The organism is Aeromonas sp. SER (assembly GCF_038739615.1).
GTDB lineage: Bacteria > Pseudomonadota > Gammaproteobacteria > Enterobacterales > Aeromonadaceae > Aeromonas > Aeromonas jandaei.
Window position 1 is genome coordinate 454,354 of the sequence record NZ_JBCGFC010000001.1, and the last position, 110,232, is coordinate 564,585.

General features: G+C 58.9%; 105 protein-coding genes, 3 tRNA genes and 3 pseudogenes (2 of these 111 cut by a window edge). 45 read left to right on the plus strand and 66 right to left on the minus strand.

The features are described 5' to 3' along the window. Positions 1-40: the final stretch of a Gfo/Idh/MocA family oxidoreductase gene (locus tag AAHA41_RS02160; protein WP_323071304.1), read on the plus strand. Its footprint begins 875 nt before the window's first position; 40 of the gene's 915 nt are visible here — the last part of the coding sequence; the start codon falls outside the window, past its left edge; the stop codon is at positions 38-40. 115 nt (positions 41-155) lie between these two features. Here the strand turns inward: AAHA41_RS02160 and AAHA41_RS02165 are convergent, their stop codons facing one another. The 3 genes from AAHA41_RS02165 to AAHA41_RS02175 all read right to left on the minus strand — a co-directional run bounded on the left by AAHA41_RS02165 (position 156) and on the right by AAHA41_RS02175 (position 3,505). Next, positions 156-506: a TusE/DsrC/DsvC family sulfur relay protein gene (locus AAHA41_RS02165; RefSeq protein WP_005347582.1), complete on the minus strand. Its 351-nt coding sequence runs from the start codon at positions 504-506 to the stop codon at positions 156-158. A 24-nt stretch (positions 507-530) separates the two neighbouring features. Next, positions 531-2,684, minus strand: coding sequence for a YccS family putative transporter (yccS, locus tag AAHA41_RS02170; RefSeq protein WP_201987010.1), 2,154 nt, complete (start codon positions 2,682-2,684; stop codon positions 531-533). 164 nt (positions 2,685-2,848) lie between these two features. After that, on the minus strand, positions 2,849-3,505 hold the full coding sequence (locus AAHA41_RS02175) for a Bax inhibitor-1/YccA family protein (protein ID WP_033113039.1): 657 nt from the start codon (positions 3,503-3,505) through the stop codon (positions 2,849-2,851). Between the two features lie 198 nt (positions 3,506-3,703). On the opposite strand from AAHA41_RS02175, the gene AAHA41_RS02180 reads away from it, so the two are divergent. Beyond that, positions 3,704-3,791: transfer RNA gene (locus tag AAHA41_RS02180), tRNA-Ser, on the plus strand. 102 nt (positions 3,792-3,893) lie between these two features. On the opposite strand, the gene ulaR is transcribed toward AAHA41_RS02180, so the two are convergent. The 4 genes from ulaR to ulaG form a co-directional block, all read right to left on the minus strand. Next, positions 3,894-4,652: an HTH-type transcriptional regulator UlaR gene (ulaR, locus tag AAHA41_RS02185; protein ID WP_021229102.1), complete on the minus strand. Its 759-nt coding sequence runs from the start codon at positions 4,650-4,652 to the stop codon at positions 3,894-3,896. 97 nt (positions 4,653-4,749) lie between these two features. Then, entirely contained in the window at positions 4,750-5,622 is an 873-nt protein-coding gene (locus AAHA41_RS02190; RefSeq protein WP_323071313.1) for an L-ribulose-5-phosphate 3-epimerase, read from the minus strand. Between the two features lie 14 nt (positions 5,623-5,636). Continuing rightward, the gene (locus AAHA41_RS02195; protein WP_323071315.1) at positions 5,637-6,461 is read right to left on the minus strand and encodes a Cof-type HAD-IIB family hydrolase; all 825 of its coding nucleotides are present in this window, start codon (positions 6,459-6,461) and stop codon (positions 5,637-5,639) included. Between the two features lie 120 nt (positions 6,462-6,581). Continuing rightward, a complete protein-coding gene (gene ulaG, locus AAHA41_RS02200) occupies positions 6,582-7,649 on the minus strand; it encodes an L-ascorbate 6-phosphate lactonase (protein WP_021229099.1) in 1,068 nt (355 codons plus the stop codon). A gap of 512 nt (positions 7,650-8,161) precedes the next feature. Between ulaG and AAHA41_RS02205 the strand changes: the two genes are divergently transcribed. The 4 genes from AAHA41_RS02205 (at position 8,162) to AAHA41_RS02220 (ending at position 11,937) form a co-directional block, all read left to right on the plus strand. Then, a complete protein-coding gene (locus tag AAHA41_RS02205) occupies positions 8,162-9,913 on the plus strand; it encodes a PTS ascorbate-specific subunit IIBC (protein ID WP_323071036.1) in 1,752 nt (583 codons plus the stop codon). 44 nt (positions 9,914-9,957) lie between these two features. Next, the gene (locus AAHA41_RS02210) at positions 9,958-10,434 is read left to right on the plus strand and encodes a PTS sugar transporter subunit IIA (RefSeq protein ID WP_041208221.1); all 477 of its coding nucleotides are present in this window, start codon (positions 9,958-9,960) and stop codon (positions 10,432-10,434) included. Between the two features lie 40 nt (positions 10,435-10,474). Continuing rightward, positions 10,475-11,167 carry an L-ribulose-5-phosphate 4-epimerase gene (locus AAHA41_RS02215; protein ID WP_139406016.1) on the plus strand — a complete coding sequence of 231 codons (693 nt, stop codon included), beginning with the start codon at positions 10,475-10,477 and terminating at the stop codon, positions 11,165-11,167. Positions 11,168-11,292: 125 nt separating this feature from the next. Then, positions 11,293-11,937, plus strand: coding sequence for a 3-keto-L-gulonate-6-phosphate decarboxylase UlaD (locus tag AAHA41_RS02220; protein WP_323071039.1), 645 nt, complete (start codon positions 11,293-11,295; stop codon positions 11,935-11,937). A 63-nt stretch (positions 11,938-12,000) separates the two neighbouring features. Here the strand turns inward: AAHA41_RS02220 and exeN are convergent, their stop codons facing one another. From exeN to AAHA41_RS02310, 18 genes and pseudogenes are all read right to left on the minus strand, one after another. Continuing rightward, positions 12,001-12,768, minus strand: a complete 768-nt coding sequence (gene exeN / locus AAHA41_RS02225) for a GspN family type II secretion system protein ExeN (protein WP_041208224.1) — start codon at positions 12,766-12,768, stop codon at positions 12,001-12,003. Continuing rightward, entirely contained in the window at positions 12,765-13,256 is a 492-nt protein-coding gene (exeM, locus tag AAHA41_RS02230; protein WP_041208225.1) for a GspM family type II secretion system protein ExeM, read from the minus strand. Before exeM ends, exeN begins: the two co-directional genes overlap by 4 nt. Continuing rightward, a complete protein-coding gene (gene exeL, locus AAHA41_RS02235) occupies positions 13,253-14,437 on the minus strand; it encodes a GspL family type II secretion system protein ExeL (RefSeq protein WP_323071040.1) in 1,185 nt (394 codons plus the stop codon). Before exeL ends, exeM begins: the two co-directional genes overlap by 4 nt. A gap of 114 nt (positions 14,438-14,551) precedes the next feature. Next, complete coding sequence (exeK, locus tag AAHA41_RS02240; protein WP_323071041.1) at positions 14,552-15,559, minus strand: GspK family T2SS minor pseudopilin variant ExeK; 1,008 nt, start codon at positions 15,557-15,559, stop codon at positions 14,552-14,554. A 112-nt stretch (positions 15,560-15,671) separates the two neighbouring features. After that, a pseudogene (gene gspJ / locus AAHA41_RS02245) lies at positions 15,672-16,310 on the minus strand (type II secretion system minor pseudopilin GspJ); the annotation flags it as partial. Further along, the gene (exeI, locus tag AAHA41_RS02250) at positions 16,307-16,666 is read right to left on the minus strand and encodes a GspI family T2SS minor pseudopilin variant ExeI (protein ID WP_108612455.1); all 360 of its coding nucleotides are present in this window, start codon (positions 16,664-16,666) and stop codon (positions 16,307-16,309) included. The pseudogene gspJ and the gene exeI, both read right to left, overlap by 4 nt. Beyond that, on the minus strand, positions 16,663-17,235 hold the full coding sequence (gene exeH, locus AAHA41_RS02255; protein WP_323071043.1) for a GspH family T2SS minor pseudopilin variant ExeH: 573 nt from the start codon (positions 17,233-17,235) through the stop codon (positions 16,663-16,665). The genes exeI and exeH overlap by 4 nt, the downstream gene beginning before the upstream one ends. 38 nt (positions 17,236-17,273) lie before the next feature. After that, positions 17,274-17,705 (minus strand): GspG family T2SS major pseudopilin variant ExeG, encoded by a 432-nt coding sequence (exeG, locus tag AAHA41_RS02260; protein WP_323071044.1) that lies wholly within the window; start codon positions 17,703-17,705, stop codon positions 17,274-17,276. Between the two features lie 96 nt (positions 17,706-17,801). After that, positions 17,802-19,022 carry a GspF family T2SS innner membrane protein variant ExeF gene (gene exeF / locus AAHA41_RS02265; RefSeq protein WP_042033052.1) on the minus strand — a complete coding sequence of 407 codons (1,221 nt, stop codon included), beginning with the start codon at positions 19,020-19,022 and terminating at the stop codon, positions 17,802-17,804. A 1-nt stretch (position 19,023) separates the two neighbouring features. Further along, positions 19,024-20,529, minus strand: coding sequence for a type II secretion system ATPase GspE (gene gspE / locus AAHA41_RS02270; RefSeq protein ID WP_182927493.1), 1,506 nt, complete (start codon positions 20,527-20,529; stop codon positions 19,024-19,026). Beyond that, a complete protein-coding gene (exeD, locus tag AAHA41_RS02275) occupies positions 20,529-22,559 on the minus strand; it encodes a GspD family T2SS secretin variant ExeD (protein ID WP_323071046.1) in 2,031 nt (676 codons plus the stop codon). The genes gspE and exeD overlap by 1 nt, the downstream gene beginning before the upstream one ends. A gap of 22 nt (positions 22,560-22,581) precedes the next feature. Beyond that, complete coding sequence (gene exeC, locus AAHA41_RS02280) at positions 22,582-23,424, minus strand: GspC family type II secretion system variant ExeC (protein WP_252353674.1); 843 nt, start codon at positions 23,422-23,424, stop codon at positions 22,582-22,584. Positions 23,425-23,694: 270 nt separating this feature from the next. After that, positions 23,695-24,378, minus strand: coding sequence for a GspB family T2SS assembly factor variant ExeB (gene exeB / locus AAHA41_RS02285; RefSeq protein WP_323071048.1), 684 nt, complete (start codon positions 24,376-24,378; stop codon positions 23,695-23,697). Continuing rightward, the gene (locus AAHA41_RS02290; RefSeq protein WP_323071049.1) at positions 24,378-25,946 is read right to left on the minus strand and encodes an AAA family ATPase; all 1,569 of its coding nucleotides are present in this window, start codon (positions 25,944-25,946) and stop codon (positions 24,378-24,380) included. Before AAHA41_RS02290 ends, exeB begins: the two co-directional genes overlap by 1 nt. Positions 25,947-26,196: 250 nt before the next feature. After that, positions 26,197-27,642: an HD domain-containing phosphohydrolase gene (locus AAHA41_RS02295; RefSeq protein ID WP_323071050.1), complete on the minus strand. Its 1,446-nt coding sequence runs from the start codon at positions 27,640-27,642 to the stop codon at positions 26,197-26,199. 56 nt (positions 27,643-27,698) lie between these two features. After that, positions 27,699-28,820: a beta-ketoacyl-ACP synthase III gene (locus AAHA41_RS02300; protein WP_323071051.1), complete on the minus strand. Its 1,122-nt coding sequence runs from the start codon at positions 28,818-28,820 to the stop codon at positions 27,699-27,701. 54 nt (positions 28,821-28,874) lie between these two features. Beyond that, positions 28,875-30,038: a VWA domain-containing protein gene (locus AAHA41_RS02305; RefSeq protein WP_323071052.1), complete on the minus strand. Its 1,164-nt coding sequence runs from the start codon at positions 30,036-30,038 to the stop codon at positions 28,875-28,877. Between the two features lie 3 nt (positions 30,039-30,041). Beyond that, a complete protein-coding gene (locus AAHA41_RS02310; RefSeq protein WP_323071053.1) occupies positions 30,042-30,884 on the minus strand; it encodes a MoxR family ATPase in 843 nt (280 codons plus the stop codon). 159 nt (positions 30,885-31,043) lie between these two features. On the opposite strand from AAHA41_RS02310, the gene cysK reads away from it, so the two are divergent. The 4 genes from cysK (at position 31,044) to crr (ending at position 35,036) form a co-directional block, all read left to right on the plus strand. Continuing rightward, on the plus strand, positions 31,044-32,012 hold the full coding sequence (cysK, locus tag AAHA41_RS02315) for a cysteine synthase A (RefSeq protein WP_005347490.1): 969 nt from the start codon (positions 31,044-31,046) through the stop codon (positions 32,010-32,012). Between the two features lie 442 nt (positions 32,013-32,454). Continuing rightward, positions 32,455-32,712 carry an HPr family phosphocarrier protein gene (locus AAHA41_RS02320; protein ID WP_005303128.1) on the plus strand — a complete coding sequence of 86 codons (258 nt, stop codon included), beginning with the start codon at positions 32,455-32,457 and terminating at the stop codon, positions 32,710-32,712. 44 nt (positions 32,713-32,756) lie between these two features. Then, on the plus strand, positions 32,757-34,484 hold the full coding sequence (gene ptsI, locus AAHA41_RS02325; RefSeq protein WP_033113318.1) for a phosphoenolpyruvate-protein phosphotransferase PtsI: 1,728 nt from the start codon (positions 32,757-32,759) through the stop codon (positions 34,482-34,484). A gap of 42 nt (positions 34,485-34,526) precedes the next feature. Next, positions 34,527-35,036 (plus strand): PTS glucose transporter subunit IIA, encoded by a 510-nt coding sequence (crr, locus tag AAHA41_RS02330; protein ID WP_005303134.1) that lies wholly within the window; start codon positions 34,527-34,529, stop codon positions 35,034-35,036. Between the two features lie 109 nt (positions 35,037-35,145). On the opposite strand, the gene AAHA41_RS02335 is transcribed toward crr, so the two are convergent. The 3 genes from AAHA41_RS02335 to pykF all read right to left on the minus strand — a co-directional run bounded on the left by AAHA41_RS02335 (position 35,146) and on the right by pykF (position 41,388). Beyond that, entirely contained in the window at positions 35,146-36,084 is a 939-nt protein-coding gene (locus tag AAHA41_RS02335) for a sensor domain-containing diguanylate cyclase (protein WP_323071054.1), read from the minus strand. Between the two features lie 405 nt (positions 36,085-36,489). After that, positions 36,490-39,825, minus strand: coding sequence for a mechanosensitive channel MscK (gene mscK, locus AAHA41_RS02340; RefSeq protein ID WP_323071164.1), 3,336 nt, complete (start codon positions 39,823-39,825; stop codon positions 36,490-36,492). Between the two features lie 150 nt (positions 39,826-39,975). Continuing rightward, positions 39,976-41,388 carry a pyruvate kinase PykF gene (gene pykF, locus AAHA41_RS02345; protein ID WP_042033075.1) on the minus strand — a complete coding sequence of 471 codons (1,413 nt, stop codon included), beginning with the start codon at positions 41,386-41,388 and terminating at the stop codon, positions 39,976-39,978. Between the two features lie 308 nt (positions 41,389-41,696). Here pykF and AAHA41_RS02350 point away from each other — a divergent pair, with 308 nt between their 5' ends. Then, on the plus strand, positions 41,697-41,942 hold the full coding sequence (locus AAHA41_RS02350) for a hypothetical protein (RefSeq protein ID WP_323071163.1): 246 nt from the start codon (positions 41,697-41,699) through the stop codon (positions 41,940-41,942). 221 nt (positions 41,943-42,163) lie between these two features. Then, positions 42,164-42,928 (plus strand): class III extradiol ring-cleavage dioxygenase, encoded by a 765-nt coding sequence (locus tag AAHA41_RS02355; RefSeq protein ID WP_323071162.1) that lies wholly within the window; start codon positions 42,164-42,166, stop codon positions 42,926-42,928. A gap of 65 nt (positions 42,929-42,993) precedes the next feature. Here the strand turns inward: AAHA41_RS02355 and AAHA41_RS02360 are convergent, their stop codons facing one another. From AAHA41_RS02360 to AAHA41_RS02370, 3 genes are all read right to left on the minus strand, one after another. Then, on the minus strand, positions 42,994-46,746 hold the full coding sequence (locus AAHA41_RS02360; protein ID WP_323071161.1) for an AAA family ATPase: 3,753 nt from the start codon (positions 46,744-46,746) through the stop codon (positions 42,994-42,996). Further along, positions 46,743-47,969 (minus strand): exonuclease SbcCD subunit D C-terminal domain-containing protein, encoded by a 1,227-nt coding sequence (locus AAHA41_RS02365; protein ID WP_323071160.1) that lies wholly within the window; start codon positions 47,967-47,969, stop codon positions 46,743-46,745. The genes AAHA41_RS02360 and AAHA41_RS02365 overlap by 4 nt, the downstream gene beginning before the upstream one ends. A 103-nt stretch (positions 47,970-48,072) precedes the next feature. Then, entirely contained in the window at positions 48,073-48,501 is a 429-nt protein-coding gene (locus AAHA41_RS02370) for a GNAT family N-acetyltransferase (protein ID WP_041208255.1), read from the minus strand. Between the two features lie 180 nt (positions 48,502-48,681). On the opposite strand from AAHA41_RS02370, the gene rdgC reads away from it, so the two are divergent. Then, positions 48,682-49,593, plus strand: a complete 912-nt coding sequence (gene rdgC, locus AAHA41_RS02375; RefSeq protein ID WP_323071159.1) for a recombination-associated protein RdgC — start codon at positions 48,682-48,684, stop codon at positions 49,591-49,593. Between the two features lie 188 nt (positions 49,594-49,781). Here the strand turns inward: rdgC and AAHA41_RS02380 are convergent, their stop codons facing one another. Together AAHA41_RS02380 and AAHA41_RS02385 are read right to left on the minus strand one after the other, a co-directional pair. Beyond that, on the minus strand, positions 49,782-50,252 hold the full coding sequence (locus AAHA41_RS02380; RefSeq protein ID WP_323071158.1) for an FKBP-type peptidyl-prolyl cis-trans isomerase: 471 nt from the start codon (positions 50,250-50,252) through the stop codon (positions 49,782-49,784). 172 nt (positions 50,253-50,424) lie between these two features. Then, a complete protein-coding gene (locus AAHA41_RS02385; protein ID WP_201909875.1) occupies positions 50,425-51,573 on the minus strand; it encodes a Na/Pi cotransporter family protein in 1,149 nt (382 codons plus the stop codon). Positions 51,574-51,822: 249 nt separating this feature from the next. Between AAHA41_RS02385 and AAHA41_RS02390 the strand changes: the two genes are divergently transcribed. After that, positions 51,823-52,197 (plus strand): hypothetical protein, encoded by a 375-nt coding sequence (locus AAHA41_RS02390; protein ID WP_236663802.1) that lies wholly within the window; start codon positions 51,823-51,825, stop codon positions 52,195-52,197. 93 nt (positions 52,198-52,290) lie between these two features. Here the strand turns inward: AAHA41_RS02390 and AAHA41_RS02395 are convergent, their stop codons facing one another. The 5 genes from AAHA41_RS02395 to AAHA41_RS02415 form a co-directional block, all read right to left on the minus strand. After that, on the minus strand, positions 52,291-53,637 hold the full coding sequence (locus AAHA41_RS02395) for an APC family permease (protein ID WP_041208258.1): 1,347 nt from the start codon (positions 53,635-53,637) through the stop codon (positions 52,291-52,293). Further along, positions 53,637-53,777: a hypothetical protein gene (locus AAHA41_RS02400; RefSeq protein WP_167334751.1), complete on the minus strand. Its 141-nt coding sequence runs from the start codon at positions 53,775-53,777 to the stop codon at positions 53,637-53,639. Before AAHA41_RS02400 ends, AAHA41_RS02395 begins: the two co-directional genes overlap by 1 nt. 777 nt (positions 53,778-54,554) lie before the next feature. Further along, positions 54,555-55,898: an APC family permease gene (locus AAHA41_RS02405; RefSeq protein ID WP_041208437.1), complete on the minus strand. Its 1,344-nt coding sequence runs from the start codon at positions 55,896-55,898 to the stop codon at positions 54,555-54,557. A gap of 366 nt (positions 55,899-56,264) precedes the next feature. Further along, on the minus strand, positions 56,265-57,554 hold the full coding sequence (gene gabT, locus AAHA41_RS02410) for a 4-aminobutyrate--2-oxoglutarate transaminase (RefSeq protein ID WP_323071157.1): 1,290 nt from the start codon (positions 57,552-57,554) through the stop codon (positions 56,265-56,267). A 257-nt stretch (positions 57,555-57,811) separates the two neighbouring features. Then, positions 57,812-59,275, minus strand: coding sequence for an NAD-dependent succinate-semialdehyde dehydrogenase (locus AAHA41_RS02415; RefSeq protein WP_342697301.1), 1,464 nt, complete (start codon positions 59,273-59,275; stop codon positions 57,812-57,814). Between the two features lie 353 nt (positions 59,276-59,628). Between AAHA41_RS02415 and puuR the strand changes: the two genes are divergently transcribed. Further along, the gene (gene puuR / locus AAHA41_RS02420) at positions 59,629-60,231 is read left to right on the plus strand and encodes an HTH-type transcriptional regulator PuuR (protein WP_104015771.1); all 603 of its coding nucleotides are present in this window, start codon (positions 59,629-59,631) and stop codon (positions 60,229-60,231) included. A gap of 45 nt (positions 60,232-60,276) precedes the next feature. Further along, the gene (locus AAHA41_RS02425) at positions 60,277-61,554 is read left to right on the plus strand and encodes an FAD-binding oxidoreductase (protein ID WP_215803376.1); all 1,278 of its coding nucleotides are present in this window, start codon (positions 60,277-60,279) and stop codon (positions 61,552-61,554) included. 91 nt (positions 61,555-61,645) lie between these two features. On the opposite strand, the gene AAHA41_RS02430 is transcribed toward AAHA41_RS02425, so the two are convergent. The 4 genes from AAHA41_RS02430 to AAHA41_RS02445 all read right to left on the minus strand — a co-directional run bounded on the left by AAHA41_RS02430 (position 61,646) and on the right by AAHA41_RS02445 (position 63,379). Then, positions 61,646-61,894, minus strand: coding sequence for a DUF3297 family protein (locus AAHA41_RS02430; protein ID WP_005347440.1), 249 nt, complete (start codon positions 61,892-61,894; stop codon positions 61,646-61,648). Between the two features lie 117 nt (positions 61,895-62,011). Further along, positions 62,012-62,443 carry an N-acetyltransferase gene (locus AAHA41_RS02435; RefSeq protein WP_323070991.1) on the minus strand — a complete coding sequence of 144 codons (432 nt, stop codon included), beginning with the start codon at positions 62,441-62,443 and terminating at the stop codon, positions 62,012-62,014. 45 nt (positions 62,444-62,488) lie between these two features. Then, a complete protein-coding gene (locus tag AAHA41_RS02440; protein WP_231499728.1) occupies positions 62,489-62,767 on the minus strand; it encodes an antibiotic biosynthesis monooxygenase in 279 nt (92 codons plus the stop codon). Positions 62,768-62,911: 144 nt separating this feature from the next. Further along, positions 62,912-63,379, minus strand: a complete 468-nt coding sequence (locus AAHA41_RS02445; protein WP_323070990.1) for a hypothetical protein — start codon at positions 63,377-63,379, stop codon at positions 62,912-62,914. A gap of 510 nt (positions 63,380-63,889) precedes the next feature. On the opposite strand from AAHA41_RS02445, the gene AAHA41_RS02450 reads away from it, so the two are divergent. Continuing rightward, positions 63,890-64,234 carry a DUF805 domain-containing protein gene (locus AAHA41_RS02450; protein WP_323070989.1) on the plus strand — a complete coding sequence of 115 codons (345 nt, stop codon included), beginning with the start codon at positions 63,890-63,892 and terminating at the stop codon, positions 64,232-64,234. Positions 64,235-64,327: 93 nt separating this feature from the next. Here the strand turns inward: AAHA41_RS02450 and AAHA41_RS02455 are convergent, their stop codons facing one another. From AAHA41_RS02455 to AAHA41_RS02465, 3 genes are all read right to left on the minus strand, one after another. Then, positions 64,328-65,008: a hypothetical protein gene (locus AAHA41_RS02455; RefSeq protein WP_323070987.1), complete on the minus strand. Its 681-nt coding sequence runs from the start codon at positions 65,006-65,008 to the stop codon at positions 64,328-64,330. A 145-nt stretch (positions 65,009-65,153) separates the two neighbouring features. Next, a complete protein-coding gene (locus AAHA41_RS02460; protein WP_041208266.1) occupies positions 65,154-66,539 on the minus strand; it encodes an ATP-binding protein in 1,386 nt (461 codons plus the stop codon). Continuing rightward, complete coding sequence (locus AAHA41_RS02465) at positions 66,539-67,213, minus strand: response regulator (protein WP_033113361.1); 675 nt, start codon at positions 67,211-67,213, stop codon at positions 66,539-66,541. Before AAHA41_RS02465 ends, AAHA41_RS02460 begins: the two co-directional genes overlap by 1 nt. 212 nt (positions 67,214-67,425) lie before the next feature. Between AAHA41_RS02465 and AAHA41_RS02470 the strand changes: the two genes are divergently transcribed. Continuing rightward, complete coding sequence (locus AAHA41_RS02470) at positions 67,426-68,100, plus strand: polymer-forming cytoskeletal protein (protein ID WP_323070986.1); 675 nt, start codon at positions 67,426-67,428, stop codon at positions 68,098-68,100. 60 nt (positions 68,101-68,160) lie between these two features. Here the strand turns inward: AAHA41_RS02470 and AAHA41_RS02475 are convergent, their stop codons facing one another. Next, positions 68,161-68,709, minus strand: coding sequence for a cytochrome b (locus AAHA41_RS02475; RefSeq protein WP_033113337.1), 549 nt, complete (start codon positions 68,707-68,709; stop codon positions 68,161-68,163). A 283-nt stretch (positions 68,710-68,992) separates the two neighbouring features. Then, positions 68,993-69,697, minus strand: coding sequence for a tRNA (N6-threonylcarbamoyladenosine(37)-N6)-methyltransferase TrmO (gene tsaA / locus AAHA41_RS02480; protein ID WP_156852242.1), 705 nt, complete (start codon positions 69,695-69,697; stop codon positions 68,993-68,995). 227 nt (positions 69,698-69,924) lie between these two features. On the opposite strand from tsaA, the gene AAHA41_RS02485 reads away from it, so the two are divergent. Continuing rightward, positions 69,925-70,905, plus strand: a complete 981-nt coding sequence (locus AAHA41_RS02485) for an NAD-dependent epimerase/dehydratase family protein (RefSeq protein WP_323070985.1) — start codon at positions 69,925-69,927, stop codon at positions 70,903-70,905. A gap of 97 nt (positions 70,906-71,002) precedes the next feature. On the opposite strand, the gene AAHA41_RS02490 is transcribed toward AAHA41_RS02485, so the two are convergent. The 4 genes from AAHA41_RS02490 to cydD all read right to left on the minus strand — a co-directional run bounded on the left by AAHA41_RS02490 (position 71,003) and on the right by cydD (position 75,422). Further along, complete coding sequence (locus AAHA41_RS02490; RefSeq protein ID WP_323070984.1) at positions 71,003-71,389, minus strand: DUF488 family protein; 387 nt, start codon at positions 71,387-71,389, stop codon at positions 71,003-71,005. 6 nt (positions 71,390-71,395) lie between these two features. Beyond that, a complete protein-coding gene (gene rcsF, locus AAHA41_RS02495) occupies positions 71,396-71,767 on the minus strand; it encodes an Rcs stress response system protein RcsF (protein WP_033113362.1) in 372 nt (123 codons plus the stop codon). Positions 71,768-71,929: 162 nt separating this feature from the next. Further along, positions 71,930-73,660 (minus strand): cysteine/glutathione ABC transporter ATP-binding protein/permease CydC, encoded by a 1,731-nt coding sequence (gene cydC, locus AAHA41_RS02500; protein WP_323070983.1) that lies wholly within the window; start codon positions 73,658-73,660, stop codon positions 71,930-71,932. Continuing rightward, positions 73,653-75,422 carry a cysteine/glutathione ABC transporter permease/ATP-binding protein CydD gene (gene cydD / locus AAHA41_RS02505; RefSeq protein WP_323070982.1) on the minus strand — a complete coding sequence of 590 codons (1,770 nt, stop codon included), beginning with the start codon at positions 75,420-75,422 and terminating at the stop codon, positions 73,653-73,655. The genes cydC and cydD overlap by 8 nt, the downstream gene beginning before the upstream one ends. A 201-nt stretch (positions 75,423-75,623) precedes the next feature. Between cydD and AAHA41_RS02510 the strand changes: the two genes are divergently transcribed. Both AAHA41_RS02510 and AAHA41_RS02515 read left to right on the plus strand, forming a co-directional pair. Then, positions 75,624-75,697 (plus strand) — tRNA-Gly (locus tag AAHA41_RS02510). 15 nt (positions 75,698-75,712) lie between these two features. Next, a tRNA-Gly gene (locus AAHA41_RS02515) sits at positions 75,713-75,787 on the plus strand. A gap of 146 nt (positions 75,788-75,933) precedes the next feature. Here the strand turns inward: AAHA41_RS02515 and arcA are convergent. After that, positions 75,934-76,653, minus strand: a complete 720-nt coding sequence (gene arcA / locus AAHA41_RS02520) for a two-component system response regulator ArcA (protein ID WP_005338193.1) — start codon at positions 76,651-76,653, stop codon at positions 75,934-75,936. 395 nt (positions 76,654-77,048) lie between these two features. Here arcA and AAHA41_RS02525 point away from each other — a divergent pair, with 395 nt between their 5' ends. Both AAHA41_RS02525 and AAHA41_RS02530 read left to right on the plus strand, forming a co-directional pair. Continuing rightward, positions 77,049-77,456: a DUF3293 domain-containing protein gene (locus tag AAHA41_RS02525; RefSeq protein WP_323070993.1), complete on the plus strand. Its 408-nt coding sequence runs from the start codon at positions 77,049-77,051 to the stop codon at positions 77,454-77,456. A 42-nt stretch (positions 77,457-77,498) separates the two neighbouring features. Continuing rightward, positions 77,499-77,978, plus strand: a complete 480-nt coding sequence (locus AAHA41_RS02530; protein ID WP_041208276.1) for a putative 4-hydroxy-4-methyl-2-oxoglutarate aldolase — start codon at positions 77,499-77,501, stop codon at positions 77,976-77,978. A 1-nt stretch (position 77,979) separates the two neighbouring features. On the opposite strand, the gene AAHA41_RS02535 is transcribed toward AAHA41_RS02530, so the two are convergent. Then, on the minus strand, positions 77,980-78,459 hold the full coding sequence (locus AAHA41_RS02535) for a hypothetical protein (RefSeq protein WP_323070981.1): 480 nt from the start codon (positions 78,457-78,459) through the stop codon (positions 77,980-77,982). Between the two features lie 168 nt (positions 78,460-78,627). Between AAHA41_RS02535 and AAHA41_RS02540 the strand changes: the two genes are divergently transcribed. From AAHA41_RS02540 to AAHA41_RS02570, 7 genes are all read left to right on the plus strand, one after another. Then, positions 78,628-79,026: an META domain-containing protein gene (locus tag AAHA41_RS02540; protein WP_323070980.1), complete on the plus strand. Its 399-nt coding sequence runs from the start codon at positions 78,628-78,630 to the stop codon at positions 79,024-79,026. Positions 79,027-79,222: 196 nt separating this feature from the next. Further along, a complete protein-coding gene (locus AAHA41_RS02545; protein WP_104015344.1) occupies positions 79,223-79,591 on the plus strand; it encodes a helix-turn-helix domain-containing protein in 369 nt (122 codons plus the stop codon). 4 nt (positions 79,592-79,595) lie between these two features. Further along, the gene (gene arsD / locus AAHA41_RS02550; protein WP_323070979.1) at positions 79,596-79,964 is read left to right on the plus strand and encodes an arsenite efflux transporter metallochaperone ArsD; all 369 of its coding nucleotides are present in this window, start codon (positions 79,596-79,598) and stop codon (positions 79,962-79,964) included. A gap of 27 nt (positions 79,965-79,991) precedes the next feature. Beyond that, positions 79,992-81,755, plus strand: a complete 1,764-nt coding sequence (gene arsA, locus AAHA41_RS02555; protein ID WP_323070978.1) for an arsenical pump-driving ATPase — start codon at positions 79,992-79,994, stop codon at positions 81,753-81,755. Between the two features lie 91 nt (positions 81,756-81,846). Beyond that, complete coding sequence (arsB, locus tag AAHA41_RS02560) at positions 81,847-82,911, plus strand: ACR3 family arsenite efflux transporter (protein WP_323070977.1); 1,065 nt, start codon at positions 81,847-81,849, stop codon at positions 82,909-82,911. A gap of 75 nt (positions 82,912-82,986) precedes the next feature. Next, a complete protein-coding gene (gene arsC / locus AAHA41_RS02565) occupies positions 82,987-83,412 on the plus strand; it encodes a glutaredoxin-dependent arsenate reductase (protein WP_323070976.1) in 426 nt (141 codons plus the stop codon). A 358-nt stretch (positions 83,413-83,770) separates the two neighbouring features. Beyond that, positions 83,771-84,979 (plus strand): NupC/NupG family nucleoside CNT transporter, encoded by a 1,209-nt coding sequence (locus AAHA41_RS02570; protein ID WP_021230483.1) that lies wholly within the window; start codon positions 83,771-83,773, stop codon positions 84,977-84,979. A 78-nt stretch (positions 84,980-85,057) separates the two neighbouring features. Here the strand turns inward: AAHA41_RS02570 and AAHA41_RS02575 are convergent, their stop codons facing one another. Together AAHA41_RS02575 and AAHA41_RS02580 are read right to left on the minus strand one after the other, a co-directional pair. Further along, positions 85,058-87,157, minus strand: a complete 2,100-nt coding sequence (locus tag AAHA41_RS02575; protein WP_323070975.1) for a hypothetical protein — start codon at positions 87,155-87,157, stop codon at positions 85,058-85,060. Between the two features lie 457 nt (positions 87,158-87,614). Then, the gene (locus AAHA41_RS02580; protein WP_323070974.1) at positions 87,615-88,391 is read right to left on the minus strand and encodes a BPL-N domain-containing protein; all 777 of its coding nucleotides are present in this window, start codon (positions 88,389-88,391) and stop codon (positions 87,615-87,617) included. A gap of 216 nt (positions 88,392-88,607) precedes the next feature. On the opposite strand from AAHA41_RS02580, the gene AAHA41_RS02585 reads away from it, so the two are divergent. Beyond that, a complete protein-coding gene (locus AAHA41_RS02585) occupies positions 88,608-89,165 on the plus strand; it encodes a metal-dependent hydrolase (protein ID WP_323070973.1) in 558 nt (185 codons plus the stop codon). Here AAHA41_RS02585 and AAHA41_RS02590 read toward each other — a convergent pair. From AAHA41_RS02590 to AAHA41_RS02600, 3 genes are all read right to left on the minus strand, one after another. After that, positions 89,122-89,871 carry a hypothetical protein gene (locus tag AAHA41_RS02590; RefSeq protein ID WP_323070972.1) on the minus strand — a complete coding sequence of 250 codons (750 nt, stop codon included), beginning with the start codon at positions 89,869-89,871 and terminating at the stop codon, positions 89,122-89,124. The two genes, AAHA41_RS02585 and AAHA41_RS02590, sit on opposite strands and share 44 nt — an antisense overlap. Before the next feature lie 27 nt (positions 89,872-89,898). Next, positions 89,899-90,249: a lysozyme inhibitor LprI family protein gene (locus tag AAHA41_RS02595; protein ID WP_158025292.1), complete on the minus strand. Its 351-nt coding sequence runs from the start codon at positions 90,247-90,249 to the stop codon at positions 89,899-89,901. Between the two features lie 222 nt (positions 90,250-90,471). Next, positions 90,472-91,161, minus strand: coding sequence for a hypothetical protein (locus AAHA41_RS02600; RefSeq protein ID WP_323070971.1), 690 nt, complete (start codon positions 91,159-91,161; stop codon positions 90,472-90,474). A 58-nt stretch (positions 91,162-91,219) separates the two neighbouring features. On the opposite strand from AAHA41_RS02600, the gene AAHA41_RS02605 reads away from it, so the two are divergent. Further along, a complete protein-coding gene (locus AAHA41_RS02605; protein WP_323070970.1) occupies positions 91,220-91,558 on the plus strand; it encodes a metal-dependent hydrolase in 339 nt (112 codons plus the stop codon). A gap of 3 nt (positions 91,559-91,561) precedes the next feature. Here AAHA41_RS02605 and AAHA41_RS02610 read toward each other — a convergent pair whose 3' ends face one another. From AAHA41_RS02610 to AAHA41_RS02645, 8 genes are all read right to left on the minus strand, one after another. Beyond that, positions 91,562-92,548 (minus strand): hypothetical protein, encoded by a 987-nt coding sequence (locus AAHA41_RS02610; protein WP_342697302.1) that lies wholly within the window; start codon positions 92,546-92,548, stop codon positions 91,562-91,564. A gap of 96 nt (positions 92,549-92,644) precedes the next feature. Then, positions 92,645-93,481, minus strand: a complete 837-nt coding sequence (locus tag AAHA41_RS02615) for a hypothetical protein (protein ID WP_323071212.1) — start codon at positions 93,479-93,481, stop codon at positions 92,645-92,647. A 999-nt stretch (positions 93,482-94,480) separates the two neighbouring features. Continuing rightward, positions 94,481-95,287 (minus strand): tryptophan synthase subunit alpha, encoded by an 807-nt coding sequence (trpA, locus tag AAHA41_RS02620; RefSeq protein WP_323071214.1) that lies wholly within the window; start codon positions 95,285-95,287, stop codon positions 94,481-94,483. After that, complete coding sequence (gene trpB / locus AAHA41_RS02625; protein ID WP_106552996.1) at positions 95,284-96,477, minus strand: tryptophan synthase subunit beta; 1,194 nt, start codon at positions 96,475-96,477, stop codon at positions 95,284-95,286. Before trpB ends, trpA begins: the two co-directional genes overlap by 4 nt. A 76-nt stretch (positions 96,478-96,553) precedes the next feature. After that, positions 96,554-98,050, minus strand: a complete 1,497-nt coding sequence (gene trpCF, locus AAHA41_RS02630; RefSeq protein WP_323071231.1) for a bifunctional indole-3-glycerol-phosphate synthase TrpC/phosphoribosylanthranilate isomerase TrpF — start codon at positions 98,048-98,050, stop codon at positions 96,554-96,556. Beyond that, positions 98,050-99,063, minus strand: coding sequence for an anthranilate phosphoribosyltransferase (trpD, locus tag AAHA41_RS02635; protein WP_323071218.1), 1,014 nt, complete (start codon positions 99,061-99,063; stop codon positions 98,050-98,052). The genes trpCF and trpD overlap by 1 nt, the downstream gene beginning before the upstream one ends. 15 nt (positions 99,064-99,078) lie before the next feature. Continuing rightward, a complete protein-coding gene (locus AAHA41_RS02640; RefSeq protein ID WP_005359135.1) occupies positions 99,079-99,678 on the minus strand; it encodes an aminodeoxychorismate/anthranilate synthase component II in 600 nt (199 codons plus the stop codon). Continuing rightward, positions 99,671-101,305: an anthranilate synthase component 1 gene (locus AAHA41_RS02645; protein WP_323071221.1), complete on the minus strand. Its 1,635-nt coding sequence runs from the start codon at positions 101,303-101,305 to the stop codon at positions 99,671-99,673. The genes AAHA41_RS02640 and AAHA41_RS02645 overlap by 8 nt, the downstream gene beginning before the upstream one ends. Before the next feature lie 448 nt (positions 101,306-101,753). Between AAHA41_RS02645 and AAHA41_RS02650 the strand changes: the two genes are divergently transcribed. The 13 genes and pseudogenes from AAHA41_RS02650 to AAHA41_RS02710 all read left to right on the plus strand — a co-directional run. Beyond that, positions 101,754-102,635 (plus strand): PHP domain-containing protein, encoded by an 882-nt coding sequence (locus AAHA41_RS02650; RefSeq protein WP_156852222.1) that lies wholly within the window; start codon positions 101,754-101,756, stop codon positions 102,633-102,635. Positions 102,636-102,745: 110 nt separating this feature from the next. Next, entirely contained in the window at positions 102,746-103,366 is a 621-nt protein-coding gene (locus AAHA41_RS02655; RefSeq protein ID WP_041208296.1) for an L-threonylcarbamoyladenylate synthase, read from the plus strand. Further along, positions 103,359-104,228 carry a ScpA family protein gene (locus tag AAHA41_RS02660; protein ID WP_041208297.1) on the plus strand — a complete coding sequence of 290 codons (870 nt, stop codon included), beginning with the start codon at positions 103,359-103,361 and terminating at the stop codon, positions 104,226-104,228. Before AAHA41_RS02655 ends, AAHA41_RS02660 begins: the two co-directional genes overlap by 8 nt. Positions 104,229-104,252: 24 nt before the next feature. Then, on the plus strand, positions 104,253-104,840 hold the full coding sequence (scpB, locus tag AAHA41_RS02665) for an SMC-Scp complex subunit ScpB (RefSeq protein ID WP_033113297.1): 588 nt from the start codon (positions 104,253-104,255) through the stop codon (positions 104,838-104,840). Further along, positions 104,833-105,756 (plus strand): 23S rRNA pseudouridine(2605) synthase RluB, encoded by a 924-nt coding sequence (gene rluB / locus AAHA41_RS02670; RefSeq protein WP_042032448.1) that lies wholly within the window; start codon positions 104,833-104,835, stop codon positions 105,754-105,756. Before scpB ends, rluB begins: the two co-directional genes overlap by 8 nt. A gap of 541 nt (positions 105,757-106,297) precedes the next feature. Further along, positions 106,298-106,662 (plus strand): annotated as a pseudogene (locus AAHA41_RS02675) (transposase); the annotation flags it as partial. A 480-nt stretch (positions 106,663-107,142) separates the two neighbouring features. Further along, a complete protein-coding gene (locus AAHA41_RS02680) occupies positions 107,143-107,463 on the plus strand; it encodes a DUF6572 domain-containing protein (protein ID WP_323071226.1) in 321 nt (106 codons plus the stop codon). 103 nt (positions 107,464-107,566) lie between these two features. Further along, positions 107,567-108,091: a VENN motif pre-toxin domain-containing protein gene (locus AAHA41_RS02685; protein ID WP_323071234.1), complete on the plus strand. Its 525-nt coding sequence runs from the start codon at positions 107,567-107,569 to the stop codon at positions 108,089-108,091. A 41-nt stretch (positions 108,092-108,132) separates the two neighbouring features. Beyond that, positions 108,133-108,363: pseudogene (locus AAHA41_RS02690) on the plus strand (transposase); the annotation flags it as partial. 37 nt (positions 108,364-108,400) lie between these two features. Then, complete coding sequence (locus tag AAHA41_RS02695; protein WP_201906785.1) at positions 108,401-108,769, plus strand: hypothetical protein; 369 nt, start codon at positions 108,401-108,403, stop codon at positions 108,767-108,769. Between the two features lie 129 nt (positions 108,770-108,898). Then, entirely contained in the window at positions 108,899-109,228 is a 330-nt protein-coding gene (locus AAHA41_RS02700) for a hypothetical protein (protein WP_323071228.1), read from the plus strand. A gap of 70 nt (positions 109,229-109,298) precedes the next feature. After that, positions 109,299-109,745 (plus strand): hypothetical protein, encoded by a 447-nt coding sequence (locus tag AAHA41_RS02705; protein WP_342697303.1) that lies wholly within the window; start codon positions 109,299-109,301, stop codon positions 109,743-109,745. Positions 109,746-109,985: 240 nt separating this feature from the next. Continuing rightward, positions 109,986-110,232, plus strand: the 5' portion of a protein-coding gene (locus tag AAHA41_RS02710; RefSeq protein ID WP_082044142.1) for a hypothetical protein. The gene runs 95 nt beyond the window's last position; the window shows 247 of its 342 coding nt (coding positions 1-247); its start codon is at positions 109,986-109,988; its stop codon lies beyond the right edge, outside the window.

The following is a 110,232-nucleotide window of genomic DNA, read 5'->3' on the forward strand; positions in this document are numbered from 1 at the left end:
GGCGGAGCAGCTGGTGGCGCTGGCTGACAAGCGGGAATAAGGCTGGCCGAGTCTGTGCGAGGGATATGAATGGACGGTGCGCGAAGATAGCGCACCAAACACAACGGGGGGCCGCAGTTGCGGCCCCCCGTTGTTATGGGATGAGATGCATGGGATCAGATGCACTTCACCGGCTTGGGCAGGCCGCCAATCTTGGTCGCCTGCTTGGCGGGCCCTTCCGGGAACAGCTTGTAGAGATAGCGGCTGTTGCCCTTCTCGGGGCCGTACTGTTTCTCCATCGCCTTGACCAGCGCGCGGATGGCGGGGGAGGTGTTGAACTCCAGATAGAAGGCGCGCACAAAGCGCACCACTTCCCAGTGCGGCTCCTCCAGCTCGATCCCCTCCTGCGCAGCCAGCACCAGCGCCAGCTCCTCGCTCCAGTCATTGCTGTTGAGCAGGTAGCCCTTGGCATCGGTCTCGATGAGTTGGCCGTTGAATTCCAGCTGATGTTTTTCGGACGCAGACATGAGGGCTCCTCGCTAATGGGGCTATCAGGATTGGGCGGGCATGGTAGCGCCTTGATCCCCGGTGAGCAACCGGCTCTCGTTGGCCAGATGCAGCAGCTGATCCGCCAGCTCGCTGATCAGGTTGAGCTGCTGGGTCAGCATCAGCTGCTCCTCGCTGCTGTCGGGACTTATCACCGGGCATTGACCACCGATGGAGCTGGAGGGGTTGCCCGCCAGATGACCGGCGGCCTGCTCCAGGGTGTGGCAGATGTGGTGGCGCACCTCATCCAGCCCGCTGATGGCCTCCAGCTTGTCGCGATGAGCCCCCAGCGCCGAGATGTAGGAGAGCAGGGCATGGTTGCGCCAGGTGAGGGTAAAGCAGAGATCGAGGAAGCGGCGGCGCTTTTGCGGCTCCACCAGCATGCTCTGCCAGGCGGTAGCCAGTTCGCTGTCCGCCAGATGGGCGCTCTTGCGCGCCACCCGATAGTCGATGGATTCGTCCCGCTGCTGCTTGAGGCTCGCCAGCACTGCCGAGAGGTAGCGGGCGTTGGCCGACAGCGAGTTGGCGATCAGCGTCGGCAGCCGCTTGTACTGCCAGTCCGGCCAGAGCCAGGCCACCAGCCCGTAAGAGATCAGGCAGCCGAGCAGGGTATCGAGCAGCCGTGGCCCGAGAATGGCAAAGCCGATGCCATCGAGCAGGTTGAACGCCATCAGCACGTAGAGGGTGATAAAGCAGACCGCGGCGCTGTAGTTGTTGCGCACCTGGGTGAAAAACAGGAAGGCGGCCAGCCCCATCACCACCAGCTGAACGTGCAGCTCGGGGAAGAGCCAGAGCACCGGAATGCCCACCAGAATACCGGCGAAGGTGCCGAGCATCCGCTGCACCAGTCGGCGGCGGGTGGCGCTGTAGCTGGGCTGGCAGACAAACAGCACGGTCAGCAAAATCCAGTAGCCCTTTTCCAGATCAAAGGCTTGCAGTATGCCGTAGCCGATCACCAGCCCCAAGGAGAGGCGCAGCGCATGGCGAAACACCATGGAGTGCAAGGTGAGGTGCTGCTTGAGCTGGGTCAGCAGCGGCAGGCGGGGCGGCTTGGCCAGCGCGGGCAGCTCCTGCTCCGGCTGCTCGGGGTTTTGCAGCACTTCGGCGCTGCCCAGCAGCTGGTTGATGCTGGCCAGATTGCGGCGCAGGAACTTCATCGGCGTCAGCAGGGTTTTCGGGTAGTGCTGCTTGAGATTGGTGAACTCCAGCTGATCGCCGAGGGCTTCCAGCGTCCAGTGAATGCGCTTGTTATGGGCGTAGGGCTTGTGCACCAGAATGGCGTAACCGAGCCGCTGGCACGCCTCGGAGAGTTGCAGGAACACCTCCTGAAATCCTTCCAGTACTATGCCCTGCTTGAGCTCCGCTTCCAGCCGGCTGTAGGGGTAGTGGCTGGAGGTGGCGCGTTCGTGAATTTCCAGCGCCAGCAGGTAGAGGCGCAGCAGGCTGGCAAGCTCGGGGCTGGCCGGATGGCGGCGGCTCAGGCGGGCGTTGAGGGCCGATTTGGTGAGGGTCAGCGCACTCACCAGATTGATATTGAGCTGGGCCAGATTATGGCGAATGGCCTGGGCGCCGTGCTCGTCTGCCGGGAAGAAGCGGGATTTTTCCAGCAGGTAGCGGCCAAGGGCGAAGTAGCTCTGGGCCAGCTGCTCGTGCAGGGTCTTGTATGGCAGCAGCCAGAGCCAGATAAACGAGACCAGCCCGTACCAGAGGGCGCCTGCGCCGAGGGCCAGCGGCTGGTAGAAGAGATCCGGCGCCTTGGCGGCCCCCAGCATGGTGTAGATGGCGATCAGCAGCGAGCCGAAGCTGATGGTGGCATAGCGGGCACCGAGCGCCCCCACCATCACGAAGATAAAGGTGGAGCTGGCCAGCCCGATGGCAAACAGCCAGGGGGTGGGGTAGAGATACTGCACACAGAGGGATGCGAACATGAAGCAGATGAGCGTCATGGCGAGGTTTTTAAGGCGTCCCCACAGGCTGTCGTCGGTTTCGGCGATGGCGCCAGCGACTACCCCGAGGGAGAGCAGCACGGTGAGCTGGATATTGCCGGTGGCCAGGGTGAAGGCGAGCAGACCGAGAATGGCCAGCAGCACCTTGAGGGCGAAGTAGATGTGACTATCGGTCAGCAGTCGGCGCAGCAGGCCAGAGAGATCCATCGGCATGAAACAGGAACAACCCTTGAACGAAACGAGGGCAGGATGTTACCCCGCCAAGCGAGAAGCGGCCCTGATTTGGATCAGGGCCGCTTCGCATCATATCCTTGATTTGCAACTTATCCTGACAGAAACAGGAGCCAATAAAAACCCCGCCGAAGCGGGGTTTTTGATTAGTTGCGGTTGCCGCCAAGCAGGCTCAGCAAGCTCAGGAAAATGTTGTAGATGGAGACATACAGGGTGACGGTGGCGGAGATGTAGTTGGTCTCGCCGCCGCGCACGATCTGCTGGGTAGTCAGCAGGATGGCCCCGGAGGAGAAGAGCATGAACATGGCGGAAAGAGCCAGGCTCAGGGCGCTCATCTGCAGGAAGATGTTGGCAATCATGGCTACCAGCAGTACCCAGAAACCGACGAACAGCATGCCGCCGATGAAAGAGAGGTCACGCTTGGTGGTCAGGGCATAGGCCGACAGACCGAAGAAGGTGAGCGCGGTGCCGCCAAGGGCGGTCATCACGATCTCGCCACCACCATTGTTCATGTACATGTTGATGATGGGGCCCAGGCTATAGCCCAGCAGACCGGTCAGGGCGAAGGTGAATACCAGGCCCATGCTGTTGTTGCGGTTCTTCTCGGTCAGGAACATCAGACCGTATACGCCGATGAGGAAGATGGCCCAGTGCAGCGGCGGCATGTTCATTACGGTCGCGATGCCCGCCACCACGGCAGAGAAGCCGAGGGTGAGGGAGAGCAGCATATAGGTATTACGCAGCACCTTGTTGGTATCGCGTGCGGCACTCTGGGTGCCGGTGTAGATAGAACGGGTATCCATCTTGGGTGTCCTCTTGGTGTCCTGTTGAGGCGGCGAGCGGCCGTCTCGTCATCACTTAAAGCCTAAGCATTCTATGAAGAACAAATAGGGATGACGAGGAACAATTTCAAGCCACCTGCCATTTTGCTCCCGCACACTATCCCACAGGAAATATGTATTGCATATGAACAAGCGCTTGACGTAGTATGCTCGCCGTTCGGAGGGGTGGCAGAGCGGCTGAATGCACCGGTCTTGAAAACCGGCGATGGGCGACCATCCGTGGGTTCAAATCCCACCTCCTCCGCCATATTCAAAGAGAAAGCCCAAGCGGTCACCCGCTTGGGCTTTTTTGTATCTGGTTTTTGACGGGAGAGGGTGGTGCATCATGCCTCTCCCGCTCCTCATCCGGTCACACCAGAATGACCTGCACATTTTTGGCTTTGATCTGCTCGATAACCTCTTTATCCGCATCCTTGCCGGTGATCAGAATGTCGATCTTGCTGGCGGCGCAAAACAGCATACCTGCCCGTTGTCCCACCTTGCTGCTGTCGGCCAGTACCACCAGTCGGCCGACGTGGTTGAGCATCTTCTGCTCCGCCATGGCGGTCAGCATATCCATCTTGTAGAGACCATCGGCGGTGACACCCTTGCCGCTGGTAAACATCCAGTGCCCGGCATAGAGGGAGGAGATCTCGTCCTGCGGTGCCAGGGTGATGGATTGCGACTTGTTGTATTGACCGCCGATGATCACCACGCCGTCATGGTCATTCTCGATCAGGTAGTTGGCGAGCGGGAAGTAGTTGGTGATGACCTGAACATCCTGTCCGCAGATCTCCTGACCCAGCACGAAGGCGGTGGAGCCACAGTTGATGACCGCGCTTTCCCCCGGTTTGATCAGCGCAGCCGCCGCCTGGGCGATGCGCACCTTTTCGCTGTGATTGAGGCTTTCATTGCTGTCGAGAGGAGACCAGTGGGCCTTTCTGGCTTGCATCAGGGCTTCGGCCCCGTTGCGCACCTTGCGCAGCTTGCCGGAGTCATTGAGCTTGTTGATATCGCGGCGCGCAGTGGCCGGAGAAATATCAAAGGCTTGCATTATGCTGTTGACCGACAGATGACGTTTCTGATTGAGCAGTTCCAAAATGGCGTTATGGCGATGTGCTTCTGTCATATCATGCCTGATGATGATTGAATCTGATTGGGTGGTGATTATATCGCGCATGGGTGTCGATGACAGCAACCTTATTTACTCTTCTGATAATGGGCGTTCAGGCGATCGCCAGACCGGCTTGCCGAGCGTGTTCGACCAGTCGCGCTTTGGCCGTTTTCAGGTTGCTGGCCCACTCTTCATCCTTGGCCCACATCTCCAGCACCAGGGGGCCGTTGTAACCGATTTTTGCCAGAGTATGGAAAATGGCGGCAAAGTCGACCTCTCCTTCGCCAATGACCAGATCACGGAACTGCCCGCTGCAACTGGCCGTTACCTTGCGGGTGTCTTTGAGGTGGATCTGCACGATATGGTCTGCACTCAATTGCAGCTCGGTGCAGGTGTCATAGTTCCAGCCGGTGATATTGCCGACATCCGGGTAGGCCATGAAGTAGGGGGAGGGGATCTGCTTTTTCAGCACCTCGAATTTGCTGAGGGAGTTGAGATAGGGGGTATCCATGATCTCCACACCCAGCATGATGCCTGCCCGTTCCGCCATCTTGGCGGCTGCCAGCATTCCTTCGATGAAGTGGCGGTGGGTTTCGTCGCTTTGCGGCTCGTAATAGACGTCGTAGCCCGCCAGCTGGATGCAGCGAATGCCGAGTTTGTATGCCAGATCGATCGCTTTTTCCATGATGATGGCCGCCTGCGCGCGGATGGCCGGATCCTGCGAACCAAACGGAAAGCGGCGATGGGCGCTCAGGCACATGGAGTGCAACGGCAAGCTGTGCTGCTCGCACAGGCGTCTGAGCCGATAGATTTCGCTATCTGACCAGTCGAGCCGTTGCAGTTTTTCATCTGATTCATCAATGGATATCTCGATGAAATCAAAGCCAAGCTCCTTGGCCGACAGAATTTTCTCTTGCCACTCCAGTGCAGAGGGCATCGCTTTTTCGTAAAGGCCGAGGCGTAAGTTATGGTCAAAGTGGTGCATACAAGCTCCTGCATTCAGATAGGGAAATAGCGGTTCAATACCTCGAGGATCCCGCCCTCGTCGTTGCTCTCGCAGGTGACCCGATTGGCCATCTCTTTGACCTCCTGCTCGGCATTGGCCATGGCGATGCCCATCCCTGCGAGGCAGAGCATGGAGGTGTCGTTGTGGTTGTCGCCGATGGCGACCAGTCGCGCCGGGCTGATCCCTTGCTGGTCCAGATAATCCTGCAGTCGCGCTCCCTTGCTGTTGCCGCGGCGGGCAAAATCGACCCGATTGGCCCATGACTGCTCGCCACTGAAGTGTTCGCGTACCCAGGGGTGATGTGAGAAGGCCTGAATGGCGGTGATCTCTCCCTCGGCCACGAACTTCCAGACATGGCTGCTGTTGGCCAGCTCCTCTTCAAACGAGTCAACACTGGCTATCTGCGGCTGGATCGGCGGCGCAAAGCCACTGGCCCACTGCTGCAGGGCTGCCACGTAGCGCACCGGCTGATGAGCGGAGTAGACCATGCGGTCAGTGACATACATGACGAGGTTGAGCCGGTACTCCCTTGCCAGCGTGAAAAAGCGTTGTGCCAGTTCATGGGGAATGGCGTTCTCTGCCAGCACGGCGCGCCGGTCGTAGTCGTAAACGTAGGTGCCGTTGCAGCAGATGATGGGAGTGGTCAGCCCCAGTTCGTGGTGATAGGGGTGGGCGGCAGTGTGGTGTCTGCCGGTGACCAGCATGACGGTGGCCTGCTCCTTGATCCTCATGATGGCCTCTTTGACGGCCGGCATGATGGTGTGAACACTGGTCAGGGTGGTGCCATCGAGATCGAGGGCCAGGGCGTGATAGCGCATCGTCTGATCTTCTTGTTATCCGGTGAGGTGGGGGTAATAGAGGGGGTGATTGAGATGACAGCTTTGCTGGCCCATCTCCATCACCATCCCTCGTATTACCCGACGTATGACAGGGCGTGCTTACAGGAAGGATTTGTAAGGCAGCTCCGGCTCATCGATGAAGATGTCATCGAACCCGCGCGGGTGCTGGTAGTGCAGCTTGCTCTGGTCGGTCGGGAAGGTGTATTTGCCACCGACTTGCCAGAAGAAGGGGCTGAAGCGATAGCCGAGGCGATCTTTTTTCATGTTCCAGAGCACTTCGATCTCGCGGGGATCGCTTTGGAAGTTGGCCCAGATATCGTGGTGGAACGGGATCACCACCTTGGTGTTGAGGGACTCCCCGGCCCGCAAGATGTCTGATGAGGTCATCTTGTCGGTCACGCCGCGGGGGTTCTCGCCATAAGAGAGCAGCGCCACATCGATCTGGTAGTCATTGCCATGCTTGGCGTAGTAGTTGGAGTAGTGAGAATCCCCCGAGTGGTAGAGGTTGCCCCCGGATGTCTTGACCAGATAGTTCACTGCCCGATCATCCATGCCATCCAGAATGCTCTTGTCGGTGGAGGAGACCCCCGCCGGCAGGGTGACCAGCGCGGTACGGTCAAAGGCATCGAGTACCTGGATCACGATATCGCCCACCGGGATCTCGTCACCTACGCGGGCTACCACGCAACGCTCGGCAGGCACCCCCCAGCGCAACCAGAGGTCGACACAGGCTTTCGGGCCGATGAACTTCACATGCTCCCCACAGTTTTGCAGCACGGCAGCCGCCACATTGACGTCGATATGGTCGGCATGATCGTGGGTAGCGAGCACTGCATCGATATCTTTAATCCCGAAAGGATCGAGCACGAAAGGTGAGGTTCTCAGGTTGGGTTGCAGCTTGCGCACGCCCCCCATCCGCATCATCTGGTGCTGCTTGTTCATGTAGGGATTGCCATGGGTTCGCTTGCCCGTGCCGCACCAGAAGTCGATGGAGATGTTGGTATTGCCGGCAGACTTCAGCCAGATACCGGTGCAACCCAACCACCACATGGCGAAGGTATTCGGTTTGACCTCTTCCTGCTCAATCTCTTCATTCAGCCAGGTGCCCCACTCGGGGAAGGTGCTGAGGATCCACGATTCACGGGTGATTTCTTCAATCTTGCTCATCTCACATACCTTTCTGATTTGGATGGTTCACACAGTGGTGATTCATCGGGTGATGACATGACTTGCATGGTTGCGAGTCAGTGATTTGCTTTGATTGGTTGTGACTATATTACTCAGTTTTGTGATTATCAATGATTGTGGTGATTGTTTTGTGAGATTAATTGCGGCACATCACAATCAAGAGATGAGTATGTTTTTAAGTGGTTGTATTTATTGTGTTTACTTATTTTTTGCCTATTTATAGGGATTCTTTGAATCCTTTCATGCAGCTTTGAGTACCCTTTTAACCGAAATTTCACATCCAGATGGTGGAAAAAAGAGATTCTCCCGACCTCGATCTTCATCACAATAAATCATGATGTGATTATGTATGATTATTTTGGATTTAATAGTGAGTGGTGGCAGTTGAATCTGCTCGCGGGGCGTCAGGTAAAGCAATGCCCATATGAATGGTGAGATGTCCGCACCAATCCAATAGCCATGAGTTGTCCTCATCTGGACGGAGCATAAATATGGAAACCCTCTACAACGCTTTTTACATCTTTTACAGTCAGGTGATGACCAAGGCACCCCTGCTGTTGGGGCTGGTGACCTGTATTGGCTACCTGTTGCTCAAGCAGGATGGCACGACGGTCGTCAAGGGCACCGTTAAGACCATCGTCGGTTTCATGCTGGTGCAGGTGGGCGCCAGTACGCTGGTGGCAGGCTTCAAGCCGGTGGTGGACAAGATTGCGGAATATCATCACCTCACCGGTTCAGTGATTGATCCCTACACCACCATGATGGCGACCATGGAAACCATGGGAGAGAACTACTCCTGGGTCGGCTATGCGGTATTGCTGGCCCTTGCCCTCAATATTCTGCTGGTGTTGCTGCGGCGCTATACCGGGATCCGCACCATCATGCTGACCGGCCACATCATGTTTCAGCAGGTAGGTCTCATCGCGGTCTTCTATATGGTGATGGGCGCCTCGATGTGGGAAACCATCCTCTATTCCGCCGTTATCATGGCGCTCTATTGGGGCATCTCCTCCAACATCATGTTCAAGCCGACTCAGGAAGTAACCGGCGGAGCGGGGTTCTCCATCGGTCACCAGCAACAGGTCGCCTCCTGGATTGCCACCAAGGTGGCGCCGAAACTGGGCAACAAGGAAGAGAGCGTCGATCACCTGAAGCTGCCAAAGTGGCTGCACATTTTCCACGACAGCATCACGGCGACCGCCATCGTGATGACCATCTTCTTCGGTATCATCCTGCTCTCGTTTGGCCTCGATAATCTGCAACAGATGGCGGGTCAGACTCACTGGTCCATCTACATTCTCGAAACCGGTCTCAAGTTTGCGGTCGCCATTCAGGTCATCGTGGTGGGGGTGCGGATGTTCGTTGCCGAGCTCTCCGAGGCCTTCAAGGGGATCTCCGAACGGGTCATTCCCAACGCCGTCCTGGCAATCGATTGCGCCGCTATCTACGCCTACTCGCCGAATGCCATGGTCTTTGGCTTCATGTGGGGTGCTATCGGTCAGTTCCTTGCTGTGCTTGCCCTGCTGGCATTCCAGGCGCCCATCATGATTATCCCGGGCTTCATTCCCATGTTCTTCTCCAACGCCACCATAGGGGTGTTCGCCAACCACTTTGGCGGCTGGCGAGCGGTGATGAAGATCTGCTTCGTCATGGGGATCATCGAGGTGCTTGGCTCTGCTTGGGCTATCCACCTGTTCGCTGTCAATGGCACCAGCTTCAACGGCTGGATGGGGATGGCTGACTGGGCGCTGGTATTCCCGGTGATCATGCAGGGCCTCTCGTTATCTTCCCTGTTCTTCGTGGTGTTACTGGCTGGCACCGGGCTCTATATGTACTTCGCTTCCCGCACCCTGCGGATGGAAGAGGATATGGCTGTCCCGAGTGCCGCCGTGGCAGAAGACGTGGCCGATCAGCCAGGCTCGCCAGCCGAGAGTGCCAAAGGGGGACATGCAGTGCGGATCCTGGCGGTATGCGGTAACGGTCAGGGCTCATCCATGATGATGAAGATGAAGATCGGCAAGTTTCTCGAGCAGCGTGGCGTGCCCCATGTCATGGACTCCTGCGCCGTGGCCGATTACAAAACCAAGCTGCAGACCACCGACATCATCGTCTCTTCCAAGCATCTGGCCGGCGAGATGAGCCCAGGTGAGGGCAAATTCGTGCTGGGCGTACAGAACATGCTCAACCCCAATTCGTTTGGTGATGAACTGCTGGGCATCATCAAGAACAACTTTGCGAATTAAGCCGATGAGTCTCGCTGCATGTGGCCGCGGGCAAGGAGAACAAGATGAAATTCAAACAATCTCTGATGGAAAACAACTCTGTATTGCTCAACGCGGCTGCCAGCGACTGGCGCAGCGCCATCAAGCTGGGCACTGACATGCTGATCCGCTCCGGTGCCGTGGAGCCGCGTTACCACGATGCGATCATCGGCAGCATTGAAAAGATGGGACCCTATATCGTGATTGCCCCCCAATTCGCGATGCCCCATGCGAGGCCGGAGGATGGAGTCAATCGCACGGCGTTTGCACTGGTCACCCTGACCACGCCGGTGAAGTTTGAGGGGGAAGAGGAGCCGGTGGACGTGCTGGTAACGCTGGCGGGCAGCACCTCGGATGAACACATGGAGGGGCTGATGGAGGTGACTCAGGTGCTGGAGGATGAATGCAGCGAGAGCGGGATCAACCTCGACAAGCTGCGAGCGTGCCAGAGCACGGCAGATGTATTCAACGTCATTGATCAGGCGCTGGCGCAAGTGGTCTGAGGCACCCAACGCGGCCCCGCAAGGGGCCCAGGAGAACGAAATGTACAACTCATTGAAAGAGGCGGTACTGGAGGCCAACCTGCTGTTGCCCCGATACGGTCTGGTTACCCTGACATGGGGCAACGTATCCCAGATAGATCGCAGCTTGGGCGTGGTGGCCATCAAGCCGTCGGGGGTCTCTTACGACAATATGACCGTTGACGATATCGTGGTGGTTGATTTGGCTGGCCAGATCGTCGATGGGCATTTATCCCCGTCCAGTGATACCGCAACCCATCTGGTTTTATATAAAGCGTTTAAAGGCATTTCCGGTATTGTGCACACCCATTCCCGTCATGGCACTATTTGGGCGCAAGCGGGAATGGATATTCCCGCCTTGGGTACCACCCATGCCGATTATTTCTATGGTGATATTCCCTGCACCCGTCCGCTGACCGAAGATGAAATTCGCGTTGACTATGAAAAAAATACCGGCAAGGTCATTGTCGAAGAATTTCAGCGACGGGATCTGGATCCACAGGCCTTGCCAGGCGTGGTCATTACCGGTCATGCCCCGTTTTGCTGGGGCAAGAGTGCGGTGGATGCGGTGCACAATGCGCTGGTGCTGGAAGAGGTTGCCACCATGGCGCTGGCAACCAGAGCATTGAATCCGGCCATCCATATTGCGCAGGAGTTGTCTGATAAACACTATTTCAGAAAACATGGTGAGAATGCCTATTACGGCCAGCGCTAATTAGTCGACCCGTTATTTAAATTGCCCATCTATTTATGTTAGTGACGTCAGGTTACGGCCCTTTATCGACTTTAAATCAATGGGCCAACCCATTCTGCCAAGGTTTTAAATTGAGGAAATATAGTATGACCAAACCCATGTTACAGATTGCTCTGGATTCTACCGATCTTGCTACCGCCGTGGATATTGCCGATCGCGTCGCCAGCTATGTCGAAGTGATCGAGGTCGGCACTATTCTCGCCTTTGCGGAAGGGATGTCTGCGATACGCACCATGCGCGAGCGTCACCCCGATCACATTATCGTGTGTGATATGAAGACCACAGATGGTGGTGCCATTCTGGCTCGCATGGCCTTCTCGGCCGGAGCTGACTGGATCACGGTATCGGCCGCCGCACATGTTGCTACCATTGCTGCCTGCAAGAAAGTTGCGGACGAGTTTGGCGGGGAGATCCAGATCGAGATCTATGGCAACTGGACGCTGGATGATGCCAAACAGTGGGCCGATATGGGGATCACCCAGGCTATCTATCACCGCTCGCGGGATGCCGAGCTGGCCGGGGTCAGCTGGACCCAGGCCGATTTGAGCAAGATGCGGGCACTCTCCGAGCTGGGGCTGGAGCTGTCGATCACCGGCGGTATCGTGCCGGAAGATATCCATCTGTTTGAAGGGATCCGGGCCAAGACCTTTATCGCCGGACGGGCATTGGCATCGGAAAGCGGTCAGGCAACCGCCGAAGCGTTGCGCAGCGAGATAAACAAATATTGGTAACAGGAGCAGGTTATTAGTGAATAAAGGCCCCGGAAATACTCCGGGGCCTTGTCGTTGAAGGGGTTAGATCCGCCCCTGATAGCGCAGGGGGAAGCGGCCCTGGCTGTCGGGTTGGCCGAGGAAGGGGAGCCCCTGCTGCATCTGCTCTGGCAGGGCCGGACCCGGTTTCAGGCTGCCCTGAAACAGGTATTGGCCATTGGGTTGCAGCTCGAGGCGACCGCTGGTCTGTACCGCATCGGAGCCCTGTTTGAGCTCGGCCACCAGTCTGGAGTCGAGGCAGGTGAGTTTCACCTCGGGATCGGCCAGATCCAGCTTGCCCGCCGGGGTATCGGCGCTGGCGTTGTACCAGTCGAGGTTGCCGTAGAGGTTGTCACACCAGGGGTTGCCCTGGGCAAACTGATCCACCTTGAGTTGCAGCTGACCGGTGAGGGTGACTGGGAAGGGGAGTGGCAGTGGGATGCGCGCCATTACCCAGGGGGCCGGGGCATTGAGGGTCAGGTCGCGGCCGAAGGCGGCACCATTCCAGCCGACAACGCCCTGACCGTTGAGGCCGTTGCGCTCGCCAAAGCGAATGGCCACTTCGGGGGCGAAGCGCAGCAGTGACCAGCCATTGAGATCCCAGCGCAGCTGGCTGATGGATTCGCTGGCATATTGCAGCCGGGCGATCTGGCCGCTCCACAGGGTGCCGCTCACTCCTTCCATCTTCAGCAGGCTGGCAACGTTGGCGGGCAGCGGCAGATAGCGTACCACCAGCGCCGCAGGCAGGGTCGCCAGCAGGAAGACGAAGTAGGCTGCCAGAAACAGGCTGGCAATCAGGATGCGTTTTTTCATTGGGGACGACTCAACTGCAAACGTCTGACCTTGACCAGACCCGGGGCCAGCTCCTCGCGGGCCAGCTCAATGATTTGAACCTGAATGCCATGCTGCTCCACCAGGGTGGCGAGCCAGAGCAGCAGATCATCGAACGGAACCGTATCGATCCACACTTGCAGCTCCTGCCCCTGTGGTTGCAGGCGGGCAATCTTGATCTTGTGGTTAAAGGCGGTACGGTTGACCACCCCTTCCAGGGTACCGCTGGTATCTATCTGACGACCCTGACCGCCCTGCATGGCCAGCACTTCTTCCCCCTTCTCCTTGAGCCAGGCGAGGGTCTGTTGCTGGTTTTGCACCTGACGTTCGCGCTCGGCGATGCGGTTGTCGAGAGGATGCCAGACGCTCCAGTAGAAGAGGCCAACCAGCAGCAGGATGCTGCCTGCCACCACCAGTCGCTGTTCTCGTGCGGTGATGCCCTGCCACCAGCTCTGCAATTTTTCCATCATGATGATTTACCCTTGAGCACCAGCGCCCCTTCAACCTTGCCCTCGGTGCTGCGCACCTCGCCCTGCTGCACCTCGAAGCGCTTTCCCGCCAGTTCGCGGAACCGCTCTATCTCGGCAAAGCCGGGGGCGGTCACCTGTAGCCGCAGCTCGCGGCGGCTGGCATCAAAGCGCATTACCTGCGGCTTGAGACCGGGTACTTCGGCAAAGGTGGGGGCCAGTTCGGTGAGCATCAGCAGCATGCCGTTCTGCGGCGCCTGACCCATCAGCCGCAGGTGCTGGGTCATCTGGCTGCGCACGTTCACGATGCGGCTTTCGTTAGGGAAGATGCGGCTGTAGACCTGACGGATCTCCGCCTTGAGCGCCTTGTCCTGCTCTGCCAGCTGGTGCAACTGAACGCCACGCTGGACGAGGGCTACCAGCAGCAAGAGGGCGGCGGTAATGGCTACCTTGCGCCACTGCAACCAGTAGCGGGCATATTCGGTTTGTGGCCGATAGGGGCCGGTAAGCAGGTTGGCGCGGCAGGTGAGGGCCCCCTTGGCCAGCAGCAGCATGGGGAGCTCGGGCTCGGCCGGCAGCCAGTTGGCGGCGGCAATGGCGGGCGCCGGGGTATGGCTGTGAATGGTGACGGGTTCGGCTTCGGCGGCCAGCAAGATGGCCAGCAGCGACTCGTCGGCCACAATCCCCTGACAGGCGTTCTGGCGGATCAGCCACTCGGTACCGAGCTGCAGGGCAGACCAGCCCTCTGCGGCTTGTGGCAGTGCCAGCACATCGGGCAGTAGTTGCTGACTTCTAAGGCCGGCAGCGTCGAGCCAGCCGAGCCACTCGGCCATCTTCTGGCGATCCACCGCCATCAGGTCGACCTGCGGGCCGTCGTGGGCCAGCACCACCAGATGCAGCTCATCCACGTCGGAGGCGATCTGCTCCTCCAGCAGATAGGGAAGGGCCGCCGCCGACTGGCGGTTGTAGCGCCCCGGCAGGGTAACGCGGCGGAAGATCAGATCGCTGCCCGGCACCAGGGCGACCACGGGGCGGCCGCCAGCGCGCTCTTGCAGCTCGCCCAGCGCGTCAGCACAGGGGAGCTCGCCGGAGGCGATGATCTCCTGCTCCTGACTCGACCAGACCAGCCAAGCGACCGGTTGTTGTTTGGTGGTCCCCAGACGGATGACCAGACTCTCGCTCACGCATCTCTCTCCTGCGATACCGGTTCGCGCGGGCCAGGCCAACGCAACCGGTGCGCAGCCCGCAGGCTGCATCCAATGTTTGCCCTGCCGGGAGTCGCTCCCGCCAGCGCTTGTTTATTCGGCGCCGCTATTGAGGCGGCGCAGCATGACCAGCTTGTTGTCCTTGCCCCGCTGGAAGATGCTCTCCAGCCAGGCACGACTGTCGCCGATTTCGGCGACCACGCGGGCCTCGAAAAAGTCGCTCTTGACCACCAGCGCCTCCTTGAGTCCCTTGACGGTTTCAAGAGGTACGGGCAGCTGATCCGTCATCAGCTTGCTATCTTTCCACCCCTTTTTTGGCCGCTCGGTCAGTACCCGCTTGGCGTCATCGCTGCCAATCTTGCCCAGATAGAGCGCAGCCAGCAGCTCGGGGCGTTCCGGCAGCAGGGTGTTGATATTGATCTTCAGCTTGTCGCTTGGCAGCGTGCAGACATAGGGGGCCAGTTTGGCATAGACCCTGGCCGTTACGCCGCGTACCGCCCGCAGCTCATCCTTGCCCAGCATCCACTGGTTGGCGGTGAGGTAGGGAGGCTTGAGCCCCTCGTAGTAGGCATCCTCTGCGCCGAGGCTGGAGACCAGCACCGTATCCTTGTCTGTCCAGTCGCGGATGGCGTCGGTGAGCTGGGCTGCCTCGTAATCATCCATCGCCAGCTCCTTGAGCAGGGCGCGAAACACCTGCACCGGATAAGGTTGCTGCTCCAGTTCTTCCCCGTTGTTACCCGCCTGATTGGGTACGCTCAGGCTGTTGAGGTTGAAGCAGGATTGCAGGTCGGTCACCTCGCCCTTGAGCTGGCCATCATCGACCGGAAACACCGTGTTCTTGCGGGCCCAGTTCTGGCCGAGGCTCACCACCTCGGGGTCATCCTTGAAATCCTGCGCCAGCACCTTGCTTACCAGCGCCTCCGCCGAGAGGGCATACCACCAGGCTTGCTTGCCGGCGGTGACATTGCTGGTGCGGCGCAGCTCCAGCTGCAGGCGACCGCTCATGTTGCTGGCGATGATCACCATCACCGAGAGGATCAGCAGTACCACCAGCAGGGCCATGCCACTCTGGCGGCCGGGGCGTACAGGGTTAGTTCGCATTGGTGCCCCCCCCGTTCTGGTTGCCGCCATTGCTGTTGTTACCGCTGTTATTGCCGTTGCCGCCATTGTTACCGTTATTGCTGTCGCCGCCCTGATTGGGATTGCTGCTCTGGCTGTTCTCTTCGGCGCGCTGGCCGCCGGCGCCAATCAGAAATTGCCGGCGAATGGTGCCGTAATCTTCCAGATCCAGCTCGACCGCGAGCCCGTAAGGGAGCACGCTGCGCTGGGTCCACTCCTCCTTCCAGCTCCCCTTGTCGTAGAAGTAGAGGCGAAACGCGGTGACGCCGGTCAGAAGCTGCTGGGTGCGTGGCTCGGTGCCGATCACCGGATCCGGATAGAGGTAGCTGAGGCGCTCCAGCTTCTGATCCTTGAGCCGCCAGCCGACCCGCTGCAGATGGGAGCGGGGCAGCATGCCGTCCGGGTTGAGCCAGCCGCTGCGCATAAAGGCCATGCCCCAGTCATCGCTCTGCTGGCCAAAACGGGAGGCGGCCAGCAGCACCTTGTTGTTCTCCCCCTCGATGCGGCCGCTGCGCGGCACCATCTGGGTGACATCCCGCTCCAGCAGGGTGAAGGCGAGCTGCAACTCGGAGAGGCGGGCCTCCTTGCGCTTGGCTACCTCATCGCTGGTGAGCACCCCTTGCAGCACCTGATAGGCACCCATGCTGAGGGTGGCGAAGATGGCGATGGCCACCAGCATCTCAAGCAGGGTAAAACCACGGTGACGGGAAGGGCGGGTGTTGCTCGGGATCATCGGTTGATATAGGTCCGCATCATGGCGATCGGGTTTTCGGCCTTGGCCTCGGTGCGTACTTCCATATCGAGCGCCTTGAAGTTGCTGTCGCTGGTCGCGACGCCGCGATAGCGCCAGTACCAGGTCTGCCCGGCCATCTGCTCATCCCCTTCTACCCAGCTGTCGCCAGGCCACTTGTTCTCGAGCTTCTGCTGCACCAGCTGGTTCTCCACTACCCAGGTAGCGAGGGTCTTCTCTTCCAGATAGTTGAGGGCCGAGAGGTGTTCGCTGGCGGTCTTCATCACCGCGAGACCCGCGATGGCAAAGACGGCCAGCGCCACCATGACTTCGAGTAGTGTCATGCCCCGAGCGTTCATTCGCTCACCTCTTCATCCTCATCGCCGGTGAGCAGGGTGAGGCGGCCGAACTCGTCCCCCTTGACGATGCGGGTGTAGCGCACCTCGTCATCCTGCTGGCTAAAGGTGAGGGTAAAGGGAGTCAGCTCGCCACCGGGGAAGATAAGCAGCTGCGGGGTGCGCTCCTTGTCATCCCGCTTCTTCTCGCGCTCTTCATCGGGATCGGGCTGCCAGCCAAATCCCTCCAGCTCCAGGGTCAGCCCCATGTTCTCCGGCAGTTGCACCTGACCAAGTTGCTTGTCACCGGTCAGGGCCAGCCACTTGCGATCCTTGGCCTGACGCTGCATGAATTGCCAGCCATTCTCCTCGACGCGAATGCCCACCAGCCGGCCATCCATCACCGCGTACTCCTGCGCCAGCTGCAGGGTTGCCATCAGGCGGCGCGCCTGCTTGTCGATCTCCCTGTCGCCTTTTGCGCCCCCCATGCTGAGGGTGACGGCGGTGGCCACCAGCCCCATCAGCATGGCGACCAGCAACACTTCCAGCAGGGTAAAGCCGGATTGGCGGTGAGAGGAGAAAGCGGACTTCATGCAGTCAGCTCACAATGAGTGCGGTGAGGAAGCATCACTTATTGGAAATCCTTCAGCTTCCAGTTGCCGATGTCGTCATCGGTACCGGCTTCGCCATCCTGACCCATGGAGAAGATGTCGATCTTGCCGTACTGGCCCGGGCTCAGCAGCTGATACTGGTTGCCCCAGGGATCTTGCGGCAGGCGCTTGATGTAGCCGCCATCGCGGTAGCTGCGCGGCGCCGGGTCGATGGAGGGTTTGGTCACCAGTGCTTCCAGACCCTGTTCGGTGGTCGGGTAGCGGTTGTTGTCCAGCTTGTACATGTCGAGGGCATTTTCCAGCGCCACGATGTCGGAGACCGCTTTCTGCTGGTCGGCTTTTTCCTTGTTGCCCATCAGGTTGGGCACCACCAGACTGGCCAGAATGCCCAAGATCACGATGACCACCATGACTTCCAGCAGGGTAAAACCGGATTGACGACGTTTGTTCATGAGTTGCTCCGTAACGAATGAGATGGGATAGCCCATCAGAGAGTGATTACTGGGTGGGTTCGACGGGCCGCCAACGGACCGCCGAACGCCGGAAACTTACATATTCACCATGTTGTTGAGCTCGAGGATCGGCTGCAGGATCGACATCACGATAAACAGCACTACCCCGGCCATGGAGACCACCAGCATGGGTTCGAACACCCCGAGGGCGATATTGACCTGGGATTCAAACTCCCGATCCTGGTTGTCCGCTGCCCGCTCCAGCATGCTGTCGAGCTCGCCGCTCTGTTCACCTGAGGCGATCATGTGCAGCATCATGGGCGGGAAAATCTTGGTCTCGGTCAGCGACTTGCGCAGACTGGTCCCCTCGCGCACCCGTTCGGCGGCCTCGAGAATGCGCATTCTGGCAAAGTCGTTGGAGAGTACTTCACCGGCGATCTTCATCCCTTCCAGCAGCGGCACCGCGCTGGCGTTGAGGATGCTCAAGGTGCGGGCGAAGCGGGCGGTGTTGAGACCGCGGCTGACCCGGCCAATCACCGGCAGGCCGAGCAGCACCTGATGCCAGCGCCGGCGGCGCTTCTCGTCGGTGAGCCACCAGCGCCAGACAAAGCTGGCGATAAAGAGCAGCAGCAGGAACCAGAGGCCGTAGGCTTGCATCAGCTCGCTGGTACCGATGAGAAAACGGGTGGTGCCCGGCAGCTGCTGGCCCATGTGTTCAAACTGGGCCACCACCTTGGGCACCACCGCGGTAAGCAGGATCGAGATAACCCCGATGGCGACGCAGGTGAGCACGATGGGGTAGATCATCGCCTGCAGCAGCTTGGTCCGCATATGCTGGCGCTGTTCGGTGTAGTCGGCGAGGCGGTTGAGCACCTTCTCCAGATGGCCCGATTTTTCACCGGCCGCCACCATGGAGCGAAACAGCTGATCGAACACGTGGGGAAAAGCCCCCAGCGAGTCTGCCAGCGAATAACCTTCCACCACCTTGCTGCGCACGGTCGCCACCAGAGAGCGCAAGTGCGCCTTTTCGCACTGCTCGGCCACCGCCTTGAGCGCCTCTTCAATGGTGAGACCGGCCCCCACCAGAGTCGCCAGCTGGCGGGTGATGAGGGCCAGCTCGGCAGTGGAGGCGCCACGACGAAACAGGGCGAAGCGGGTCGCCTCCCGTTTCGCCTTCTCGGTGGTCTCGTTTACCTCGAGCGGGGTGAGCCCCTGCTCGCGCAGCAGCTGGCGTACCTGACGGGCGGAATCCCCCTCCATCACACCACTCTTGCTGCGACCCTTGCCGTCGAGGGCCTTGTATTCGAATGCCGCCATCTCAATCTTCCCGGGTCACGCGCAGCACCTCTTCGAGGCTGGTTTGCCCCTTGAGTACCTTGTCGATGCCGTCGCGGCGAATACTGGGGGTGTGGCCGCGGATCAGCCGCTCGATGGCCATCTCGCCGCTGGCGCCGTGGATCGCCTCGCGCACCGCCTCATCGACCACCACCAGTTCGTGGATACCGGTTCGACCGCGATAACCGGTGTGGTTGCACTGCTCGCAGCCCACCGCATGCCAGATATGCTGATCCGGCTCCAGTTTGATCCCCATGGAGAGGCGCTCCTGCTCGGTGGCCGGACGCGAGGCGCGGCAATCGGGGCAGAGGGTGCGCACCAGCCGCTGGGCCAGTACCGCCAGTAGCGATGAGGAGAGCAGGAAGGGCTCGATCCCCATGTCCCGCATCCGGGTGATGGCGCCGATGGCGGTGTTGGTGTGCAGGGTCGACATCACCAAGTGACCGGTGAGCGATGCCTGCACCGCGATCTGGGCGGTTTCCAGATCTCGAATTTCCCCCACCATCACCACATCCGGATCCTGGCGCAGGATGGCGCGCAGGCCGCGGGCGAAGGTCATGTCCACCTTGCTGTTGACCTGGGTCTGACCCACCCCTTCGAGGTCATATTCGATGGGATCTTCCACCGTCAAAATGTTGCGATCCCGCGAGTTGATTTCGGAGAGCGCCGCATAGAGGGTGGTGGATTTACCGGAACCGGTCGGGCCGGTGACCAGAATGATGCCGTGGGGCTTGCGGATAAGCTCGCTGATGATGCTGCGGTTGCGCGCCGTCATGCCGAGCTGCTTGAGCTCGAGGCGAATGGTGTTCTTGTCGAGCAGACGCAGTACCACCCGCTCGCCGTAGCTGGACGGCATGGTGGAGACCCGCACGTCGACGGCGCGGCCGCCGATGCGCAACGAGATGCGGCCATCCTGCGGCACTCGCTTCTCGGCGATATCCATCCGCGACATGACCTTGATCCGCGAGACCAAGAGTGAGGCCAGCTTGCGATGGGGACGCAGGATCTCCCGCAGCACCCCATCGATGCGAAACCGGATCACCAGCGCCCGCTCGAAGGTTTCGATATGGATATCGGAGGCCTCTTCTTTTATCGCCTCGCTCAACATGGCGTTGATGAGGCGAATGATGGGGGCATCGTCATCGGCATCCAGCAGGTCTTCGCTCTGAGGCAGCTCTTCGGCCAGCGCAAAAAAGTCCATCTCGTTGCCGAGATCTTCCATCAGCTGGCGCGCCTCGGAGGAGTCGCGCTGATAGTGGGCCATCAGCAGCTCTTCAAAGGCGTCGTTGTCAAGTTGCTCCACCGCAAAGGCACAGCCCGCCACCCGGCGAACTTCCAGCAGGGTCTGCGGGGTGACGCCGGTACGGCACTGCAGCACCGGCGCGCCGTCACGCTCGCTGAGGATCACCCCGTAGTTGCGGGCAAACGCAAAGGGGAGCTCGGGCAGCGGGGGAGGCAGGTTGCTCCCGTCGAGATGATAGGCACTCATCAGGGGCGGCTCTGCACAAAGGGAGTGGTACTTTCTACAGCGCTCTGCTGGCGAACCTTCACCTGCTCCAGCTGTTTTTGCAGCTCAGGCGACACCATCACATCCTGGCCATAAGCCGGTAGTACCTGACGCTTGGGCGAGGTGAGATAGCCCTCCTGAGCGGCAGCATCCAGCTGTTCGGCCCGGAACAGGGAGTACTTGTTGCTGGAGATACCGGAGTAGACGTTGGCATCGCGCAAGATGGTGGGCCGGATAAAGACCATCAGGTTGCGTTTCGAGGTGCTGTTGGAGGTGTAACGGAACAGGTAGCCCAGCCCGGGGATATCGCCGAGCAGCGGTACCTTGGAGACCTCTTCCTTGGTCTGTTCATCCATCAGACCACCCAGTACCACAGTCTCGCCGCTCTTGATCAGGACGGCGTTTTTTACGGTACGGGTATCGAAGGTCGGGCCCAGTCCGGCGGTGCCATCGGCCTGCTTGGCGACGCTGGAGACCTCCTGCTCGATGGTGAGCAGCACCGAATCCCCTTCGTTGATCTGGGGAGTGACCGTCAGCTTGGTACCGACCGTTTTGTATTCGATGGTGTTGAAGATGCTGTCGGTACTGGTCGAGCTCTGGCTACCTGTCGGGGTTGGCACCTCTTTACCCACATTGAACGACGCCTCCTTGTTGTCCATGGTGACAATGCTCGGGGTCGAGAGAATATCGTTCTTGGTATTGGAGGCGATGGCCGTAGCCAGCATGCTCCAGTCGCCGTGATAGAAACCGGCGGCCATGCCGTTTACCGAGGACATCAGCTTGGTGATCGGCTCGGGGTTGCCATTTTTATTGAGCTTGTCTGCCGCCACTTTTGCGGTAATGGGGACGCCAGTATCGGGGAACTGGATCGAGCCATAGTCAGCATGATTCCATTGGACTCCGAGATTAAGGCCATCACTATCCTGCATCTCGACGATGATTGCCTCTACCAGCACCTGGGCGCGGCGAATATCGAGCTTGGCGATCACCTGTTCAAGTTCTGCCATCACATCGGGCTGGGCGGTGATGACCAGGGCGTTGGTAGTCTCGTCGGCAGAGATGGCCAGCTTGCCACCGCCGATACTGGCTCCACCGCCCATGGCGGCGTTGCCGCCTCCCTTCTTGTCCGCTTCGATGCTGGAGCTGACCCCCTTGAGCACATCGACCATGTCCTTGGCCTTGCCATATTTGAGGTAGAAGACCCGGGTATTGCCCTGACTCTGCAGGTCGCGGTCGAGCTGGCGTACCATCTGGATGATGCGGGCGCGCGCTTTAGGCTCGCCACTCACCACCACCGAGTTGGTGCGCTCGTCGGCGACCACCTTGGGGGCCAACAGCAGGCTGGTGGTGCCCCCTTGCGGGTTGTTATCCTTGTTGAGATTGGTCACCAGCCGCACGATTTCACCCGCCGAGGCGAACTTGAGCTTGATGATGTCCACATCCTGATCGCCAGCGCGGTCGACCCGGTTGACCACCTCCACCAGTCGGTTGACCACGGCGGCGCGGCCGGTGATGAGCAGCACGTTGGAGGGCTCGTAGTGCACGACGTTGCCACCACCGGCGTTATCATTGAGCTGGCGCAGCAGTGGGGCCAGTTCACGCACCGAGACGTTGCGCACCGGTACTACCCGGGTCACCATCTCGTCGCCCATGCCCGGATTGCTGCCATCCACCACCGGAATGGCGGAGGTCTTGGCATCGCGCGAGCGCAACACCTTGAGCACGCCGTTATCCATCGGCACCACGGCAAAACCGTAGACGTCGAGCACGCTCAGGAAGAACTGGTAGTACTGCTCCTCGTTGAGCAGGTCGTAGCTGCGGACGTTGATCTTGCCGCGCACCGAGGGCTCGATGATGATGGTCTTGTTGAGATTCTTGCCCACCGTGTTGATGAACTCTTCGATATCGGCGTTCTTGAAGCTGGCCGAATACTCGGTGGCCCAGGCTGATCCTGCCATCATCAGTGCCGTCGCTATGGTGGCCAGACGCCAGCCTTTCCCTTTATTGGTCATTCTTGGTACGACTCCAAAATCATTATTCTGACAAGCGAACATAGACATCGAACTGTTCACCTTGTCGCTCGACGGTCACTGTCAATTCGGTTGCGCCAGCCAGCTGCTGCATCGCCTGCATGGCCTGCATGTTGTCACGCAGATCCAGGCCGTTGATGCTGAGGGCCAGATCATTGGCCTGCAGCCCGCTCTGGTTGAAGAGTTCCGGATTGTTGCCCGGATTGAGGCGATAGCCAGCCAGGCGGCCATCCACCTGAACCGGTGAAATATTGAGGTAATCGGTGATCTTGCCGGGATCGCTCATCAGCTCGCTGCGCACGGAAGAGAGCTGCGCGCTCCCGCCTTGTTGGGGCAGGGGTTTGCCGTACTCTTCGCCATCGAGCATCAGGGTTTCGTCGCGGCCATCGCGCTCTATGATGACCCGGTCCGGGTAGACCTGACGGATCCGAGCCTGGGTGCCGTCGATGAGATCCCCCACGCTGTAGGAGTTCTGGATCCCCGACATGGCGATGATGGCGATGGACTTGGCGGGATTTGAGCTTGCCAGCACGCCGTTGAGCTGGGCATTGAGCTGGGTTCGCGGTGCGTTGGCGGCGACCTCCTTGCTCTGCTGCGCCTTGGCTATGGCCTTGCCAAACAGGGAGAGACTGCTCACTTCACCCAGTTCAAGGCGGGGGGCACTTTGACCGACAGTTGCAATCATGGAGGGTTGCCAGGGTTCGTTGGCCAGAGGTGTGGCAAGTGTGACCAGACGCCAGGTGAGATTGGCACACTGCTGGGCCAGCAGGATCAGCAATATCAGGAAGAGCGCCTGAGTAATGCGGGCCATGGGCAGCTGCCGGCACTGGGCCAGCAGCTTGGTCAATATCTCATCCCTGGATAGTCGGCTCATATAAATCAACATGTTTCATGTGTTCTGGTGCGGCTGGTTATTGTGTACGGCTGTTCGTATGGATACAACTTTCTGAAACCGCCAATGGGCAGAATTGGATAATTCATCACAGCCGGCAGGCTGCTGTGGTGATAAAAACACCAATTTCGCCATTGCATGAAATGGGCTACGAGCCATGAATCAGAGGCTTTGGGGAAGCTCTCTGCATCGATTGGGGTCAGGCAATCCGTCGCCATGACTCGCTTAACCCTGCCAATCCTGCAGCGCCTTGAGGGTGACACTCTGGCCACCCACATCCAGCACCATGTACTCCTGAGCTATGGAGGCCAAGCGCACCCCGGGGGCAATCTCGCTCCCCTCCCGGTATTCACGGCCATTGAGCACCACCGCCCGTTTGGCGGGGTTGGATGAGAACAGGTGGGAGCCATAGCTGAACGCGGGAACCTGCTGGCGGATCGAAAGCGGCGCGGCATTAAGCGACATCAGCTGGGCCGGCTGCACGCTCTGGGGCACAGTACCCGACTCCTGTTGCAGCGGTGTTTCGTTTAGGGCGCGCATCAGCTGTTCGGCCAGGGTTGGTCGAACAGCTGCCGGATTGCTGGTGGCGGCAACCTTGGGCTGCTGCACCACCGGCTCCGGCAGGGGAGGCGGCAGCGGCCGCGTTACCATCGCCTTGGGCTCCACCCGCACGAAGGGCGGGGTGACCACCTCTTTCACCTCGACCTTCTCCTCGATGGGGCGCAGGTGGATCAGGTGCCAGCCATAGTTGGCGCCAGCACCTAGCAGCAGGGCGAGCGGAGCAAGTAGCCAGACGAGGCGGCGGGATGTCCTCGCCTCTTCGCGGGGCATGGCAAGCCCCATGGCGGGGATACAGGTTTGTGGCTGCGGTTGCTGTGCGCGGTGCAGCGCCTTGAGCAGGGTAGACATCAGGAGGCCTCCTCCAGTCTGGGCATGGGTTCACCGGAGAGGGCGTTGAGGCGCAGCAGGGTATTGCTGCCGGCGATACCGTCAGGGTTGAGCCCCTGATCCCGCTGGAACTGCTGCAGTTTGTTCTTGAGCTCGCCATCGAAGCGGCGCACCTTGCGCTCGGGCTGTTGCAGCGCGCGGCTCAGGGCATTGTCGAGCCACTGGATCTGGGCCTGCCCAGCATTGTTGCCGATCAGGCTGGCGCCCCCCTTGGGCATGCGCCAGAGCAGGGTGTAACTGCCGCCCCAGTTGTCGCTGAGCCACTGTCTCTCAACCTGCCAGCTCTGGTTGCCGATCATCAGACGCGCCTGCTTGGGGCCGAGAGTGACCAGGGTGGCGTAGTAGATGCCGCCCGTCTCGTCGGTAAGGCTGACCATGGCGGGGTATTGCAGATTGCGCAGCTCGTCGAGGCTCGCCTCCCCCTCCTGACAGCGCAGGCCGGCGCGGGGGGCGTTGTCGCAGGTGGCATCCTCCAGCTCGGGCTCGTAGCCCCAGACCCGGTAGAGATTCTGCATTGCACCTTCGGGGTCGAGCGCCTGATTGATCGCCTCGGTAAGCTGCTCCTGCTGCTCGGCGGTCTCATCGACGGTAACCGGTACCTCGACCTTGACCACCGGGCGGGTGGGGAAGACGCCGAAGAACTGCCAGCCCCACCAGCCCGCCGCCACCAGCAGAGCGCCAGCCAGCGCGACCGCAAGGCCGGAGAGCCAGCTCCCCTCGTCGCGGATCCCGCTTACCTCAAAGGCGGCCTGACTGATGTCGCCATGGACAATCTTGTAGCTGCCACGGGCAAAGGCCGAGATCAGGGCGCGGTCGCAGATGAGGTTGATAAGACGGGGGATGCCACCGCTCAGGCGGTGGAGGGTCTGGATTGCCCTGGGGGTAAAAATGGGCTGCACGCAGCCGGCGACCTGCAGCCGGAAGCGAACATAGGCATCGACATCGCCGGCACCCAAGGGCAGCAGGTGGTAGCGAGCGGTAATGCGCTGGGCCAGCTGGCGCAGCAGGGGCTGGCGCAACATCTGCTGCAGCTCTGGCTGACCGATCAGCACCACCTGCAGCAGCTTTTTCTCGTCGGTTTCGAGGTTGGTCAGCAGGCGCAGCTGCTCCAGCACCTCTGGCAGCAGATGCTGGGCCTCATCCACCAGCACCACGCTGCGCTTGCCTGCCGCCAGATTGGCCAACAGGTGGTCGCGAATAAGGTCGAACAGCAGCTTGATCCCCGCCTCGGTCGGGTAGGCAAGCTGAAACTCGTCACAGATGGCCGCCAGCAGATCCCGTTCGGTCAGCGAGGGGTTGAGGATATAGGCGATCTCGGTCTCGGCGGGCAGCTGTTGCAGCAGGCAGCGGGAGACCGTGGTCTTGCCGGTGCCCACTTCACCGGTCAGTAGCACAAAGCCGCCGCCATCCTGCAATCCGTAGCTGAGATGGGCCAGAGCCTCCCCGTGCCGCTCGCTCATATAGAGATATTTGGGATTGGGCGAGATGGAGAACGGGTGTTCCGAGAGGCCAAAGAACTGTGTGTACATGAGGGATTCTTTTGTGACCAATTACAGGTAAAAAAATATCTCCGGATGATAGCAAACCTCGCACTCATTGGAAGCTATCCGAGTGGACAAGAGACAAATGACGGCACTTTCCCTTCATCTTGTGATCCAGAGTCGGGATTGTGCCGCTCAAATGGTCAAAAAATAGCGGTGATTTGCAAAAATAAGTTTATTGTCAACAGCTTGAGGAGGCGAAGTTTTCACCTGTCGGTTCGTTAACGGGTTTGCCGACTCAGCGATGATCCTGAAATTTGGCCGCTATCTCCTTGAACTGCGCCTCACAGGCGAGAAACGCCGCGACAATGCCGGGATCAAAATGGTTGCAGCTCCCCTTCACGATGATCTCCTTCGCTTCCTCATGGCTGAAAGCAGGTTTGTAGACCCGTTTCGAGATGAGAGCATCGTAGACATCCGCTACCGCCATCAAGCGCCCGGAGAGGGGAATGTCCTCACCCGCCAGCCCTGCCGGATAACCGCTGCCATCCCACTTCTCGTGGTGGGTGAGGGAGATCTCCCGGGCCAGCCGCAAGAAGGAGTTGGAGCCCAGCTGCGCCTCGGCACTCGCCAGCGCATCGGCGCCGATCTGCGGGTGGCGCTTCATGATGGCGAACTCCTCGTCGGTCAGCTTGCCCGGTTTGAGCAGGATGGCGTCGGGAATGCCCACCTTGCCGACATCGTGCAGCGGGGCTGATTTGAACAGCAGATCTATGGTGGCATCATCCAGTGGATAGCTATCCCAGTTGCTGAAGCTCAGATGCTCCGCCAGCGCCTTGACGTAGTGCTGGGTACGGATGATATGGGCGCCTGTCTCGTTGTCACGGGTCTCTGCCAGCGAGGCGAGCCCGAGAATGGCCACATCCCGGGTCAGATTGAGTTCGTCGCTGCGGGATTTCAGCTCGCCGATCATCTGATTGGTGCTGGCGGCGATAAGGCCAAACTCGTCATCCCGGGTGACCGGCACCCGGGCATCGAAGTCACCGCATTGCACTCTGGCCATGGTGCTGGTCTGGTGGCGCAGGGAGAGGCCAAGGTTGCGGCCGTAGCCGTGAATGATGAGGGCGAGATAGCTGAAGGTCACCGTCATCACGAAGGCGATCTCCCACAGGATGTAGTGCTGGGCATCGACCCTCGGCAGGCTGCGCTCCACCGTCACCAGCCACTCCAGATCTTTGTTGAACAGCAAGAAGAATACGCACCCCAATAAGGTGAGGGTTGCCAGGGTAAAGAGGGTGAACTTGCGTGGCAGCGGCATGGCCAGCGGATGGCTCAGTGCCAGGCTCTGCTCGGCTTGCCGTGCTCTGGCCCGATGCCAATCCCGCTCCAGAGTCAGGTCGGCCGCCACCAGAAAGCCGAGGGTGGTCATCCCCAGCAAGACCTTGAGGTGACTCTCCAGCGGAAAGTCGTGGGCCAGGGCGTTGTAGCCCGAGAGCAGCAGTGCTCCCAGCAGGTAGAAACCTACCTCCAGTCCAAACCCATCCAGCCCGTTACGCGGCAGGGGCCGCCTTGAGAGCAGCCGGTTGCGCACGGCGAACATGATGGCGAACGTCACCAGCGTCGGCCCCAGCAGCTGGGGCAGGGTGAGGCTCTCGAGAAACGGGCAAACCTGCCAGCCATAGAGACAAAATAGTAACAGGGTTACCCCGTAGTGCAGGGCGCAGCGCCCCGAGATTCTCATCATGATTTCACCTGAACAGCGTTTTTGTTGTTATGGCTGCCGCGACACGTATTTCATGCCTAGCATCGTTGCAGCAGCAGGCTACCGATAGAGTAGCCGGCGCCAAACGAGCAGAGGACGCCGCGCGCCCCGACAGGGAGGTCGCGATTGTACAGATGAAACGCGATGATGGAACCCGCCGAGCTGGTATTGCCATAGCTGTCGAGAATGACCGGCGCCTCCTGCTGGCTGGCATCGTGGCCCAGCAGCTTGCGGCCGATGAACTGGTTCATGGTGAGGTTGGCCTGATGGAGCCAGAGCCGGCTCAGGCTCTCGGCGGGCCAGCCCTGCTCGTCGAGCTGGCCGGCAATCTGGTCGCACACCAGCGGCAACACCTCCTTGAACACCTTGCGACCCTGCTGGCGAAACAGCTTGTCGTCGCTGTAGCGGGTGCGCGGGCTCAGCCGGTTCAAAAAGCCGAAGTTGTTGCGGATGTTGTTGGAGTACTGGGTCACCAGCTTGCTGGCTACCAGTTGCCACGGATTGGCCACCTTGCAATCGGCCTCCCGCTCCAGCAGCACCGCGGTGCAGGCATCGCCGAAGATAAAGTGGCTATCCCGATCGCGAAAATTGAGGTGCCCCGAACAGATCTCCGGATTGACCACCAGCGCCAGTTTGGCGCTGCCGGCCGCCAGCATGTCGGCGGCTGTTTTGATACCGAAGGTGGCAGACGAGCAGGCCACGTTCATGTCAAAGGCCATGCCGCTCGCCCCCAGATAGTGCTGCAGCTCGATGGCCAGCGCCGGATAGGGGCGCGGCATGTTGGAGGCGGCGACGATGACCAGATCGATCTCTCCCGGTTCGCGGCCGGCGGCGATCAACGCCTGTTCGGCGGCGGCCACCGCCATCTCCACCATGATGGAGGGCATCTCATCGGGCCGCTCCGCCAGCAGCGGTTGCATGATGTCGGGGTTGAGCACCCCTTCGCGGCTTACCAGATAACGGCTCTTGATACCGGAGGCCTTCTCGATGAACTCGCAGCTGGAGTGCTGCTTGGCAGGGAGCTGGCCGGCGTCGATGGCGGAGGCGTTCTCCTCGTTGTAGAGATCCACATACTGGTTGAAGGCGGCCACCAGCTCTTCATTGCTGACGGCAAAGGGTGGGGTATAGAGGCCTGAGCCACTGATCACGATAGAGGTCATCTTTGCTCCTCGCCGGGTGCGTTCCCGGCTTGTCGGTTTATAGGGTAGAGAGGGTTAGAGCTGGTCGATCGCCGCAGCGAGACCCGCCAGAGTCAGCGGATGCATCCGCCCGCCAACCACGTCATTCATCAGCTTGATGGAGGGGTGCCAGAGCCACTCCCGCCGTGGGGTGGGGTTGATCCACACCAGTTTGGGAAAGTGTTGCTGCAAGCGGGTAAGCCACACCTGACCCGACTCCTCGTTCCACTGCTCGACACTGCCACCCGGCCAGGTGATCTCGTAGGGGCCCATGGTGGCATCCCCCACCAGGATCACCCGGTAGTCGCTGCCATAGGTGCGCAGCAGGCGCAGGGTATCGAACCGCTCCTCAAAGCGGCGGGCGTTATCCTTCCAGACGAAGTCGTAGAGGCAGTTGTGAAAATAGAAGTACTCCAGATGCTTGAATTCGTGGCGCAGGGCGGAGAAGAGGCGCTGTACCTCGGCCACGTGGGCATCCATGGAGCCTCCCACATCGAAAAAGACCAACAGCTTCACCCCGTTGTGGCGCTCGGGCCGCAGCTTCACATCGAGCCAGCCCTGGCGGGCAGAACTTTTTATGGTGTCGTCGAGATCCAGCTCGTCGGGATTGCCTCTGCGCACCCAGCGTCTTAGCTTGCGCAGCGCGAGCTGGATGGCGCGCTGGCCGAGCGGTGAGTCGTCGCTGAAGTTGCGATAGTGACGGCCCTCCCACACCTTGGCCGCCTTGCCATGCTGCCCCTCTCCACCCATGCGGACTCCCTCTGGGTGAAAACCGCCGTGGCCAAACGGGCTGCTGCCACCGGTTCCCACCCACTTGTTGCCGCCAGCGTGGCGCTCTTTCTGCTCGCTTAAGCGCTGGTTGAGGGTCTCCAGCAGCTTGTCGAGTCCGCCGAGGGATGTGAGCAGCGCCTTCTCCTCTGGGCTCAACAGCCGTTCGAACTCCTTGCGCAGCCACTCCTCGGGCAGGCTTTCCGGCAGCAGGGGGATGGCTTCCAGTCCCTCGTAGTATTCGGCGAAGGCGCGATCGAAGCGATCGTAGTGAGCCTCGTCTTTTACCAGCAGGCAGCGGGAGAGTTGGTAGAACTCGTCCATATCGATGGTGACCAGCCGGGCTGCCAGTGCAGCGTGCAAGTCCAGCAGTTCGCGCAGGCTGCAGGGGAGCTTGTGGCGGCGCAGGTGAGTAAAAAAGTCGATCAGCATGGGTTAGCTGCCGCGCCGGGCCAGAAAGGCGAGCTTCTCGAATAGATGCAGATCCTGCTCGGTCTTGAGCAGAGCGCCATATAGCGCGGGCACCAGCTTGCCGGGCTCGCGGGCGCGCATCGCCTCGGGGGCGATATTGTCGGCCAGGAGCAGGCGGATCCAGTCCAGCAGCTCCGAGGTGGAGGGCTTCTTGCGCAGCCCCTCTACCTCGCGCAGCTCGAAGAAGAGATCCATCGCCTCGCCAAGCAGGCTCTCCTTGAGGTCGGGGTAGTGGAGTTTGACGATGGCCTGCATCTCGGCCTTGTCGGGGAAGCGGATGTAGTGGAAGAAACAGCGGCGCAGGAAGGCATCCGGCAGCTCTTTTTCGTTGTTGGAGGTGATGATGACCACCGGCCGCTGGCGCGCCCTGACTCGCTCGCCGGTCTCATAGACGTCGAACTCCATCCGATCCAGCTCCAGCAGCAGATCATTGGGGAATTCGATGTCGGCCTTGTCGATCTCGTCGATCAGCAGCACAGGTCGCTGCTCGGCGCTGAAGGCCTGCCACAACTTGCCTTTACGAATGTAGTGGCTGATATCGGCCACTCTGGGGTCGCCGAGCTGGGAGTCCCGCAGCCGGGCTACCGCATCATATTCGTAGAGTCCCTGCTGGGCTTTGGTGGTGGACTTGATATGCCAGGCAATGAGATCGGTGCCGAGATGGTCGGCGACCGCTTCCGCCAGCACCGTCTTGCCGGTGCCTGGCTCCCCTTTGATCAGCAGCGGTTTTTCGAGGGTGATGGCGGCATTGACCGCCATCTTCAATGCATCGGAGGCGAGATACTGGCTGCTTCCTGAAAATCCCATAACGTCGGTTCCTTTGACGATTGGCTCCCGGAGTCAGGGGCCAGAGAGAATAAGCTCTATATGTTGTAATACCATATGGTTATAACGAATAGTCACTTCTCATTCAGAAACCACAGGGTAATCTTGTTTCATCGTCGTAACAAACACAGGGATAGCACCATGAGCAAAATTTTTGAGGACAATAGCCAGACTATCGGTCACACCCCGCTGGTTCGTCTCAACCGTGTTACCAAAGGCCGCGTGCTGGCCAAGATCGAGAGCCGCAACCCCAGCTTCAGCGTCAAGTGCCGTATCGGTGCCAACCTGATCTGGGATGCAGAGAAGCGCGGCATCCTGACCAAGGGTAAGGAGATCATCGAGCCCACCAGCGGCAACACGGGTATTGCTCTGGCCTTTGTTGCGGCTGCTCGTGGCTATCCCATCACCCTGACCATGCCGGCCACCATGAGTCTGGAGCGCCGCAAGCTGCTCAAGGCACTCGGTGCCAATCTGGTGCTGACCGAAGGGCCGCTTGGCATGAAGGGCGCCATTGCCAAGGCCAACGAGATCCTCGAGTCCGAGCCGGGCAAGTATGTGCTGTTGCAACAGTTTGAAAACCCGGCCAACCCGGAGATCCACGAAAAGACCACCGGCCCCGAGATTTGGGATGCCACTGACGGTGAGGTGGATGTGTTCGTGGCCGGGGTCGGTACCGGTGGCACCATTACCGGTGTCTCCCGCTACCTGAAAAAGACTCAGGGCAAGGCGGTGGTCTCTGTCGCCGTTGAGCCTGCCGAGTCGCCGGTCATCAGCCAGAAGCTGGCCGGTGAAGAGATCAAACCGGGCCCCCACAAGATCCAGGGGATTGGCGCCGGCTTTATTCCGGGCAACCTCGACCTCTCCCTGATTGACCGTGTCGAGCAGGTGACCAGTGATGAAGCTATCGAGATGGCTCGCCGCCTGATGGAGGAGGAGGGGATCCTGGCAGGTATCAGCTCCGGTGCTGCTGTGGTGGCTGCCAGCCGTCTGGCCGAGCTGCCGGAGTTTGAAGGAAAAACGATTGTCGTTATCCTGCCGAGCGCCGCGGAGCGCTACCTCTCCAGCGCCCTGTTTGCCGGCGTATTCAGCGAACAGGAATTGCAGCAGTAAACCACAAGATTGCACCGACCAGACGGCGCTCCCAGGAGCGCCGTTTTTTTATGGACTAGATTCTGCATCGCCCAGCGCCACTCGGGCCCTTATTTTTTGGGGTAAAATAACAAGCTCCGGAGCGAGAAAAAAAGCAGACATTCTGTGATAAATCTCATATCCTGTGCGGCGTCACGCGGTGTCTGATGGTCAGGTATCACAAAGTAACAAAGTGTTATTTTTCGTTATAAAATAATTTCAGGCCAGTCCTGATGCGGCTTGTAGCCCAATAACGGAAAAATCCCGACCAAGACACCGAAATACTGCACAGAAAATTGACCTGGATTAAACCATTGCGGGTCTGCTTTCGTTACTTTACAACATATCCATACTGACACGGTGGGTCAGGTTGTCTGAAAAGCGACCAGCTCACTAAAAAATATCAATAATATGGGGTGAAACCATGTACGAGAAGTCTGTTGTTATTACTGCTGAAAACGGCCTGCACACCCGTCCGGCAGCTCAGTTCGTGAAAGAAGCCAAAGAATTCCAAAGCGAGATCACTGTGGTCTCCGGTGGCAAATCCGCCAGCGCCAAGAGCCTGTTCAAGCTGCAGACTCTGGGTCTGACCAAAGGCACCAACGTGACCATCCAGGCCGACGGCCCGGACGCTCAGAAAGCCGTTGAGAAGCTGGTTGCCCTGATGGACGAGCTGGAGTAATCCAGCTTTATTCCTCCCCCACAGTCGTTTTAATAGGAAGGATTATGATATCTGGCATTCTTGCGTCCCCCGGTATCGCATTCGGTAAGGCGCTTCTTCTGAAAGAAGATGAAATCGTTATCAATCAGGGCAAGATCTCTGCTGACCAGATTGATGTCGAGATCAACCGCTTCCTCGAAGCCCGCACCAAGTCAGCTGCACAGCTGGAAGCCATCAAAGAGATGGCCGGTCGCACCTTCGGCGAAGAAAAAGAGGCCATCTTCGAAGGCCACATCATGTTGCTCGAAGATGAAGAGCTGGAAGGGGATATCAAATCCTTCATCAAAGATAACAAGGCTTCCGCCGACAAAGCCATCTACGAGGTGATCGAACAGTACGCCAAGATGATGGCCGAGCTGGACGACCCCTATCTGCGCGAGCGCGCAACCGACTTCCGTGACATCGGTACCCGTCTGGTCAAGAACGTACTGGGCATCGCCGTTGTCAACCTGAGCACCATCGACGAAGAGGTGATTCTGGTCGCCAAAGACCTGACCCCGTCCGAGACCGCTCAGATCAACTTGAAATATGTGCTGGGTTTCGTTACCGACATCGGTGGCCGTACTTCCCACACCTCCATCATGGCCCGCTCCCTGGAGCTGCCGGCCATCGTGGGCACCAACGACATCACCGATCGCGTCAAGAACGGTGAGATGATCCTGCTCGACGCCATCAACAACAAAGTTGTGATCAACCCGAGCGAAGCCGAGCTGACCCAGTTCAAAGAGACTCAGGCCCGTTATCAGGCTGAGAAAGACGAGCTGGCCAAGCTGAAAGATCTGCCTGCCATCACTCTGGATGGTCATCAGGTCGAAGTGTGCGCCAACATCGGTACCGTCAAGGATACCGAAGGTGCCATCCGCAATGGCGCCGAAGGCGTGGGTCTGTACCGTACCGAGTTCCTGTTCATGGACCGTGACGCGCTGCCGACCGAAGACGAGCAGTTCAAAGCCTACAAAGAAGTGGCCGAAGCGATGCCGGATCAGCCGATCATCGTGCGAACCATGGACATTGGCGGCGACAAAGAGCTGCCGTACATGAATTTCCCGAAAGAGATGAACCCCTTCCTGGGCTGGCGTGCCGTGCGTATTTTCTTCGACCGCGAAGACATCATGCACGCTCAGCTGCGGGCCATTCTGCGTGCGTCTGCCTTTGGCAAACTGCGCATCATGTTCCCGATGATCATCTCTGTCGAAGAGTTCCGTAGCCTGAAAGCTACCGTAGAGACGCTGAAAGCCGAACTGCGCGCTGAAGGCAAAGCCTTTGATGAATCCATCGAAGTGGGTATCATGATCGAGACCCCGGCTGCTGCCGTCATGGCTCATCATCTTGCCAAGGAAGTGGATTTCTTCAGTATCGGTACCAACGACCTGACCCAGTACACCCTGGCTGTCGACCGTGGTAACGAGATGATCTCCGCGATGTACAACCCGCTGTCACCCTCCGTCCTGACCCTGATCAAGATGGTTATCGATGCATCCCATGCCGAAGGCAAGTGGACCGGTATGTGTGGTGAACTGGCTGGTGACGAGCGTGCCACCCTGCTGCTGCTGGGTATGGGTCTGGATGAGTTCTCCATGAGCGCCATCTCTGTACCGCGTATCAAGAAGCTTATCCGCAACACCAACTTCGAAGATGTGAAGGCAATGGCTGATCAAGCACTGAGCTTTGCCACCGCTGCTGAAATCGAAGCATGCGTAGATAACTTTATTAAGCAGAAGGCAGTCTGCTAAGATCGGCTGCAAACAGCGAAAAATCATCTCTAGGAGCTTTATATGGGTCTGTTCGACAAACTGAAGAAACTGGTTTCCGACGATAGCTCTGACACCGGTGGCATCGAAATCTTTGCTCCGCTGTCTGGCGAAATCGTGCCGATCGAAGATGTGCCTGATGTGGTCTTCGCCGAGAAAATCGTTGGTGACGGTATCGCCATCAAGCCGGCTGGCAACAAGATGGTTGCTCCGTGCGACGGCACCATCGGCAAGATTTTCGAGACCAACCACGCGTTCTCTCTGGAATCTGACTCCGGCATCGAGCTGTTCGTTCACTTCGGTATCGACACCGTTGAACTGAAAGGCGAAGGCTTCAAGCGTATCGCTCAGGAAGGCCAGCAGGTCAAGCGCGGCGACACCATCATCGAGTTCGATCTGGCCGTTCTGGAAGCGAAAGCCAAATCTACCCTGACTCCGGTGGTCATCTCCAACATGGACGAGATCAAAGAGCTGGTGAAGATGACTGGTGCCGTGACTGTGGGCGAGACCCCGGTGATCCGCATCAAGAAATAAGCCGTGACAGGCCAAGCGCCTGTTACTGCAACAAAAAACCGAAGCCTTGTGCTTCGGTTTTTTTATGGCTGCGATCCGGCCCAGAACCTGTTTCCTCTCCTCTCCTCTCTTACTCTTTCGCAACCACCACCCGGTTACGCCCCTGCTCCTTGGCGAGATAAAGCGCCCGATCCGCCATCATCAGCAGGTAGTCGATGCTCTGATCGCCCCGGGTAGCGGCGCAGCCAAGGCTGATGGTGAGAGTGATAGTCTGTCCCTGCCATGGCATGGTCAGCTCGCTGACCTGCTGGCGCAGCCGTTCGGCCCGGCAGGCGGCCTGCTCCAGCGTGTGATCCGGCAAGATCAGCAGAAACTCCTCGCCGCCCCAGCGGGCCAGGCACTCCCCCGGTTGCAGCAGTTCTGTCATGGTTTCGGCAACGGCGCAGAGCGCCGCATCCCCCGCAGGGTGACCGTAACGGTCGTTGATCTGCTTGAAGTGGTCGATATCGCCCAGCACCAGGGCAAAGGCATCACCCTGCATCCGGTGGGATTGCAGCTGCTGCTCGGCACCACGGCGGTTGCACAGTTCGGTGAGGGGGTCGGTACAGGAGAGGCGGCTCACCTCTTCCACCATGCACTGCAGGTCGTGAATGTCGCGGAAGGTGACGATATGGCCATCCGGGATGGCATCGGCCCCCAGCTGGGCCGTCACCACGAACCAGCGGTGCTGGCCATTCTTGCAGCGGATCAGGGCGGGCATCTCCGCCACTTCTCGCCCCTCTTGCAAAGAGCGCTCTACCTCGGTGTGCCAGGCCTGAATGATCGCACTGCGGTAGGTTGCATCCGGATAGGCGAGGCGAAACCAGCTGGCCATATCGGGCAGATCGGCCAGGTCATACCCGAGCTGTTCGCGAAAGGCGCGGTTGAGAAAGCGATGGCGACGCACAGGGATGCTGTCACCGGTATCGGGCAGTCCCTCGCGGCGCGCCACCGATTCTGACACCAGAATGGGGAGCGGTATCACGTCAAAGGAGCGAAACAGGATCTGCTGCAGTTCTCTCTCTTCCATCGTCACGTGGTGCTCCCTGATCCTTTTGTCACTTTCTCTAACATAGGTTAGCCAGCGCAGGTGGTAAATGGATTTCTGGGGCGCGGCGGGGGCGGGCTATCGCCTCATCTGAAAGCAGGGGAAAAGCGGGCTGGAGCAGCATGTTGCACCGTTTCGGAGGGGGCTGCTGGGTGTCTGCCGATGTCATCAGAGCGGCTTGCGGCAATGATTCAACGCGTTTAGCGGCTTATTTTATAAACAATTTTATTTATAAAATAACGGTATTCTGGCGCCAGAGAGGGCAACACTTGCCGGGTGGCCATCTCCCCGGGACTTGCCGAGCCTTCTCCGATCCGCTGACCGATCATGTGAACGCAATAAAAAAGCCGCTCACACAGGTGAGCGGCTTTGCTGGTTTCTCTTCCCTTAAGCGGGCTGCTTGCCCTCTTCGGCAGGAGGTGGCGGCAGGGCGCCGGAGTTGGATTCGACCTTCTGCTCCTCCCCCTGCATGTTCTTGATGTAGACATCCATCTGGTTGAAGGCGATCTCGATGCCGTTCTCGCGGAACAGCTGGTCGATCTTGCGGTTCAACTCGTCCACCGCCGGGTTGCGATCCCCCAGCTCGCTCACGAAGAAGCGCAGCTCGTGATCCAGGGTGCTGGCACCGAAGGTGAGGAAGTAGACGATGGGCGCCGGGTCTTTCAGCACGCGGCTGTTCTCGTCCGCCGCCTGTTTGAGCAGGGTGCGGGTCAGCTCCAGATCGGAACCGTAGGCCACGCCTACCCGCACGATGACCCGGGTGACGGTGTCACTCAGCGACCAGTTGATCAGACGCTCGGTCATCAGCTGCTGGTTGGGGATGATCACTTCCTTGCGGTCGAAGTCGGTCAGGGTGGTGGCACGAATGCGGATCCGCGAGACGGTACCCGAGAAGGAGCCGATGGTGACGGTGTCACCGATCCGCACCGGACGCTCGAACAGGATGATGATGCCGGAGACGAAGTTGGAGAGGATCTCCTTCATACCAAAACCGATACCGACTGACAGACCACCCGCTACCCACTGCAGCTTGTCCCACTGCACGCCCATCATGGAGAGGGCGGTGAGGGAGCCGAAGCCAATCAGTACGTAGTTGAGCATGGTGGTGATAGCGTAGGCCGTCCCCTGAGCCAGATTGAGCTTGGAGAGCACCAGCACCTCCAGCAAGCCCGGCAGGTTGCGCGCCAGCGACCAGGCGCCGCCGAGCATCAGGAGGCCGATCAGCACGTCACTCAGACTGATGGGGAAGAGCACGGCATTGGCACCGGTGCCTTCAGTGCGGTGCCACAGCACCATGCTGTCGAGGTAGGAGAATACCGCGACCAGATCGGACCAGAGCCAGTAGAAGGCGACGCCGAAGATCATCAGCAGTACGGTGCGCGTCAGACGCAGGGACTGCTGGCTGACATCCTCCAGATCCATCGGTTGCTCTTCGATGGACTCGCCACCTTCCGCATCTTCCGAAGATTTGTGCTCACGTTTGGCCACTGCGCGGCGGTAGGCCAGACGACGGGCCGCCAGCTCCAGCCCGCGCAGGGCGGTGCGGTAGACCAGACTCCAGATGATCAGCAGATAGAAGGATTCGATCAGGCGACCGGTCAGCTTCAGCGCGGTGTAGTAGTAGCCGAGTACTGCCAGCACAATCAGCGCCACCGGAGCCAGGGCCAGCGCAATGGCGGTCATGGTCTGGGCCATGCTCGCCTCGCCCTTGATGCGGGCGCGGGAGATGGGGAACACCAGATAGGCGGCCAGCGCCAGCAGGATCAGGGTGAGAGCCTGACCGATCACGTCGTTGCCCAGGGAGGAGGGTTCTACCACCGCCTTGGTCGACAGCATGATAAGGGGCAGCAGCGGCAACCAGAGGTAGCGCATGCTGTTGCGCTTGGCCTGCAGCTCGGCGCGCGGGATGCGGAAGTGGGATTCACCGAGTCCGCCCGGGCGCATCACCGCCATGAAGATGCTGAAAACCAGATAGCTGAGTGCCAGGTTCAGAGTGATCTGGAAAATGAGCTTGGGGCTCAGCAGACCACAGTAGGTGAGCAGCAGGCCGCCCGCCAGAATGAACAGGCTGCCCGGCAGGCGCTGCAACAGGGTAAAGAAGAGTGCGCGCGGGGTGTGCCACTGGCTGTCCTGACGGAAGCGGCCCAGATCCTTGGCAATCTTTTTCTGGCGTTCGGCCAGGGCCGGACGCTTCCACATCAGCAGGCCGCCGATCAGCAGCAGCGGGAAGGCGAGCAGGGAGATCCCCAGCAGCTCTTGGCGCCACTGGCTCCAGTCCGGTTTCAGCACCCAGTCGGAGGCCTGTTTGTAGGCCTGGGCGGGCCAGCTGATAAACCACTTGAAGTCGATCGATTTGTTGCTGCTTACCCAGAAGATGTGCTGTTGCAGGGTAAATTCGATAGAGGCATAGACCCGCGCCAGCTGCTGCTGGGTCAGCTGCAGGCTGATGGCGTTGGTGAGCTGACTGTCGAGCTGGCGGTTGAGCTGATCGAGCAGGTTGATGCGGGTATCGATGAGCTTGGCAAGGCTCTCCTTGTCTTCATCGCTGACCGGCTCTTTGCTGCTCGCGATCAGGTTGTCCAGATAGAGGTTCTTCTGGAACAGCTGGTCACGCTGCTGACTCAGCTCGAACTGGGCCAGATGCAGATCGGCGATCTGCTCTTCCAGGTTTTTCACGGCGATGGTGGGCGCCGCTTCCAGCTGTTGATAGAGCTGATAGAGGATGCGTGACAGCAGCAGATTGCCCTTGAGCATCTGCACCTGCTCGTTGAGGTTGCGCTCGGTCTGGGTGCCGCGCTCCAGCCAGCTCTTGGCCTGCAGGTTTTTCTGGACCAGCGAGTTGAGGTTGGTGGTGGCGCTGATCAGTTGCTGGCTGAGCTGGTGGTTGAGAACCTGCTCTTTTTGTACCAGCGGGCTGTCTTCGGTCGCTACCAGCTCACCGGTCTGTTCGGCGGTCTTCTCTGTGTCGCCGAGGCGTTTGGCGCTGCTCTGCTCCTGCAGCAGTTGCAGCTTCTGCTCTTCACTGGTGAGGCGGGCGTTCTGGTAGTCGCGCTGTTTGACCGCCAGATCCTGCATGCTGGTACGGTTGTCCAGATCCTTTTGCAACTGGGAAAGTTGCAGGTCGAGCAGTGCCAGCTCGGTGTTGAGCTTCATCTTCTCGGCGCTGCTGACGCTCTCGCCGGCATTAAGGCGGCTGCGGATCTCCTGACTGCGCTGATAGGCGCGGCTCATGCTGCTCTGGGCGCGCTCCGGCAGGGTCTGCAGGTTGGTGAGCTGGCTGCCGATGGCGCCGAGCGCCTCCTGGGCGGCCTGCATGTTGGCCAGCACATCGGGCTGGCGGTTGTCGAGCTCGGCCAGACTCATGCTGGCGTATTCGCTCTTGATCTGCTCCGGGCTTTTGCCCTGGGTCAGATCGTTGAGCTTGGCGCTGATGTCGCGCAGCTCACCCGGCAGATTGCGAATGCGCTGGGCTTGCGCCTTGGCTTTCGCCTCCTCCTTGTCGATGCTGTCGAGCAGGGTGAGGGTGTCGGTCAGAAACTTCTGGTCGGCCTGCTGGCTGACGGTCAGGGTCTCGGATTTGCCCAGATTGTCCAGCGCCCGCTGGACGGAAGCGCGGGATGGAACATCCTGCGCCATGGCTTGCGGGGCACCGCAGAGGCTGACGAGTAGGCAGAGCAGCGGCAACAGGATGGCCGATGCTCTCTTGAAGGGTGTTGATTGCATATAACTTCCGGGTTATTGCGCGGTGATCGGGAGATTTCCCACATAGATTAAATCCGCGGGGATTCTAACACCGGCATCCGTTGGTAAGCAGGGGGGAGGGATAAAAAAAACGGCGCCCGCAGGCGCCGTTTTCAGCTTGTTCAGTTCCGATTAAAGAACGTGAACAGAAGCGGTGTTGGTGGTGCCGCTCGGTACCAGAGCACCGGATACCATCACAACCACGTCACCTTTCTGGCCCATGCCGATTTCCAGCGCGGCTTCTTTACCGATGCGATAGAAATCGTCGGTAGAGGCGATGCTGTCAACCACGTGAGCAACCACACCCTTGGTCAGAACCAGCTGGGCAGCGGTCTTCTTGTTGGTGGTGATCGCCAGGATCCAGGCTTTCGGGAAGTACTTGCGGATAGCCTTGGCAGACTTGCCGCCTTCGGTGGCAACCACGATCAGCGGGGCGTCCAGCTTCTCGGAGGTCTCTACCGCGCCTTTACATACGGCTTCGGTGATGCGCAGCTTGTTGCTGTCGTTAGAAGCAGACAGGTTGGACGGCATCACGGCATCGGTACGCTCGCAGATGGTGGCCATGATGGTCACGGCTTCCAGCGGGTACTTACCCTTGGCGGACTCACCGGACAGCATGACTGCATCGGTACCGTCCAGGATGGCGTTGGCCACGTCGCCGGCTTCGGCGCGGGTCGGACGCGGGTTCTTGATCATGGAGTCCAGCATCTGGGTGGCAGTGATAACCACTTTGCGGGCTTTGTTGCACTTGGCGATGATCATCTTCTGGGCGAAGATAACCTCTTCAACCGGGATCTCTACACCCATGTCGCCACGAGCAACCATGATGCCGTCGGAAACAGCCAGGATCTCGTCGAAGTTGTCCAGACCTTCCTGGTTTTCGATCTTGGAGATGATCTGGATGTTCTCGCCACCGTGGGCTTTCAGGTGCTCACGGATTTCCAGTACGTCTTCTTTCTTGCGGATGAAGGAAGCAGCAACGAAATCAACGCTCTGCTCGCAACCGAAGATCAGGTCGCGCTTGTCTTTCTCGGCCAGGGCCGGCAGCTTGATGGAGACGCCCGGCAGGTTGACGCCCTTGTTCTCGCCCAGATCGCCGTTGTTCAGTACTTTACAAACAACTTCGCGCTCGGTGATTTCGATGACGTCCAGACCGATCAGGCCGTCGTCAACCAGGATGCGGTTGCCGACGCGCAGGTCGTTGGCGAAACCTGCATAGGTCACGGCCACTTTGTCTTTGTTGCCAACCACGGTCTGGTCAGTGGTGAAGGTGAAGGTCTGGCCAGCAACCAGTGCTACGTCATTGCCACCTTCCAGCTTCATGGTACGGATTTCCGGACCCTTGGTATCCAGCAGGATAGCTGCGCGCTTGCCGGTCTCGGCCATCACTTCGCGCAGGTTGCGGATACGGGTGCCGTGCTCTTCGTAATCACCGTGAGAGAAGTTCAGGCGCATGACGTTCATGCCGGCGTCCAGCATTTTTGCCAGCATTTCTTTGGATTCGGTCTTGGGACCGATGGTGCAGACGATTTTGGTCTTTTTCATGTCAGTCTTCATGGTTAAGGAGTTTCCGCCGAGCAATATACACCAGTTTTTGGATTCTTTTTATGATCCAGAAACAACGTTTTGACCAGATAACGTTTTCTTTTCAGGGATAACGTTTTCCTGTTGGTCACTTTTTAGAGCATGCATCCACTGGTCTGAGCTGATTGACGACAAATGTTGCCATCTGTGTCTTATTGGCGGAGAGAAGGTTCAGATGTTGTAAAATGACCACCTGCTCACTGTCACCGTCTTGTCACCAGCTTGCGCAAAGATGTTAGCCCATTGGCGCGCTTGTGAAGGGGAAAGAGATGGAAAACAGCCCATGGGGTGGCCCGGTACTGCTTTTGCTGGCGGGGGCACTGCTGCTGGCCCATGCCATGCCTGACGCCAGCTGGCCGGGCAATCACCACTGGCGATCAGCTTTTACCGGCAACCACTCGGCCGAAGGAGCTGCACCGGTCTCGGCAGAGGTGGCCGCAGAGCGATTGCTGTTGCAGGAGTGGCTGGCGCAGGGGGCGGCGACCCGCATAGCCCTTTCCGGCGAGGGTCATTGAACGGTCATCAGGTTGCGGGGGCAACCGCAAAGCGGGCTAACCAGACGGGTTGCCCTCTTTTGATGACAATGGTGGGGCTGGCTATCTTATTATCAAAAATAGGTTGATAGTGCTTATCCATTTAGCCTGATTGTTAACCTGTTTAGGCGGGCGGATAATGAATTCAGCGGCGTTGCCTTCTGGCAAAAATCGCCATCCAAACCCTTGCTGGAGTCACTGTTATGTCCCTCGCCCCTGTCTGGTTTATCTCTCACGGCGCACCGGATCTGGTGTTGCGTGATCAACCTGCCACCCGTTTTCTGAGCACCCTGCGGCTGGGGGATCTCAAGGGATTGGTGGTCATCTCCGCTCACTGGTTCAGTCGCGAGCTGCAGATCAACGTCGAGCCCAAACCGGCGCTGATGTACGACTTCTATGGCTTCCCCGAGCCGCTCTACCGGATGCGCTGGCCAGCCAGCAGCCCTGAATGGCTACAGCAGGCGGTGGGCGATCAGCTGACGCTGGCGGGGCTGGCAACTACCCCGGTGCGGCGCGAACTGGACCACGGGGTCTGGTCACCGCTCTCCCTGATCGACCCGGACAGCGAGATCCCGCTGGTGCAGATCTCCATCCCCGCCAGCTTCACCCCGAGCCAGCTCTGGCAGCTGGGGGAGGCACTTGCCGCATTGCGCAGTCAGGGGATTGGTATCCTCGCCTCCGGCGCCATCACCCATAACCTGCGGGCCTTGGGGCCCGAGGGGTCGCCAGTGCCGCGCTGGGCCAGCCAGTTTGTCGACTGGCTGGAAGGGGCGATGGCGGCAGGGGAGCGGGAGGCGCTGCTCGACTATCGTCGGTTGGCCCCCGGAGCGGTGGAGTCCCATCCCCATGACGATCACCTGCGCCCGCTCTTTGTGGCGCTGGGGGCCGCACAGGGCAAGGCACCGACCCTGCTGCACGAGAGCTGGGATGGCGGCAGCCTCTACATGGGGGCTTACCGCTTCGATTAACGAGCGCTGTGCAAGCAAGAGCCCGCCAATTGGCGGGCTCTTGTCGTTTTGGGGATTGGCTATGGTCAGGGGACGATTACCCGACTCTCGCCGCCACCGAGGGCTTCAACCCTGACTTGGACGCCAATCCGCTCCACCAGGGTCTGGACGTGGGAGATAACCCCGATCTGGCGGCCGGCGGCCTGCAGGGAGTCGAGGCTGGCGAGCGCCAGATCCAGGCTGTCCGGATCGAGCGTGCCGAACCCCTCGTCGATAAACAGCGACTCTACCTGGGTCTGCCGTGACGAGAGGCTGGAGAGGGCCAGCGCCAGCGCCAGCGACACCAGAAAGCTCTCGCCGCCGGAGAGGGAGTCCACCGAGCGCACCTCGTCCCCCATGTCGAGATCCACCACCTGCAGCGCCAGATCGGTGCCGGGCACCCGCTCCAGCCGGTAGCGGGGCGATAGCTCGGCGAGCTGGGCGTTGGCCTCCAGCAACAGGCGTTCGAGGGTGAGGCTCTGGGCAAAGGTGCGGAACTTGGCGCCGTTGGCCTGCCCGATCAGATCGCACAGCTGCTGCCAGTGATCGGCCACCGCCTGCTGGGCGGCCAGCTCCTGTTGCAGGCTGCCCGCCTTGAGGGCGGCCGCTTCGGCTTGCGCCAGCGTGCTCTTGCACTCGAACAGTTGCTCTTCAAGGGCGCGACAGCGGGCATCGAGCGCCACCAACTGATCGCTCAGCTCTGCATCCGGCAGGGCAGCCAGCTCGGGGTGATGTTCGCGATAGCGCTCCCGCTTGCTCTCCTCCAGCGCCAGCGCCCGCTGCCGCTCGGCAAGGCGGGTGCGCGCCTCGCCAACCGCATCCTCCAGCCCTTGCAGAGCGGCGCGGCGCGCCTTGAGTTCATCGGGGCTGATGGCCAGCAGGCGGCGCAGGTCATATTCGGCGATGCCGAGGGTACTGGCGTGGGCAGCCCAGCGGCCCAGCACCTCCCGTTTGCGGCGGCTGCTCACCTGTTTCTCCTGCTCCACATGGGTGAGACGGGTCTTGAGCTCGGTCTGCCGCTCGCGCAGGGCGCGGGCGCTCTGTTGCATCGCCTCCAGTTCGCTGGCGAGCTGCTGCAGTCGTTGCTGCCAGCGGTTCTCGACCAGTGCGATCTCCTCGCCACCCAGACAGGCGGCGCGGCTGGTCAGCAGTCCCTGCCGCTGCTGCTCGTGCTCCTTGTAGTCCCGCTCCAGCTTGTGCAGCAGTTCGCGTTGGGTCTGCAGACGTGCTTCCTGCGCGCTCAGGGCCGGGGTGAGGCTGGCGATCTCGCTGGCCAGCCGCTCCCACTCGCTCTGGCCGTGCAGCCAGGCCTCGCAGGCCCGCTGCCACTCGCGCCACTGCTGGCTGCCGAGCCACTGGCGCCAGGGTTGGCCAGCCATCTGTTCATCGAGACGGTTGCCCCCCTGTTCGAGGCGCTGGTGCAGGGTCGCTTCCTGCTCGCCCATTGCTTTCACTTCCCCTTCCAGCGCGATGCGATGACGGTCGGCCTCCTGCCACTGCTGCTCGAACTGCTGGTGCTGGGCGCCCAGCTGGCTCAGCTGCTGACGCACTCCCTGCAACTGCTGCTGGCCTAGCTGGGCCTGACGCAGCAACTGCTGGCTCTGGGCCAGCCCCTGCTCCAGCGTCTGGCCATGGCCGAGCAGGGTGCTCATCAGCTCGTTCCACTCGATGGGGCTCTGGCGCAGCGGCAGCGGATGGCCCAGCAGGGTATCGCCTCCCAGCTGCAGCCAGCGCTGGGTCAGCTGCTCGGCGCGCGCTTCCAGATCCGGCAGGTGCTGCTGGCGCACTGCCAGCTGGCGAGCCAGCTCCTGACGCTCGCTCTCGCACTGAATGTATTGGTGGTTGAGCCGTTCCCACTCCAGTTCGAGGCTGCGGGCCCGCTCCGCCAGTTGACCGAGAATACCCGCCACCTGCGGCTGGCTCTGGCTGTAGGGATGCTCCTCGGCGCCACAGAGCGGGCAGGGGGTGCCATCGCTCAGGATATGGCGATACTGCTCGAACGTGGCCACCGCTCGGGACTGCTCCAGCGCGTGGCGCGCCTCGTCCCGCTGCAGGGCGAGCCGCTCGCGGGCTGGCGCCAGCTCGTCGCCAAGGGTGGCGAGTTTGCCGAGCGCTTGCTCCAGCTGGGCAATCTCCTGTTGCAAGCGGCCATGCTGCTCGCCGTGGTTGCGGCCATAGTCGGCCAGCTCCAGCAGCTGGCGCAGCTGGCCCAGCTGTTCGGTCTGTTGCTGCCACTGCTCCTGCGCTTTGGCGAGGCGGCTCTCCCACTGCTGCTCCTGCAGCTCGTTCTGTTGCTGCTGCAGCCGCTCTTGCTCGCGTTGCCAGTAGTCGCGCTCCTGCTGGCCCTGTTCCAGCTGGCGTTGCAGCTGCTGCAGGGCGCGCAGCTTGTGATCGCGCAGGGTGAGCAGTTGCTGCAGCTTGTCGGCATCCCCGGCCCAATCCTGCATGGCGGTGAGCAGGGGCTGCCACTGGCGGGCGACCGGTGCCAGCTCCTTGTTCTCTTCCAGCCAGAGGCTCCACTGCTGGTGCTGGCGCCTGAGCTGTTCCACCTGCTGACTCTGTTCGCGCCACCCCTGCTCGAGGGTGAGCTGTACTTCCCGCTCCTGAGTCCCCTCCTGCTGGATCTTCTGCAACTGCTGCTGCTTTTCCCGAATGCGGGTGTCCAGCTCCTGTGCCCGCTTGAGTTCGGGTTGCAGGGCTCCCCATTCGCGCTCGGCGGCGATCTTCTCTGCCAGCAGCTGCTGTTCGGTGAGGGCGCTCTGCTGGGTCTGCTCCTCAAGTTTGGCAAGTTCCGGCCCCAGCTCGGCGATCACCTTCTCCTGCTGCTGCACCTCAAGAGTGAGGCGGGTCAGCTCGTCGTGATCGGCGCGGGCCACCTGCGCTTGCTCGGCGCGGGCGAACTCCTCGCGCTCGGGCGCGGCGGTGCCGTGGGCCTGCATGGCCGCCTCCAGCGCGGCTTCCCCCTCGCTGCAACCTTGCTGCTGGGTGGCGATGCGGCTGTTGAGGTCACGCAGATCCTGCATCAGCTGCTGCTGTTGCTGCTCATGCTTGAGAGTGGTGGCGAGGCTCACCTGCCGGCTTACCCACTGCTCGCGGGTCGCCTCGTCCATCAGCGCCACGTCGCCGAGGCGTTGAGTGATGGCGGCCAGCTTCTGCTGCTCCTCCCGCGCCCGTTCATAGGTCTGGATGGAGATGGCGGAGTAGAGCTCGGTGCCGGTCATCCGTTCGAGCAGGGCGGAGCGCTCGTTGGCATCCGACTTGAGGAAGGCGGCAAACTCCCCCTGTGGCAGGATTACCGCACGGCGGAACTGCTCCCAGGAGAGGCCCACCAGCTCGTCGATGCGATCTTGCAGCTCCCGCTTGCTGCCAGAGAAAACCTGACCCGACTCGACATCGGTCAGGGTGCGCTCCTGTGCCTGAAAACGCCCCTCGGCGCGGTTGCGTGCACGGCGCACCGCCCAGCGGGCCAGCCAGATGCGGCCATCGCAGCCACGAAATTGCACCTCGGCAACGCCGCTGGCGTGGCCGCGGCTGAGAATGCCGCGCACGTCGTTGGCCTTGAGCTTCTCCTCGTCATCCATGCGGCCCACTTCGGCCACGTTCTTGCGATTGGCGATAAAGCGCGGCATCTCGTCGTAGAGGGCGAGACAAATGGCGTCGAGCAGTGTGCTCTTGCCGGCGCCGGTATTGCCGGTGATGGCAAACAATCCTGCGGCACCGAGTGCCCCGCGGGTAAAGTCGATGGTGAAGGCACCGGTCAGACTGGCCAGATTCTCACCTGACAGAGACAAGATTTTCATTGGTTAGACTCCTTCACCTGCTCCAGGATCTCTTCAAACGAGGCGACCAGTTGTGCCTCGGGCTCCCCCTCGAACTGGCGCTGATAGCAGAGGCGAAACACCTCGGTGGGGGAGAGCTCATCCAGTCTGCGCCGCTCGCGACCATCGGCCAGTCCTTCACCCGAACCCTGATACTGGGTACTGATGCGGGCCAGCCGCACCGGTTTGTCGGCGATGGCCGCCAGAATCCGCTCGCGGATGCGCGCCTCGGGCTTGGGCAGCAGGAGCCTGACTTCGAGGAAGGGCTGTGCTTCTTGTGGACAAGGGGGGAGCGTCAGTGCCTCGATGGCTTCGAGTGCCTCGTCGAGAGGGCACTGGGGCAGACGGATCATCTCCACTGCGCGGGGCACCGGGATCCGCTCCAGCCCGGCCAGCTTGCCCTCTGCAAAGGTCACTTCCAGCACCTGATGGTTGTAGTTGGCTTCGGCAAGCGATAGCGGCAGCGGTGAGCCGCTGTAGTGCACCCCCTCGGCCGGGCTCTGGGCCAGATGGAGGTGACCGAGCGCCGTGTAGTCGGCACTGGCAAAGAGTTCGGCAGGCAGGGCGTGCTGGTTGCCGCCGAGCACCCGCCGCTCTGAAAGCTCGGAGAGCTGGCCCGCCGCCAGATAGGCGTGGCCCATGGCGATGAGCGGCAGATCCTCCCCGCAGCGAGCTCGCCCTTCGGCCAGCACCTCGGCGTAGATCTGGCGTACCCCTTCGATCAGCCTGTCCTGCCCCTCTGCCAACTGTTCCACCCGCAGATCGCTGCTGCGCAGGAACGGCACGGCGGCGCACCAGGCGGCGATGTTGCCCTCCCGGTCTTGCAGCGGTACCAGCAGACGGTCGGTCTCGAGCTTGCCCTCACTGTCGCGGCTGATGCTGCCTACCAGATGCAGATCAAAGGCCCGCAGCAGCTCGTGGGGGGCATCCAGCTTGGAGGGGGAGTCGTGGTTGCCGCCGATCAGCACCATGTTGAGGCGGGGCAGCTCGGCGCGCAGCCGCGCCAGAAAGCGGTAGAGCTGTTGCCAGGCGCTGGCGGGGGGATTGGCGGTATCGAACAGATCGCCCGCCACCAGCAGGGCGTCGATCTCGCGCGCCTTGAGGGTGTCGGTCAGCCAGTCGAGGAAGGCATCGTGTTCAAAACGGCGGTCGTGACCATGGAGTTGATGGCCAAGATGCCAGTCGGCGGTATGGAGGATTTTCATGAGAAAGCAACCCGGATCCTGGGATGGTGCCGGTGGCACCCGATGGTGACAAGATGAGGATGCCCCGTGCTTTTTTCAAGTAAAACAGGGGGCTGCCGTCAGTTCATGCGGGTTCGCAGCACATCTTGTACTGGGGGTGGCCGGTAAGGGGATCGGACTCCTCTGCCTCTATGACAAAGCCGTGGCGGCGGTAGAAGCGCACCGCCTGAGAGTTTTCCACGAAGACTCTGGCGTGGAGCGACGCACCCTGACGCTTGGCCTCCTGCAAGAGGGCGTGGCCGACCCCGCGTCCCTGTCGGTCGGGGCGCACAAAGAGGGCGGCGAGGTAGTTGTCTACCAGCGCCATAAATCCGAGCAGGTCGCCGCGCTCCTCGAACACCCAGATATGGGCGTGATCGAGGTAGCGGGTGCGCAGATCCTCCTGAGCCTGCCACCAGCAGGAGGCATCGACGAAATCGTGGGCCTGCAGGGAGGCCAGCAACCAGATTTCGACGATCTCGTCCATGTCTTCGGGGCGACTGGGCCGCAACATATCTTCATCCTTGTTAACAACTTCACCTTCGCAGTCTAGGGGAACTTGATGACACTTCCGGTAACCGGGATGGCACCCTGTGAAGTCGATCGCCCTTTATTTAGCAAGAATGATTGGCTGATCACAAAGCGCCTCTCTAGTACAATGCCCGCCGGACAATCTATCGAGACCGAGGACGCCATGTGGTTTAAAAACCTGCAGATTTATCGCTTTACCCGCCCCTTCGACCTGACCGTTGAGCAGCTGGAAACCCAGCTGGAGGCCTGTGCCTTCACCCCTTGCGGCAGTCAGGACATCTCCCGTTTCGGGTGGGTCAAGCCCCTTGGCAAATTCGGCTCAACCCTGACCCACTCTGCCTCCGGCCATATCCTCATCTGCGCCCGCAAAGAGGAGAAGATGCTGCCCGGTACCGTGGTCAAGGAGATGCTGGCGGAGAAGGTAGAGGCGATCGAGTTCGAGCAGGGGCGAGCCCTCAAGAAGAAAGAGAAGGAAGCGCTGAAAGAGGAGATCCTCCACACCCTGCTGCCGCGCGCCTTCAGCCGTACCAGCCAGACCTTCGCCTGGATCAACCCGGCCGACAACCTGATGGTAGTGGATGCGGGCTCTGCCAAGAAGGCGGATGACCTGCTGGCACTGCTGCGCAAATCCATCGGTTCCCTGCCGGTAGTGCCGGTGGCCCTCAAGAACCCGCCCGAGATCACCATGACCGAGTGGCTGAACGAGAGCAATCTGCCTGCCTCCTTCACCCTGGAAGATGAAGCCGAGCTGCGCAGTGCCATGGAGCACGGTGGCATCATCCGCTGCAAGCAGCAGGATCTGATGACGGATGAAATCAAGAACCACCTGGCCAACGACAAGCTGGTGACCAAGCTGGCCCTCAACTGGGGCGAGACCGTCAGCTTCGTGCTGGGGGATGATCTCTCCATCAAGCGCCTGAAGTTCAGTGAAGAGCTGCGCGAGCAGAATGACGACGTGACCAGCGAAGATCCGGCCGCCCGTCTGGATGCCGACTTCGCGCTGGTGACCGCCGAGCTCTCCCAGTTCATTCCGGCGCTGTTTGCCGCCCTGGGTGGCGAAGAGCAGTCCATCTAAGTTGGCTGACTCTGCCTGATTGCAAAAAACCGCCCGAGGGCGGTTTTTTTTATGGGCGCTGATGGCCAGAGGCAATCCCGAACAGAGAGGGCCGACTGATGGTCGGCCCTATCCGAGCGGCGGTTGACTGGATACCCGGCAGCTCCACGTCGAAGAGCAGCTCGGGCGTGGGATTTCGCCACAGGGGATTATTTGATACCCAACAGCTCCACATCAAAGATCAGCACGGATCCCGGCGGAATTTTGCCGGCAGCGCGGTCACCGTAGGCGAGGTTGGCCGGGATATAGAAGCGGGTCTTCTCCCCTTCCACCATCAGCTGAACCCCTTCAGTCCACCCCTTGATCACCTGATTGAGGCCAAACTCGATGGGCTCGCCACGGGCAACCGAGCTGTCAAAGACGGTACCGTCCAGCAGCTTGCCCTCGTAGTGCACCTTCACCTTGCTGGTGGCAGTCGGGTGAATGGTGCCGGAGCCCGGAGTCAGCACTTCGTACTGCAGGCCGGAGGCAGTGGTTGTCACCAGCGGTTTCTCCTTGTTGCTGGCGAGGAACTCGGCCCCCTTGCGAACATTATCTTCGGCCAGCTTCTTGTTATTGCTGCTGGAGTAGAAGTAGTAGGCGACACCGGCAACCAGCAGCGCGATCAGTATGAATTTCATCGGTTTTCCTATTCCAAGAAAGACAAAGAGTGCAATGAGGGGCCATCTTATCGCGCACCGCCCCTCATGGCGAGCCACAGGGGGGGAGGATGTGAGCGGGCAGGCAAAGCAGGGTGGCGCAGACGTAAAAAGGGGCGAGTCGGTGACTCGCCCCTTGTTATGGCGGCAGCGCTTACTTGGCCACGACCATCATCAGGGCGGGCAGGGCGAAGAAGAGACCCGCCACATAGCCAAGCGCCAGCAGCTTGTTCTCGCTGCCAATCCGGGCCAGCCCTTCGGCGGCGCGCACCGGCAGGTCACGCAGGAACGGCAGGCCATAAATCAGCGCCACGGCGAAGACGTTGAACAGCACGTGGACCAGCGCAATGGTCAGGGCCAGCTGGGCACCGGCTCCGCTGATGGCGGTGGCAGCCAGCAGAGCGGTGATGGTGGTACCGATATTGGCGCCCAGAGTGAAGGGGTAGAGCTGGCGAGTGCTGAACACGCCGCCGCCGGCCAGCGGGATCATCAGGCTGGTGGTGGTGGAGGAGGATTGCACCATGATGGTCACCAGCGCACCGGAGGTGATGCCGCTCAGCGGGCCACGGCCCAGCGCCTTGTGCAGTACCTCTTTGGCACGGCCAACCAGCACCTTCTGCAGCACTTTGCCCAGATAAGTGACGCTGGCCAGGATCAGCAGGATACCGATGATGATGGTGGCGATGGCGGCACCCTTGCCCGGCAGGAAGGCGACGGCGCTGTCGATCAGCTGCTGGGCCGGTGCGGTCAGCGGCTTCATGAAATCCATCCCCTTCATCGACATGTTGGCAGAGCCCACCAGCATGTTGGCCAGCCATTCTGCGCTATGTTGCAGCAGACCGAACATCAGCTCCAGCGGCAGGAAGATGACCACGGCCATCAGGTTGAAGAAGTCGTGTACGGTGGCGGCGGCGAAGGCGCGGCGGAACTCAGTACGGTCGCGGACATGGCCCAGCGAAACGATGGTGTTGGTGATGGTAGTGCCGAGGTTGGCACCCATGACCATGGGGATGGCCATGCCGATGGGCAGGCCGCCGGCAACCAGACCGACGATCACCGAGGTCACAGTGCTGGAGGATTGCACCAGCGCGGTCGCCAGGATGCCGAGCAGCAGGGCGACGAAGGGGTTGTTGGCAAACGCGAAGATCTGGGCTGCGCCCTCGGCGCCGCCGGAGAAACCTTTGAAACCGTGGGAGACTGCGCCGACGGCTACCAGGATCAGGTAAACCAGGGCGATGACACTCATCCAGTTGAACAGGGCGCGGGTCGCTGACTGCTGCTGTTGGGAGTCACTCTGTTGCATAAAGCCTCTTGGGACGGCCGTGCCGTCTTGGGTTGTTGATGACCCGCGCATTTAATCAGTGGTTAATGACAGAAATATGACAACGTGACATTTCGATGATGTTTTTATGACGACGAGCTGCGGCGACAAGCGCTGACCGAGCCGGTTGGCTCTGGGGTGATAAAAGGGGGAGCGAAGGCACTGCCGCCTTACCAGCCGGGACGTGATCGCTACACTGCGCCCCTTTATTGGCAAGCAGGAGTAAACAAGATGATGCGTGCATGGATCCTCTCTCTGTCGCTGGGGCTGCTCTCGGCAGGGGCACAGGCCAGCCTGTTGAAAACAGATTGCAACCTCGACAAGGCCCTCAAAAGCGAAGCGGTGAATGCCACTCTGGGTGTCAAGGGCAACTGTGATACCAGCAAGCTGGTGAAGCAGGAGAAAGAGAAGGTGAAAGCCGAGGTGCAAAAAGGCCGCACCGACCTGCTGGGCGAGAAACGCGCCGACCTCAAGGAGAGCGGTAACGGCATGCAGCAGAAGATGGACAAGGCAAACCAGCAGCTGCACAAGGCGGAGCAGGATGCCAAGACCATCGCTCGCGATCCGCTCAAGGCTGCGGCGACCGCCGTGCTGGATAAGCAGTAAGCAGACCGGGCCCAAGCCCGTGTGACCGGCAACAGACCGGCAGCAAAAAGGGGAGCCATGGCTCCCCTTTTGTTATGCGCTATCCGCAGGCGATCAGGCGTCGGCAGCCTCTTCGTACTGACGGAACGGGATACGGAACACCGCCAGACGCAGGAACAGATAGGTTACGCCGAGGCCAGCCCAGATCAGGCCAAGCTCGAGGGAGCTCTGCTCCAGGTTGATCCAGAGGGCGCCGATGGTGGCGGCACCGAGCAGCGGCATCAGCAGATAGACGATGTGATCCTTGAGGGTCTTGTTGCGCTTCTCGCGCACCCAGAACTGACCGATCACCGACAGGTTGACGAAGCTGAATGCCACCAGCGCACCGAAGTTGACCAGCGCCAGCGCGGTATCCAGATCAAACGACACTGCGGAGAGGGCCAGCGCACCGACCATCAGTACGTTGATGGCCGGAGTGCGGTATTTCGGGTGGATATAGCCAAACACCCGCTCCGGGATCATGTGGTCACGACCCATCACGTAGAGGATGCGCGACACACCGGCGTGAGCCGCCATGCCGGAGGCCAGCACCGCGACCGTGGTGCAGACCAGCACTACCGACTGGAAGAAGGTGCCGCCGACGTAGAGGGCGATCTCCGGCAGTACCGCATCCGGATGCTGGAAGCGGGAGAGGCTCGGGAAGTAGAGCTGCAGGCAGTAGGAGACCACCACGAAGATGATGCCGCCGATAAGGGCCGTCAGCACGATCGCCTTGGGGATCACCTTGCCGGCGTTCGGGGTCTCTTCGGAGAGAGAGCTCAGCCCGTCAAAGCCCAGGAACGAGAAGCAGAGGATGGTTGCACCGGTGAAGAGCGGTACCAGCTGTGCTGACTCGAAGTGGAACGGACGGCTGCTCATCAGGGTGCCGGCGCCTTCACCGTGGTAGATGCCCCATGCCATCAGACCGATGAAGATGGTGATGATGGCCAGCTGGATCACCACGATGAGGCCATTGAAGTTGGCCACCAGGTTGATGCCGCGCAGGTTGAGGAAGGTCATCACGGTCACCAGACCGAAGATGAACACCCAGGGCTCGACCCCCGGGAACATGGCGGTCAGGTAGATCTTGGCCAGCAGGATGTTGATCATCGGCATGAACATGTAGTCGAGCAGGGAGGACCAGCCGACCATGAAACCGATGTAGGGGTTGAATACTTTCTGGGCGTAGGTATAGGCAGAGCCCGCAGAGGGGAACTTGCGCACCAGATGGCCGTAGCTGAAGGCGGTCAGCAGGATGCCGCCGAGGGCCAGCAGATAGGCAGTGGCGACCCGGCCTTCGGTGATGTCACCGACGATGGCGAAGGTATCGAATACAGCCATGGGGGTCAGGTAGGCCAAACCCATGACGATCACTTGGGTCAGGGTCAGGGTTTTGAGCAGCTTGGCGCCTTGAGATGCCATTACGCTTTCTCCTCAATCAGTGCCGCAGCACGTGCTTGCAACGAGTACAGGATCGCGGTGGATTCGCAGGCCTGCAGATCAAAGGCGCCGGGGAGGCGCAAACCGGTATTAGCCGGCAGGAAAGCATTGAAACGCCCCATGTTTTTCCTCATTAACGTCGGGAGATTGTTGGCAATCTCGGGTATCACTTCCGGAACGTTTCCGGCCTCTTGTGGTGGGTTTGCACTGCTCTTCAAAATACAAAAACCGATGTCGCAGTGAACATCGGTCCTTTATTGGCGGCGTATTGTGCATTCGGGATTCCCCCTTGACAAGCAATAATCGGCTCAATATCGCATTTTTTTGCATAAGCGCAGCGAAGGTAAGTGGTCACTCGCCCCCTGTGGCCGACCCCGTGCCGCCCCCCTCTTTACGGGGGCGTAGAGGGGGGCGACGCACTATTTTTCTGCTGTGCGAAATTTGTCCTGATTGTCCCTGCAGGGCGCATTACGCCTCAAGATTGATCCTGATCATATTTGCCGCCATCCCCCGGGTTGTTGCCCAACCTCCCGGAGGCGTTGCTGGCGGGAATCAGGGGGTTGGCGGGGGAAAATAGCGATTGCATGTTTAGTCATAAAAATGACTAAGTTAAATGATTTTCCTGGTCGGTACCATGTCACGGAGAGCGATAGCGGCGGGTGCCGATTTGAAATCAGTCACATTTTCAGCAAAAAGCACAATGGCAAAACATGCGGGGTTGCCAAAAGGTGGCGGCCATAACCGCATCACACACAGCAGTTCAGAGAGGGGCGCCAGTGCGGTGAAGGAGAGCAACCGCAAAGCGTTAAAACGAAGAGCAACGCGCTAAACAATCAGCATGACAGAGTAAAAACAAAGGAGCCCGCAGGCTCCTTTATCGTTTTATTCGCGCGGCAGGCTTATTGCGCCATCTCCTCGCTGGTGCGCAGCGGAATGCGGAACACCGTCAGGCGCAGGAAGAGGTAGATGGCACCGAGCGCCGCCCAGATCAGCCCCAGCTCGAAGGAGGAGGGCTCAAGGTTGAGCCACAGCACCCCGATGCAGGCGGCGCCACAGAGCGGCAGCAGCAGATAGATCAGATGATCCTTGAGACTCTTGTTGCGACCGAGCTTCACATAGAAGTGGGCAATCACCGCCAGATTGACGAAGGTGAAGGCCACCAGGGCGCCAAAGTTGATCAGGGCCAGCGCCATCTCCAGATCGAACGAAACGGCGGAGAGGGCGAGCAGGCCGACCAGCAGCACATTGCAGGCCGGAGTCTGCCACTTCGGATGCACATAGGAGAAGAAGCGGCTCGGCAGGGCGCGATCCCGTCCCATCACATAGAGCAGGCGCGACACACCGGCGTGGGAGGCGAGCCCGGAGGCGAGTACCGCTACTGTGGTGCAGACCAGCACGACCGCCTGGAACAGCTTGCCACCGACATAGAGGGCGATCTCCGGCAGCACCGCATCCGGATGCTGGAAGCGGGAGATGTCCGGGAAGAAGAGCTGCAGGAAGTAGGAGGTGGTGACAAACAGCACACCGCCGATCAGCGCCGTCAGCACGATGGCGCGGGGGATAACCCGATCCGCGTCAGGGGTCTCTTCCGACAGGGTGCTGATGGCATCAAAGCCGAGGAACGACAGACAGAGGATCGAGGCCCCCATCAGCAGCGGCGAGATGTTGATCTGCTCGGAGAAGAAGGGACGGCTGCTGGCCACGGTGCCCAGCCCTTCGCCATTGTGCACGCCCCAAGCGATCAGGCCGATAAAGACGGCGATGATGCTGAACTGCATGATGACGATGACGCTGTTAAAGTTGGCCACCAGTTTGATGCCGCGCAGGTTGAGGGCGGTCATCACCGCCGCCAGACCAAAGATATAGGTCCAGGGCTCTACGTTCGGGAAGAGCGCCTGCAGATAGATCTTGGCCAGCAGCATGTTGATCATCGGCATGAACATATAGTCGAGCAGGGAGGTCCAGCCCACCATAAAGCCGACATAGGGGTGGAACACCTTCTGGGCATAGGTATAGGCGGAGCCTGCCGACGGGAACTTGCGCACCAGATGGCCGTAGCTCAGGGCGGTGAACAGCATGCCGATCAGGGCAAACAGGTAGGCGGTAGGGACATGGCCTTCGGTGATCTCGGTAACGATGCCGAAGGTGTCGAACACTGCCATGGGGGTGAGGTAGGCAAGACCCATGACCACGACCTGCCACAGTTTCAGGGTCTTTTTCAGACCAACCGGTTGGGCGTTCATCATGCCTGTTCCTCACGCGGTGCCGGGGCGGCACACTCCATCAACGAAACCGGGAAAGAGGCCCGGGAATCAAGGGCGCCGGGGTGGCGCGCACCGGGCAGAGCCGGTCGGAAAGCATTGAGATGCCCCATGTTGTTCCTCACTGAGTGTGGTGTCGGGAGATTGCTGCCAATCTCGCTATCTTTTCCGGGGGTGATCCGGCCTCGTTTATGGGTTTGTTCACTGTACAAAAAAGGACCGGCGAGATGTGGTAATACCGGTCCTTGCAGTGGCGGCGCATTGTGCATTTGCAGGGCCCCCTTGACAAGAAAAAAAGGGGGCAAAACTGCATTTTTTTGCACAGGTTAGCGGTTACTTTCCTGCTGGTCAGGCCAGCGCGGCCTCCAGTGATTTTTCAAGGATTTGCATCCCTTCGTCAATCACTGCCGCCGGGGCGGTCAGCGGGGCGAGAAAACGGATGACATTTGCGCGCACCCCGCATGAGAGCAGGACCAGACCGCGTTTGCCCGCCTCGGCCACCAGACGTTTGGTGAGGTCGGGATCGGGCTGGTCGGCATTGCGCTGTTTCACCAGCTCCATGGCCACCATGGCACCGGGTCCGCGAATTTGACCTATGCAGTCAAAACGCTCGGCTATGCGTTGCAGCCCCGCCTTGATCTGCTCACCCTGATCCAGCGCTTTCTGGTTGAGTTTTTCCTCTTCGATCACCTGCAAGACCGCCAGCGCGGCGGCGCAGGCGATGGGGGAACCGGCATAGGTGCCGCCAAGGCCGCCCGGCTTGGCTGCGTTCATGACCTCTGCCTTGCCCACCACGGCGGAGAGGGGGAAGCCGCCCGCCAGACTCTTGGCCAACGTCATGATGTCCGGCTCGATGCCGGCATACTCGGTGGCGAAGGTCTTGCCGGTGCGACAGAAGCCGCTCTGGATCTCGTCGCAGATGAGCAGAATGCCGTGCTGGTCGCAGATGCTGCGCAGCTTTTGCATAAAGCTCGCGGAGGCGGGATAGAAGCCCCCTTCACCCTGTACCGGCTCGATGATGATGGCGGCAACGCGGGAGGGCTCGATGTCGGCGCTGAAGCAGAGGTCGAGGGCGTGCAGGGCATCCTCTTCACTCACCCCCAGATAGTCGGCGGGGAAGGGGATGTGGTAGACCTCGCCCGGGAAGGGGCCAAAGCCGGTCTTGTAGGGCACTACCTTGCCGGTGAGCGCCATCCCCATCATGGTGCGGCCGTGAAAGCCCCCCTTGAAGGCGATGGTGCCGCTGCGACCGGTGTGGGCGCGGGCAATCTTGATGGCGTTCTCGACCGCCTCAGCGCCGGTGGAGAGAAACAGGGTGCGTTTCGGGGTCGGGCCGGGCACCAGGGCGTTGAGCTTTTCGGCAAGCTCGATATAGCCCGGGTAGGGGGTGACCTGAAAGCAGGTGTGGCTGAATTTTTCCAGCTGCTCGCGCACCGCTGCCACCACTTTCGGATGGTTGTGGCCGGTGTTGAGCACGGCGATGCCGGAGGCAAAGTCGATGTAGCGGTTGCCCTCCACATCCCACAGCTCGGCATTCTGCGCACGGTCGATAAAGACCGGCAGCAGGGTGCCGACGCCGTTGACCACGGCCGCTTCGCGGCGCGCTTGCCACGCCTTGTTTGATTCTGACTGACTCATCTTTCCTCCCTGAGGGGCCATGGCCCCGAAATTCCCTGAATGAATTGGTGGCGGGCGATCTGGCGCCCATCACCGCCAATTAGCCCATCGGGCCAGATCGGCGGCGTGTGGTGTGTGTTGCAGAAGCCCTCTTGCGAGGCAGATCAGGCCAAATTTCGCCCCTTGCCGCCTCGGGTTAACGTCTACATCTATCTGTAAAAGCGATGAATCTTGCGGCTAAAGCATCGATGAATACGATGCTTTAGCCCTCTGCTGCCCTAGCGAATGGCGCCAAAGCAGAGGTATTTGGTCTCCAGATACTCCTCCAGCCCCTCGGCTGCCCCCTCCCGACCCAGACCCGACTCCTTGATGCCGCCAAAGGGGGCCAGCTCGGTTGAGATGATTCCCTCGTTGATGCCGACCATGCCGTATTCAAGCTGCTCGGCGACGCGCCATACCCGGGCGATGTCGCGGCCATAGAAGTAGGCAGCCAGACCATAGGGGGTATCGTTGGCCAGCGCGATGGCCTCGGCTTCGCTCTCGAAACGCACCAGCGGAGCGACCGGGCCGAAGATCTCCTCCTGCAGGATGGGGTTGTCCCTGGCGACCTTGCCCAGAATGGTGGGGCGGTAGAAGAGGGGGCCGGCGGGGTGGGGCTCGCCACCCAGCAGCACTTCGGCACCGGCGGCAACAGATTGTTGCACCAGTTCGGCGACCTTGCTGGCGGCAGCCGGGTTGATGAGCGGGCCGATCTGGGCGCCTTCACTCATGCCATCTCCCACCTTGAAGGCGGCGACGGCGGCAGTCAGCTTCTCGGCGAAGGCGTCATAGACGCTGGCCTGCACCAGAATACGGTTGGCGCAGACGCAGGTCTGCCCGGCGTTGCGGTATTTGGAGGCGAGCGCCCCGGCCACGGCGGCGTCGAGATCGGCGTCGTCAAAGACGATAAAGGGGGCGTTGCCGCCCAGCTCCAGCGAGAGGCGCTTCATGGTGTCGGCGCACTGGCGCATCAGCAGCTTGCCGATGCGGGTCGAGCCGGTGAAGGAGAGCTTGCGCACAGTCGGGTTGTTGCACAGCTCGTTGCCCACCGCGCTCGGCTGGTGGCTGGTGACGATATTGATGACCCCTGCGGGGATCCCCGCCTGCTCGGCCAGTACCGCCAGTGCCAGCGCGCAGAGCGGTGTTTCGGCGGCCGGCTTGATGACGATGGTGCAACCGGCGGCCAGCGCCGGGCCGGCCTTGCGGGTGATCATGGCAATCGGGAAGTTCCACGGGGTGATGGCAGCGACGACCCCGACCGGCTGCTTGATGGTGGCCAGCCGGCGATCGCCACTAAAGCCCGGGATGGTGCGGCCATAGGCGCGCTTGCCCTCTTCGGCGAACCACTGGATAAAGCTGGCGCCGTAGGTCACTTCCCCTTTGGCTTCCGCCAGCGGCTTGCCCTGCTCGCAGGTCATGATGCGGGCCAGTTCATCGCTGTGGGCGGTGATGGCGGTAAACCAGGCGTAGAGCTTGTTGCTGCGCTCCTTGGCGGTGAGGGCTGCCCAGGCGGGTTGTGCCGCGTGGGCGGCCGCGATGGCGCGGCGGGTATCCTCTTCATTCATGTCGGGCACCTGAGTGATCACGGCACCGGTAGCCGGATTGGTGACCTCGAAGGTGCGGCCGCTGGCGGCCTCGCACCACTGACCATCTATATAGGCGCGGGATTTGATCAAGCTTTGATTGGAGCTGGTAGCGGACATGGCAAGCCTCAATGGTGAAACCTGGCAGCAAGGTGGCGATGATGCGGCTCATCCTGTGGTGCTGCCGTATAAAATAATAAGCACAGGGAGACCATAAATTGAGCTGAAATGTTTTTCAAGTGTTAAATATATTTGAATTGTTGGTGTGCTGCGTGCTAGAAAATGGGCTGTGTAGCGCAGTTTACCCCGATCCAGTGGCTTGGTGTGATGGTTGGGGTGTGCAAAATAATTAACGATGTGTGTGTAGCATCGCAAACAGCCAGGGATGGTGCTGGTCCGCTATTTTAACCAGAGGGAAGAGGGAGATGACCCATGTTGCGGGAGTGCAGGCAGAAGATGAGAGGGGGCCTGCCATGAGCGGGTCACAGAGCAGTGAGAGCGAGGCTCGTCTGCAGCTGGTACCGCAGAGTGGTGCCCGTACCATGGGCGAGCGGTTGGCGGCAGTGCGCCACCAGCTGGGGCTCTCCCAGCGGCGTGCTGCGGAGCTGAGCGGCCTGACCCACGGCGCCATCTGCATGATAGAGCAGGACAAGGTGAGCCCCTCGGTGGCGTCGTTGCAAAAGCTGCTCACCGTCTATGGCCTGCCGCTGTCGCGCTTTTTCGCCGAGGAGGAGAGCCGCCCCTGCAGCGTGGTGATCAAGGCTGAACAGCTTATCGAGCTGGGCAGTCAGGGGGTCTCGATGAAGCTGGTGCACAACGGCAACAACCGCCGCCAGCTCGGCTTTATGCTGGAGACCTATCCCCCCGGTACCGACACCGGCGGGCAGGTCAAGCATCAGGGAGAGGAGGTCGGCACTGTGCTGGAGGGGTCGGTGACCCTGACGGTGGCAGGCCAGAGCTATCAACTCGAAGCGGGCGACAGCTATGTGATCGACACCGGCGAGCCCCACAGTTTCAGCAATCCGTCGGGGCAGACCTGCCGCATCGTCAGCGCCCACACCCCGGCGAGCTTTTAATCCTGACAGTAGTTTGGCAACAGAACCGGTAAGGAAACAGGGATCATGACCGAACATGTAAACAGTTACTACGCAGCCAGCGCCAATAAACACGCGCCCTACCCGACATTGACCGAGCAGCTGGAGTGCGATGTCTGCGTCATCGGGGCGGGCTATACCGGCCTCTCCAGCGCCCTGCATCTGGTAGAGAAGGGCTACAAGGTGGTGGTGCTGGAGGCCGCACGAGTCGGCTTTGGTGCCAGCGGCCGCAACGGTGGCCAGATCGTCAACTCCTACAGCCGCGACATCGACACCATAGAAGCGAACTGCCCGCCGGATCAGGCCAGGCTGCTCGGTTCCATGCTGTTTGAGGGGGGCCAGATCATCCGCGAGCGGATCAAGCGCTACAACATCCAGTGCGATCTGCAGGATGGGGGCGTCTTTGCCGCCGAGACCGAGAAGCAGTTCCACGAGCTCAAGGCGCAGAAGGCGCGCTGGGAGAAGTGGGGCAATGAGCAGCTGGAGCTGCTCGATGCCAAGGGAGTACGCGAGGTGGTAGCAAGCGATCGCTACGTCGGCGCCCTGCTCGACAAGAGCGGCGGCCATATTCACCCTCTCAATCTGGCGCTGGGGGAGGCGGAAGCGATCCGCATCCAGGGGGGGCAGATCTTCGAGCAGTCCGCTGTCACCAGCATTACCCCGGGTCAGCCGGCGTTGGTCAAGACCGCCAAAGGGGCGGTGAAGGCACGCTTTATCGTGGTGGCCGGCAACGCTTACCTCGGCAATCTGGTGCCGGAACTGGCCAGCAAGAGCATGCCTTGCGGCACCCAGGTGATCGCCACCGAAGTGCTGGGAGAGGAGCGGGCCCGTTCACTCTTGCCGCAGAACTACTGTCTGGAGGATTGCAACTACCTGCTCGACTACTACCGCACCTCCGGCGATCACCGGTTGATCTATGGCGGCGGCGTGGTCTATGGCGCGCGGGATCCGGCGGATATCGAGCGGCTGATCATCCCCAAAATGCTCAAGACTTTTCCGCAACTGGCCGACGTCAAGGTGGAGTACACTTGGACCGGCAACTTCCTGCTCACCCTGTCGCGCCTGCCGCAGTTTGGCCGCATCGGCCCCAACATCTACTACATGCAGGGCTACAGCGGCCATGGTGTCACCTGCACTCATCTGGCGGGCAAGCTGCTCTCCGAAGTGCTGAGCGGTCAGGCGGAGCGCTTCGATGCCTTTGCCAAACTGCCGCACTACCCCTTCCCGGGTGGCCGCCTGTTCCGTATCCCCTTCACCGCCGCCGGCGCCGCCTGGTACACCCTGCGTGATCGGCTGGGGGTATAAACCCGTTCCGCCCGTTGTCAGGGCTGAGCGACGCAAACAACAAGGCCACCGCGAGGGTGGCCTTGTTTTTAACTGAAGCGGGCAGCTGCAATTAGCTGTAATAGGCTTCGACGGTGCCCTTGAGCTTGATCAGGATGGGCTGGCCACGGCGATCCAGCGCCTTGGGGGAGGGGATCTTCACCCAGCCTTCGCTGATGCAGTACTCTTCGACGTCGGTACGCTCTTTGCCGTTCAGGCGAATACCGATCGGATGCTCGAAGCAGGCCGCCACATAGTGGGGGCTGCGGGGATTGCAGGAGAGGTGATCCGGCAGTGCCGGCTTGGTGCTGGTATCGCTCATGGCTATGACCCGAAATGGATATAAAGTGGGGCATTGTAGAGAATGGCGTCATGGCATTCAAGGCAACGCCTGCCCGCCCTGCCGCAGCATGTCAGCAATCAGCGAGTGTTTTTGACTTCAGATGCCCCGCTGCCAATGCATGATGATCTCGGCGTGGCCGCTATGCTCGCATATTCTCTGCTCCCCCTCGTGAAAGCCGTTGCGGGTGTAAAAGCGTCGCGCCTGCTCATTCTCGGCGTAGACGGTGAGCTCAAGTTGCTCATGCCGTGACTTGAGTTGGTCTAGCAGCTGTCGACCCAGCCCCTGTGATTGCAAGCTCGGGGCGATAAAGAGGGCGGCAACAGAGCCCTGATGCCAGGAGATAAAGCCCGCCAGCTGCCCCTGCTCCTCATAAACCCAGCTCTCGCTGGCGGGCAGATAGATATCACGCATCGCGGCACGTTGCGCATGCCAGAAGTCGGCGGGAATAAAGCCGTGGGCCTTGACCGAGGCCTGATACCAGAGCTCGACTGCGGCATCGAGATCGGATGCGGATAGTGGGCGGATCATAAGTCTCTCAATCGTTGAAGGTGGAAAATAGGCGAGGTGCCACGGCTATTCGCCAAGTCCCGTGACGGTATAGTGTCTCTCAACATTGACCGTGATCTCCCCCCAGCGCGAGGCTTTGACCCGGGCCTGATGGGCGGCAAAGGCGGCGGGATCGCGGAAGGTCTCGCAGACCTCGAAGCGGCAGGGGTTGAGTCTGCTTTGCGTCACCTCGAACTGCAGGCAGCCATGTTCATGTCGGGTCAGCTGGATATGGTTATCAAGCTCCCCCATGACGGCTGGTAAATCGGAGGCAGGTACAATGATATAACCGGTTAGCACAACCATATTTATCTCTTGGGTGGGCAACATTATTAGATGAATTATCGAATCAAGGTCGGATTTTTTATTTGTTGTGAACTCACCCAGCCTCTCTTTATATTGTAAATATCTGGCCAGCACCAAATAAATGAAATCCATAAAGCCTATGGGCTACATGGTGGTTACCGCTATCTGCTGTAGTTTTTGTTGGTGCGGACTGGACTGACGAATAAAATAACCAATACACTCTTCATCGCTCTCATCGAGACAGATTAAAAACTGATCTTCCGACGGCGAAAATTTCAGATAGTAGACGTAGTCAGTATCCTCATTCTGGGACATATCCAGGCAGTCTTTGCCACCATTTTCTTTGAGAATATGTTCTTCCAGTCGGTAAAATCCGGAGGCAGATGGTTCGCGCTCAATAATATAGGATGATTCGATCTGCTGTTGATTTGACGAGGTATAGAGACGACCATCCGCCCTGAAGTCGTACTCTTCATAACAGCTGGTATCAGCAAAATTGAGGCGCCACACCCCGATAACCGGATGAGCATCGCTGTTAATGGTCGTAAGGTTCTGGCCAGCATGGAGATTCATGCTGAAGAGAATGGAGAATATAACCGCTGTCTTGTTCATCTGGTCATCCCTGATATCCATGCGCTGTTATTGAGCCTGGCTTGCCAACGTAGCGTTTATCCAGTTACCGTACTGTTGGCTACCGTTATCCAGCTTCCATTCTTCCGCTGCCACTCGTTACCCGAGCTCCCTTTGCGGCTTTCGGGGCCAGCATTGGCCGGAAACACCGCTTATGGCTCTGCTGCAAAGCCCTTATTGTGCGCGTTTGCACGATGAAAAGTTATCAAAAATTATCAAAAATCTTTAAAACCCGCTGCCTGTCACACTGCGCAAAGCCAGAGCTGGCACCGCTGGCGGCACTCATTGGCCATATTGGCGATTAACGGGGTACTCTCTTTTATATTTTATAATCCTAATTGCCTTGCTGAATATCACAATATCCAATTATCTTTGTCTGGCGCAGCAGGTTATGACAAGCGACCAACACCAATCCAATATCGGTGGTTTTGCTATCGCTTATATCTGTCTCCTTCGTGCAAAATAAACATAGACGCAGAAGCTGGAGTTTTTATGAACTGGTATTTTCGTGCATTTCAGAAATTTGCTGATTTCAAAGGACGGGCCTCGCGCAAAGAATATTGGATGTTCGTTCTTATCAATACCGTTATTTGTGTCGTTCTATCGCTGCTGACCAAACAGCTGGATTATGGCTACAAACTGATGGGCGTATATGGTCTCTTTATTATTGTGCCCTGCTGGGCATTGAGCGTGCGCCGTCTGCACGACATTGGTCGCAATGGCTGGTTTTTGCTGCTGGGATTGATCCCGATTATCGGCCCGCTGATGGTGATTTTTTTCAAGGCAAAGCGCGGCAATCCCTATTCAAATCGCTATGGTGCCATCCCTTTTATCTAAATAAACACAAACAGAAAGCTCTCCCGTGTAGCAAGCCGGCCGGACGAAATGAGATAGTCCGGCCTCTTTTATTGGCCGCTTACCAGCGCTGGGTTATTGACCGTTGTTCGCATCCAGCGGGAAGGCGAACAGATCCCGGCGGTAGGTCTCGACCACCAGACTGAACGGCGTGCCATCCTCCCGTGAAAGCAGGGCGCGGTGCTGCAATACCTGCTCGGGGATGGTCAGCGGTGCCTTGCTGGTGGCAATGACGGGCATCTTCATCTCCCAGCCAGCCGGCAGGGGCGACCAGAGCAGGGTGGAGGAGAGGGTCTTGCGGCTGAAGTTGAGCGCCTTGACCGCGAGCCCGAACGGGGTGTCGCTGCTGTCGAGCAGCTGGTTCATCTCCGGAGTGAGGCGGCTTTTGACATACCAGTTGTCCGCTTCCGAGAAGATATGATCGCCGCAAGTTAGCTGCACCCGGCGATAGCCCACCGGCTCATCGGCGCCGATCTTGAACAGCTCACGGGTGGCGGCATCGGCTGGTTTGCGTGTTGTCTGGTCACGCAGGGCGCGAATGCGCGGTTCGCCCGCCATCTTGTGGTCGGCGCACCAGTTTTGCAGGGTGACGGTAGCACTCGGGTTGCTCAGCAAGGTGGCGTTGAGGGTTAGCAGCAGGGCCTGTGCCTTGAGGCGGGTTATGGGACCATCTTGCCAGCCATCGGGGGCCTTCTCTTGCGCCTGAGCGGCGCCGTGGCAGAGCAGGGCAGCCAGCAATAGCATTCGGATCTTCATGTTTTCATTACCTTTCCCGATTTTTGTGACCGGATTGTAACATCGAGGGACATGAATGCGACCAATATGTGGTCTGATGAGCAAAGGGCTGCGGGCCGCTAAAGGGCCCGCAACGCAGAGGTTTTGCAGGGAGGCTGGCCGGAGGTCAGGGCAAGTCCAGGGTAAAACGGGCACCGCCAAGAGGAGATTCATCCACCCGGATCTGGCCGCCGTAGCTGTGGACGATTTCGGTCACTACCGCCAGACCGATGCCTTGACCGGGGGAGCTGTCGGCGCGCACGCCGCGCTGGAAGATCTGTTCGGATTTGGCTTCGTCGATGCCGGGGCCATCATCTTCCACCTCGATGCGCAGCCGTTCGAGATGGCGACGCAGGGTCACCCGCACCTCGCTGATGGCAAACTTGCAGGCGTTGTCGAGCAGGTTGCCCATCAACTCCATCAAGTCCCCCTGCTCGCCGTGGAACAGGGCATCATCATCGAACGTGAAGTGGGTTTGCAGCTTCTTGTGACGGTAGACCTTGGTCAGGCTGGCGAGCAGCTTCTCGATGAGCGGTACCGGCTCGGTGCCCTTGCTGGCAAGGCGCTGGCGGCCGGTGACGGCGCGTCTGAGCTGGTACTGGATCATCTGATCCATGGTGAGAATTTGCTCGTTGATGTTGTCGTGGATCTCCCGGCCCAGCTCCAGCTCGCGGGTGGTCATCTGGATCAGCGCCAGCCGGGTTTTCAGGCTGTGGGCGAGATCGTTCAAGGCGTGCTGGTAGCGCTGGGTTTGTTGCCGTTCGTTCTCCAGCAGCTGGTTGACCGACTCGGTGAGCGGGGTGAGCTCCTGCTCGAAGTCGCTGGAGAGAGAGTCCAACTTGCCGGAGCGAATGTCATCGATCTGGCGGGCAATGGTGCGCAGGGAGCCGAGGCTCCAGTAGGTGGTGAGCAGCAGCAGGCTGGCCAGCAGCATGTAGGCGAGCACCGCCTGCCGGGCGATATGGCCGAGATAGGCGAGGGATTCGGCGTGATAGCGCTTGGCCGAATCGATCATCACCACGTAGTAGGCGGTGGTGCCAGTGCCGGGGTTGCGGATAAAACGCAGGCTGTAGACGAAGTAGCTTTCGCCGTTCTTGATGGTGTGCTTCTTGAAGAAGTAGTCGAGATCCATCCCCCCCAGATACTGCATCAGGTCGCCACAGATACTCTCTTTGGCCTTGATCACCTCCGGCATGTGCAGGCTCGACCAGATCCGTTCACCGTCGGCACGGCAAATCAGGGTATCGAGGTCGGCATCCCCGGCATTGCGGGAGATGTGGCTGAGGTCGGTAGGGCCGCCATTGCTCGGCTCGGTCGAGGAGAAGAGTTTGGCCAGGTTCTCCTGCATCCGGGCGCTCGCCTTCTGGGTCTGCTCCTCGACATGGCCGAGGTAGAGGGCATAGACGGCAAAGCCCATGCTGAGGGCGATCACCAGTAGGGAGCTGAGCAGCAGCTTGATATGCAGCGAGCGGCGCAGCACCCGCACCATCCGCAGTAGCGGGCAGAATCGCATCAGTTGCACGACAGGTTGAAGATATAACCCTGACGGCGGATGGTGGAGATGGGTTGAATCGTCCCCTCCGGATCCAGTTTCTTGCGCAGGCGGCTGACCATAACCTCGATGGTGTTGGGATCCCCTTCACCATCGCCGTAGAGCTGGTCGAGCAGCTGCTGCTTGGAGACCACCTGACGGGCGTTGCGCATCAGGTACTCCAGAATGAGGTATTCGAAGCTGGTCAGCACGGCCACTTCACCGGCGATGGTCAGCTCCTTGCGGGAGAGATCGAGCTCGTAGTCGCCCGCTTTTACTCGCGGCGAGATAAAGCCGGCACTGCGGCGCACCAGCGCGTTGAGACGCGCCAGCAGCTCATCCTTCTGAAACGGTTTGACCAGATAGTCATCGGCACCCGCTTCCAGCCCTTCCACCTTGTCCTGCCAGTTGCCACGGGCGGTGAGGACGATGATGGGGAAGGGGATCTGCTTCTCGCGCAGTTCGCGGATCAGTTGCAGGCCATCCATATCGGGCAGACCGAGATCGATGATGGCCACGTCGATGGGGTAATCCGTTGCATAGTGCTGCGCAATCCCTGCCTGATCGGTGCTGTAGACCTGATTGTCTGCTTCGGTCAGCAGAGAGGAGAGGTGGTGATTGAGCAGCTTGTCGTCTTCGACCAGGAGAATTTTCATGGTGTGTGCGGCGGTCATAGGGATCCAAGCAGTCAATTAGAAGATGTTCGCTATGCGGAGTCAATCCGTATCCTAATGCCTCCCGCCTGTATCGGGACTGAATCACCCGGGCTTCAGAGTTTCCTCCAATTGGTCGTCTATCCCGAGCATGTTGTTATCGATGGCCATCGCATCGGCGTTTGCTGACTGGCCATGCTGCAAAGGGTGTGGTGATGAGAGAGATGGCCATCAGGTGGCGATGCCACCTGCAGGAGCGGGAGCGTAGCGATCTTCTCTATCTGGTCTGGCTCTGCTGGGGAGCGGCGCTGCTGCTCTATGTGTTGAGGTCGGATGCCTATTTATGGCCAGTGGCGCCCATGCCGCTGGTTCTGTTTGTCTGGTTGGGGGAGAGATTCGGAATGTTTGGACGAAAAGCCAAGGGCGAGGGCTCTGTGCCGGGAACGGCAACGGTTATCGCCGCAGGTGCCCGCTTCAAGGGGGAGTTGCAGCTTGAGGGGGATCTGGAGGTGCGTGGAGTGCTGGTCGGCACCATAGTGCTGAGCGACGGGATCCTGCGCATCATGGCGGGTGGCCGTGTCGAGGGAGAGGTGAAGGCACCACGCGTTATCATCAATGGCCTGCTGGATGGCACCTGCTCTGCTGCCGAAGTCGAAATACTCGAGAGTGGCCGCATGCAGGGGACGTTCAAGGGCGGCAGCCTCTCCATCAGCAAGGGAGGCAACTTTATCGGTCACTCTCGTCCGGATGAGAGCTCTGCCAGCTCTCCCGCACCGGTACCAGCCAATCAGGAGCTGGAGAGCGTGCCCGTCGAGGGGAAAGGAAATGTGAAGGCACTGGCCAAAGAGGGTCGGGGCAAAGGCAGCGAGCCGTTGGCCAGGCAGGCGTGATGGATGCCGGATAGCAAGAGGGGGCCATGATGGCCCCCTCTTTTGTCTGTCTGCAACGCCTTAGCTGCGGCGCGGCGGCAGCATATTGGTCAGGGTGTTGTCCTTGAGCACATGGTGGTGGAAGAGGGCGGCCACAGTGTGCAGGGCGATCAGGGCGTAACCCAGGTTGCCCAAGGTTTCGTGCACCTCCTTGATAAACCCTTTGGCGTCAGGGCTCGGCGCTATCAGCGCAGGCAATTCAAACCCGAAGAAGGGGATGGGCTTGCCGGCGGCGCTCAGCAGCAGCCAGCCACACAGCGGGGTCAGAATGAGGAAGCCGTAGAGGGCGATATGGGCCAGCTTGGCCAGCTTGTGCATCAGTGGGGAGAGCTCGGGCACGATACGCGGCGTCGGGCTCATCCAGCGCAGGGCCAGTCTGACAAAGACCAGTGCGAAGATCAGCAGCCCCAGCATGAAGTGCCACTCCTTCATCAGATCCCGACCCGGGTCTCCTTTGGGAAAAATGTCGCGAAATTCGATCAGGGCATAGACGGCGATCATGGCCCACAGGGTCAGCCAGTGCAGCCCGAGACTCAGGGTGCCGTAGCGTTGTTCACTGTTCATCAGCATGGTTGGTTTCCTTCAGTCAAAGAGTCACATCCGTGTGGCATCATCCCGATGAGCGAAACGATCGGAGGAGGCCAGTTCCATTGGCGACGCCTGCCGGATGCACACAGGTGCAGGCCGGAGCGCCCGTTAGAGGAAAATCGTCTGTATTTTCCGCATGATACTGCCATGGAGATGGTATCACTGCCGGCTCGTTGAGGAGCTGATCAATACCACACAATTTACAGGTTAATTAAACCGTGAGCAGTGTGAAGCGCCCGTGAAAAGATCTGCCTGACCCTGAAGGTCAGGCCGGTTCGATGGCAATGACCAGACAGGCGGGCTCGCTGATCCGGAAACGCACATTGCAGTTGAACAGCCGCACGCCGTACTCCTTCTCGTCCGGCTTGCCCTTCTTGTAGGCAGGGCGTGGATCCTGTGCCAGCACTTCGCTCACCAGCTGGCGCAGCTCGGGGTAGCGCTGGCTCCATGTTTGCAGCTGCAATTCGGCATCCGGGCTGAAGCTCACCGTCAGCGGCGGGGTCGGGGCATCGGGGGCAAAGCCGCCACGGGCCTCCGGCAGGCTGTCGGCATAGGGAATATAGGGTTTGATATCGACGATGGGAGTGCCATCGAGCAGGTCGACGGCCCCCAGCTCCAGCCAGAGTTTACCGCGCTCGCGACCTACCCCGTGCAGCTCGACGACCGAGAGGCCGAGCGGATTGGGGCGAAAGGTGGAGCGGGTAGCAAAGACCCCGACCCGCTCGTTGCCGCCCAGGCGCGGCGGGCGCACCGTCGGATTCCACCCCTGCTCCATGGTCTGGTGAAAGACGAAGCTGAGCCACAGATGGGAGAACTGCTCGATGCCGCGCAGCACGTCCGGCTGATCGTAGGGGGGGCGCAGCTCGAGGCGGGCACGGGCCGATTTGACCAGGCCGGGCTGGCGCGGAATGGCGAACTTCTCCTTGTAGGGAGAGCGAATAATCCCGAGGGTGTCGATTTCGAACTTCATGGCGGATCCTGGCTGAAAACCTTGGCAATTTAGCACATGCGGCCCCAAAACGCAGGCTTCCCCGTGTGGCGCCCTCGCCGCCAGCTGCCGTGATCCCCGTCTCATCCCGGTATACCGAGGGCTGTGCCTTGGCGCCAAGTTGCGTAGGGTGGGACAAACAGGAGGAGCGGTGCTGGCTCGCCACGGTGCGAAGACCGCAACAGTAAGCCGGATGGGGAGGGAGAGGGATGAAACTGCTGATTATCGGTGGTACCGGATTTTTGGGGCGCCACCTGACTGCGCTGGCGCTTGACTGGGGTCACGAGGTGACCCTGTTCAATCGCGGCCATCACCAGCATCCCGACTGGCGGGAGCTGGTACAGCTCATCGGCGATCGCAATGGCGATCTGGGTGTGCTGCAGGGAGAGGGGCGGCAGTGGGATCTCGTTATCGATACCTGCTGCTATCGGCCAGAGCAGGCGGCGAGCCTGTCGGCGGCCCTGCTCGGACGCTGCGAGCGGCTCATCTTTATCTCCACCAGCAGCGTCTATCGCGACTTTGCCCAACCCGGAATGGACGAATCGGCGCCCCTGCATGTCATCGGTGCGGGCGAACAGCCCGAGGAGTATGGTCCGCTCAAGGTGTTGTGCGAAGAGGTGTATCGCGCCCGCTGGGGCGAGCGGCTCTGCATCCTGCGCCCGGGCGTATTGTGCGGCCCCCATGATCACACCGGCCGTATGACCTGGTGGGTGAAGCGGGTGCAGCAGGGCGGGCGCTGGCTGCTGCCGGGGGAGGGGCAGGATCGACTGCAATATCTGGATGTGCGCGACTGCGCCGAGTTTGTGCTGCGGGCCGCCGAGCAGCAGTTGACGGGAGTTTTCAATCTGGTCAAGCCGGGCATTGCGCTGGCAGATTGGGTCGAGCGGCTGGCGGCGAGAGTGGGAGTTGCCACCCCCATAGAGGCTGATTGGGCGCCTTGGCAGGCACTGCTTGCGGCCGGTGTCGAGCCTTGGCAGAGCTATCCGACCCTGCTGCCCAATATGTTGCCGGAGTATACCGGTTATGGCCGGATCAGCGCCGAGGCGGCCATTGTGCATGGTCTCAATTTCCGACCGCTGGAGGAGACGGCCGCCGATCTGGCCGAGTGGCTGGCACGCACGCCGGATGCGGCGGTGGCCGAAGGGATGACCGTTGAGCAAGAGACGCTGCTGCGCCAGCAGGTGCGATAGCGCATAGCGAATTGGCACGTTATGCCATACCTGAAAACAAGAGGGCATCGTAATGATGCCCTCTTGTTTTTATTTTTACCGGCATGGCATGCGGGTGCTAGCGGATGTCCGCACCTGCAGCCGCCAGCAACTCCCGCAAAATGGCACGGTGGCAGCGGGACTCCTGCTCGCAGTAGCAACCCACCGACAGGTTGGTGGTGTGGGAGAGGGCGGCCAGCAGTGCCAGATCGTGTTTGGCTGCCGGGGTCGCCAGCTCCGCCTTGTACGCTTTGCCAAAGGCAGCCCACTGGGCAGGGGTCTCCGCGGCCTGCCCCAGCTTCATGGTTTCGCTGCTAGGGGCCAGGTTGGGGAACCAGACGTCATACCAGTTCTGGTTGGCAAACTCGGTCTTTGGTACGCCGCGTGGCGGGCGACGTATCGTGCCGATCCGCAGCCCCTCGTCGGGGAGACGGGGCGAGCCGAGACGCACGATGGCGAGCGCCATGAGTCGTTACTTCTCTTCAGCCACTTTCAGCGCCTGACCGTAGCAGATGACCTGCTTCAGGCAGCCGGGGGTATCGCTGAATTCGCTGCACTTGTCGAAGGTGACGCCGTTGCCGCCCATGTCGGCAGCGCGGCGGCGAGCCAGGGTGCGCGCCTCACCGGCGTTGGGCACCGGTTGCTTGGCATCGGCCTGGCACGATTCCCCCTCGACGGTGCCGAGGTAGAGGTAGTTGAGATCGGCCAGCTGAGCTTGCTCGTAAATCCGCACGCTACCGGGTTTGAAGTAGTCGTCGAAGTTCTCTTTATCCAGATTGCTGTTGAAGGCGTAGTTGGCACAGCCGGAGGCAATCAGGGGCATCATCAGGATCAGGCGTTTCATCATCTCGTATCTTGTGTCGGTGATGAGGACAGTAGAAAGGCGCAGGCGCTCCATGTCGGCATCTTGTTGAATAATGAAGGGCCATTATAGGGGCCAGTCGCCTGTGGCGGCCAGCCCCGTGTTGACCCCGAATGTCAGGGTGTGACCGCCATCAGGCGGACATCAGACCGGTGCCAGCCGCTGATGCAGGCTGCGATAGTACTCATCTGCCAGCAACTCCTGATGGGGAGCGCAGAGGCGGATCTGCCCCTCTTCCATCAGGGCGATGCGATCCATTTGTTCCAGTCCCAGCAGACGGTGGGAGATGAGCAGCATGGAGCGATCGGCCCCCAGGGTGAACAGCAGCGCCATGATCTCCCGCTCGGTCTGGCTGTCGAGCCCCTCGGTAGGTTCATCGAGCAGCCAGAGCGGCGCATCGTGCAGCAAGGCGCGGGCGATGCCGATGCGGCGGCGCTCACCACCGGAGAGCGGGCGGCCACCGTCGCCGAGCCAGGCATCCAGACCCGCCTCATCTTCCAGCAGGGTGGCAAGGCCAACCCGGGTCAGTACCTCAACCAGCTGCTCGTCAGTGGCGGTCGGTGCCGCCAGCTTGAGGTTGCCGCGCAGGGTATCGGCAAAGAGGTGTACCCGTTGGCTCACCACCGAGATGGAGGCGCGCAGCGCCCCTTCGCTGTAGTCGGTCAGCGGTTTGCCATCGAGCAGGATTTTGCCCGCCTGCGGGCTCCACTCGCGGGTCAGCAGGCCCATCAAGGTCGATTTGCCACAGCCGGTCTGGCCTAGCAGAGCCAGCTTCTCGCCAGCATGCAGTTGCAGGGTGCAGCCGCGCAGCACCGGCTGCGGATTGCCGGGATAACCGAAGTAGAGGTCATTGATCTGCAGGGCACCCTGGCTGGCGTGAGCCTGCTCGCTGCCCCACTCGGGGGCCTTGGCCTCCTGCAGGATCTCGTTCAGGCGGCGTGCCGAGGTGAGGCTGGTGGAGAGGTGCTGGAAGGAGCCTGCCAGCGGCATCAGCGCTTCGAAGCTGGCCAGCGTGGCAAATACCATCAGGGCGGTAACGGGATCGGGAGCCGCGCCCGCAACGCCGTGGCCTGCCATCCAGAGCATCAGGGTCAGGGTCCAGCCGCTCAGCAGTTGCACCGAGAAGTTGGCCAGCCCGCTCACTTTGGCCATGCGGGCCTGGGCGGCGAGCAGTGCCTGCTCGGCCTGTTGCAGTTCACCCAGCGCCTTGGGGGCGGCGGCAAACATCTGCAACTCGGCCTGACCATCCAGATAGTCCACCATGCGGGTGCGCAGGCTGGCCTTTTCGGCGATCAGTGCCTGACCGGGGCGACGGCCGAGGAAGTAGAACACCAGCGGCAGGGCGATCATGCCAAACAGCAGAATGGCGCCAAGGGTCAGGGCGAGGCGGCTATCGAACAGGGAGAGGAACAGCACCATGGCGCCCGTGCCCAGCAGCGCGGCACCGATGGGGGTGAGCAGGCGCAGGTAGACGTGGTCCATGGCGTCAATATCTGCCACCAGCCGGTTGAGCAGATCCGCCTGGCGAAAGCCTGCCAGTGTACCGGTGGAGAGTGGCGAGAGCTTTTGCCAGAACCAGACCCGCAGCCGGGTCAGTACCCGGAAGGTGGCATCGTGGCTCACTACTCGCTCACCCCAGCGACCTGCGGTGCGGATGATGGAGAAGAAGCGCACCCCGCCAGCCGGCGTCATGTAGTTGAAGCTGTCGCGACTGGCGACTGCCATCCCGGCAACGGCAGCGGCAGAGAGGAACCAGCCGGAGAGGGAGAGCAGCCCCATCCCGGCAATCAGGGTGACCAGTGCCAGCAGCAGGCCGAGGGAGAGGCTGAGCCAGTGCTGACGGTAGAGGCGTAGAAACGGCAAGAGATCAGTCATCGAGAGAGCCCTCGGAACGTTGGGATAGCAGCCGGGCGAACGGCCCCTCTGCCTGACAAAGTTGCTGGAAGTTGCCCTGTTCCACCAGCTGACCGCGCTCCAGCACCAGGATCTGATCCATCTGGCCGAGCTGGTCGAGGCGGTGGGTGATCATCAGCAGAGTCTGGTTGGCCATCGCCTCTTCAAGGGTGGTCATGATGGCCCGCTCCGAGTGGCGATCCAGACTGGCTGTCGGCTCATCCAGCACCATCAGCTGGGTTGACTTGAGCAGGGTGCGCGCCAGTGCAAGGCGCTGGGCCTGACCGACCGAGAGGCCGCCCGCCTGATCGCCAACCGGATAGTCAAACCCCTTCTCCATGGCAAACTCCCATGCCTGCGCCCGTTTCAGGGCCTCCTCCAGCTCGGCATCGCTGGCTGTTGGCTTGGCCAGCAGCAGGTTGTCGCGAAGAGAGGCGTGGAACAGTTGCGGGTTTTGCGAGAGCCAGCCCAGTTGCAGGCGCCACTGACTCATATCGAGGGTGGCCAGCTCCTGACCATTTACCTTGAGCTCGCCGCGATAGGGGGCAAAGCCGAGCAGGGCATTGACCAGCGAGCTCTTGCCTGCGCCACTGATGCCGACCAGGGCGGTGCGTGAACCGGCCTCAAGGGTGAAGTCGATGGGGCCGACCAGCACCTTGCCCTCGGCGCTCAGCACTTCCAGACCTTTGGCTTCCACCTTGATGGGGCTGTCGGCGTTGAAAGGGGTGTTGCCTGCGGCAGGCTCGCTCACCTCGGCTTCGAGGAATTCGAGCAGCTGTTCGGCGGCGCCGATGGCCTGAGCCTTGGCATGGTAGTGGGCACCCAGTTCGCGTAGAGGCGCGTAGAACTCGGGGGCAAGAAAGAGCACGAACAGGCCGGTAAAGAGAGTAACTTTGCTGCCATAATGGCCAAAATCGAGGTGATCGATATAGGAGAAGCCGAAGTAGACGGCGACCAGCGCGACCGAGATGGCGGCGAAGAACTCCAGTACCGCGGTACTAAGGAACGCAAGGCGCAGCACTTCCATGGTGCGCTCGCGAAAATCTTCCGAGGCGTCGCGAATGGCGTCACCTTCAGCCTGGGTACGCATAAAGAGTTGCAGGGTTCGCAGCCCCTTCAGGCGATCGAGGAAGTGGCCGGAGAGACGAGCCAGCGCCTGGAAGTTGCGGCGGTTGGCATCGGCGGCACCGACACCGACCAGGATCATAAAGATGGGGATAAGCGGTGCTGTGCCCAGCAGGATCAGGCCCGCCGCCCAGTTGACCGGGAACACGGCCGCCAGAATGACTACCGGAATAAAGACCGCGATGGCCATCTGCGGCAGATAGCGGGAGAAGAAATCCTGCATGTTTTCAATCTGTTCCAGCAGCAGGCTGGCCCAGCTGCCGGCCGGGCGACGCTGGATATAGGCAGGGCCGAGACGGCTTAAGCGAGTGAGTACCAGCTGGCGGATGGTCTGGCGCACCGCGCTGCCGGCCTTGAAGCTGGCCACTTCGCGGCCGTAGGCGAGTGCCGCCTTGCCGAGGGTTACCAGCAGCAGGGTAATAAAGAGGGGGATGGATTGTTCCGGCTGTTTGCCCTCAATGATGAAGCCGTGGAGCAGGGTCGCCAGCAGCCAGGCTTGCGCCACCATCAGAATGCCTTGACCCAGGCCAAAGGCGATGGAAATCGTGATCCAGCGGCGACCGTGACTCGATTGCGTGCGCAACCAGCCATAGAGACGTTTTTGCGTTTTTTTATCCATTACCACCATCCTCGCGTCGAGTGGCGCAAGACTATCCTCGCCGTTTGGCCTTGGCAACCTTGTAAATTATCTGTGTTGAAAATGTTTGCTTGAAAAAGCAACCGACTGTTCAATCCTTGTCCGAACAGATTGATTTATTGAAAAAAGTGGCAAGGACGGCATTGCGCTCACCGGCAAAATGCATATAGTAGGAGCCCTGACGCGGGTGTAGTTCAATGGTAGAACGGTAGCTTCCCAAGCTGCATACGTGGGTTCGATTCCCATCACCCGCTCCAAATTTCAGATGCCAGGCGGGCATCGTATAATGGCTATTACCTCAGCCTTCCAAGCTGATGATGCGGGTTCGATTCCCGCTGCCCGCTCCAGCTTCAAAGCAAAAAGCCCACTCCTGCGAGTGGGCTTTTTGTTTGTCCGCGATTTGCTTCTCTTTGCCACTCTTGATGGCGCATCGGGAGCCAGAAAAAAGAAAAGGCGCCACAGGCGCCTCTTCGGATGGGTAAGCGGTGCGGAATTACTCCTGCTCCAGCTCGCCGCAGAAACGGTAACCTTCGCCGTGGATGGTGGCGATGATCTCCGGGGTATCGTTGACGCTTTCAAAGTGCTTGCGGATACGACGGATGGTCACATCGACGGTACGGTCGTGCGGCTTGAGCTCGCGGCCGGTCATCTTCTTCAGCAGCTCGGCACGGGTCTGGATCTGGCCCGGGTTTTCGCAGAAGTGCAGCATGGCGCGGAACTCGGAGCGCGGCAGCTTGAACATGTCGCCAGTGGGGCTGACCAGCGCGCGGCTGTTGATATCCAGCGCCCAGCCGTTGAACAGGTAACGTTCGACCAGCTTCTTCTCTTCGCCACCGGCAGCCACATTCATGGTGCGGCTCAGCAGGTTGCGGGCACGGATGGTCAGTTCACGGGGGTTGAACGGCTTGGTGATGTAATCATCGGCGCCGATCTCCAGACCTAGGATCTTGTCCACTTCGTTGTCGCGACCGGTCAGGAACATCAGGGCGATGTTGTCGTTCTCGCGCAGCTCGCGGGCCAGCAACAGGCCGTTTTTGCCCGGCAGGTTGATGTCCATGATCACCAGATTGATGGTGTGAGAGGTGAGGGCCTGATGCATCTCGTCGCCGTTGTTGGCCTCGAGTACGATGTAGCCTTCTGCCTCGAAAATGCTTTTCAGGGTATTACGAGTGACCAGTTCGTCTTCGACGATCAGAATGTGTGGTGTTTGCATGAGTATTCCCAGATTCTTATCAGTTAATTATCTTAAATTTAACACTTCTTGGCGTTTCAAGCCGATTTCCTGACTGATCCTGAAAATTAATTACGTCATCCTGGGTATGAAGGTCAGGTCGGCATAGTGTGAATTTGGCATCAGTATCGGCAAATATCCCTGTGCCACTTATAGGTTCCCGAGAAGACTACTCGAGCAAAGCCTGGAAAGGTCATCCATTACGAAGTTGCCGCATTTTATCAGTTAACAGGAGCATAACAACACCCTTTGCCGTCAGATAGCAACTTTTTAACTCTGTTTTGATATAGGTCAAACCGTGGCACAACAGCATCATACTTGGCCTTAACCGGGTTTTCGCCCCTATAAAATGTAATGGAATGTAACATGTGATTGACATGATTTTGTGGGAAAACTACAAGAAAATTTGCTTTTTAGCGCCATTTGGAATGCCTTCCTGGCCCGAATTTGCCATCGTTACAGCCTGGAATCCTGCCAGCCAATGGGTCGGAGATCGTCGCAACCGGCGTCGCGAGCGGGCACTTTGGCGTCATCTGACGTCCATGCCGGGCGTCAATATGGCTGGCCCTGTATGGGGAGCTGCACCGGACGAAAGCTGGCGCGAGTCCTCGCTCGCCGTGGCGCTGCCCCTGCCAGAGGCTTGCGCACTGGCTGCCCACTTTGGCCAGAACGCCATCTACTGGATAGAAGGCGGGCAACTCTGGCTGGTGCCGGTATTAAGCGATAAATCAGCAGTTTGTCTGGGAGATATCGCTGCTTTCTGGATTGTCAGAGCCAATTGTTGATGAAAGAATGAACACCTTCATGCATCTGAAAGGAATCAAATCATGCTGGATCTTCTGCCTGACCTCTGCGATCAGCACGGCGATATGCTGCAAGTGGCTGAACCCTGTTTTCACGATTTCGGTGGCAAGGCCATCTTCTATGGTCGCGCCGTGACCCTCTCCTGCTACGAAGACAACAGTCTGGTGCGGGAGTTGGTGAATCGTCCCGGCCAAGGCAAGGTGATGGTGATCGATGGGGGCGGTTCACTGCGCCGGGCTCTGCTTGGTGATCAACTGGCCATCAAGGCGGTGGAGCAGGGGTGGGAGGGGATCCTGATCCACGGCGCGGCGCGGGATGTGGGCACTCTGGCCACGCTGGCGCTCGGGGTCAAGGCGCTGGCGGCCTGTCCGGTCAAGACCGAGAAGCGCGGGCAGGGCGAGCTTGGCGCGGTAGTGAACTTTGCCGGCGTTACCATTCATGAAGGGGATTACATCTACGCGGATCGCAACGGCGTGGTGGTGAGTGCCACGCCGCTGATCTGATTCAGAAGTTGAAACCCACCCCCAGGCTCAGCGCCTGATCGGCCGTAAAGGCGCTGACGCCGTAATTGGCGGTCAGGGAGAGTCTGGGGGTCAGCAGCAGGCTGGAGTTGAGCTCCAGCAGGGTGCTGCCCTGATTGAGTTCCAGATGGCGGATCTGGCTGCCGACATTGAAGGCGGGGGAGAGCTGATAGCGTACACCCGAGCTCATATTGAAACCTGATTGGCGGTTCTGATCCGCGACCGCCGGCCCCGCTTCCATAAAGAGGCTGACATCATCCATCACCGGATATTGATAGCCGCTGTTGACCAGCCAGAGATCAAAACTGTCGCTATGATGGCTCTGACTGTTGAGCAGCACCCCGGAGTAACTTTTGACATAGAGTGAGGGATCGGCTGGCTGCTTGGAGAGATCCCAGTCGGCAGCCTGAGTGGCCACGCTGGTGCAGGATGCGAGCAGTGTGATGAGAAGCGCCTTGGTCATTCTTTTCCCCTCCTTGGGTCCGGAACTGAGCTTAAGCATGGCACAAGCATGGCACATGCCAGAGCGGAGTTAAGTGAACTCCGATCACAATAAATCGCTTTGGCTGAGGCGCTGAGCATGTTAAACAGGCTGCCATATTGATGAATCCAATCATTAAGAGGTGAATCCATGAACAAGAAACTGACTCTGCTGGCCGCGCTGGCACTGGGAGGCTGCGCCATGGCGACCGGTTCTACCATGACTCAACTGCAGGCATCTGGCTGGCAATTGCAAGGTGCCACCGGCGATACCTTTACCCTGCAAGTTGTCGACGGCAAGGTGGCGGGAAAAGGCGGCTGCAACCGCTATTTTGGCGGTATCACCAAGCAGGGTGACGGTGTCTTGACGCTGGGGGCCATGGGCTCCACTCGCATGATGTGCATCGGCGATGCCATGAACAAAGAGACCGAGTTCCTGCAAAAGCTGGAGAAGGTGGCAACCTACTCCATCAACGGCAACCAGCTGACTCTGAGCGATGCCAACAAGGCGGCCCTGCTCACCTTCAACGCCGTTCCCGTGACCAGGTAAGAGTCTGTTGCAGACCCTTGGCTGACGCCCTCCCTGCCGGAGGGCGTCTCTGTTTTACCCACAGCAATCCCCTCCCGGCTTCTCCTCCCGATTCCTTGCTCTTCCCTCGCATCATGGCGAAATGAGAGTCTGCAAATTGATCATTTCAATAATTCTTGTATAGTTGAAATAAAAGAGCATCCAACGAGAGGCAACTATGAACAAAGAGACTGCCACCAAGGTCTTTGAATCGCTGGCATCCGGCATCCGGCTCGATGTATGGCGGCTGCTGGTGAAGGCCGGGCTGGAGGGGCGGGTCGCCGGTGAACTGGCCAGCGAACTCGATATTGCCCCCAACACCCTCTCATTTCACCTCAAGGCGATGCTCAACACCGGTCTGCTGTCGGTGGAGCAGGAGGGGCGCTTTCTGCGCTACCGCGCCAATATTCCCCTGATGCTGGATGTGATCGCCTACCTTACCGAGGAGTGCTGTGCCGGTCATCCCGAGGCGTGCGGCGTGATGCGTGCCGAGTCAGCCTGCTCCCCCCATGTTCTGCCTGCGCAGCCCTGCTGCACCAAGGAGTAATGCCATGTCCTCCATTCAGATTTTTGATCCCGCCCTCTGCTGCTCCAGCGGCGTTTGTGGCACCGAGGTTGATCAGACGCTGGTCACCTTTGCTGCGGACCTTGCCTGGGCCAAGGAGCAGGGGGTTGCCATCGAGCGTTTCAATCTGGCTCAGCAGCCGATGCAGTTTGCCGAGACACCTGCCGTCAGCGTTTTTCTGACCCACGCCGGGGAGGAGGGGTTGCCGCTGGTGCTGGTGGAGGGGCAGGTGGTGTTGACCGGCCGTTATCCGAGCCGCAGCGAGCTGGCCCGTTATGCCGGGCTGCCTGCGCCGCAAGTGGCCATCAAGGGGATCGTCAAGGGCGGCTGCTGCTCTGGCAGCGGTTGCTGCTAAGGCGCGACGTACCATTCGGGAGAGGCTATGTACCATTTTCTGACCAATCCACCGCCGTTTCTCTTTTTCACCGGCAAGGGCGGGGTAGGCAAGACCTCGTTGGCCTGCGCCAGTGCGGTGGCCCTCTGTGATGCCGGCAAGCGGGTGCTGCTGGTGAGCACCGATCCTGCCTCCAACGTGGGCCAGGTGTTTGCCACCGAGATCGGCAATCGGGTCACCGCTATCGCCACAGTGCCCGGTTTGTCGGCGCTGGAGATAGATCCCCCCGCTGCGGCCAAAGCCTATCGGGAGCGGATCGTCGGGCCGGTGCGCGGCAAGTTGCCCGAGAGCGTGGTACGCAGCATCGAGGAGCAGCTCTCCGGCGCCTGCACCACCGAGATCGCCGCCTTTGACGAATTCACTGCGCTGCTGACCGACCAAACACTGCTGGCCGAGTATGACCACATCGTCTTTGATACGGCGCCAACCGGCCACACCATCCGGCTGCTGCAACTGCCGGGTGCCTGGAGCGAATTTCTGGAGCAGGGCAAGGGGGATGCCTCCTGCCTTGGCCCGCTGGCGGGGCTGGAGAAGCAGCGCAGCCAGTATGGCGAGGCGGTCGCCGCCCTGGCTGATGCTGCCCGCACCCGTCTGGTGCTGGTGGCGCGCGCCCAGCAATCCACTCTGCGGGAAGTGGCTCGCACCCATGAGGAGCTGGCCGCCATCGGCTTGCTGAATCAGCAACTGGTGATCAATGGCCTCTTCTCCGAGAGGGCTATTGCCGGAGATCCGCTGGCAGTGGCGCTCTGGCAGCGCGAGCAACAGGCTCTTGTACAGATGCCGCAGGGGATAAAGGGGCTGGCGCAGGATCATATCCCGCTGTTGGCCACCAATCTGGTGGGGGTCGAGAGCCTGCGCCAGCTGCTGCAACCACAGGATGCAGGTGTGCAGGTATCACTGGCAACGTCAGCCCATCTGCCAGCCCAGCCCGAGTTGAGTTCGCTGGTAGACGAGCTGGCCGCCGATGGTCACGGCCTCATCATGCTGATGGGCAAGGGCGGGGTGGGCAAAACCACGCTGGCCGCTGCCGTGGCGGTGGAGTTGGCGAGTCGCGGATTGCCGGTGCACCTCACCACCTCGGATCCTGCCGCGCACCTGAGCGAGACCCTGGCAGGTAGCCTGCAACATCTGGAGGTGAGCCGCATCGATCCCCGCGCCGAGACCGAACGTTACCGCACCCAGGTGATGGCCACCAAGGGGGCTGCGCTGGACGAGCAGGGGCGGGCACTGCTGGAGGAGGACTTGCGCTCCCCCTGTACCGAGGAGATCGCCGTGTTTCAGGCCTTTTCCCGCATCATTCGCGAGGCGGGCAAGCGCTTCGTGGTGATGGATACCGCCCCCACCGGCCACACCCTGCTGCTGCTCGACGCCACTGGCGCCTACCACAGGGAGGTCGCTCGTCAGATGGGAAACAAGGGGCTGCACTTCACCACCCCCATGATGCAGTTGCAGGATCCCAAGCAGACCAAGGTGTTGATTGTGACGCTGCCCGAGCCGACGCCAGTGCAGGAGGCGGCCAATCTGCAGGCCGATCTGCGCCGGGCCGGCATCGAGCCCTGGGGCTGGCTTATCAACCACAGCTTGCAGCAAGCCGCGGTCAGCTCGCCGCTGCTGCAACTGCGGGCCGAGCGCCAGTTGCCCCATATCGAGGCGGTCGAGCAGCAACACGCCAGCCGCTACGCCGTGGTGCCGCTGCTCGCCGAGGAGCCGGTGGGGCCCGATGCCCTGCGCCGTCTCTGCCAGCACCATTGAGTCGCCGCCCCGGCCCGCTGCCGGGGCGGCTTGAATTACACCATTTTTGAATCTTTAGAAGATGCGGGATTGCGCCGCATCGGGAGCTGTCATGTCTGCAACATGTGATGCCAAGGCCGTGCCTGCCATCGGCTTTTTTGAACGTTATCTGACCGCCTGGGTCGCCCTCTGCATTCTGGTGGGGATTGGCCTCGGGCAGGGGTTGCCGGATCTCTTCAAGGCGATCGGTGCCATGGAGGTGGCCAAGGTTAACCTGCCGGTGGGGCTGTTGATCTGGGTAATGATCATCCCCATGCTGCTCAAGATCGACTTTGGCGCCCTGCATCAGGTGAAGGGCCACATGAAGGGAATAGGCGTCACCCTCTTTATCAACTGGCTGGTCAAGCCCTTCTCCATGGCTTTTCTCGGTTGGCTCTTTATCCGCGTGCTGTTTGCTGACTGGCTGCCAGCTGATCAACTCGACAGTTACGTAGCGGGCCTGATCCTGCTGGCGGCGGCCCCCTGCACCGCCATGGTGTTTGTCTGGAGTCGTCTCACCAACGGCGATCCCTACTTCACTCTGTCGCAGGTGGCGGTGAACGACCTCATCATGGTGTTTGCCTTCGCCCCGCTGGTGGCGCTGCTGCTCGGGGTCTCCAGCATCATAGTGCCGTGGGATACCCTGCTCACTTCTGTGGTGCTCTATATCGTCATCCCGGTCATCATTGCCCAGCTGCTGCGCAAGGCCTTGCTGAAAAAGGGAGAGGCCCATTTTGACGGCGTCATGACCCGCATCCAGCCCTGGTCGGTGGCAGCCCTGCTGCTCACTCTGGTGCTGCTGTTTGCCTTTCAGGGCAACGCTATCATCGAGCAGCCGCTTGTTATCGCCCTGTTGGCGGTGCCGATCCTGATCCAGGTACTGTTCAACTCGGGGCTGGCTTACTGGCTCAACCGCAAGGTGGGGGAGAAGCACTCGGTCGCCTGTCCTTCCGCTCTGATCGGCGCCTCCAACTTCTTCGAACTGGCGGTGGCCGCCGCCATCAGCCTGTTCGGCTTTCACTCCGGCGCGGCGCTCGCCACCGTGGTCGGGGTGCTGATCGAGGTGCCGGTCATGCTGCTGGTGGTGCGCATCGTCAACGCCAGCAAACCCTGGTACGAAGCGGGGCTGAGCAGTTAACAGATGGCCGCTAACAGATGGCCGCGAACTGATGCAATCCATTTTCTATTCACTTGATTCATGAGAGACACGCAAATGAGTGCAATCACCATCTATCACAACCCGGAATGTGGTACCTCCCGCAACACCCTGGAGCTGATCCGCAACAGCGGCGTGGAGCCCACCGTCATCCACTATCTGGAGACGCCCCCCTCCCGCGACCAGCTGGTGGCGCTGATCGCCTCCATGGCCATGCCGGTGCGCGATCTGCTGCGCAAGAACGTGCCCCCCTACGAGGCGCTCGGGCTGGCGGAAGATCGTTTCAGCGATGATGAACTGATCGATGCCATGCTGGCTCACCCCATCCTCATCAACCGCCCCATCGTGGTCACGCCGCTTGGCACCAAACTGTGCCGTCCGTCGGAAGTGGTGCTCGATATTCTGCCCGATCAGCAAAAAGGGGCCTTCGCCAAGGAGGATGGCGAGCAGGTGGTTGATGCGAACGGCAAGCGCCTCAAGTAATCATCTGAGTACTCAAGTACGGATTGAAACAGGGCCAGCGTCACGCTGGCCCTGTTTCGTTGCGTGAACAAGTTGAAAAAGTTATTCCGGCCAATCGTTTTACCGCTTTTTCTGTGACGATGATCACTGTACCATCGCCGCCCGACCTGCCACCCGGCCGCATTTCCCCCTGCGACGGCGCTGGCGTCACCCGATACATGCTGTCACCCGGAACGTGAATGACCCCAGGATGGGACCCGCCACTAACCTGTAGGTTTGTGGTCTGCGTGTCGCGTGGGTCGGCATCTCTCCCGCCGGATCGCCCGCGACGCCTGTCTGCAGACTTGCCATATGAAACTCCTCTCTTCATAGGTGCAAGATGACACTGTTATTGAGTCTGGTCGGTATGCTGGCCCTGATGTTTATCGCCTGGCTGGCGAGTGAAAACCGCCGAGCCATCCGCTGGCGAACCGTGCTGGGTGCACTCGCCCTGCAAACCGGTTTTGCTGCCCTGGTGCTCTATTTCCCCCCCGGACAAATCATGCTCGGTGCCATGAGCAATGGCGTCTCCGCCCTGCTCGGCTTTGCCGACAGCGGCATCCGCTTTGTGTTTGGCGATCTGGCCAGCAACGGCTTTATCTTCGCCGTGCGGGTGCTGCCGCTGGTGATCTTTATCAGCGCGCTGATCGCCGTGCTCTACCACTTCGGCATCATGCAGTGGGTGATCCGGGTATTGGGCGGTGCCATTCATCGCCTGCTCGGCACCAGTCGCGCCGAGTCTCTGGTGGCCACCGGCAATATCTTCCTGTCGCAAGGGGAGTCGCCGCTGCTTATTCGTCCCTTCCTCGCCGGTATGACCCGCTCCGAACTCTTTGCGGTGATGACCTGCGGCATGGCCTCGGTGGCGGGCTCGGTGCTGGGCGGTTACGCCGGTCTGGGTGTGGATCTGAAATACCTGATCGCCGCCTCCTTTATGGCGGCGCCAGGTGGCCTGCTGATGGCCAAACTGCTGGTGCCGGAGCAGCAGCAGGTGAGCGATCAGACAGAGATCACCCTCGACAAGAGCGACTACAGCAACGCCATCGACGCGCTGGCAGGCGGTGCCATGGGCGGCATGAAAATCGCCGTGGCCATCGGCACCATCCTGCTCGCCTTTGTCAGCGTCATCACCATGATCAACGCCGGTCTCACCACCGTCGGCGAGTGGTTCGGCTGGGCCGATCTCTCCCTGCAGCAGCTGCTGGGTTATCTGTTTGCCCCTGTGGCCTGGCTGATTGGCGTGCCCGCCAGCGAGATGATGGCGGCAGGGTCCCTGATCGGTCAGAAGGTGATCATGAACGAGTTCGTTGCCTATCTGGACTTTGCCAATATCAAGGCAGATCTGAGCGCCCACACCCAGATCATCATCACTTTCGCCCTCTGTGGTTTCGCCAATCTGGGCTCTATTGCGGTGCAGCTCGGCTCCATCGGCACCATGGCACCGGAGCGCCGCCACGATGTGGCCAATATGGGCTTCAAGGCTGTGTTGGCGGCGACCCTCGCCAACCTGATGAGTGCCACCCTGGCCGGGATCTTTGTCTCCCTCTGATGAGATAAAACGAGGCTGCGCCAGTAAAAAAAGCGCCCGCCCCATCTGGGGCGGGCGCTTTGCTTTATGGGCAGGGTGCTAGCGAGAGTTCGCTTCCCCCAGCCTTGGGTTGAGGGAGAGAATGCGGGTCTTGCTGACCCGGTGGCGATAAATCTCCCGCAGATAGAGCAGCGCCTTTTTCACCGATTCACGGCTGAGGCGAATATCGTTGATGGAGACGAACTTCTCTTTCTCGCGGATAAGCTCCCGATATTTTTTCTCATACATGGGCTTGATGGCGTACCAGTTGGTATCGAGGATCTTGGCCGGGTTCTCGAACTCGTTGAGCATGCTGTCGAGCAGCGCATCGTTCCACTCCTCATTGCAGATCATCTCGATCACCGCCTTGTCCAGATGCTCATCGAAGCGATAGTGATCCTTGGCAAAGCAGCGCTTGATAAAGGCCACGATCAGGGTCAGGAAGTCATCGCTCAGGCAGGGGCTCTTGACGATCAGGGTGGTGAGGGAGATGTTGGCCGACGCCCCAATGACCAGTGCATAGCGCTTGAGGGTGGTATTGGGGAAGAGCCCGTTGAGGTGAGACTTGAGCCGGTTGAGATCCATATAGGAGAGCTTGTACTCCTTGGGCAGGGAGATGATCGACACCACAGAGGAGCAGTTCTTGAAGAAGTGCAGCTCGTTTAGATGGGCCGGGTCATGACCACTTTTCACATAGTCGTCCAGATACTCCCGGTAGTTGCTCGCCTCGATGGGCAGCAGACTGATCCCCTCGATGGCCTGGGTCATCTTGTTGAAGTGGGGCAGCTCGATGGAGCGGGTGAAGAGATCGTCCACATTGAGCCCGTCCTCCTTGTCAAACAGGCCGCCGGGGGGCGAAATGGACTCGGCATATGCCACCGCCACCGGCCCCGCCAGACTCATAAAGAGGTCGTTGGCATCGAGCCGAATGGTCTCGCTGATATCGATGCCCGCCCGGCGAAAGTAGTTCTCGTCGTAGTCGGTGGTGACGGCCTGGGCGGTAAGAATGTTGAAGATCTGCTGGGATATGTACTGGTTGGCGTACTTCTCCATGGTGTTGACATCAACATGCTGGATCTCGCCATCGTCGCTCTCTTCGGCGTAGCGCATGATGTCGTTGGAGATCAGCATCATGGCATTCCAGGGCCTGATCCGCTTGAGCATGCTGGCATCGCACGCCTGCTCGTTGTCGAAGTGATAGGAGAAGTCCCACTCCTCGGCCAGGTATTTGCACAGCAAACGCCCCGCGTTGATGTGCAGCGCTTCCGAGATCTCGATACCCCGATCACAGATATTGGGCAGGATGCAGATGCCGCTGGTGAAGATGGGATCGAACATGAAGTGCTCCCCGAGGGAGAGGTGCTCCTCCTCTTCTGACGGGGGTGAAAAGGTCTTGCTCATGTAGGAGTACTGCTGGGCCAGCCCGAACTCGGAGGCCATGCCGGACCCTGTGCCGCCCCCGGCACTGAAGATGTAGAAATAGAGGCGGGACTGGTTGGCCTTGATGCCGCAGGAGTCCACCAGATAGGTATGAATGGCCTGCCACTCGGAGTTGGCGAAGTAGTGGGGGCTCTTGTTGAGGATGATCTTGGCCAGATACTGGCCAAGGATGGGGGCGTTACCCGCACCTCCCGCGTGGATCTCCGACAAGTCCATCACCCGCATCTTGGCGTAGTCACGCAAGGAGCCACCTTCGCCGCTGCGATTGGAGTGGCGGATGCGGCCATCGATGTCCTTGTCCAGATCCCCCAGCATCACCATGGGCTCGATCAGAAAGACCGGCCGGGCCCCGTTGTTTGGTAGCCGCAGGTTGCGCCGGATCCAGCTCACCGGGCCAAACTCCTTCTCCCGCTTGCGTTGCTCTTCACTGTTGAACTCATTGAGATAAAAGCTGCGGGCGTTGTAGACCAGCGAGGCCACATCCTGCGCGATGTTGGAGCCGCAGCGGCCCAGCCCCACCAGACAGACGGACGGAAAGTTGTGGGGCACGGCAGCGCCCGTTTCGCTCTCTCCGATGGCGGCAGGAAATACCGCATGGCGCAGCTGTTCCAGATTGGCAAGAATGCGGGCCAGATCCCCTTCGGTGTAGTAGAGGTAACGGTTGCCTGCGTCCTGCTCATCATCCGTGCTGATAGGTAGCAGATCGATATGCTCGGTCATGAAAAAAGATCCCTCTTGGCGGCGAATGTATATAAATCAGCAGCTTTGGACTGCTCGGTAACTCTAGATGATAAAAAGCGGGGGCGCGGTGAGAGGAGGGTGAGAGTTGTGACTGTGTGATCATGGGCACAGCAGCGCGCCGGAAATCTGCCGGTATGCCTCACTTGGCAACGGCGCAGCATTTTCCTGTAAAGGTTGGCCACCACGTCCAATACCAGATTGGCCAACGCGCCGTCAGCCGCTCTTTAGGCGTTCACACAAGGAGACAACCGCAGGCGCAGGAAGAGAAGTACCCACTCCCGGGCGAAGGTTGAGGTGGCGAATGCTTCGTATCGGCTACCCGTTATCTACCACCGATAAAAAACCACCGACCTTTTGCAGGTGGGTGGCTTTTTATGGATAGCGGCCGATTGGATGGTCTGACTTCGGTGCCGAGCTGCGGTGTGAACGGCCGCGACTACTTCGAATGGGTGACGGGCTCTTCGGAGAGCAACTCGTTGACGAGTCCAACTGCTAAATGAATATTCGACTCCATCTTGTCGCCGTCCACCGCGTTCGCTTTCCACGATTCAGGGGCTTCGGGATGTGGCCCGGAAACGGCCACCTTGCCTTTGCCGTATGAGCTGATCAACGCGGCAATCTGATGGTTTTGAAAATGGGCGATAACCTTGACCTGCTCTGGGCTTGGCACCGGCGTAAATTGCGGGCCGGCCTGGTAATACATCTGGTGCTCTTCACCAAGCCAGCTGATAGGGAAGATCCTGGCGCTAAAGTCGCCGTCATAATCATCGGATGTGGCAGGAACAAGGCCCAGCGCCGGCACAAAGCCCTCTTCTTCAGACCAGCCGCTGGATGCCACAAAGGCACCCCCACAGATCCCGAGGTAGCGGCCACCATTCTGCAAATAGGTTTTTAACGCCGAACGAGCGTCCGCGGTGAAGGTGTTGAGCAGCGGCTCAACATCGTCCTCTGTGCCGCCAACGATAAACACCCTGGCATTATCAAGCTCTGCAGGCAGCGCCTCGATATTGGAGAGATACTTGACCGGCAATCCCACCTGCCTGACCACATCAGCAATCGCCTTCGTGCTATCCCCATCAGAAACAGGCCCGTTATAGATCAGCGCGTACGGCTCTTGCTGCGGCTGCGCAGAGGCGGCCTCTGCCATGCACCCTGTCATTAACCAAAGGCTGATAACGCTCGCAATCAGCCTGATGCCTTTTGATACATTCATCGCTGCCACTGTCCCTGTGATGTGAACCGAAGAGACTACTTATCACGATCCCGTTCTGCATGTCAGCCGCAGTTAAATGAACATTTCAAGTTAACGTGCCAAGGCTGATTGGCGCTGCGTTTATCTAACAGCGAACCACTACAGTGGGCGCACTTCACCTTCACTTCACCGAGCGGGGGTAGGGTAGGCTCACGCTTTCAGTTGGAGCTTCACTCTATGCCCACCATCGTCACCCACGCTGCCGTACCCCTCTGCCTTGGGCTCGGGCTTGGCAGCCGGATTATCCCGCCACGCCTGCTGCTGGCCGGTGTCGCCATCGCCATGCTGCCCGATGCCGATGTGCTCGCCTTCAAACTGGGGGTCGCCTACGGCCATGTCTTTGGCCACCGCGGCTTTACCCACTCCCTGCTGTTCGCCTTTGCCTTGCCCACACTGGCCATGCTGTTTCACCGCCAATTTCGGGCCAGCGCCGCCACCGTCTGGTCGTTTCTGCTGGTGTCGCTACTCTCCCACAGCCTGCTCGATTCCCTCACCACCGGCGGCAAGGGGGTTGGCTGGCTCTGGCCGTGGCGTGACGAGCGCTTCTTCGCCCCCTGGCAGGTGATCCGGGTCGCCCCCTTCAAGCTGGAGGCCTATCTCACCGCCCGAGGTGAAGCGGTGATCCTCTCCGAACTCTGCTGGGTCTGGCTGCCGGGGGTTGTATTGATGCTGGTGTTGATTTTGTTGCGACTTATTGTGGCAAATCGATATCTGCAGCATCAATCCAGCCGGTAGTAACGATTTTGCCGTGAAACGCAACCTTGTAGCGGGCATGCGGAAAACTGAAATCAAGCAGGTGTACCCGATCGCCCTTGATGAGGTAACTCTTTTGTGGTTTTTCGCTATCGGCGCTGGCATAAAAAGAGGCTCGTGCCACACCTACAGTCAGGTAGATATCAGGGAGTTTGCTATCGCAGCCGATAGCGGCAATTTTGGCAGGATGTAGAGTTTCGATACAGAAATCGGCGTAATTCTCTCGCTCGCTGATAAGTGTCAGCTTGCCATCAGCGTTGAGCTGATAGGTACGATCAGTATATCGGGGGCCGGATTTCATCGAACTCTCGATCTTGTCTGACATCAGCTCGGGATTAGCAATTTCATCATTGGTCGCGAGTGAACAATCGTTACCCACCAATTTCACCAGACGATGGAATATATTTACACCACCATAACCAGAGCTTACCGGGAGTGTCAGCAAACTAAAGTGTGGATAGTCGTAGCGTTCCACGGTGCTTTTGGTATCCCCCATACCATCTTGCTCAAACGTAAGCATTTGATTGGCGCAGCGTAATGTTATTTTGTTATCTTGCTGGCTAAGTTGCGCCTGCTGAGTGAGTAAAATGCTATGGTCATGTTCAAGTGAAATGGCTACCGGTGCCGGTTCAATCGCCATCGTATGGGGTGAAAATAGAAGTAGTGAGAGTAGGAACAGGATCATCATTGGCGCCACCGTAATAAAATGGTTTTGTTATAAATAAACTTTCTTTAGATACTGAATACGCTCTTGTAGCATATCTATTTGGCACTCCATCTTCGCTTCATTTCTCTGTGCTCCACCACTATTTAATGTGTAATAGGCTTTGCAGTTTTCATCCCAAAATAAAAGCCAGGCCCGTTGACTCTGGATGAGAGTTTTCCGTATTTCTCCTTTGCTTACGTAACTGTCGTCAAAACCGCCAGATGCATTTTTTTGTAATATGGATTGATAAGTTTTGTTTAACTCCTTATCTGCTGCCAATAGGTCTGCTTCCAGTTTGCACATAGCAGAAGGAAGATTGCAGATAGCATTATCATTGACTGTCTTTCCAAAAGCAGTCATGGTCGCGAACATTGTGGTGAGGATGATAAAAATAATCTTTGCTATGAGTGAATTATTCTTTGATAAGATTGATGTAAAGTAACTTACTCTATAATTGTACATGGTGTGACCAATATGCTTGAGTTGATATTGTATTTTTGAGAGCGAATGTTCGCAAATAATTGTTGCTCGCTTATTATAACGATATTTCCTGGAAAATGGAGACGCAGCTCTACCATATAATCAGTTAGATATTCTATATAACTTGTCGTAATAGAAGTTGTCAAAATCCGTGATCGTTTTAAGGGTGAATGGTGCCGGGAGTTTGAAGAGTTTCCAAGTTTCCTTGAAGATCTCGTCACCATCTTCTTGAGCATCCTGATTGATGTTCTCCTTTATTAATATTTTCTTGGTCGAGAAGTTAATACTCGTCATCCGCTCAACGAGGGGGCCGCGGTTTTCACTCATGTCGTAGCCAATCAATTCGAAACCGGCGTTCTGATATCTGAATTTGTAAGACCAGTAACCATAACGTCCATGGCCATAGTGGATTTGCAAGATCCCTTTTTCTACGGAGACCCAAAGCTCAGGGGCAAAATAGACACCACCATCTTCATTCTCCGAGGAGAAACAGTTTGGATTTTCGAGAGCCAGCTCATAGTGATCCCCCTTCTTGAACGCGATGATAAGTCCTCGTCGATTACGATCCAGCTCACCACGGTATTCATCAACAATGACATTGCGCTTGTCAGTGCCTTTGACAACGATGACCATATCACTCTGACCGTCTTTATTTAAATCCCCCTCGATTTTCTCAAAGACGACATATCCCTTGGGGACAAAATCGAGTGGATCTTTAGTGTTCAGGGTGGCACCTTCGGCTAAAACTTGTGCTTGCAACAGCATTAAAAGCAGTGATAACCCTTTTTTCATAACCATTCCGTTTTCGTATGACTCTATATATTGTGAATGATGCGTAAGATGGATACCCATGGCAAGCGCTTTGAGCTACGAATGGAGACGAGTCTGCCTGCTCATAGGAATACCCCAAGCATTCCGCCACCTGCTGGTCTCTCTGCTCTCCCACAGCCTGCTCGATTCCCTCACCACCGGCGGCAAAGGGGTTGGCTGGCTCTGGCCGTGGCGTGACGAGCGTTTCTTCGCCCCCTGGCAGGTGATCCGGGTCGCCCCCTTCAAGCTGGAAGCCTACCTCACCGCCCGAGGTGAGGCGGTGATCCTCTCCGAGCTCTACTGGGTCTGGCTGCCGGGGGTTGTAGTGATGCTGGTGTTGATGGGATGGCGGGTGTGGGGATGGGGAGATAGGTATTAATTGTTAGGTATTAATTGTTCGGTACTCAATTGGTATGTGAAATTTTTTGCGCAAAAAATCAAGATATTTTGTTTCCTCCTCGGTTGCCATTGCCTCACCAACAATAACTAATTTTTTTGCCTGCTGATGACCTGGCCAATATGAATACTCCATTATTTGACCTAAAGATTGTCGTATGCATGCCTTAGCTGTGGATGAAGTTTTTATTTCATAGAACCAGTATTCATCACCATTTTTCACAACTAGATCAATGCTTAAACCATTAATTTTTATTTCTGTGCCAACATTATCCTCTCCATATGTTTCAGAGAGTTCAGTATATAGTTTGTACTGAAGATCATTATGTCGCAATAGTATGTTTAGTTTCTTTTCTGCTACAGAGCCTGACGTAGAAGAAGCCTTTATTGAACAACCCGTTTTGAAATTAAATCCAAATTTATTAGATTTATTGTAAATATTATGTTCTGCCTTTTCAGTGAAAAGGTAAAGTGGCAATAGTCGGTCTAATGTTTCGAGGATAAGAGAGTAGTTTATACTGTGTTTGTTTTGCTTTCCTCCTAGAAATATAAAAACTCCCTCTTGAGCTAGCTCTTCCGGGATTGGTGAGGGCATATAATCTTCACTTCTATGGATTTTGTAGTGCCACATTCTTAAGTCAGAGAAGTGTTCTCCATATTCAGATAAATACTCATTAAATAGCAATATTTTTGGTCTTAAAATATCTATTCTGGGTAGGGACTGGCTGCACTCAAGTGAGAAAGCTACGCCATACCGAAGATAATCTCCTTCAATGCCAATGTTAAACTGTAGTTCCTTTCTACCACCATAGTGCCAGCCCCATTCTTCAAATACAGTCCTTTGATCGAAAAGTTGGCTCGATGGTATTCGAGACAGGCCACCAATTTTTTTACGGATACTTTGTAAATTACCAACTTCGTATGCATAAGCTTTTTTATTTATTTCCTCTGCTATCTGTGCCAGAAGATGCATGACTTAACTCCCTAGAGGTTTAGTACTTTAGCTCAGCTAATCCAAAAAGTGATCTAATATATTGGGTGACAGTTGGAGCCTATTTTTACGCAAATTTTATCCATTGAACTTATTGATTGGCAAGTATGCTTCACCTGTTTGTGAGGCATGACGCCTCACTCTCGATACGATTTCCCCGAACTCCATTGCACCAGATAAAAACATATACAAATGACTAGCATCCATTATTAGCAGTGGTGTTTTACTACCCGAAGCATCCGTAACTGCTGTACTGCTATAGCCAGAGATTGACACCATTATCCCCATGGTGTTGTCGGCCATTTTATGAACCTTCGCCTTTAATGAGTCAATATCCGGTGCGCCAGACTGATCTTTTGTAAACTTTAATTCAACAAGATATGTAGTGCCTTCAAGGGTCATCGACCCATCGATTTGTCGCCCACCACTTTTATAAGGCTTTCTATTTATTATTTCACAGAAATCAAGAAGCTTGTAGAACCACTCTTCAAATTCGTAACCCCCTTCTTGGGTACCGACCTTGGGGTGCATTGCATCAAGCTGTTGCTGTAGTTTTGCTTTATCCGTTCGTGAGCGTTGGATTACTTTGCTTTGCTCCCGAGCTCGCTCTTGTGCTTCTTTTCTAGCTTTTTCACTTTTTATTTCTTCATCTTGTTGTCTGAGATACGCCTTAAGCTCTTGGACAGCTTTATGTGCTTCTTGGATTTTTTTAGCAGAATCTTCCCAGTTTCTCAGATCCGGGAATGTCGCTTGTTCTGATAGGCTTATTGCCATTTCAAAAATTACTACTTTGCCAGTATCTGTTGCTTGCAATTTCAGGAAAAGCTGGTCAAGCAAATCACGCTTAGATTCATCGTTTGACCACGCAGCTAAAAAACTCTCTTTGACGTGTGATGCAAGCAAAAATTTTTTCAAGGCATTCCGACGCCAATAGGACTTAAGAACTGCCTCATATGTCAATTCTATTAGTCGAGGTGTAATTTTTGATGCCAAATCGGATACCCCCTTTACACATGACATTAATTAGATGGTCGAAATAACTTATCATCTCGTATGTTGGGCTAAAAATCGTAGGTTGGTGCTGAACGAAGTGAAGCCCAACGTTTACCGCGAAATATATTTGTAAATCTGTTTTACTGATCTGCCACATCCATATTTATCCCGCGCTGGTTGGCGTAATAATGCTCGCCTGTTGGGCTTTGCTACACGCTGCGTCAACCTACAAAAACCACGCTACCGCACCTGAGTTTCAGCCCCCAGTTTGCTGCTTGTAACCTGCGAGATGGTAACAATCGCTGTCATGGTGTTCTTTCGAGAGGTTGATTGTCATTCGGGTATCTTAAGGGGGAGGGTGGTGCGTTGAGAAGCTGGTTTTGGCGGGAATCAGTGTTGGATCAATAAATTAGTTATTAAGGCATGGGCTGAGTGAGCATCTTGTTTGGCTGGGTATACACAATCCCCTCACCCCAGCCCTCTCCCAAGGGGAGAGGGAGCATATCTGCTGTTAGACGGGGCTGCGGGTTGGCGCAGTTTTGATCCCCCTCTTGTTCGTTGAGGCGAGTCCTCTTGTCCATCGGCGTGTGCAGTTGGACAAGAGGATGAGCCGAAGGTCCCCGACGTCAGTCGGGCGAATAAGCGGGGGAGAAGACCTTTGGTGTTATTTGTTAAAGAGAGCGGGTCTTTCCAAAGTCACTCGCCCGAGCCCGAAGGGCGGGCGAAACTCTGTCGAGGGCGGCGCCCTCGTGTCCTGCGTGGCGAAGCCGCGCCATAGCATCAGCATCAATTCCGCGAACGTCTGATTACGCTTCGCTAATCAGACCTACAAGGGTGGCACCAACCAGGGATGGTGGATAACAAAAGGGAGCCCGCTTGGGCTCCCTTGCTTGTCATGGGGGTGGGCGTTTGACTGAACGCTTAGCACAGGGTCGCGGCCTTCATCCCTTCCACAAACTCTTTCAGACGGGTCAGCATATGCTCCGGATTCTGGTGGTGGGTCTCGATGATCTTCACCACGGCGGAGCCGGAGATGGCACCGGCGGCGCCCGCGGCGATGGCTTCACGCACCTGAGCCGGTTCGCTGATGCCAAAGCCGAGCAGGGCGGGCGGGGCGTTGAACTCGCGCAGGGTATTGATCAGCCCCTCCACCGGCATGCCGGCCTTGGTCTCGGCACCGGTGACGCCGGCGCGGCTCACCAGATAGGTGTAACCATTGCCGAGCTCCGCCACCTGTTTCAGGGTCTCGGCGTCGCCATTGGGCGGGGCGATAAAGATGCTGTCGATGCCGAACTTGTCAGCGGCCGCCTTGTAGGGGGCGCACATCTGCACCGGCACGTCGGCAACCAGCACCGAGTCCACGCCCGCCTGCTGGCACTTCTCGTAGAAGCCGTCGATTTTGCGCACATAGACCAGATTGGCGTAGACCAGAAGGCCAATGGGCAGCTGCGGGTACTTGGCGCGGATGCGGCCGAGTAGCTCGAAGCAGTCGTCCGGGGTGGTGTGGCTGGCAAAGGCGCGCAGGGCGGCGCCCTGAATAGTGGGGCCGTCCGCTACCGGATCGGAGAAGGGAATGCCGAGCTCGAGGGCATCGGCGCCCCCTGCGACCAGCGCATCGACGATGGCCAAGGAGAGTTCTGGAGTGGGATCACCCAGCATCACGAACGGCACAAAGGCGCCCTGATTGGCCGCGTCCAGACGGGAGAAGAGTTGTGCGTAACGGTTCATGACAAGGTTCCTTCTTTCTCGAAAATGTCAGCGACGGTGAAGATATCTTTGTCGCCACGGCCGGAGAGGTTGACGATGAGCACCTGCTCTTTTTCCGGTTCACTGCGGGCCATCTTGAGGGCGTGGGCCAGCGCGTGGGAGGACTCCAGCGCCGGGATGATGCCTTCGGATTTGGCCAGCTCCTGGAAGGCGTCCAGCGCCTCCTTGTCGGTCACCGAGGGGTACTCGGCGCGGCCGATGGCGGCCAGATGGGCGTGCTGCGGGCCGACGGAGGGGAAGTCGAGCCCTGCCGAGACGGAGTAGGACTCCTGGATCTGACCCTGAGTGTCCTGCATCAGGTAGGAGTGCATGCCAAAGAAGACCCCCTTGCTGCCGTGACCGAGCGGCGCACCGTGCTCGCCACTCTCGATACCGTGACCACCCGGCTCGACGCCGATCAGGCGCACTGAAGGCTCATCGATAAAGTCGGCAAACATGCCGATGGCGTTCGAGCCGCCGCCGACGCAGGCGATCACCGCATCGGGCAGCCGCTCTTCTTTCTCGAAGCACTGGGCCTTGGCCTCTTCGCCGATCATCTTCTGGAACTCCCGCACGATAGTGGGGAAGGGGTGCGGGCCGGCGGCGGTGCCGAGCAGGTAGTGGGCCGACTCGTAGTTGGCAGCCCAGTCGCGCAGTGCCTCGTTGCAGGCATCTTTCAGGGTGCTGGAGCCGGAGTGCACCGGAATGACGGTGGCGCCCATCAGCTTCATGCGAAATACGTTCGGTTTCTGGCGCTCGCAATCCTTGGCGCCCATATAGACCCGGCACTTGAGGCCGAGCAGGGCGCAGGCCAGCGCGGTGGCGACACCGTGCTGGCCAGCGCCGGTCTCGGCGATGATCTCGCTCTTGCCCATCCGCTTGGCCAGCAGCGCCTGCCCCAACACCTGGTTGGTCTTGTGGGCGCCGCCGTGCAGCAGATCTTCACGCTTGAGGTAGAGGCGGGTCTTGGTGCCCTTGGTCAGATTGCGGGTCAGGGTGAGCGGGGTCGGGCGACCGGCATACTCGGTCAGCAGGGACTGAAACTCGGCGATAAAGGCCGGATCATCCTTGGCATCGACAAAGGCTTTCTCCAGCTGGAGCAGGGCCGGGATAAGGATTTGGGGCACATACATGCCACCAAATTCACCGAAAAACGGGTTGAGCAGGGTCATAGACTATTCCTTGTATTTATAGGCTTAAGCGATTCATTCATTTGGTGCATGTGTTTAGCGGGTTCGCAGCGCTTTTTCACAGCTGGCGCAGTGCGCCGAAGGCGGCTGCAATCTTGTGCGCATCCTTCTGGCCCGGGGCACTCTCTACCCCGGAGTTGAAATCAAGGCCGAGGCAGCCCACTTGCGCTGCCTGCAGGGCGTTGTCGGGATTTAGGCCGCCCGCCAGCATCAGTTTGCTCTTGTCGAGCGTGGCCAGCATGGCCCAGTTGAACGCCTGACCGGTGCCACCGCTCTGGCTGCCGACTTTGGTATCCAGCAGCAGGCGATCGGCCGGATAGTCGAGGGCAGGCAGCGGCTCGCCACTTGTGATTCCTACCGCTTTCCAGAGCTGGCAGCCAGCTGGCAGCAGCGCTCGCAGCCCCTCGATATAGGCGGCATCTTCATCCCCGTGCAGCTGCACCGCGGCGAGCCCCAGCGCCTCCACTGTCTTGGCGATGGTGGCGGGCTGGGCGTTGCGAAATACCCCGACGTAGGAGAGCGGTGCGCCCGCCATCACGGCGCGGGCGGCGGGGATGTCCACATAGCGCGGGCTTTTGGCCACAAAGATAAGACCCCCGAACACCGCGCCCGCCTGATGGGCGGCGGCAGCATCCTCGGCGCGGGTGAGGCCGCACACCTTGTTCTGGCCCAGTACCAGCTTGCGCACCGCAGCCTCCAGATCCGGCTCGGCCATCAGGGATGAGCCCACCAGAAAGCCCTTGGCGTGGTGGCGCAGATCCGCCACTTGGGCGCGGTGGTTGATGCCGGACTCGCTGATCACTACCCGATCGCTTGGAATGTCTTTGGCCAGCTGTTTGGTGCGGGCGAGATCGACGCTCAAATCCCGCAGATCCCGGTTGTTGATGCCAATCACCGGCGCCCCAAGGGCGATGGCGCGGCTCAGCTCTTCTTCGTTGCTCACCTCGGTGAGCACGCCCAGACCCAGCTCCTTGGCCACCGCGAACAGGGCGCGATAGCCCTCGTCGGTGAGCACCGAGAGCATCAGCAGGATGGCGTCCGCCTGATAGTGGCGGGCCAGATAGACCTGGTAGGGGTCAATCATGAAATCCTTGCAGAGCACCGGCTGGCTGACGCGGCTGCGCACCCGCGGCAAAAAGGCGAAATCCCCCTGAAAGAACTTCTCGTCGGTCAGCACCGAGATGGCGGTGGCGTATTTACCATAGATGTCGGCGATGGCCTCCGGGCTGAAATCGTCGCGGATCAACCCCTTGGAGGGGGAGGCCTTCTTGCACTCCAGAATAAAGCGGGTGGAGCCCGCCTTGAGCGCCCCGACGAAATCCCGATCGCTTGGGGTCAGCGCGCTCTGGAAGCTCTCCAGCGGCTGGGCCAGCTTGCGGGCGGCAACCCACTCCTGCTTGGCCGCCACGATCTTGCCGAGAATGGTCTGGCTGATGGAGGTCATGTTCAGAAAAGCATGGGGGTCAATAAAGTCTGACATCTCGTTATCCTTGCGAAACTGGCTCTTGCCCTGTGGGCGTTCTGAATGACTGCTGTGCGACATGGTGGCTGACATCATGCCTCCTGATGGCTCAAAGTGGCGAGCCGAGCAGCCAGATCCGCAGCCTTGCCACTCGCCAGCACTGCCAGCACTTCGGCCGCCGCGCTCTTGAGATCTTTCGCCTTGCCCGCCATCAGCAGCAGTGGCGCCACGTTGGCGGCGATGGCGGCGTTGTGGGCCGGGGTGCCACGCCCCTCCAGAATGGCGGCGGTGATGGCACGGTTCTCTTCCGGTTCGCCGCCCTGAATGGCGCTGACCGGATAGGTCTCGAGGCCAAAGTCAGCCGGGGTGATCATAAATTCGCGGATCTCGCCGTCACGGATCTGGGCCACCTGGGTCGGGCCGTGGATGGCAATTTCATCCAGCCCGGCACCGTGCACCACCATACCGGTTTTCAGCCCCAGTGCCAGCAGGGTTTCTGCGATAGGGCGCACCAGCTCGGGGGCATAGACCCCCATCAGCTGATAGGTGGGGCGAGCGGGGTTGATAAGCGGCCCCAGCACGTTGAACAGGGTGCGGGTCTTGAGGGCCTGACGTACCGGCATGGCGTGGCGCACCCCGGCGTGATACTGGGGGGCGAACAGGAAGCAGATGCCGAGCTCGTCCAGACAGCGGCGCGCCTGCGCCGGGCTCATGTCGAGCCTGATGCCCATCTTGTCGAGCAGATCGCTCGAACCCGATTTGCTCGAGACCGAGCGGTTGCCGTGCTTGGCCACTTTCAGGCCGCAGGCGGCGGCGACCAGCGCCGAGGTGGTGGAGACGTTGATGGTGTTGAGGCCATCGCCACCGGTGCCGACGATGTCGCAGAACTCATAATCCGGACGCGGGAAGTCGCGCGCTTCTGCCAAGAGGGCCTCGGCGGCGCCGGCGATCTCCTCCGGGGTCTCCCCCTTGATCTTGAGGGCGGTCAAGAGACTGGCGAGAACTATGGGATCCACTTCGCCACGTACCACCTGGCCGAAGGCGTCGCGGGTACTTTCACGGCTCAGAGACTGACCCTGATAGAGGGTGTTGAGATGATGATGCATGTTGGTCTCCTTACCTTACCGCACGCTGCTTTCTGGACGGGTGATATGGGCGAGCGCCTGAGTCAGCAGACGGGCCCCTTCCGAGGTCATGATGGATTCGGGATGGAACTGGAAGCCCAGCACCCGCTCATCCTGCTGCTCGATGGCCATGGGCATGCCCTGATAGTGGGCAATCACCGTCAGCTCTTCCGGTACATAGGTGGCAACCAGCGAGTGGTAGCGGGCTACCGGCAGCGGGCTCGGCAGACCGGCGAAGGCGCCGTGGCCGTTGTGCTCAATCAGCGAACGCTTGCCGTGGACGATCTCGCCCGCCGCACCGACGGTGCCGCCGTAGGCTTCGCACAGGGCCTGATGACCGAGGCAGATACCGAGGATGGGCACCTGACCGCGGGCCAGCTTGATGAGGTCGATGAGGCAACCCGCCTCGTGGGGGGCGCCCGGGCCCGGCGAGAGCACCAGCACGGCATCCCCTTCACAGGCAGCGATCTCGCTCATGATGCGGCTCGCCGGCAGGCTGTTGCGGTAGATCCGCACCGGATAGCCGAGGGAGCGGAACTGGTCGACGAGGTTGTAGGTAAAGGAGTCGAAGTTGTCGAGCAGGAAGATGTTAGTCATGGCTCACGTCCTTATGTTGCTCCTGCTGGGCGCTCAGGGCTTGCAGGGAGGTGCCATGGCTGGCGGCGATGGCAGCCAGCACGGCGGCTGCCTTGGCGCGGGTTTCGTCCGCTTCGGCCTGGGGCTTGGAGTCATAGACCACCCCGGCACCGGCCTGTACGTGGGCCACGCCATCTTTGACAAAGGCGGAGCGGATGACGATGCAGGTATCCATCTCGCCGGCGCCGTTGATGTAGCCGACCGCGCCACCGTAGCTGCCGCGGCGCTTGCCTTCCACCATGCGAATAAGCTCGCTGGCGCGGATCTTGGGGGCACCGGTGAGGGTGCCCATGTTCATGCAGGCCTGATAGGCGTGCAGGGCGTCAAGGTCGGCGCGCAGGGTGCCGACCACCTTGGAGACCAGATGCATCACGTGGCTGTAGCGATCCACTTTCAGCAGCTCCTTGACGTAGCGGGTGCCGGGCTCCGAGATGCGGGCGATGTCGTTGCGGCCCAGATCCACCAGCATCAGGTGTTCGGCCACCTCTTTTTCGTCCTGACGCAGTTCCAGCTCGATGCGGCCGTCGAGATCCCGGTTGATGCTGCCATCGGGGTTGAAGCCGCGGCGGCGGGTACCGGCGATGGGGTACATCTCCACATCGCGGCTGGCGGCGCAGAATTTGACCGCGCTCTCGGGGGAGGCGCCAAACAGGGTGAAGCCCTCATCCTGCACGTAGAACATGTAGGGGCTGGGGTTGGTCTGTTTGAGGCGGCGATAGGCGGCGATGGGGCTGGGGCAGGGCAGGGAGAAGCAGCGGGACGGCACCACCTGGAAGATGTCGCCGCGGCGGATAAAGCCCTTGAGCTTCTCCACCTCGGCGCAGAACTGCTTGTCGCTCTTGTCCACGCTGATGCCGCCACTCAGGGCCGGGGTTACCGGCTCCTGTTGCGGCGCCTGCTGGCAGGCTTGCTTGAACCGGGCGAGACGCTCGCTCAGGCGGTGGTATCTGTCCTCCACCCGGCTCTCGTCGCTGTCGCCGCCAAAGATACAGGCAATCAGCTGGGTGGTGCGCTCGATATGGTCGATGGTGATCAGGGTTTCGGCCACGTAGAAGCAGTAGTCGGGGCAGTCGTTGCTCCCCTCCGGTACTTCGGGCAGATCTTCAAAAGAGGCGATGAGGTCGTAGGCGAAACTGCCCGCCATAAAGAGGGCCTCTTTGCCGAGCTGGCAATCGAGCTCCCGTTGCAGGGTGCGCAGCACGTCCAGCACGCTGATCCCCTTCAGGCGGCTATCTTCATCCTGCTCCCGATCGGAGGCAGGGAAGTCGAGCTGCAGCTCGCCGGCCACCTGGCTCTGGATTACGGCGGCGGGCAGGCGCTCGGTCAGCAGGCTCTGCAACTGGGCGCCGTTGTCATTGAGGCTGCGCACCCGCACGGTGCGGCCGCGGCACTCGATGCGCAGACAGGCATCGACCAGCAGCAGGCTCTGTTTGCCCGCCTTGGAATCGATCTCGACCGATTCGAGCAGCAGGGTGTTGGGGCGCTGCTGGCAAAACTCGCTGTAGAGTGCCAGCGGATCGGCCACATAGGGGGCGTTGAGTTTGAGGGTATCGAATTCACCCAGAGGAAGGCGGTGCGTGGCTGTCATAGTGCGTTCCCTTGCGTGTGATGCGTGTTACCGATGTTCATGACGTCTAATACCTTGAAAAAGTGCCTTGAAAATGAGGTGGGTTCTGGCGGTTTCAGCAGGGGCGCCATCGCCTGGTCATTACGCTTGTCTGAATTCTCGGTTTCATCACAGCTCCATTTGCCGGATAATAAAAAAGCCCGCTGGGGTCAGCGGGCTTTTTCTTTGGGTTCTTAATTTGCTGTCAGTTTACAGGTACAGCAACGACCACACGCCCGCATGTCAGGGAGTGTGCCACCACCAAATGGTCAGGATGGAAGTCGTTTGCATGATAAAGTCCTGTAAAAAGATGTTTGCAATGAAGTGCCTACAGAAAACGATAAAGCCGCGGCCAAGTCAAGTCGCTTTTTAGCCTTCTTTCACCGATTTTTCATGAATGGTGACCTGACCACGAGAGCGGAATAACCCGATGAGATTCGATCTTCACTGTCATACTACCGCTTCGGATGGCGTGCTGAGCCCCGCCGAACTGGTGCGCCGCGCCGCCGAGAAAGAGGTCGAGGTGTTAGCGATCACTGACCACGACACCCTTGCCGGCCTTGATGAAGCTCGCAGCACCATCGCCGCCGAGCAACTGCCGCTGCGACTGGTGAGCGGGGTCGAGATCTCCACCGGCTGGGAGCATCACGAGATCCATATCGTGGCGCTGGGAGTGGATGAAAAAAATCCGCAGCTGAGCGACTTTCTGGCCGGTCAGCAGGCCCGCCGCGAAGAGCGCGCGCAGGAGATCGGGCGCCGTCTGGAGAAGTGCCTCATCCCCGGCACGTATGAAGAGGCCAAACAGTTGGCCGGTGATGCCGCCGTGACCCGGGCCCACTTTGCCCGGGTGCTGGTGGCGCGCGGGGTGGCCGACAACATGCAAAAGGTATTCAAGAAGTACCTGAGCCGGGGCAACAAGGGGTATGCTCCTGCCCAGTGGCCCGAGATGGGCGACGCGATCACTGCGATTCACGCCGCCGGCGGGCTGGCGGTGCTGGCCCATCCCAGCCGCTACGATCTCACTGCCAAATGGATCAAGCGGTTGCTGGTGGCCTTCAAGGCGGCAGGCGGCGATGCCATGGAGGTCTCGCTGCCCCAGCAGAGCCCGCAGGAGCGGGCCAATCTGGGCCAGTGGGCGAACGAATATGGTCTGGCCATTTCGGTGGGGTCCGATTTTCACTTCCCCTCCAACTGGACCGAGCTGGGCCGCCACCTCTGGCTACCCAAAGAGGGGACGCCGCTCTGGCTGGTCTCTCCCGATCACTTCGGGCTGAGTCAGGAAGAGCATGCCGCTCTGGTGGCCAGTCGCTGACCGGCGGCAAGAGACGAATTTTAAAGCAGAATAGTAAGTGAGTGCCGTGGAGCCAGGCTCCATGGCCATCAAGCGGGCAGATGTTGCTGCCCCCATTGCGAGAACAAGGTATGAGTCAGCACTTTTACGTACATCCGGAAAACCCGCAGGCGCGTTTGATCAGCCAGGCGGTGCAGATCATCCAGAACGGTGGCGTTATCGTCTATCCGACCGACTCCGGCTATGCGCTGGGTTGCCACATGGGTGACAAGGGGGCGCTGGAGCGCATCTGCCGCATCCGTCGTCTCGACGCCAACCACGATTTCACTCTGGTGTGCCGCGATCTTTCCGAGATCGCCACCTACGCCAAGGTCGATAACGGCGCGTTTCGCCTGATCAAGAACAACACCCCGGGTGCCTATACCTTCATCTTCAAGGCGACCAAAGAGGTGCCGCGCCGCCTGATGAACGAGAAGAAGAAGAGCATCGGTATCCGGGTGCCGGACAACAAGATTGCTCAGGCGCTGTTGGAAGCCCTCGGTGAGCCGCTGCTCTCCACCTCGCTGATCCTGCCGGATTCCGAGATGGCCGAGTTTGACCCGGAGGAGATCTACGACAAGCTGGGCAAGCAGATCGATCTGGTGGTCAACGGCGGTTATCTGGGCGAGCAGCCCACCACTGTCGTGGACTTCTCCGACGACGACCCGGTAGTGCGTCGTCGCGGTGCCGGAGACCCGACCCCGTTTGAGTGATACCGCAGATCCTGTGACGACCAGCACCGGCGATAACGGCGCGGGCGTCACACCTCCCATCGCGAAAGTCCTGGGGCAGCCCTACCACGAGCTGCCCCAAGATTTGTTCATCCCGCCCGATGCGCTGGAGGTGTTCCTCGATACCTTCGAGGGGCCGCTCGATCTGCTGCTCTACCTCATCCGGCGTCAGCAGCTCGATATCCTCAACCTGCCGATCCTGCAGATCACCGCCCAGTACATGGAGTACGTGGAGCTGATGCAGGGGCTCAATCTGGAGCTGGCGGCCGAATATTTGCTGATGGCGGCCTGGCTGGCCGAGATCAAATCCCGCCTGCTGCTGCCCAAGGCACCGGAGCTGGAGGACGAAGAGGAGGGGGAAGATCCCCGTGTCACCCTTATTCGCCGCCTGCAGGAGTACGAGCGCTACAAGGTGGGGGCGGAGCGGGTCAGCGAGCTGCCGCGGGTGGAGCGGGAGATCTTTATCGCCGCCGCCCTGCCGCCCGATTTTGGTGATCTCAAGCCGCTGGCGCCCGATGTTTCGCTGGTTGAGCTCGCCCTTTACATGCAAAGTGTGGTAAAACGCGCGACTCATTTTGAGCATCACCAGATCCGCCGCGAACAGATCCCGACCCGGGTGCGCATGGCGGAGATCCTCGCCATGCTCTCGCTTGGCCAGACCCTGCGTCTTGAGCAGGTGCTGCGTGCCGAAGAGGGGCGCATGGGCGTGCTGGTGACCTTTCTGGCGCTGCTGGAGCTGTGCAAGGAGCAGCTGATCTGGATTTTGCAGGCAGAGCCTCTGGGTCCGATCCATTTTGCCCTGGCCAGCCAGAGCGAGGAGGGGGAGCGTGGTCTTGCCCATTGAGATGGCTTTTGTGAGGAACGCCCAATGGCGCTGCCAGCTGAACGATTAAAGACGCTGATCGAAGCGGCCCTCTTTGTCGCCGGGCGTCCGCTCAACGTCAGCGAGCTCAAAGGCAGCGTGCTGGCCGACTATCCGGTCACCACCCGCTATGTGCAACTGCTGCTGGCGGAGCTCAAACAGGATTACAGCGAACGGGGCGTCGAGCTCAAGGAAGTGGCCTCCGGCTGGCGCTTTCAGGCTCGTCAGGATTATGCCGAAGAGCTCTCGCGGCTCTGGAGCGAGCGGGCGCCCCGCTACTCGCGCGCCGTGATGGAGACGCTGACGCTGATCGCCTATCGTCAACCCATCACCCGGGCCGAGATCGAAGCGATCCGCGGGGTCGCGGTCTCGAGCCAGATAGTGAATACCTTGAAAGATCGTGGCTGGGTGCGCAGCATAGGCCACAAAGAGGTGGCGGGTCGCCCCGAGCTGCTCGCCACCACCAGAGCATTTCTGGATTACTTTAATCTGCAGAGTCTGGAGCAGCTCCCCGAGCTGGATCCCGAGCTGCAACCCCCGTTGTCCGCCATGTTTACGGGCAGCGATCAACAATCAGGTAACCCCGATGAGTGAAAAACTGCAAAAAGTGTTGGCCCGCGCGGGTCACGGCTCCCGTCGTGAGATGGAGGCCCTGATCACCGCAGGTCGGGTCAGTGTGGATGGCAAGGTCGCCACGCTGGGGGATCGCGTCGAAGTGAACGCCGTGATCCGGGTGGATGGTCACCAGGTCAAGACCCGTGCCGCAGAGGAAGTGATCTGCCGCGTGCTGGCTTACCACAAGCCGGAAGGGGAGATGTGTACCCGTCACGATCCGGAAGGTCGTCCTACCGTGTTTGATCGCCTGCCCAAGATGGAAGGGGCCCGCTGGATTGCGGTCGGCCGCCTCGACGTCAACACCTCAGGTCTCTTGCTGTTCACCACCGATGGTGAGCTGGCCAACCGCCTGATGCACCCGAGCCACGAAGTGGAGCGCGAATACGCGGTGCGCGTGTTTGGCGAAATCACCGAAGCCATGCTGCAGCGCCTGCGCAAGGGTGTGCAGCTGGAAGATGGCATGGCCAAGTTCAACAAGATCAAGCCGGCTGGCGGTGAGGGTCTGAACCAGTGGTTCAACGTCACCCTGACCGAAGGTCGCAACCGTGAAGTGCGCCGCCTGTGGGAATCCCAGGAAGTGCAGGTGAGCCGCCTGATGCGGATCCGCTACGGCGACGTCAAGCTGGATCGCGCCATCCCGCGCGGCGGCTGGCAGGAGCTGAAACTGCCGGAAGTGAACTACCTGCGCGGTCTGGTCAACCTGCCGCCGGAGACCGAATCCAAGGTCGATCTGCAGCAGGATGGCAAGAGCAGCCGCCACAAGCAGGCCGCCCAGATCCGTCGCGCCGTCAAGCGCCACAAGGAGCTGCAAGGCAAGGAGCCCCGTGCCCGCGCCACCACCGCCCGTCGCAAGCCGCAAGCCTCTACCCGCAACTCCGGCACCGGCAGCAAATAAGCGCCGTTTATCAGTGACACATACTGATAGACGTGCAAACTTGCCAAAAAGCCCGCACCAACTGGTGCGGGCTTTTTTATATCCTTAACAATATAACTACCTGGCAAAATAAATATTTATTTGGCTTTTTATCAATAATGCCGCTTATTTGTTGACCTCAATAAGAAAACGTTTTTCTTGTTTCGTGGTTATTTTTTGTGGCTCAGTTAACAGATAAACGGTTCTTTTTTATTCACAACACCGGATGGATTGGTGAATAATATAGCCGGGTTCCAAGCGCAACTTTTCATGCCGGATGCATGAGTTTTTCGTTGAAGAGTTATGCTTGCCAATAGTGATACAGGACTCGCGCCGAAGGGGCGTCTCACTGTTATTGGGCTTACAGCAGTGTCGCCGAGCAATTAAATATGCTCAGGGACTGCGGTAGCTATTTGCTAGAATTAGCTCTGCTTGCGGCGTTGTTGCCCAAATCGATACAGCTTGAATGGAACTAACTGATAACTTGGTGGTCTGATCCCGCCATCCTCTTCAAGTCTGCATTATGGGCGCGTCGCTTCACCCCATCACCAACTGGCCTCAATATAGCAAGTCTTTGCTCAACAGTGGTTCACTCACCTTCTGGGTTGATACCGAGGCAATGAACAATTGGTTTCACCAAAGCCATTACGGACGACGGGGCCGCAGCCAGCTTGATACTGACCAGACCATCTGTACATTCCTGATGCTCAAGGGGATTTTCAACCTCACTTTGCGGGCCACTCAGGGACTACTCGACTCTCTGCTCCAGTTGATGAATGTGCCGTTGTCCGCACAGGACTATAGCTATGCCAGCAAGCGTGCAGGCACGGTGACCGTGGCTTATCGTATCCCCAAAAAGAACGTATTACCGATTTGGTTATCGACTCGCTTGATTAGACAGGCCGTGCTATTCGGCCCGACAAACGGGGTCATATTCCGGCTCAACTTAGACCCATTCTGGAACGGTTGGGCCTTGATGGTGTTCTCTGGTTGAAACTGGTGGCGCTATTCAGGCGACAAGGGATCAGATTGGTGGGAGGCAGAGATCAATGTCAGCAGTTTTCCCGCCATTTTGGCCAGCGGCGATGCCATCAACCACGGATTTTATTGCTTTGCGTTTACCCTGCTGATAGCTCCGGGTATTGCACATAGTTCAGTAAATGGTTGTGCAGGGGCCGTTGCTTTCTAAACCTGAAAATTTCTCCTGCCAGCCGAGTTTTACATGCATCAGTTCGAATGCATACACCCTTATAATGCCTGCAAGCAGTTCGATAGTGGCTTGCTACAAAAGGTGGGTGTCCTAATCGTTGTTAGAACCGAGATACCACCAACAAAAGTCAATGTAGTGAGACCATAGGGGATTAATAGATGTCATTAGAACAAGTACATATCATTGATGCCATAGGTATAGATAATATAACGGGCTATGTGGTGTTGACTATTTCAGACCCCTTTGAGTGGGTTGATACGAATGAGCATCTTTTGATGTTACAAGATAAAGTTAATGTGTACTTGAATTTTGTTGAAAGCGGAGAAATATTTGATGTGTATCCAAATGCTAATGGTAAACCAGTGTTGATAGATGTTGTCCATAAATTCTATCCGAATTCTATGGGGCAAGAATTTTACAACCAGATTATTCCCATAATTGAAAGCGCGGGAATGAAATTACAATATAGGGAGTTGTAAGCTGAGGACTGTAGGCTCAATCAGCGGAGCGTAATTGGGCATTCACGAAATAAGTTGCCAATCGCAACTCAGGGGGCCGCACCGAAGGAGGGCCTTACTGTTATTGGGCTGGCTTAGAGCAGTCCCGCCGAGTAGTGGGCATGATGGCAACCGAGCTTTACCACAAAGACGCCAGCCAGCTCTCCGAGAGTCAGAGAAGGAGACAGTTTCCACGCTAGCGACTCTGGCAGCAGGATTGGCGGGTGGCCTGACGGGAGACAGCACCGCCAGCGCACTAGCAGGAGCCCAGACCGGCAAGACGGTGGTGGAGAATAATCTGCTGGCCCCATCAGAATACAGTGCCTTAAGCAAAGCGCTGGATGATTTTGATAAGGGTAAAAATCCGCTTGAAGCTGCCAAACAAATAGTGTCGTTGACCAACAAAGATAACGTCACTGATGGCTTGCTATATCAACTACAACAGGGGAAACCCCTGTCTGAACAAGACAAGCGGATCTTGGCATCAGCTCTGGATCAGTACGGTTATGAGTTACAAACCAAGTATGGATATACAGAACAACAAGCCTTTGCTGCAATTGAAAAGGTAAACAGGAAATCCGGGACACCCACCTTTTTAACAGAGGAGTAGTGCTGTTGTTGCCTTGAGAGGTCACCGTTGAGGGATGTGCCATGACCATTGCCCGTTCACGTCAAATCAGCTTGCAGGATACGCCTTACTACCACGTGGTCAGTCGCTGTGTGCGGCGAGCTTTTCTGTGCGGAGAGGATTCCCACTCCGGCCAGAGTTACGAGCATCGACGCCAATGGGTGGTCGACAAGTTGGGGCAACTGTCGCGGCTGTTTGCTATCGACATCTGTGCTTACGCGGTGATGAGCAATTACTATCCTCTGGTGCTAAAAGATTTAAAGAATGCATTGCGTAAAAATGAGGTGGTTAATGACTGTCGAAATTAGAGAATACTTATATCTACTAGAAAGTTTTTCAGATGAGATAAAGTCTGAAGTGAATGGCGCGATGCACTCTTGGTTTCCTGATGCAGTTCCAATTACGTATTTGTTTGGACTTATTGGTGGGGCGTTGGTTGATGTGTTTTCAAATCTAATTGAAAGCGAAAGGATACGGTTATTCAACCATATTGAGAAAGGAATGTTATCCGATGATGATGCTTTTTCTACCGCTGTTGCAACAGGGCTACTTGAAGGTCTTATCGGTAGAGCCAGTCAAAAAGAAAATCTATGGAGAGAAATTGAACTATATCTTAGAGATGAATCTAGAATATATGTCGCTGCATGGATGTGTTTATGATGCAACCTTGCATTATTGAATCGGGCAGGTTCTAGGTGTACAGGTCTAGTTATCAACTGACACCAGCCTTTAGATGGAGTGTAATCGGTCAGCTGTTATGTATTTTAAAAATTCCCCTGGTGGTATTTAATGACAGAGCAAGAAATATATCAAAAGGTCGCGCAGCTCTTAGTTTATGCTGGGCCATTAGATGCAAGAACAATAGTTGTCAGAGCAGAAGTTTTTCCTGAAGGTGATGGAGGGAAATACGAGTTTGATTATATTGATGATACAAACAAGCTAAATTGGTTTGATCCTGATGGTCGAGTCGTGGGTGATTTAACAGCATTATTGGTGGAACTTCGGAAATATTTTATCAACAATAAACTAACCACTGGTCTCGACATCTGGTCTAATTGTGAAATTAGCTTGGTTGTAGAGACGATGCAATTGGGTATTGAATTTACTTATGATGTATAGGGCCGTAGTCTCGATTAGGAGGATTATTTTGCACCCATATTTTTTTAATACATATTAAAAGGAAGGCCAGATGAAGATATTGTTTGCATCAGGAATGATAGTTTTTCTTGCTTTGCTGATTTTTTTGTCAGGTGTTTTTTATGTTAGGAATAAATTAAAATTTAATGATTCTAGAGCTGTGCTTTTGTTTATGGATAGCGTGATGTTTAAGTCTTGTTGGCTGACTAATCTGGCATCTATATTCTTTTTTATATCATGTGCTATGGGATTAGCTTTGTCATGGGTTAATGGTGAGCCTCATCAACGAATTATTTCTTATTGTGTCGGCTTTCTTGGTGTTACTTTATTGTTTTTTCATTGTAGGTTACAGTATGTTAGAAATCATGAGGTAGGTGATTTTTCCTTTTTAAACGAATTGACTTTGAAATATGAGTTTTCTAGTTCTTCTGTTTTAATTTGGCTTTCTAGATTATGTTATTTGGTGTCATTTTTTATGCTCTTTTATTATGGTTTTTAACGCGTATTAGCGGGGTGTAAAGACATAGTCATCACCAGATACCGGCCTTGCGCTGGTGTCTTATATTATCGGCCAGCCATGCTGGCAAGCTGTCGTTCAACCTGACTCCCATCCGCCGAGATGACTTTTGCATCCATGTAACGAATTTTTGTCCGGACTCCGGGACACCCACCTTTTTATGAAAATCGTTACGCCTAAACGTTCTGAGTTACAGCCAGGCCCATCTTTGGGGGGTGAAAAATGAAGATTAAAAGCCAAATTAGTGGGCATATCATTGACATATTTGGTATTTACTGGGTTTTGTCTGTGGATGGCTCCTGTACTGAAACAATATTGCTTGGTTTACCTAAAAATAGTGGTGGCTTAGTTCCTTATCGCATAACAGGTAAGATTATTGATAGCGTTGATATTATTGAACCATCCGTACCCGATGGCTTTATTTACTACTATTCAGGGATTTATCACAAATCATTAATTGAAGAGAATT

What these genes read in the sequence shown, in the direction of transcription:
- AAHA41_RS02165 (WP_005347582.1), bottom strand. Translation starts at nt 506, where the DNA reads ATGTCTGCGTCCGAAAAACATCAGCTGGAATTCAACGGCCAACTCATC.
- yccS (WP_201987010.1), bottom strand. Translation starts at nt 2,684, where the DNA reads ATGCCGATGGATCTCTCTGGCCTGCTGCGCCGACTGCTGACCGATAGT.
- AAHA41_RS02175 (WP_033113039.1), bottom strand. Translation starts at nt 3,505, where the DNA reads ATGGATACCCGTTCTATCTACACCGGCACCCAGAGTGCCGCACGCGAT.
- ulaR (WP_021229102.1), bottom strand. Translation starts at nt 4,652, where the DNA reads ATGACAGAAGCACATCGCCATAACGCCATTTTGGAACTGCTCAATCAG.
- AAHA41_RS02190 (WP_323071313.1), bottom strand. Translation starts at nt 5,622, where the DNA reads ATGCACCACTTTGACCATAACTTACGCCTCGGCCTTTACGAAAAAGCG.
- AAHA41_RS02195 (WP_323071315.1), bottom strand. Translation starts at nt 6,461, where the DNA reads ATGCGCTATCACGCCCTGGCCCTCGATCTCGATGGCACCACCCTGACC.
- ulaG (WP_021229099.1), bottom strand. Translation starts at nt 7,649, where the DNA reads ATGAGCAAGATTGAAGAAATCACCCGTGAATCGTGGATCCTCAGCACC.
- AAHA41_RS02205 (WP_323071036.1), top strand. Translation starts at nt 8,162, where the DNA reads ATGGAAACCCTCTACAACGCTTTTTACATCTTTTACAGTCAGGTGATG.
- AAHA41_RS02210 (WP_041208221.1), top strand. Translation starts at nt 9,958, where the DNA reads ATGAAATTCAAACAATCTCTGATGGAAAACAACTCTGTATTGCTCAAC.
- AAHA41_RS02215 (WP_139406016.1), top strand. Translation starts at nt 10,475, where the DNA reads ATGTACAACTCATTGAAAGAGGCGGTACTGGAGGCCAACCTGCTGTTG.
- AAHA41_RS02220 (WP_323071039.1), top strand. Translation starts at nt 11,293, where the DNA reads ATGACCAAACCCATGTTACAGATTGCTCTGGATTCTACCGATCTTGCT.
- exeN (WP_041208224.1), bottom strand. Translation starts at nt 12,768, where the DNA reads ATGAAAAAACGCATCCTGATTGCCAGCCTGTTTCTGGCAGCCTACTTC.
- exeM (WP_041208225.1), bottom strand. Translation starts at nt 13,256, where the DNA reads ATGATGGAAAAATTGCAGAGCTGGTGGCAGGGCATCACCGCACGAGAA.
- exeK (WP_323071041.1), bottom strand. Translation starts at nt 15,559, where the DNA reads ATGCGAACTAACCCTGTACGCCCCGGCCGCCAGAGTGGCATGGCCCTG.
- exeI (WP_108612455.1), bottom strand. Translation starts at nt 16,666, where the DNA reads ATGAACGCTCGGGGCATGACACTACTCGAAGTCATGGTGGCGCTGGCC.
- exeH (WP_323071043.1), bottom strand. Translation starts at nt 17,235, where the DNA reads ATGAAGTCCGCTTTCTCCTCTCACCGCCAATCCGGCTTTACCCTGCTG.
- exeG (WP_323071044.1), bottom strand. Translation starts at nt 17,705, where the DNA reads ATGAACAAACGTCGTCAATCCGGTTTTACCCTGCTGGAAGTCATGGTG.
- exeF (WP_042033052.1), bottom strand. Translation starts at nt 19,022, where the DNA reads ATGGCGGCATTCGAATACAAGGCCCTCGACGGCAAGGGTCGCAGCAAG.
- gspE (WP_182927493.1), bottom strand. Translation starts at nt 20,529, where the DNA reads ATGAGTGCCTATCATCTCGACGGGAGCAACCTGCCTCCCCCGCTGCCC.
- exeD (WP_323071046.1), bottom strand. Translation starts at nt 22,559, where the DNA reads ATGACCAATAAAGGGAAAGGCTGGCGTCTGGCCACCATAGCGACGGCA.
- exeB (WP_323071048.1), bottom strand. Translation starts at nt 24,378, where the DNA reads ATGTCTACCCTGCTCAAGGCGCTGCACCGCGCACAGCAACCGCAGCCA.
- AAHA41_RS02290 (WP_323071049.1), bottom strand. Translation starts at nt 25,946, where the DNA reads ATGTACACACAGTTCTTTGGCCTCTCGGAACACCCGTTCTCCATCTCG.
- AAHA41_RS02295 (WP_323071050.1), bottom strand. Translation starts at nt 27,642, where the DNA reads ATGATGAGAATCTCGGGGCGCTGCGCCCTGCACTACGGGGTAACCCTG.
- AAHA41_RS02300 (WP_323071051.1), bottom strand. Translation starts at nt 28,820, where the DNA reads ATGACCTCTATCGTGATCAGTGGCTCAGGCCTCTATACCCCACCCTTT.
- AAHA41_RS02305 (WP_323071052.1), bottom strand. Translation starts at nt 30,038, where the DNA reads ATGCTGATCGACTTTTTTACTCACCTGCGCCGCCACAAGCTCCCCTGC.
- AAHA41_RS02310 (WP_323071053.1), bottom strand. Translation starts at nt 30,884, where the DNA reads ATGGGATTTTCAGGAAGCAGCCAGTATCTCGCCTCCGATGCATTGAAG.
- cysK (WP_005347490.1), top strand. Translation starts at nt 31,044, where the DNA reads ATGAGCAAAATTTTTGAGGACAATAGCCAGACTATCGGTCACACCCCG.
- AAHA41_RS02320 (WP_005303128.1), top strand. Translation starts at nt 32,455, where the DNA reads ATGTACGAGAAGTCTGTTGTTATTACTGCTGAAAACGGCCTGCACACC.
- ptsI (WP_033113318.1), top strand. Translation starts at nt 32,757, where the DNA reads ATGATATCTGGCATTCTTGCGTCCCCCGGTATCGCATTCGGTAAGGCG.
- crr (WP_005303134.1), top strand. Translation starts at nt 34,527, where the DNA reads ATGGGTCTGTTCGACAAACTGAAGAAACTGGTTTCCGACGATAGCTCT.
- AAHA41_RS02335 (WP_323071054.1), bottom strand. Translation starts at nt 36,084, where the DNA reads ATGGAAGAGAGAGAACTGCAGCAGATCCTGTTTCGCTCCTTTGACGTG.
- mscK (WP_323071164.1), bottom strand. Translation starts at nt 39,825, where the DNA reads ATGCAATCAACACCCTTCAAGAGAGCATCGGCCATCCTGTTGCCGCTG.
- pykF (WP_042033075.1), bottom strand. Translation starts at nt 41,388, where the DNA reads ATGAAAAAGACCAAAATCGTCTGCACCATCGGTCCCAAGACCGAATCC.
- AAHA41_RS02350 (WP_323071163.1), top strand. Translation starts at nt 41,697, where the DNA reads ATGGAAAACAGCCCATGGGGTGGCCCGGTACTGCTTTTGCTGGCGGGG.
- AAHA41_RS02355 (WP_323071162.1), top strand. Translation starts at nt 42,164, where the DNA reads ATGTCCCTCGCCCCTGTCTGGTTTATCTCTCACGGCGCACCGGATCTG.
- AAHA41_RS02360 (WP_323071161.1), bottom strand. Translation starts at nt 46,746, where the DNA reads ATGAAAATCTTGTCTCTGTCAGGTGAGAATCTGGCCAGTCTGACCGGT.
- AAHA41_RS02365 (WP_323071160.1), bottom strand. Translation starts at nt 47,969, where the DNA reads ATGAAAATCCTCCATACCGCCGACTGGCATCTTGGCCATCAACTCCAT.
- AAHA41_RS02370 (WP_041208255.1), bottom strand. Translation starts at nt 48,501, where the DNA reads ATGTTGCGGCCCAGTCGCCCCGAAGACATGGACGAGATCGTCGAAATC.
- rdgC (WP_323071159.1), top strand. Translation starts at nt 48,682, where the DNA reads ATGTGGTTTAAAAACCTGCAGATTTATCGCTTTACCCGCCCCTTCGAC.
- AAHA41_RS02380 (WP_323071158.1), bottom strand. Translation starts at nt 50,252, where the DNA reads ATGAAATTCATACTGATCGCGCTGCTGGTTGCCGGTGTCGCCTACTAC.
- AAHA41_RS02385 (WP_201909875.1), bottom strand. Translation starts at nt 51,573, where the DNA reads ATGCAACAGAGTGACTCCCAACAGCAGCAGTCAGCGACCCGCGCCCTG.
- AAHA41_RS02390 (WP_236663802.1), top strand. Translation starts at nt 51,823, where the DNA reads ATGATGCGTGCATGGATCCTCTCTCTGTCGCTGGGGCTGCTCTCGGCA.
- AAHA41_RS02395 (WP_041208258.1), bottom strand. Translation starts at nt 53,637, where the DNA reads ATGGCATCTCAAGGCGCCAAGCTGCTCAAAACCCTGACCCTGACCCAA.
- AAHA41_RS02400 (WP_167334751.1), bottom strand. Translation starts at nt 53,777, where the DNA reads ATGGGGCGTTTCAATGCTTTCCTGCCGGCTAATACCGGTTTGCGCCTC.
- AAHA41_RS02405 (WP_041208437.1), bottom strand. Translation starts at nt 55,898, where the DNA reads ATGAACGCCCAACCGGTTGGTCTGAAAAAGACCCTGAAACTGTGGCAG.
- gabT (WP_323071157.1), bottom strand. Translation starts at nt 57,554, where the DNA reads ATGAGTCAGTCAGAATCAAACAAGGCGTGGCAAGCGCGCCGCGAAGCG.
- AAHA41_RS02415 (WP_342697301.1), bottom strand. Translation starts at nt 59,275, where the DNA reads ATGTCCGCTACCAGCTCCAATCAAAGCTTGATCAAATCCCGCGCCTAT.
- puuR (WP_104015771.1), top strand. Translation starts at nt 59,629, where the DNA reads ATGAGCGGGTCACAGAGCAGTGAGAGCGAGGCTCGTCTGCAGCTGGTA.
- AAHA41_RS02425 (WP_215803376.1), top strand. Translation starts at nt 60,277, where the DNA reads ATGACCGAACATGTAAACAGTTACTACGCAGCCAGCGCCAATAAACAC.
- AAHA41_RS02430 (WP_005347440.1), bottom strand. Translation starts at nt 61,894, where the DNA reads ATGAGCGATACCAGCACCAAGCCGGCACTGCCGGATCACCTCTCCTGC.
- AAHA41_RS02435 (WP_323070991.1), bottom strand. Translation starts at nt 62,443, where the DNA reads ATGATCCGCCCACTATCCGCATCCGATCTCGATGCCGCAGTCGAGCTC.
- AAHA41_RS02440 (WP_231499728.1), bottom strand. Translation starts at nt 62,767, where the DNA reads ATGGTTGTGCTAACCGGTTATATCATTGTACCTGCCTCCGATTTACCA.
- AAHA41_RS02445 (WP_323070990.1), bottom strand. Translation starts at nt 63,379, where the DNA reads ATGAACAAGACAGCGGTTATATTCTCCATTCTCTTCAGCATGAATCTC.
- AAHA41_RS02450 (WP_323070989.1), top strand. Translation starts at nt 63,890, where the DNA reads ATGAACTGGTATTTTCGTGCATTTCAGAAATTTGCTGATTTCAAAGGA.
- AAHA41_RS02455 (WP_323070987.1), bottom strand. Translation starts at nt 65,008, where the DNA reads ATGAAGATCCGAATGCTATTGCTGGCTGCCCTGCTCTGCCACGGCGCC.
- AAHA41_RS02460 (WP_041208266.1), bottom strand. Translation starts at nt 66,539, where the DNA reads ATGCGATTCTGCCCGCTACTGCGGATGGTGCGGGTGCTGCGCCGCTCG.
- AAHA41_RS02465 (WP_033113361.1), bottom strand. Translation starts at nt 67,213, where the DNA reads ATGAAAATTCTCCTGGTCGAAGACGACAAGCTGCTCAATCACCACCTC.
- AAHA41_RS02470 (WP_323070986.1), top strand. Translation starts at nt 67,426, where the DNA reads ATGAGAGAGATGGCCATCAGGTGGCGATGCCACCTGCAGGAGCGGGAG.
- AAHA41_RS02475 (WP_033113337.1), bottom strand. Translation starts at nt 68,709, where the DNA reads ATGCTGATGAACAGTGAACAACGCTACGGCACCCTGAGTCTCGGGCTG.
- tsaA (WP_156852242.1), bottom strand. Translation starts at nt 69,697, where the DNA reads ATGAAGTTCGAAATCGACACCCTCGGGATTATTCGCTCTCCCTACAAG.
- AAHA41_RS02485 (WP_323070985.1), top strand. Translation starts at nt 69,925, where the DNA reads ATGAAACTGCTGATTATCGGTGGTACCGGATTTTTGGGGCGCCACCTG.
- AAHA41_RS02490 (WP_323070984.1), bottom strand. Translation starts at nt 71,389, where the DNA reads ATGGCGCTCGCCATCGTGCGTCTCGGCTCGCCCCGTCTCCCCGACGAG.
- rcsF (WP_033113362.1), bottom strand. Translation starts at nt 71,767, where the DNA reads ATGAAACGCCTGATCCTGATGATGCCCCTGATTGCCTCCGGCTGTGCC.
- cydC (WP_323070983.1), bottom strand. Translation starts at nt 73,660, where the DNA reads ATGACTGATCTCTTGCCGTTTCTACGCCTCTACCGTCAGCACTGGCTC.
- cydD (WP_323070982.1), bottom strand. Translation starts at nt 75,422, where the DNA reads ATGGATAAAAAAACGCAAAAACGTCTCTATGGCTGGTTGCGCACGCAA.
- arcA (WP_005338193.1), bottom strand. Translation starts at nt 76,653, where the DNA reads ATGCAAACACCACACATTCTGATCGTCGAAGACGAACTGGTCACTCGT.
- AAHA41_RS02525 (WP_323070993.1), top strand. Translation starts at nt 77,049, where the DNA reads ATGATTTTGTGGGAAAACTACAAGAAAATTTGCTTTTTAGCGCCATTT.
- AAHA41_RS02530 (WP_041208276.1), top strand. Translation starts at nt 77,499, where the DNA reads ATGCTGGATCTTCTGCCTGACCTCTGCGATCAGCACGGCGATATGCTG.
- AAHA41_RS02535 (WP_323070981.1), bottom strand. Translation starts at nt 78,459, where the DNA reads ATGACCAAGGCGCTTCTCATCACACTGCTCGCATCCTGCACCAGCGTG.
- AAHA41_RS02540 (WP_323070980.1), top strand. Translation starts at nt 78,628, where the DNA reads ATGAACAAGAAACTGACTCTGCTGGCCGCGCTGGCACTGGGAGGCTGC.
- AAHA41_RS02545 (WP_104015344.1), top strand. Translation starts at nt 79,223, where the DNA reads ATGAACAAAGAGACTGCCACCAAGGTCTTTGAATCGCTGGCATCCGGC.
- arsD (WP_323070979.1), top strand. Translation starts at nt 79,596, where the DNA reads ATGTCCTCCATTCAGATTTTTGATCCCGCCCTCTGCTGCTCCAGCGGC.
- arsA (WP_323070978.1), top strand. Translation starts at nt 79,992, where the DNA reads ATGTACCATTTTCTGACCAATCCACCGCCGTTTCTCTTTTTCACCGGC.
- arsB (WP_323070977.1), top strand. Translation starts at nt 81,847, where the DNA reads ATGTCTGCAACATGTGATGCCAAGGCCGTGCCTGCCATCGGCTTTTTT.
- arsC (WP_323070976.1), top strand. Translation starts at nt 82,987, where the DNA reads ATGAGTGCAATCACCATCTATCACAACCCGGAATGTGGTACCTCCCGC.
- AAHA41_RS02570 (WP_021230483.1), top strand. Translation starts at nt 83,771, where the DNA reads ATGACACTGTTATTGAGTCTGGTCGGTATGCTGGCCCTGATGTTTATC.
- AAHA41_RS02575 (WP_323070975.1), bottom strand. Translation starts at nt 87,157, where the DNA reads ATGACCGAGCATATCGATCTGCTACCTATCAGCACGGATGATGAGCAG.
- AAHA41_RS02580 (WP_323070974.1), bottom strand. Translation starts at nt 88,391, where the DNA reads ATGAATGTATCAAAAGGCATCAGGCTGATTGCGAGCGTTATCAGCCTT.
- AAHA41_RS02585 (WP_323070973.1), top strand. Translation starts at nt 88,608, where the DNA reads ATGCCCACCATCGTCACCCACGCTGCCGTACCCCTCTGCCTTGGGCTC.
- AAHA41_RS02590 (WP_323070972.1), bottom strand. Translation starts at nt 89,871, where the DNA reads ATGATGATCCTGTTCCTACTCTCACTACTTCTATTTTCACCCCATACG.
- AAHA41_RS02595 (WP_158025292.1), bottom strand. Translation starts at nt 90,249, where the DNA reads ATGACTGCTTTTGGAAAGACAGTCAATGATAATGCTATCTGCAATCTT.
- AAHA41_RS02600 (WP_323070971.1), bottom strand. Translation starts at nt 91,161, where the DNA reads ATGAAAAAAGGGTTATCACTGCTTTTAATGCTGTTGCAAGCACAAGTT.
- AAHA41_RS02605 (WP_323070970.1), top strand. Translation starts at nt 91,220, where the DNA reads ATGGCAAGCGCTTTGAGCTACGAATGGAGACGAGTCTGCCTGCTCATA.
- AAHA41_RS02610 (WP_342697302.1), bottom strand. Translation starts at nt 92,548, where the DNA reads ATGCATCTTCTGGCACAGATAGCAGAGGAAATAAATAAAAAAGCTTAT.
- trpA (WP_323071214.1), bottom strand. Translation starts at nt 95,287, where the DNA reads ATGAACCGTTACGCACAACTCTTCTCCCGTCTGGACGCGGCCAATCAG.
- trpB (WP_106552996.1), bottom strand. Translation starts at nt 96,477, where the DNA reads ATGACCCTGCTCAACCCGTTTTTCGGTGAATTTGGTGGCATGTATGTG.
- trpCF (WP_323071231.1), bottom strand. Translation starts at nt 98,050, where the DNA reads ATGTCAGCCACCATGTCGCACAGCAGTCATTCAGAACGCCCACAGGGC.
- trpD (WP_323071218.1), bottom strand. Translation starts at nt 99,063, where the DNA reads ATGCATCATCATCTCAACACCCTCTATCAGGGTCAGTCTCTGAGCCGT.
- AAHA41_RS02640 (WP_005359135.1), bottom strand. Translation starts at nt 99,678, where the DNA reads ATGACTAACATCTTCCTGCTCGACAACTTCGACTCCTTTACCTACAAC.
- AAHA41_RS02645 (WP_323071221.1), bottom strand. Translation starts at nt 101,305, where the DNA reads ATGACAGCCACGCACCGCCTTCCTCTGGGTGAATTCGATACCCTCAAA.
- AAHA41_RS02650 (WP_156852222.1), top strand. Translation starts at nt 101,754, where the DNA reads ATGAGATTCGATCTTCACTGTCATACTACCGCTTCGGATGGCGTGCTG.
- AAHA41_RS02655 (WP_041208296.1), top strand. Translation starts at nt 102,746, where the DNA reads ATGAGTCAGCACTTTTACGTACATCCGGAAAACCCGCAGGCGCGTTTG.
- scpB (WP_033113297.1), top strand. Translation starts at nt 104,253, where the DNA reads ATGGCGCTGCCAGCTGAACGATTAAAGACGCTGATCGAAGCGGCCCTC.
- rluB (WP_042032448.1), top strand. Translation starts at nt 104,833, where the DNA reads ATGAGTGAAAAACTGCAAAAAGTGTTGGCCCGCGCGGGTCACGGCTCC.
- AAHA41_RS02680 (WP_323071226.1), top strand. Translation starts at nt 107,143, where the DNA reads ATGTCATTAGAACAAGTACATATCATTGATGCCATAGGTATAGATAAT.
- AAHA41_RS02695 (WP_201906785.1), top strand. Translation starts at nt 108,401, where the DNA reads ATGACTGTCGAAATTAGAGAATACTTATATCTACTAGAAAGTTTTTCA.
- AAHA41_RS02700 (WP_323071228.1), top strand. Translation starts at nt 108,899, where the DNA reads ATGACAGAGCAAGAAATATATCAAAAGGTCGCGCAGCTCTTAGTTTAT.
- AAHA41_RS02705 (WP_342697303.1), top strand. Translation starts at nt 109,299, where the DNA reads ATGAAGATATTGTTTGCATCAGGAATGATAGTTTTTCTTGCTTTGCTG.